A 102,871-nucleotide genomic window follows, 5' to 3' on the forward strand; every position below is an offset into this window, starting at 1 on the left:
CCACGGGCCTTCGGCCCGGGTTGCTTGCGCCTTCGGCGCTGCGCGGCGCCGTCGGCGCCGGTACTGCCCCGGCCTTTGGCCGGGGGCCCTCGGCTTCGCCGAGGGCTGGCCCGCGCGGTGCGCGGGCAGCGGGCCGGCTGCGCCGGCCGGATCGGGCTGCGCCCGATCGGGAGGGATGGCGGGCGCTGCGCGGGCTTGGCTGGTGGTGGGTCAACTCCGCGCTTCGCTGCGGAGTTGGGTGGGTGTCAGGGTCGGCCTTCGGCCCTCGGCGGGGTGGGGGTGGATGCCGGGCTTCGCCCGGGCTGGCTGTGGTGGCGGGTGGGGCGCTTCGCACCTTGGGGGTGGTTGGGTGACGGGTGGTCATGTGGTGGGGTCACTCGTTGGGGTGGTGGAGGGGCGGGCTTCTCCCTCGTGCATCAAAGACAGCAGCCCGCTAGACTCTGTGCTGTTAGCTGGGCTTCGGTAGGGCCTTCAGCCCGCTGGAACGGCGCGGTTTCAGTAGAGGAGAAATACAGTGGCTGAAAGCTCCTACGGAATCTATCTCGCTCGGTCCGCTGTGCGCCATAAGGCCCAGGGGAAATCTCCGGAGTATCTCGCCAACCAGGTGGGACAGGCTCGCTGGTGGGAGCGGGAGGCCGGCCTGCTGGACTACGGGCCCTCCGCGAAGGAAGAGGCTGACGAGTGGGAGCGGATTGCCGAGCTCGTCCGCGCCGAGGGGCTGGCTGCCTACGACGCGGCCCACGACGAGCAGGCCCAGGTTTGGGACGCGGAGTACCGGGACCTTGTAGCGGCACAGCAAGAGGGGACGCAGCGGCTTCGCCGCACCCGCCGGGTGGAGGCCGGGCAGCAGCTGGCGGTGGAGCTGTCCGCCAAGGCGGAGCAGCGCCTGGTGGCGCTGGCGGCTGGGTTGGGGGTGTCTGCGGAGCGGGTGCTGGAGGTCTTGGCGGAGAACGTCGAGAGCACCGGTGAGGGCTTGGTCCGCGTGCCCGGAGTTCGGGTTTCCCCTTCGCCGTGAATAGCTGAATTACCCGTACTGGTCCTACTCCCACGTCACCCGAATTCCAGCTGGAAGGAATTGCCCGTCATGTCTAAGAAGCTTCGTCCTAATCAGGAAGAGGCGTGTGACGCTTCGGTACGACTTCTGACGCTTCCGGCATCGGGTCTGGTGCCGCCGGAGGGGCTGCGGTGTCAGGTCCGGGCCGCGACGGGCTCGGGCAAGTCGCTGACGGCCGTGCACGTGGCCGGGCGGCTGCGCTCGGAGCGGACGCTGGTGCTGGTGCCGTCGTTGCCGCTGCTGGAGCAGACGGTGGCCGTGTGGAAGCGGGAGGGGCACGGCGGGCGGATGGTGGGGCTCTGCTCCCTCAAGGGCAGCGAGCAGCCGGGGATCGCGTGCACCACCGATCCGGTGGAGTTGATCCGCTGGACGGCCGGGCCGGAGCGGGTGACGGTGTTCGCCACGTACGCCAGCCTGGGCCTCGGCCACTTGGAGAAGGCGCATCAGGAGGGTTTGGAGCCGTTTTCGCTGGCGGTAGTTGATGAGGCTCACCGTGTCAGTGGCCAGGCTGGGAAGCCGTGGGCGGCGATCCTGGACAACACCCGGATCCCGTGTGACCGGCGGTTGTTCATGACGGCCACGCCGAGGTTGTGGGCCGTCAAGGAGCGGGATCGGGAGCGGGCGGCGGCGGCCGGCATCGGGGCGGCCGAGCTGATCGCGAGCATGGACGACGAGAGCCTGGCTGCCTTCGGCCCCATCGCCCATGACTATCCGCTCGGGCAGGCAGTGTCGGATGGCGTGATCGCCCCCTACCGCATCGTGTGCGTCGACGTCTCGGACCCGGTCCTCCAGGGGCTGGAGCAGCGTGGTGCGAGCGAGATGTCGGTGGAGTACCGGGGCGCGCGGCTGGCGGCCCTGCAGACGGCTCTGCTGACCGCTGCCGCCGAGTGGGACCTGGCCCGGGTGCTGTCGTTCCATCACATGGTTGCGGAGGCGCGGGCGCTCAGCACCGGGCTCCGGGATGTGGCGAAGGTGCTGTGGGAGCAGGACCCGGCGCTGCACGCGGCCCCGGAGCTGATCGGCACGAGCTGGCTGGAGTCCGAGCACACCACCGCCGAGCGGCGCAAGGCACTCGGCGACTTCTCCTCGCTGCTCGCCGACGACGGGCTGCGGCTGCTGCGCTACGTGCTCTCCTCGGTCAAGGTCTTGAGCGAGGGCGTGGACACGTTCGACTGCGACAGCGTGTTCTTCGCGGACGTGCGCGGCTCGATGGTCGACCTGGTGCAGGCTGTTGGCCGGGCGCTGCGGATGCACCCGGGCAGCGGGAAGGTCGCCACCATCGTCGTGCCGGTCATCCTCGGGCCCGGGGAGAGCGGCACGGAACTGCTCAGCTCGAAGACGTTCGACGGGCTCGCCAAACTGTTGATGGCGCTCCGCTCGCACGACGCCGCCGCCGTCGAGCGCCTGGCGATGCCGCAGTCCGAGACCCGGCCCCCGCGTGAGCCCAGGCACGCCGGCGACCCCGACGAACGCCGCTCAGGCGAAGCCGGGGAGCAGCTGCTGCAGTTCTCCACCCAGCGCGACCCGGCGCTGATCGCGGCGTTCGTGCGGACCCGGGTACTGGAGCCGGAGCGGGCCGAGTACCGACGGGGCCTGGAGGAACTGCTCGCCTACAAGAAGTCGTTCGGCGACGTGAAGGTCGCCTACGCCTATGTCGCCCCGTCCGGGCACCGGCTGGGCTCGTGGGTGGCCGACCAACGCCGCTACAAGGCGGCCGATGTGCTGGACGCCGAGCGGGTCAAGGAGCTGGACGAGCTCGGGATGGTGTGGTCGGTGTTCGACACGGCCTTCACCGACAACCTCACCGCGGTCGCCGGGTACGCCGCCGAGCACGGGCACGCCTGCCCGCCGAACGAGGCGGTGTGGGGCGGGCGGCCGGTCGGGACCATCCTCAAGAACCTGCGCACGGCGCAGCGGCGCACGGAGGCGCTGGAGCGCCGGGCCGAGGCCGGCGAACAGGGCCTTGACTGGACGGGGGCGCTGACCGCCGGCCGCAGGGCCGCCCTCGACGCGATCGACCCGGCGTGGTGCCCCCGCGGGCACACGGTGGAGTGGCAGCGCTGCTTCGCCCTGGCCTGGCGCCACGTCAAGGCCGGCGGCACACTCGCCGGAGCCGAGCCGGGCAGCATCGTCGTCCAGGGCGAGGACCTCGCCGGATGGGGCCGCGCCCAGCAGAGCGGCTGGGACAAGCTCGGCCCGGCCCAGCACTGGGCGCTGGAGCACGTCCTTGGACTCGAACCCCTGGCACCGGAGCAGAAGCCGGCCGCGAAGGTGACGCACGCGGAGAAGGAGGCTCGCAACCTCGCCGCCGCCGCCCAGTACCGCGCCCGCGAAGGACACCTCAACGTCCCCCGCATATACAAGGAACCCCTGGTCGTGGACGACGGCGCCGAAGATGGCGCCACCGTACTGATCAGCCTCGGCCTGTTCATCGCCAACAGCCGCAGCAGGCGCGCCGACATCCCCACCCACCGCGCCACACGCCTCACCGAACTCGGCATGCGCTGGGAATAGCCGGGCACCGAACACGGGCCGGGCCGCCATGGGTGCAACACGGCAACACCCGGCCCGTCTGAGGAGGGAAAGGCCAGGTCAGGGGTGCAACACGAGGCCCGCGTTGCACCCCTGTGTAGCAGTCGGCGGCTGGGGTGCGCGCGACCGGCGTCGGCCACGTCAAAGCTGTCCGGTGACACGGAACCTTGACTGATCGACAGGGAAGTCCCACCGAACGCAGCTCGTGACAGCGAAGTTGGATCGTCACGCGGCAATTTCCGAGTAGCTTGTCGTTCAGTACCGTTCCGGGGGCTCGCCGTATACCGAGGGCGACACCATCGCCGGCGGAGGGGGGCCGATGCCGATCTGCCCGCAGGGCCACGAGTCGCCGACCGATGACTACTGCGATGCCTGCGGCCGGCCGATGCGGACCACAGGCATTGAGGTGTCGAGTCACTCGCCTGTCGGCGCGATACCCTCCCCGCCATCCGTGCCCGTGGTGCACAGGGCCCGGCCGCGGAACGCGGCCAGCTGGCCGTCGAGGTCCTGGCAGATCCTGAAGACCTCACTCCTGGAGATGCCGGTGTCGGCACCCGGGGGCCTTGACCGGGTCGTCGACGGGGCGGGTGGAGACGCCGTGGACGCAGGCCTCCATGATGACCGTGTAGAGGGCCTGGTCGATGCGGCGGCGGCGCTCCAGCAGGGCGGGGAAGAAGCTTCCCGCGCGTAGCTCGGGGATGACCAGGTCCAGGTCGCCGGCCGCGGTACTCAGGATCTTGTCGCGGTGCCCGTTGCGGAACGCGGTGCGGGTCTCGGTGTGCTCGTTCCACCGGGCGCCGATCCTCGCCTCGGCCTCGATGAGCTCTTGGAGCATCCGCTCGGCGACCCCTCGGACTGTCGGCAACGGCTGAAATCGGGCCGGTTTGATCGGTTCAATCGTGGGCCATCGTGCGGTCTGTTCAGTCGTTGTCGGTGGTGCGGGTGCGGCCGAGTTCGCGGCCGCGCATGCGGTAGGACTCGCCTTTGAGGGAGTGGACCTCGGCGTGGTGGACGAGTCGGTCGATCATGGCGGCAGCGACGGTCTCGTCGCCGAAGGTCTCTCCCCAGCGTCCGAAGGGTTTGTTCGAGGTGACGATCACGCTGGCCCTCTCGTATCTGTTCGAGATCAGCTGGAAGAACAGGTTCGCGGCCTCTGATTCGAACGGGATGTAGCCGACCTCGTCGATCACGATCAGCGGGTAGCGGCCGAGCTTGACGAGTTCGTCCTGGAGGCGGCCGGCCTGGTGGGCGGCGGCGAGGCGGTCGACCCACTGGGCGGCGGTGGCGAAGGCGACCCGGTGGCCTGCCTGGCAGGCCCGAACCGCGAGTCCGGTGGCGAGGTGGGTCTTGCCGGTGCCCGGCGGCCCCAGGAAGATCGCGTTCTCCCGGGCGGCTATGAAGTCCAATGTTCCCAGATGGGACAGTTGTTGGCGCGTCAGACCGCGCAGGTGGGTGACGTCCAGCTCTTCGATGGTCTTGATCGCGGGGAAGCGGGCGGCTCGGATGCGGCCCTCGCCGCCGTGGCTGTCACGGGCGGAGACCTCGCGCTGCAGGCAGGCGACCAGGTACTCGAGGTGGGGTCCAGGACTCGGCCTGGGCGCGTTCGGCCAGACGCTCGGCGGCGTCCAGCAAGGCGGGGGCCTTCATCGCGCGGGCGAGGAAGGCCAGGTCGGCGGCGGTCTGCCGGCCCGTGCGGGAAGCCTGGCCGTCCGCCTTCGCCGTGCCGGAGGGTGTGGAGGCGGTGCGGGCCATCAGGTGTCCTCCTTCCCGGCGCCGCCCTCGATGAGGGTGAACATGCGGTCGTAAGTGCCCAGTTCACGTTGCTCGACGTCGATGCCCAGGCTGTCGGGCGCCAGCAGGGCGGCATGGGCGGTGGCCGCGCGGGCGGCCTGCTGGTGGATGACCTCGCCGCGCAGGACCTCGGCCGCGGTGGCGTGCTCGGGGTCGGTGATGCTCTGGTGCCTGGCCCAGCAGCGGGTGTGTCGGCCACGATGTCGTTGCCGGCGATGACGGTGACCTCCTCGTTGTCGGCGCGGACCATGACGGTGCGTCCGATCGCGCGCGGGTGGACGGAGTAGTCGTTGGTGTCGACGCGGATGTAGTGGTCGCGGCCGATGCGGGTGTGGAAGCGCCACCAGTGCGGCGGGGCGACGGGCGGGATCGACAGCATCGCGGCCCGGTCGGCCTCCCAGCGGTCCACCGGCCGGGCGCCGATGATCCGGTGCTGGCGCCGGTTGGCGATCTGCAGCCACGCGGTCAGCTGGTTGTTGAAGTCGTCGGGGCCGGTGAAGGTGCGGCCCGGCAGGAAGCTGGTCTCCAGATAGCCGTTCGCGCGTTCGACCAGGCCCTTCGCCTCCGGGTCGCGGGGCCGGCAGAGGTGGACCTTGACGGCGAGCAGGCCCGCGAACGCGGCGAACTCGCTGGTCAGCCTGCCTTTGCCGACGCCCGCCTCGTTGTCCCAGACCAGCATCTTCGGGACGGCGCCCCAGCCGTCAGCCAGCAGGCGCCAGTGGCCGTCGATCAGGTCGCCCGTCTGCCGGGAGGGCAGCATCCGGGCGGTGATCACCCGTGAATACCCGGAGACGATCACGAGGACAGGCGGGCGACCGGACTGGCCGTAGCCGAGCGGGATGTCCACGGCGGGAACCACAGGTCGCACTGGGCGAGCTCACCGGGCTGGTAGACCGTCCGCGAGACCGGATCGACCGGCAGATAGGCCGGCCGCAGCTCGCGCACCCGCTCACGCAGGATCGTCATCCCGCGCTGCCAGCCGATCCGCTCGGCGATGACGGTGACCGGCATCGTGGGAGTCGCCTTGAGCAACTCGCGGATCGCAGGCTCGACCGCATCCACCGCCGAGCCCTTCAGCGGACGCTGGTAGACCGGCGGCCGATCCGAGGCCAGGGCCCGCGACACGGTGCCTCTGGAGATCCCCAGCTGCCGGGCCACTGCCCGGGCCGACAGCCCCTCAGCCCGATACAGCCGGCGAATCTCGGCCCAGTCCTCCACGCAGATCACCCTCTCCTCCTCCTGACTCCAGACCCATGAAGTCAGAATGATCAAGAGATCGCAGAGTGGCCCGCTTTTTGATCCGCCGTCCGTGGTCCTCGTTTCACCCGTTGCCGACACCCGTGGGTTCATTGAGCCAGCCAAGCTCCCTGACGGCCTCGGCGGATGCCTGATCTGCAGGTCTGCCGAGATGCCGCCCGCTGTGGCGAATGCCGCCGATTCTTCAGGATCTCTGAAGTATCCTCAGCTGTCATGGTGATGCCGCCGGAAAGCTGAAGGGGAGGACGGATGGCGCTGGCTGTAGTGCGCGACCTGCGGCCCGATCTGCGGCTGGAGTCCGCTGAAGAAGTCGCCGCGTTCGAGCAGGATCTGCTGGCGGAGTTCGTGCTCGCCCGCGCTTCCGCCGGGGTGTTGGACGACACGATCCGTGCGGACGTCGGCGGGGTCCTCGGGCTGCGGGAGTGGTTCGGCCGACCGTTGTGGGAGATGCAGCCGCAGGACCTGGACCGGTACTTCGGCCGGCATCGCCGCGGCTCGGCACCGGGCACGAAGGTCCGCCCGGCCGCTGCGTTCGCCGTCTACTTCGAGTTCCTGGAGCTGAGGCACAAGGCGACGATCCACGCGGCCACCGGCGTGGTGGTCGAGTCGCCACTCGATGAGGTCAACCGGCCCCGCGGCGGCACCGCGTCTCGCCTTCGGATCCCGCCCTCGGCCGAGGAGGCGGCGAGGCTGTTCTCGGGCTGGCGGGAGGACATGGAGGCCGCGCGAAAGTACGCGCCGGCCGCGCGGAATTACACCGCCGCCCGTCTGACCAGCCTGATCGGCCCGCGAATTTCGGAGCTGTGCCTGCTGCGGGATCGGTGACGTCCGGTGGGACCTCGGACGGTTCGGCAAGATCCTGTTCAAGGGCAAGGGAAGCGTCGGCCGGGGGAAGAAGGAGCGGCTCGTCCCGCTGATCAACGGGGCTCGGGACCTGCTGGAGTGGTGGGTCACCGGCCCTCGCTGGGAGTTCGACGGCAGGGCGGAGGACCCTTTGGCACCGCTGTTTCCGTCTGAGCGCCGGTACGGCGACGGATCCAGTCGGGCGGTGACCGACGACGCGTTGCGGTCGGGGCTCGCCGAGGCGGTTGCACGCCATCTTCCGCACCAGATAGGCCAGTTGACGCCACACGTTCTGCGGCACTTCGCGGCCTCTGACCTCTATCGGAACGGCATGGACGTCGTGGCTATCCAGGAGATCCTCGGCCACGAGTGGCTCAACACCACCATGATCTACGTGCATGTTGAGCAATCCCACGTCGAGGACGCGGGGATCCGGGCCGGCCAGAGGGCCGCCGCGGGGGCGGGCCGATCAGCGGGCCGAGAGCACGCTCCTACCAAGCCACTCCACGGGGGACCCCAGGGCCGGCGGGGCGGCACATCAAGGACAAGCCACCGCGCAGCTGGCGGTTCTCCCGACGCAGCCTCGCCAGTTCCTCCTTCTCGGTGGCGTTCAGCCGATCGTCGCGCTCACCACGGTCGGCCTCGCCCTGGCGGATCCAGTTGCACAGAGCCTCGTAGTGCACCCCCAGGCCCCGAGCCAGCTATCGGATTACCGGCTTCGGGTCGGCGGCTCGGTACACGGCAACGGCTCGCTGCCCAACTCGAATGGATATTTCATCGATGCAACCATGGCAGAAAGCCCCCTATCACGACCTATCAGGGCGTGTCGGTAACCTTCCGTACCTCGGGGGAACCTCAACCAAACAGGGGGCCGGCCCGTCCTAAGGGCGGGAAAACCAGACGCTAGCTCCGGAGATCCCGACCTTCCCCCAGCCGGGTGAACCATCGTGTGCGGCCCGGGCGCAACCGTCTCCCGTCACGCGGTCCGGCGGCGCCGCGTGACGGGAGACGGTTGCGCCGCGCCTATTCCTCGTCCCGGACAGCCTTGATGGTGCGTCGACGCCTAGCATCCACGTTCCCCACCTTGCGCGGTGCCTCGGCACGCGCGTCAGGCGTGACCTCCGGGGCCTCCAGTGCCTCTGCGACCAGGCGGCGGATCTCCGGGTTGGAGGCGAAGAAGTAGCGGGGGTTGATCCGGTAGCGGGTCGGGTCGGGGTTCTCCACCAGGCGGAGGGTCTCCAGACGGGCGAGGGCGTCGTAGACCGTCGAGGTGGACGTCCCGCAGTCGTGCGCGATTTCCTCCACATCGGCGGTGATCAGTTCGAACACCGCACCCTGGGCAGTCAGCCACTCCAGGACGCTGCGCTGGGCAGCGCTCAGGTTCAGGGTGTAGACCGGCGGCATTCCGAGGGTCTCCGGGTCGAAGGATCCTCGGTCGTATCCGTGTGTGGCGGCATTCATCGGCTCGTCCCTCCGGTCGTGGTACGGCTGGCAACACGGCGTGGACCGGGCGTCTTAGCCGCGGCCTTCTCTGCTGCCTTCTTCGCCGCGTCGATGGCCTTCTTGTCCGGAGTGATGGCCGGCGGGTCCAACCTGCGGCACGCCTGGACCTGAGCCTCGCCGCTGCCCTCCCAGAAGCGGCGCGGGTTCAGCTGGTAGGTGGAGCTCCGAGGCGAGGTCTTCAGCAGGATGTTGAGCTTCACCAAGCGGGCGAGCGCCGTCTTCGCCGTGGTCTCGGTGACGTGGATGGCTGACGCCGCGGCCCCGGCGGTCACCTTGACGGCGGCGCCGGCGCCGCCGTTGGAGCGCACCCAATCGATGGTCGCCCACTCCGCCCCGGACAGCGCCAGCGAGTACAGCGGCGCGTCGTCAGTGTAGGCGTTGAGGGTGTAGGACCCGTCCATGGAGTGCGGGGTCCTCGCCTTGGGCGCAGGCAGCACCACTCCCGTGTCCATATCCACCAGGGCGATGTTGCCCCTGCGCGCCATCCCTGCTCCTCATCGTCCTGGTCGCTGTCCGGCATCCGGGCTACGGCCGGTCTGCCACCGGGTCCCTAGCAGCTGGTTTTCCAGACGTTAGCTCCAGAAAACCAGACCTACTAGCCATGAATCTACAGGACGACCCCAGAACAACTCGGGTATCCAGCATCGCGTCCTCCATTGGGGCCGCTCACTAGTCCCTGACGTAACGTCTGGTTTTCTGGCCTTAGCGTCTGATTTTTCAGCCGTTAACGAGGGCATAACCGCAGGTCAGGGGACATGTCCCCTTCTGTAGTAAAGGCGCGGGTGCGTGACCTGGGTTCCTGAGCGGGTGTCACACCAGCCCACCACTCAGGAGGACGTAACACCTGGCCTCAACCGCTCCGGTGGCTAACCCTCACTGTGATCGACATGAACTCCTTCCTCGTCAAGCGACATCAGCCACCTCACGGATTGCCCCCTCAACAGGTAGGAGTTTTCCCAAGCAATCCATACACCTGCAGGTGGCGATGCGAGGACCATGTGGTGCTGGTTTTTGACGTCCGGTGAGGCGAACAGTCACCGCCTTCACCGATCCGTCGTCGCCACCTGGCTGGAACGGTCTGTACCCCCGCTGCGCAAGCCCCTGCGGAGGGGCCACCCCGGGGCCCACTTGACACCACGGCGAGAGCACAGAACAGAGGAGACGTCTGTCGGCGAGGGAGGCGCCGGGGGGTGCAAGAGGAGACTGGCATCGATCTGACGGCCTACCAGCCCACCTGCCTGGGCCAGGACGTCGTCGATGACTGGCGGCAGAGCAGCTACGCGCGGGCGCCACCGCGGTCGGGACCAGTCCGGCTCCGGTCGGAACTGAGCGGCTCAAGGTCGTGCGCGGCCGCCGTGCCGCCGACCGCACCCTCACCGCCTGGGCCCGCACTCGCTCCGCCGACCTGCGCGTCCTGGCAACCCAGTTCTCCGCGCTCACCGACCTGGCCCCCGACGCCTCGCCCAGCGCAGAACTCAGTGCACGCCGCCCTCACGGCAGCGGACGCCGCCGACCTCATCGCCCCCCATGGCCACGACGCGCTCCACCTCGGCACTGGCCACGGCGACCTCGCCGCCCGCTTGGACGACCTCGCCCGCCACACCGACCGGGCTCCGCCATGACAGAAACCAACGGCGCGCCCGACCCTGCCCCCACCGCCGAGCTTTGGCACACCATCGACGAAGACCTCCGCACACAGATCCGGACCCGCGCGTAAGACGGAGACCGGTAAGGCCATGACCTCCATTGATGCCTGCCTGGCCAAGTTCGACGCCCGGCGCCGCCATCTCACCGATCACCCTTGGGGCGCTGAGCAGCGCGCACCGGCCGCCGAAGAAGCTGCCTGCGCCCCGAAGTCCCTCCCGCAAGAACCACGGTCTTCAATGGGATCCGGGTGCTCGCCGACGGCCCTAGCCTGATCGCCGGGCCAGCGGGCGAGGCGGGTCCAGCGGCGGCAGACACCGGGCCGGGGCGAGGACAGCAGCTGTGGACCATGTTCAGCGATACGCAATCAGCCTGTTCTCACTGATCGGCACACACACCCCGCCGCGCACCGTGGTCGTGCACCGGACGGCGGACATCATGGACGGCCTGCCCGTCTACGAGACCGGGACGGTACCACCAAGGCCGTCATCAGCCACGACCACGAAGCCCGGAGTCCTGGGCGCCGACGCCACTCCCACCGGTCCGACCCTGCCCGCCCACTCCTTACCGTGACCTGACAGCCCGGGCTCACCCTGGTGCTGGCCGGCATCACGATTCGGCACCGCGTGTGGCCATCAACGGGACCAGGTGGGTCCGTCGGCTAGGGCGACGGGGATACCGGCGAACAGCTCCTGGGCACCGAGCCCCGGCGCCGCAGCAGCGTCCCGGTCACTGCGGGCGCTACCAGGCCAAGCTCCGGCAGTCGGGGCGAAGATCCTCCGCTCAAGGCCGACTTGTCGCCTCGCGTGCCGTGCACCAGGGCTGGAGTCCGGTCACATGCCTTCGGGGTCGGTTTGGCACTCCCGTTGCCGGCCCATTCGAGTGGCTCCTCAGGTTCGACCTCGGGCGCGGATGTTGTCCGCGGACAACATCCCGGGCGGGAAACAGACGGGGCTCCGAGCTGTGTCCGGAGCGCTGGTACGACCACTGGCCCAACTCGCCAGTGCCTCGAGCAGCGTCTCGAGTTCCTTGGGGGAGCAGTCTTCTCACATCGCCTGTTCCGCAGCGGTCCCGCCCAGCTGCAGGACACGGTTCCTCGCTTCGTTGCAATCGAGGCCGGCCGCGACCAGCCCTTCGCCGAAGTCCTCGGCTGTGTTGTCCGCGGACAACACCTGCGATGCTGCGCTGGTGCTCTTCCCAGGACGTGCTGCAGCGACAGGGGCGGTTTCCGTGTGCGCCCGGGGGAGTGCGGCGCTCTCAATAGCACTCTGCCCGGACAGCTCTGTGGCCTCGGCTGGGCTGGACCTCGCTCTCGGCTCGTCCCTCAGCCTCGGGCTGGATGTTGTCCGCGGACAACACTGCCGCCGGCCCGGAGCCAGCGTTCCTCAAGGGATGCCCACAGCGCGGCGACAACGAGGGCTGTTTCCGTGCGTGCCTGGGGGACTGAGGCACTTTCGGTCGCCATCTGCCCGAGGTACTCCGTGCGAGCCTCGGGCTTCAGCTCAGGCGGCATGTTGTTGTCCGCGGACAACAACCCGATCGAGAGACGCGTGGGGCCCCAGACGAGTGTCCAGGGCCCCATGGGACGAGTGGCTAACTCATCAGCGCTTCGAGCAGCGCCTCGAGCTCCTCGGGGGAGCAGCCCTCTCGGATGGTCGCTGCCTGTTCTTCAGGGGTCTGACCCAGTTGCCGGACGCGGGTTCGTGCTTCGCTGGTCTCAGCAGGGTTAGCTGCGACCTGGCCCGCGCCGGAGTCCTCGGCTGTGTTGTCCGCGGACAACACAGCACGGCTGGCGCCCTCGCCCGCACTCGGCAGAGGCGACGCCAGCGCGTCTCCGGTGTTGTCTGCGGACACTACCGGTGGGGCCAGCGCGGGAGTGATGCCCTTCTTGGAGGTTGCTGTAGCGGCAACGGGGGCTGTTTCCGTGCGTGCCTGGGGGAGAGCAGCGCTTTCGATCGCCAGTTGCCCAGCCTGCCCGGCCTCGGGCAAGGGCTTGGCCTGGGGCGCGGGCTGGATGTTGTCCGCGGACAACATCCCCGACTTGGCGAGTGCCCTCAGCGCCCGGTCCTCCTCGCGGCGGGCGCGCTCCTCGGCCTTGAGCTGTTCAGCCAGTTCCAGGAGAGACTCGGCGTCGTGGCCGGGCTGTTCCTTGAGGGCACGCGCCAGGCGCCGGCCATAGCGTTCGGCGAGTTCTCCTGAGGCGACTGCCTCCTGAACGGACCAGGGCAGGGTGAGCAGTGCGACTTGGTTGCCGACCCAGGAGCGGTCCTTACCCCGGCGACGGCCGACCTCGGCCGCGTTGCCGTCGCAGGCGTCGAGGAGTTGCTTGATGCCGCGAGCGCGCTCGATGACGTCGAAGTCCTCACGTTCCTCGTTCTCGATCATGAGGTAGTCGAGGAAGTCGGCGCAGCTGGTGGTGAGGTCGTCGCGGACGACGAAGTCCAGGGCGTCGAGGCCGACGTGCTGGGCGGAGCGATAGCGCCGTTCTCCGTTGAGGAGGACGTGCTCGGCGCCGGCGGGCTTCAGGATGCCTTCGTGTGTGGGCCAGAGCTTGAGGTATGCCTCGCGGGTGACGGCAACACAGGCCGTGGTCTGCCTCTTGGCCAGGCTGTTGCCCAGCTCGGCGAGTTGATCCTCCGTGCCGTAATTGCGGCGCGGGTTCATCGGGCAGGGCGCGACATGGTCCAGCTGCAGGCGCTGTAGTTCGTACTCGGGGATGCTGCCCTCGGCCACTGCCTTGGCGCGTCCGCGTTCGCTGCGGGGGGCGCGGGCGATGCTCCCGAAGGAGCCGCTGCCGACGCGGTCTGCGACCCGGCTCATGAGGCGATCCTCCTAGCGATCTTGCGCATTGTCTCGGCCTGCTCGCCTTCGGGGGCGTAGACGAGTAGGGGCGTCTTCTGACGGACGGCTTCGCGCTGGTCCTTGAGCTCGTTGACCACAGCGATGACGCTGGGGCTTCCGATCGACTCCCAGCCCTCCAGGGAGGAGGTGACGACGTAGCCCTTGCGGGCGTCGTAGAGGTTCACGATGAAGCCCAGGTCGCTGATGGCGACGTCGAGGTCGTCGCTGAGGGCGTCGATCTGCTCGCGAAGGAGCTCATAGGCGTCTGCGGAGGAGTCCTCGGCCTGGACGGGGATGAGGATGCCCGAGGCGCCGGGTTCCTCGCCCTGGCGGGTGCGCACGTAGTAGAGCGCGTTGTCCATGGCGTAGCCCAGGGAGGGCGGGCAGTCGACCAGGACGATGTCGAAGTCCGCGTCGAGGGGGGCCAGGGCCTTTTCGAGTGCGGTCTCCTTGACGCGGACCTCGCGGGAGGTGACCAGCTTGGCGTCGAGAAGGAAGCCGTCGGTGCAGGCAGGCAGAAGGAACAGCCGCCCGCCGAAGGCCTGGCCGTCGATGGGCAGGAGGAGGTCCGGGAGTTCGCCCTGGCTCTCGCCGACCATGTGCTTCAGGAGACTGTCGCCCTTGAGGGCGAGGTGTTGGTGGCCGAGCTGCTTGGTGAGGTGACCCTGCGGGTCGAAGTCGATCATGCAGACGCGAAAACCCTGCTCGGCGAGGGCCTGACCGACGCCGGCGGTGATAGCGGTCTTGCCGACGCCGCCCTTCTGGTTGCCGAGGGCAACGCGGCGCGCGCCGGTGGGCCGGCGGTGACGCTGGGGGAGCGGGTGGGCATCCAGCCACAGGCTGATGGCCTGGGCGACGCCCTGGTTGTAGGGGATCTTCAGCGAGGAGCAGTCACCTCGGAAGGCGGCCAGCAGGCTAGTCGGTACGTAGGTGGAGAACGACTCGCTGCCGGTGGTGTCGATCGGGGCGAGGGGCTTGGCGGCACTCTGCCACGCCTTGATGCCCTCGGTCACGGCGTCCTGGATGTCGACTCCGACAGTGGCCGCGCGGATCTTCAGCTCGCGGCGCAGCTGAGGGGGGATTTTAGTAACTACCTTGTCCCGGTCTTCCGGGGCGCTGGGGGCAGACATAAGGGGAGTTTACTAACCACCAAGGTGGTTTCAAGTCCATCAGCGCGTGACACCGTGTCTCTTCTGCGCCATTTGCGAGATTCGCTCCCTGAGGAGCTGTCAAGCCACGGCGGATGGTGGTTGTTGTCCGCGGACAACAACCACCATCCGCCGGATGGCGTCCCGCTGTGTGGTGCAGCCAATCACGGGTGAGGCGTGCGCGGCCTCGCGTGGGCGGCGGTGCCGAAGCTGTGCCCGCTCCCCACCGACATCGGCCTGAGCTTCCCCCGGTGCGCCGGAGATGCTGGTCAGGCTAAAGGGGCTGACGGATCTTCAGGAAGCTATTCACGTGCGGTCAGCAGATTCAACGGCTCGCGGGGCGCCTGGCCTGCGCAGCAGGTGCGACCAAGCTCGACCACCCCTCAAGTGATTCGAGTGATGCTGTGGGTAACATCAGTCTGCTAAGGGGAGTGGGGTTTGGCAGGGTTCCCGTCGTGGATGGTCCGATATCCCTGGCACAGCTGCTTGCAGCGACTGCTCGAAGGGCTCTGGGCAGCTGGCAGTCTCTGGTACGCAGCGCCACCACCACCAAATGGTGATACCCACGAGGCTGTACTCACATCCGATGGACTGCCGGGCCCGGGGCATCCGGAGCAGCTCGCGATGCACTCAGGAATGCCGCCACACGAACTTCAAGCCTGGAATGAGATCACGCGTTACCTCGGGACTTCGTGAACGCCAGCTTTGAGGGGCTGTCAACCTCAGGGTAGATGAGGGCTGCTGGGCTGGACGGCCTCCCCCGGATGGCTAAGTAGGGGCGGGGAATGGCGCGATGGATACTGTTAACGCTCCGTTTCCAGTCTCCGGCGCTTCCAAGCGGTTCGTGTCCGGTTTCGTGGTGCAACCGATCAGTCGGTGGGCGTGTTGAGGTCGTTGGGTAGTGCGGGGGCGGTTTAGGGGAGCTTAGTGGGGTGGATCCGGCCCGAGGGCGGGCGATCCACTCGTCGTGGAGCTCGAAGAGCACAGCATGACCAGTCGCGGGTGCGGGTCGTCGTTCGGGAGGACCTGGATGACGTCGGTGGGACGTTTGACATAGCGGTTGATCCGTTCGAGCGGCATCGTCTTCACCTTTCCGAACTGCGTGCCGAGTATGTCGGTGACGGTGTCGAGCTGGGTTCGGATCACGTCGCCGGCCGACTGGGCGAGGAGTGTGCGGATCGTCGCGGCGACCTTCCCCGCCGCCTCCTTTCTGATCATGTCGAAGACGTGGCGCAGGAAGTGAACGCGACAGCGCTGGTAGGTGGCCCCTCCGGATCGCTTTGACCAGACCTGAGTGGTGGTCTGCTCCCCGGCCGTCGTTTGGGGCCAGCCGGGTCCAGGTCGCCGGCCTGGATGGTCAGTGTCTGGTCCCGGTGGCCGTTGCGAAACGCGCTACGGCTGACGGTGCGCTCGTTGCACTTTGCGCCGGTCCGGTCCGTGGCCTCGATCAGCTTCTGGAGCATCTGCTCGGCGACACCACGGACGAGTTCGAGCCTGTCCGATGAACGTCGTGACTCCAGCAGCGGGGCAGGTCATGCTGGGGGCTGGGACAGGGCCACTGCGATCGGCTGCATCACGCGATCGGACGCCATCTCGAACCGTGCCGGCAGTCCTCCCGCACACGGCTTTCCGACATCGTTCACCGGCTGGTAGCCCGGGGCGTCCCACAACGGTGCGCCCGCTCGACCGGGGCTCGATCCGGGCGCCGGATAGTGCCTGATATGACACATGCGAAGGCAGTCGGCGGTGCTGCAGACGAGGGGCGCGCACGGGTGGGGGATCTGCTCGCCGCTGCGGCCAAAGCGCATGCCGAGCGGATCGCTCTGGTAGCCGGCTCCGAAGAGCTCGACTTCGCGACCCTGGACCGGCGTGTGTCCACTCTGGCGAGCGCGCTGGCTGGTGATCTGGAAGGACTGCACAATAACGTGGCCGTGGCGGCGACCTTGCACCCCGACTTCGCCGTCGCCTACTACGGGGTCGCTCGGGCAGGGCAGACGGTCACCGTGGTCAATCCTTACCTGCGTGAGGAAGGGCTGGCCTTCGTTCTTGGCCTGAGTGCGGCTCGGATCGCTTTCCTCGACGCCGGGCTGGCGGCGAGACTGGCCGCGGTCCGCCACCGGCTGCCGGCGTTGCGGAGAGTAGTGGTCATTGGCGAGGAGGGCGACCTGACGACGTTCCTCGCGGGCGCGTCCGGGACCGTGAGTCACGCGCCCGTGGGGACGGACGACGTGGCCTGTGTTCACTTCACCAGCGGAACGACCGGGACGCCCAAGGCAGTTCTGCTCAGCCACGGGAATGTCGTGACGAATGCCGCGCAGGTGGCGCAGGCTCAGTTGCTGACGAGCTCCTCCGTCACGGTCAATCATTTGCCTACGTTCCATCCGATGCACTTGAACTCGACGGTTCTGACCGGGGCGACACACGTGCTGTGCGCTTCGTCGGATCCCGGCGACGCCGTGGCACTGGCGAACCGGTATCGGGCCAGCCACTTCTACAGCCTGCCGGTTCGCCTGGCCCGGATGACGACGGAACTGGGCGGGTTGGCCATGCCGACGGTCCGTTGGATCGCTTCTGGGGGTTCTGCGCTGGCGCCGGCCGCCGCGCGGGCGCTCAGCGAGCACTTCGGGGCACGGGTGTTCCAGGGATACGGACTGGCAGAGACATCGCCGCTCACCCACTGCGACGACCCCGACAGTCCCACGCCCGGTTCGGTCGGGAAGCCGGTCCGGGGTACCGAGTGCCGTGTGGTGGATGTGGAGACGCGTGCGGTACTGGTCGCTGGACAGACCGGTGAGGTGCAGGTGCGCGGGCCTCAGCTGATGAAGGGGTACTTGCGCAGCCCTGCTGACACCGGCATCGGGACTGACGGCTGGTTCAGCACCGGCGATGTCGGACGGGTGGACCAGGACGGACGGTTGTTTCTCGTCGATCGACTCAAGGATGTCTTCAAGTGCGACAACTTCCTCGTTTCACCCGCTGAGGTCGAACAGGCTCTGCTCGCCCACCCGAAGGTTACCGACGCGGCCGTGGTCGACCTACCCGACGAGTTCAGCGGCGCGGTGGTCGGTGCGGTGCTGGTCACCGAGGAGACGGACGACGTCGCTTCGATTACCGCCGATGTCAACGATCGGCTCCCGTACTACCAGCAGGTCCGCGATGTCGTCGCCGTGCCGGAGATTCCTCGTTCGCCCAACGGCAAAATCCAGCGGCATGCGATCCGTGCTGTTCTTACCGATCGGACCGCTGAGAAGGGAACCCCCATGAGTGAGGCACGTCTTTTCACCGTGATCAACGCGTTCACCTGCAAGCAGGACGGTGACGCCGATGCTTTTGAGTCCCACTTCGCGCAGCACGTCCAGTGGATGCGTGGGCAGGACGGCTTCCATTCGCACCAGGCTGTGCGTGTCACCAGCAAGGACGGCACCTACATCAACATCGGTCGATGGCGGTCGGCGCAAGCCTTCCAGCAGGTAGTGGCCAGCGAGGTGTTCCAGCAGCATGCCAAGGAGTTCCACGAGCTGGTGGACGTGAGCATCAATCCTTCGGCCCAGGTGTTCACCGTCGGCCAGGACGTACCCGCGGGGCCTGCTGTCGTCGTCGAGACATTGACCACGTACGGCGATGCCGTGGCCTTCGAGCAGAAGCTGGCCGACCACTCGGCCTCGCTGCTTGGCGTGGCCGGGTTCCAGCGAGCCGAGCTGAGCAAGTCGCTGCCCAACCCGGGCACTTACACGTTCATCACCTGGTGGACCGACGCCGAGGCCGCGCGTGCCGTGGAGAGCGGACAGCCCGAGGCTGCGCTGCGGGTTGCCGAGCAGGCCGAACACCTGCTGTCCGGGCACGCGGGCTGAACCGTGGAACACCAGATGGACACCGACGTGTGCGTGGTCGGGGCGGGGCCCGCCGGGCTCGTACTGGCCATGCTGCTGGCTCGGTCCGGCGTGCGTGTCGCGGTGCTGGAGAAGTCCAGCGCCCGGCAGCGGCCGTTCCGCGGTGAGATCCTGCAGCCGGGAGCGCTGGCCATCCTCGACGAGCTCGGCGTGCTGGCCGGTGCGCGAGCGCAGGGCTACCACGAACACACGGGCTTCCAGGTGGTGGAGCAGGGTCGTGTCCTGCTGGACATCGACTACCGTGCCCTGCCGGGCCCCTACAACCACCTGCTCAGCGTCCCGCAGGCACACGTGCTCGACGAGCTGCTGCGCCTCTGCGGCGAGTACGAGGGGTTCTCGTACCATGAGGGGGTGCGTGTGGACGGTCTGCTCCACGACGGTGACTCGGTCACCGGAGTCACCGCCGGCGAGCACACGGTACGGGCGAAGGTCGTGGTCGGCGCGGACGGCCAGTTCTCGAAGGTGCGTCGGCTGGCCGGGATCGACGCGGGTCGGCAGGAGTCGTTCGACTCGGACGTCCTGTGGTTCAAGCTGTCAGGCGTGGACGGAGCAGCCACCTCGGTACGGGTCTTCCGGGCGGGCGCCAACCCCGCGCTGGTGTACCGGTCATGGCCGGACAAACTTCAAGTCGGCTGGACGTTGCCGCACGGTGGATACCGCGAGCTGGCCGCGCGGGGGATCGGCCACATCAGGGCGGAGCTGGTGAGGGCGCTGCCTCCGTACGCCGACCTCATCACGGAGCAGGTCACGTCGCTGAAGGACGTGCGTCTGCTCGATGTGTTCGGGGGCCGGGCCGAGCGGTGGGCGTTGGACGGCCTCGTGCTCGTTGGCGACGCGGCTCACACACACAGTCCAATCGGGGCCCAGGGCATCAACCTTGCCATCCAAGACGCTGTCCTGGTACATCCGATCCTCGTGGAAGCCTTGCGGCAGAGCGACTTCGGCGTACAGCGGTTGTCATCGTTCGAACATCTGCGCACGCCGGACGTGGCGAAGGTGCTGCGGATGCAGGCGATGCAGTCCAAGGCAATGCTGTCGACCGGGTTCGCGGCCACCAGAATCCGACCGAAGCTGGCCTGGGTCGTCAAACACACACCCCTGTACCACAAGGTACTCGACTACGTGGCGTACGGGAACCGCTCCATCAGGGTGGACCAGAGCGTGTCCATCCGCTGAGCGGCTCCGGCGGGGATCTGGAAAGCCTGCGGTCAGCGGCCCTTGCTGCCGCCGGCGTTCCAGGACCCTGTCACGGTCGCGGCCGGCCTTCGAGGTCGGCGCACGCACCCGCGTGCCTGCCGCCGGAGCGAACGGGCAGATCCTGCTCCAGGACAACTCGGGCCACGAGGCCGACAAGGTCGCCGAGAAGATCGCCACCAGCCAGGCGCTGTTCAGACTCGGCGTACCGCGGAGCCAACCGCTGCGGCGGGCCGTCGCCCAGGTCCACGAGGGCGACAGGACCGACGCGGTCGACTACCCGGACGCGCAGGTCGCACGCCGGCCACGTGCCTGCCTGCTGGCCGCAGCGCACGGAGGTGATCGCCCGCCAGGTGTGCTGCGACGCAGCCGCCCTGTCGGCGGACCCACGCTCGCGCTGCTCGTGCGCCGTCGGCAAGGACCGGGAACCGCCGACGGGAGCCAGCCCGCCTGAGGCCCTGCTGACCGTCAACTCGCAGGCCGCTCCTCAGACGCTCGCCGGTTCGACCCTCACGGCCAGGGGTAAACCGGCGAGCGTCATCGACAGGCTCTCCGACCTGAGAACCCGGTACGGTCAGGAGTCGTGGACCCGCCCGGGAAGGAGGGTGAACACCCCTGGCCTCTCCTCGGCCAGCCAACCTCGTACGGCCAGACGCTTCGCTTTCGACCGCACCCCCTCGACCTTCGCGGGGACCGCCTCCAGGCCGAGCGCAACGGCGAGCTGACGGCAGTTCATCGCCTGTCCTCCTGGCCCGCTTCCACCGGCCAGGATGTCCATGATCCGCCGGTAGTCCAGCGCCAGTACCCCAACATCGAGCCCCTCGTGCCACACCGGCACCACCGAACCGGGCACCGCAGCGGCGACCTGTACCGGCTGCTTGCTGACGCAGGCCGCAGCCGCTGGCGGCACATCGCCCGCGTGAGGTTCCGCCAGGACCCGGCCGACCACCTCCCGAGCGATCACGAGCCGCTCACAGACGGCCTCCGCTTCTATCAACTCGGCTTGGAGAGCCTCCACCCGTTGCCGCGCGGCGCGCTCACGCTCTTCCAACAACCCCATCATCGACGGCATCCCAGCACCTCCACCGACGAAACGACACAACCTTTCACCTTTGCCGTAGAGACAGCAACATCCCACCTGACCAGCAAAAACACACACATCACTCTCGTAAGGACAATGGGCTTCTAAGAGGCGAGGACGGATTGTTGCGGCAGCCTCTGAGGAGGATCCTCGAACCCGTCCAGGAGAATTGGAGTCCCCGGCCCCCGGGGCACGGGAAGCATGCGAGAGCCGGCGACGAGGCCCCCGCAACGGCAGACCGCGACTACGCAGTGAGCTGGTCCCGCCACCACGGCGCACACGGGCAGAGGTGCGCGGGACAACCCTGGATCGGCCGTCCCGCGCACCTGGCGGCACTTGCTCCAACCTCGCCCTGCAAAGCCGCTGACACGAGACAAGGCCGGCTGAAGTGCCAGGCACAAGGTCCAGTGGCGGGCGGCCCTGCCATGCGGTTCGCAAACGGGGGCAAGGGGATCAGGCGACCGGCGCGGGGGTGCCATGGTCGGCGCCTACCTGCTCCTTGATCACCTCAGGCTCCTTGAAGAAGAACAAGCTGATCAGGAAGGCCAACGCGATGGTCCCCGCACCGAGCAGGAACACAGCGTGCAGTCCGTCGAGGAAGGCCCCCATGACCTGCTGCTGTTGCTGTGGCGGGAGCAACTGCAAGCCTGCCACGCTGATCGACCCGTCCTGCGACGAGGTGCGCCTGGCCAGCGACTCGGGCAACTCGGCCAGGAAGCGGTGGGCCAGCACCGCGCCGAACACCGCGGGACCGAGGGACTGGCCGATCATCCGCATGAACGCCGCTGCCGTGGACGCAGTGCCAAGGTCGCTGAAGTCGACGGTGTTCTGTACGGCTGCGGTTGGTACCTGGTTGAGCTGGCCGATGCCGAGGCCGAACACCGCTAGGTAGACGCCGATCAGCCAGAACGAGGTAGTGGAGCTCGCGGTGGCGCAGAGCGCTGTCGCCGCGGCGGCGGCCACGCTCCCGATGATCGGGAAAGGCCGGTACCGGTTGAACTTCGAGATGAGGCTGCCGCTGAGCAGCAGCCCGAGCAGCATGCCGATGATCATCGGCATCAGGTGCATGCAGGTGTCGAGCGCGCCGAGCTTCCGCACGATCCGCATGTACAGCGCCATGTAGAACGCCATGCCGAGCAGGGCGAACCCGGTCAGCACCGCCAGCACCACGGCAGTCCGGAAGGTGCGGTTGCCAAACAGGCTCAGCGGCAGGATCGGATCGCTGGCCCTGCGCTCTTGCAGGAGGAAGGCCAGCAGCAGAAGCACACCTACCGCGCCAAGGATCCACGGTGAGGCCCAGGCGTAGGGCAGTGTGTGGCCGATCGCGAGCAGGAGGGCGCTCACTGCGAGGGCCATCAGGACGGCCCCGGCGTAGTCGACGCGACCGCCCCGCCTCTCGACCCCCACCTTGGGTGCGAGCACCACGGCGGCCGCCACGATCAGCGTCAGCGGCACGTTGATCAAGAACGCGCCGCGCCAGGTGACGGTCATGCCAAAAATGACATGCGCGTCGGCGAAGAATCCACCCACCACCGGCCCGGCAATGATGCCGATCAGAGTGACCCCACCGACGTAGCCGCCGTACTTAGCGCGGTCCTGGGGCGGAGCCAGCTGACCGACCATCACCATCGCCACGCTCATCAGCCCGCCTGCCCCGAGCCCTTGCAGACCGCGGAAGGCGATGAGTGCCGGCATGGAGGTGGCGGCACCGCACAACAGCGAGCCGCCGGCGAAGATCGCCAACGCGACCAGCATGATCTGCTTGCCACCGATGCGGTCGGCGAGCTTGCCGTACAGCGGGGTGGTGATGCCAAGGGCGAGCGTGTACACGGTCAGGACCCACCGGCTGTCGTCAACGCCGTTTCGCGGATCAAGTTCCTTGATGATCGAGTACATCGCCACGTTGACGACCATCATGTCCATCGCCGCAAGCAGTGAGGCAAGCACGAGTGAGCCCATTACTAAGCGCAGTCGCGGGTGTCCCGTTTCTGGCGCAGCACCGGTCGGGGCGTCAGCCATCCACTTCATCTCCCATCCGGGTTCCACTTGGCGCCGGGTGGGGCGCCAAGGTGGTAGCAGGGCTATCGAACAGTGACAGGCATTTCGTCTGACAGTGTTCGAGGAAATCATTAACACTGTTAGACTGTCAAGTCGCCGAGGAGTGGAGACGTCGTGGCGCTGAGTCGCACGGACATCGTGCAGGCAGCACTTCAACTACTGGATGAGGTCGGCCTGGAGAGGTTGTCCCTGCGCGGGCTGGCCACGAAGCTCGAAGTAAAGGCGGCAACCCTGTACTGGTACGTCAAGAGCAAGCAGGAGCTCATCGACGAGATGGCGGCGGCCATGATGGCCGCCGCCTGGCAGGATGACGTACCCAAGCCCAGCGAGCCCTGGGACGTGTGGCTGACCTGGGTGGCGCGCAGCCAGCGCTCGGGCATGCTGTCGCGGCGCGATGGCGCACTGCTGGCGGTACGCAGCAGCCAGACCGACGACCAGTGGCAAGCGGTGGAGGGCTTGCTGCACATGCTGCAGCGCGACGGCTTCAGCCTCGACGACGCCATGCGCGGTCTCGGTGCCCTGACCAACTTCGTGCTCGGCTCGACCCTGGAGGAACAGCAGGCGATGGGGCAGAAGGGGGCCGTCACGACCATGCAGGAGCCCGATACGTTCCCACTCTCGGCGCGTGCCCTGACCGGCACCAAGGACTTCGACGCGATGTTCACCCATGGTCTCACCCTGATCCTCGATGGCATGCGCCTGCGGGTGCGCCGGTTCGAGGCGTGAGAGTCACTGGCGGTCATGGACGAGCGGGAGAGCCGGCCACTCGGAGGGCACCAGCGCCGTGACCGGATGCAGCCGAGTGCCGCAGGGGTACTGCGGCGAACTCTGGGCTCGATCCGTTGTGCTGGAGACCCCTCATGGCCTCAGCGGGCCGTAGGAGAGACTACGGCCCGTAGCCGCCAGCGGTGAGCGCTCACCGCCCCGGAACCCTCACAAGTTCTGTGGTCAGACCGTGCCCCTGTGGGTCGGCCGAGCGGCCTGACTGCTGATGGGGCGCCGTGCCGGCCAGGTGGTTGGGCGTGCACTGGGTCAGTGAGGGTGTGAGCCGTGCCTTCCGCAGGCTGCACGCGCTGATCGTACGAGATCGAAGAGGTGGGTGCGGGTGCTGTTCATCGGCGACGACTCAGCCGAAGACCACCACGATGTCGAGTTGCAGGACAAGACGGGCCTGCAACTCGTGCCAGCGCGACTGCCAGGGGAGTGGAGCGCATCACGAAGCTGCAGGCCCTCGCTGGCGACCCCGACTCGGTGTCCGACCCTGGTGGCCGCCGCCTACGCCGCGGCGGCCACCACGTACGCGAGAGTGCTGATCGCGCTGGATGAGCCAAGGCCCGCAAGGACTACGCCGGTACCAGCCCCGACACCCGCGCCTCCGGCAAGGTCCACACCGTCCAGGCCCGCAACGACCGCCTCGCCGACGCCCTCCAGAGGCAGGCGTTCTCCGCCATCAACACCTCAGCCGTTGCCCGCGATTTCCTCCAAGGTGCGCACCAGCCGCAGTGGGTCGGGCCGAGCCTCCAATTCGACGCGGACAGCCTCGGCAGCGTGCCGCTGGCTGGGATCGTCGATGGCCCGGGCGATCGCTGACCGGATCTCCTCGTACCCGGCCAGGAATCCCGGCAGTGTGCTGGAGGCGCCGGTGCGGTCGCATCGCCGGCCCACTTCGATCGCGTCGTCCGACAGCCCCAGCGCCACCTGCGGTACACCAAGAGCGAGAGCGTTCATCAGCGTATTGCCGCTGCTGTGGTGCACCACCGCGTCGCTGGAACGGATCAGCAGATGGATAGGGAAGTCCTGAACCACCCGCACGTTCTCCGGCAGCGGCCCCAGGTGTCCGGCCTGCTCCTTTGGCACCACCAGCACGACATCGGCGCCGAGCTCGACGGACGCATTCACCGCGTGCGACAGAGCTTCCGGCTCCTTGCCGAACAACCCGATCGCCGAGCGGCCCCAGATGATGCACACGCGCTTGCGGTCTGATCGGCCCTCCTGCGCCCACTCCCACTCCGGCAGCGTGCCCACACCGTTGTACGGCACGTACCGGCTGGCGTGATACACGGCGCTGCCATGGTCGGGAAGCGCCGCCACCGGGGTCGGATCGATGATGTGCTGGACCTGGGAGCGATCCCAGGGGTCGAGGCCGTGTCGGGCGAACACCTGGGCGGGGTCGGGCACGCCGAGGTAGAGGTGACCGGTCTCGTTGACCCCGAAGAATCCCGGGGGGCAATACACAGCGGGGACCCCGACCGCGCGCGCCGCCAGCGGACCGTCCTCGTTCATCAGGCTGTAGCAGACGATGTCCGGCCGCCAGGACTTCGCGAAGTCCACCACTGCGTCGCTGTTGCTGAGGAGCCCCTCGACCATCGACATCCACGTCTGTATCTGCAACTGTTCCAGGTCCACCTCGTTGAGCGATGCGACCCGCGCCCCGGTGATCGGGTGCAGTGGCAGCGGCAGCCCGGGCAGGATCCGCGTCCCGGCGTCCTGCTTGAGCAGCAGGCCGAGCCGGGCGAGCGAGTTCATGTCCAGCGGGGCCAGGAGCGGAACCGCCGTCAGGCCCGCCCGACTGACCGTACCTGCCTGCTCCTGCGCGCACACCACGCGGACCTCGTGGCCCGCGGATTGCAGTGCCCAGGCCTGACTGACCATACAGAAATAGTCGCCTGCCCAGTTGGACACAGTGAACAAAACGCGCATGCCACGCTCCGACCTGCCGTGAGGGACGCTTGCGCGGAGAGTGTCGCGACTCGGGCTCGACTGCGGCTGGAACGGCCGTCCAGCGCGGACTCTGTCGTTTCTGGATCGCGGGTCAAACTGTGTTTGGGAGCATCGCCGCGTCAGGACTACGAAAGGTGAAAGCTGTGCGTCTGTTGTTCGTCACGTACTTCGAACGCGCACACCTGCTCCCGTTGGTCCCGCTCGCCTGGGCGGCACTGGCTGCCGGACACGAAGTGCGGATGGTGAGCACTCCAGGTCTGATGGGCGCCGTGGAAAGCACCGGCCTGCCCGGCGTTGCCGTCGGCCGGGACATCGACCTGGAGGCCGTCCTCGCCTCGCGCGCGCTCGCGCCGGTCCGGCAGAGCGCGGCCGAGCCCGAGGAGGTCATGCAGGCCAGGGTGATGGAGAACATCGCCAGCCTGTTGCTCGAGTTCGCTGAGAACATGGTCGATGACCTCGTCAAGTACGCCAGGGCTTGGCGGCCCGACGTCATCGTCTACGACCCGGTCACCTTCGGCGGGCTTGTGGCCGCAACCGCGTTGGGTATCCCAGCCGTCGGCCACCTCTACGGGATGGCGCGCTGGCTGCGGCCGGAGTTCAAGAATCTGATCGGCGGCGAGGCCTGGCCCCGCTACGAGCAGTTGTTCACCAGGTTCGGCGTTGAACCCGCATACGATCCGGTGGCCTGGGTGGACCCGCGCCCGGCGAGCATGCGGTGGGACGAGGCGGTCATGGGAATGCCGGCGGCGCAGACGGTGCAACCGATCCCGATGCGATACATCCCGTACAACGGTTCCGGGGCGGTGCCGGACTGGCTGACTCGCCCGGGCGAGCGCCCCCGTGTCTGCGTCACCTGGGGAACCAGCCAACAGCGCAAGCTGGGGCCGCAGGTCATCGAACACTTCCGCGATGTCGCGGCCACCATCGCCGAACTGGACGTGGAGGTCCTGCTCACGGTGGGCGCGACCAACGAGGAGCAGCGCCGGCAGCTTCGCGGACTGCCCAAGAATGTGACAACCGTCGGCTGGGTGCCGTTGAACGGGCTGTTGGCCTGTGCCGACGCGATTGTACACACCGGTGGCACTGGCACCCTGATGACGGCGGCGGCCTGCGGTGTGCCCCAGCTGGGCGTGACCAAGATCCGCGAGGGCCTGTACAACACACAGCAGCTCGTCATGACCGGCGCGGGCCTGCACCTCGACGAGGACACCAGCAAAGTGTGTACGATCCGCGACACGGTCGACACGCTGGTATGCGATCCCCGCTACCGGAAGGCCGCTGCCGGGCTGCGCGCCGAGATCGAGGCGCAGCCGAGCCCGGCGGACGTGGTGGCGGAACTGGCCAGGATCGCATCCAGTCACTAGGTCGTGGGTCGCCGTTTCCGCCGAACGGGGAAGGCGGGATGTGCCAACGAGGCGCTCCATTGGTGTTGCGACAGCCGTACCACCCCGACGCCAGATCATCCGGGATCCGAGTGAAGGAGTGCGGACATGCAGATCGTCGGGCGTGGGTTTCTCGCCGGGCACTTGGAGTCGATCGCGTCGGCGCATCCGAGGGCCGTGGTACTGGCCGCCGGTGTGTCCGCGACCAGCGATACCTCACACGACGACTACGGGCGTGAGGCCGCCGTCCTGTACGACACGGCGGACCGGTGCGCCAGCAGGGGCGAGCGGCTGGTTTTCTTCTCCACGGCCTCCGCCGGCATGTACTCGGTGCCCGGGCGGGTGGGAAAGGAGAGCGGGCCGGTCTTCCCGGCCACGCCGTACGGCAGGCACAAGCTCGCGCTGGAGACGGTACTCGCCTCCTCCACCGTGGACTACCTGATCCTGCGCCTCGCGCACGTGGTGGGGCCGCGGCAGCCCCCGCACCAGCTGCTGCCGTCGCTGGCTGCGCAGATTCGCGCGGGCGTGGTGTCGATCCAGCGCGGCGCACAGCGCGACCTGATCGACGTCGACGATGTCGTGCGGATCATCGACGAACTGCTCTCGACCGGGGTGAGCAGGGAGGTCGTCAACGTGGCGTCCGGGGTGGCGGTACCGGCGGAACAGATCGTGGACCACTTGGAGATGCGGCTCGGGCGTACAGCAGAGCGGCGCTACAACGATTCCCTGCGGGCACAGGCGGTGTCAGTGGAGAAACTGCGGGCGCTCGCGCCATGCGTCAGGGACATGAACTTCGGCCCGGACTACTTCCGGGCGGTACTCGACAAATACGTGACGTCCTTCGCTGGGACACCGTCCTGATCGGCGGGCCCCAGGCGCAGGGAAGCGCTTCTCGACGATTCCCCGGTCCAGGGCAGGCATGGTAGCCACGAGCCCGGCGGAGCGGAGACAGGCATGCCGAGCGATGCCAGGGCGCGGATTTCTCGATCAGGTGGCTGGGTACCGTCCGGAGCGCACGCGCGGTCAGGAATTAATCCCCGGTGCCACACCGATCAGAGCCTCCGGGGCCGTGCTCACCGCGGAGAACCGGATCGCGCGGGAAGAGGCAGCGCTGAACATGCGCGTCGCCGTGGGTGAGGTGTTCCGTTCGGGCTGCGCGAGGCGCACATGGCCAACTCGGGCTCGCTGGCGAGAATCCTGCTCGCTCCGGCCGCGCTGACCTCACCGCAACTCGGTAGGCACGGTTGCGCCCGGGCGACGAGGTGCTGATCGTCGTCGTGAGCTTCCCTGTGACGATCAGTCCGGTACTGCAGAACGGCTGTCGGCGGCGGTTGAACCGTGACCCACTTTGGACGGTTGAGTTCTGACCCTCGCGTCGTCGGTGGTCTTGTTCAGTCGTTGTCGGTGGTGCGGGTGCGGCCGAGTTCGCGGCCGCGCATGCGGTAGGACTCGCCTTTGAGGGAGTGGACCTCGGCGTGGTGGACGAGTCGGTCGATCATGGCGGCAGCGACGGTCTCGTCGCCGAAGGTCTCTCCCCAGCGTCCGAAGGGTTTGTTCGAGGTGACGATCACGCTGGCCCTCTCGTATCTGTTCGAGATCAGCTGGAAGAACAGGTTCGCGGCCTCTGATTCGAACGGGATGTAGCCGACCTCGTCGATCACGATCAGCGGGTAGCGGCCGAGCTTGACGAGTTCGTCCTGGAGGCGGCCGGCCTGGTGGGCGGCGGCGAGGCGGTCGACCCACTGGGCGGCGGTGGCGAAGGCGACCCGGTGGCCTGCCTGGCAGGCCCGAACCGCGAGTCCGGTGGCGAGGTGGGTCTTGCCGGTGCCCGGCGGCCCCAGGAAGATCGCGTTCTCCCGGGCGGCTATGAAGTCCAATGTTCCCAGATGGGACAGTTGTTGGCGCGTCAGACCGCGCAGGTGGGTGACGTCCAGCTCTTCGATGGTCTTGATCGCGGGGAAGCGGGCGGCTCGGATGCGGCCCTCGCCGCCGTGGCTGTCACGGGCGGAGACCTCGCGCTGCAGGCAGGCGACCAGGTACTCGAGGTGGGGTCCAGGACTCGGCCTGGGCGCGTTCGGCCAGACGCTCGGCGGCGTCCAGCAAGGCGGGGGCCTTCATCGCGCGGGCGAGGAAGGCCAGGTCGGCGGCGGTCTGCCGGCCCGTGCGGGAAGCCTGGCCGTCCGCCTTCGCCGTGCCGGAGGGTGTGGAGGCGGTGCGGGCCATCAGGTGTCCTCCTTCCCGGCGCCGCCCTCGATGAGGGTGAACATGCGGTCGTAAGTGCCCAGTTCACGTTGCTCGACGTCGATGCCCAGGCTGTCGGGCGCCAGCAGGGCGGCATGGGCGGTGGCCGCGCGGGCGGCCTGCTGGTGGATGACCTCGCCGCGCAGGACCTCGGCCGCGGTGGCGTGCTCGGGGTCGGTGATGCTCTGGTGCCTGGCCCAGCAGCGGGTGTGTCGGCCACGATGTCGTTGCCGGCGATGACGGTGACCTCCTCGTTGTCGGCGCGGACCATGACGGTGCGTCCGATCGCGCGCGGGTGGACGGAGTAGTCGTTGGTGTCGACGCGGATGTAGTGGTCGCGGCCGATGCGGGTGTGGAAGCGCCACCAGTGCGGCGGGGCGACGGGCGGGATCGACAGCATCGCGGCCCGGTCGGCCTCCCAGCGGTCCACCGGCCGGGCGCCGATGATCCGGTGCTGGCGCCGGTTGGCGATCTGCAGCCACGCGGTCAGCTGGTTGTTGAAGTCGTCGGGGCCGGTGAAGGTGCGGCCCGGCAGGAAGCTGGTCTCCAGATAGCCGTTCGCGCGTTCGACCAGGCCCTTCGCCTCCGGGTCGCGGGGCCGGCAGAGGTGGACCTTGACGGCGAGCAGGCCCGCGAACGCGGCGAACTCGCTGGTCAGCCTGCCTTTGCCGACGCCCGCCTCGTTGTCCCAGACCAGCATCTTCGGGACGGCGCCCCAGCCGTCAGCCAGCAGGCGCCAGTGGCCGTCGATCAGGTCGCCCGTCTGCCGGGAGGGCAGCATCCGGGCGGTGATCACCCGTGAATACCCGGAGACGATCACGAGGACAGGCGGGCGACCGGACTGGCCGTAGCCGAGCGGGATGTCCACGGCGGGAACCACAGGTCGCACTGGGCGAGCTCACCGGGCTGGTAGACCGTCCGCGAGACCGGATCGACCGGCAGATAGGCCGGCCGCAGCTCGCGCACCCGCTCACGCAGGATCGTCATCCCGCGCTGCCAGCCGATCCGCTCGGCGATGACGGTGACCGGCATCGTGGGAGTCGCCTTGAGCAACTCGCGGATCGCAGGCTCGACCGCATCCACCGCCGAGCCCTTCAGCGGACGCTGGTAGACCGGCGGCCGATCCGAGGCCAGGGCCCGCGACACGGTGCCTCTGGAGATCCCCAGCTGCCGGGCCACTGCCCGGGCCGACAGCCCCTCAGCCCGATACAGCCGGCGAATCTCGGCCCAGTCCTCCACGCAGATCACCCTCTCCTCCTCCTGACCCTCAATGAAGATCAGGATGATCAAGAGATCGCGAGGTGGGTCACCGTTGATCCGCCGTTCAGCGGTCAGTTTTCACCCGTCCTCGAGAACGGCATGACGCCGGTGTTCGTCGACGTGGAACTGAGCCCGTTTGAAGTCCCACCCTGCGGTTGGACACCCTGGAGTCTGGGACATGTGAGTGCCGGGGTGGGAACAAGAGCAACATCAGTAAGCGGGTACACAGCGGAGTTCGAGCGGGGCGCAATCGCGCTCGTTCGGTCTTCTCCGACCGGAACATGACCGAGACGACACGGTGACCCGCTTCCGTTTGTTGGATCACCACCACGGTGCCCGGGGCGTCAAGCGGATCTGCCGGGCGCAGGTAGAGCTCGGGGCTGCCACCCTGCGCCCGGAAGCCTGCCGGTTCGAGCCGCGGCGACCGGCAGGCCAGTTCACCGCTCGGTGTGCTGCAGTGGCTCCCACCACTGCGGGTTGTCCCGGTACCACGCCACGACCTCGGCAAGACCGCGCTCAAAGTCCACTCGGGGCCGGTAGCCGAGCGTGGCGCGGATCTTGCTGTCGTCCAGCGAGTAGCGCAGGTCATGACCCTTGCGATCCTCGACATACCGGACGCTGTTCCAGTCCGCGCCGCACAACTCCAGCAGCCGTTCGGTCATCTCCCGATTGGTCAGTCCAGTCTCCGTACCGACGTTGTAGATCTCGCCGGCCACACCGTGCTTGACCACCAGGTCAACCGCGTCGCAGTGGTCGTCCACGTGGACCCATTCCCTCACATTGCCGCCGTCACCGTACAGGGGAACGGTTCGCCCACTGAGCAGGTTGGTGATGAACAGCGGGATGAGCTTCTCAACGTGCTGGTACGGACCGTAGTTGTTGGAACAGCGGGTGACACACACGTCCAGGCCATGCGTTCGCCAGTACGCCCGGGCCACCAGGTCACTGCCTGCCTTGGACGCCGCATACGGCGAGTTCGGCAGGAGGGGGAAGTCCTCGGTCCAGGAACCGTCACTGATGGAGCCGTAGACTTCGTCGGTTGACACGTGCACCACCCGCACGCCGGCGTGCAGCGCGGCGTCCAGCACGCTCTGTGTGCCGACGACATTGGTGACCATGAACGCACCCGAGCCGGTCAGCGACCTGTCCACATGGGATTCAGCGGCGAAATGCACCACCACGTCATGACCCGGGACTGCCTCACGCATGAAGGCGTGGTCGGTGATGTCGCCGACCACCATGGTCAGCCGCGGGTCCTGGCCCGGCAGGTTGGCTGGGTTCCCCGCGTAGGTGAGTTTGTCCACAACGGTCACACGCACGTCTTCGGCGGGTTGGTAAGCCCCTGCGAGGAGCCTGCGAACGTAGTTCGACCCGATGAAGCCTGCACCGCCGGTGACCAGGACGCGCGTCATAGGATCCCCCGTTCTCAAAGGTGGCAAGGACCCGGCAAGTATCCGGTAGCGGGTTCAAGCCCCGCTGGAATGACGGTTGGCCCGTGCGGCGCGGAAGTAGGCCGGGACTCAACCCAGCCTCGAATCATCCTCAATGACCGATACGTATGATCAGGTCACTCCGCCCGGTCGCGTAGGGAAGACCGGCCGCCACGTCGCTGAGGGGAACAATGTCTGAACTGAGGGTCGGTATCCTCGGTGCGTCCAGGGCTGCGGGCGACGCTCTCATCAGGCCCGCCCGCAAGGAGCCGGACGTGTCCGTAGTCGCTGTCGCCGCCCGGGAGCTGGGCAGGGCCAAGGCGTTCTCCCGCAAGTTCCGGGTCCCGCATGCGGTGGAGGGGTACCAGGCTCTCATCGACGACCCGTCGCTGGACGCGTTGTACATCGCGCTGCCGAACTCCGAGCACGCCGCGTGGACGATCAAGGCCCTGCGCAGCGGCAAGCACGTACTGTGCGAGAAGCCCTTGACAGCCAACGCCGCGGAGGCTCGTGCGGTGGCGGACGTGGCGACCTGCGAGGGCCGCGTGCTGCTGCATGGCCTGCACTACCGGTACCACCCCCTCGCCGACCGCATGCAGCGCTTGGTCGAGACGGACGAGATCGGCCAGATCAGGCACGTCGAGGCGAATCTGTCCTGGCCGAACCTGCGCAAGGATCCGGTCATGGCAAGCTACGAGCTGGCCGGCGGGTCGATGATGATGTGCGGCTGCTACGCCCTGCACTGCGCGCGACTGCTCGGCGGCGCGGAGCCCGAGGTCGTGGCCGCGACAGCAAAATCGGCGAAGCCCGATGTGGACAGCGCCATGACCGTCGACCTGCGCTTCCCCAACGGCGCCACCGGCCGGATCACCTGCTCGATGACCCTGGTGCCGCAACCGAAGACCTCGCTGTCCGCGCTCGCCGTCGGTGACCGAGGCACGCTGCGGGTGAGCAACTTCGTCATCCCCCAACTGTGGCATCGGTTCCAGACCGAGATCGACGGAATCCGCCGCACCGAGCGGTTCCGCGCAGGGACCAGCTATGGGCACCAACTGCGCGCGTTCACGCGGGCGATCCGCACCGGCTCCCCGGTGGTGACCGGGCCCGAGGACGGGGTCGCGTTGATGCGCCTGGTCGACGACTCCTACCGGGCAGCCGGGATGCGCCCCCGGACAGGCAGCCTGAACCTCGAGGACACCGTCGACCGGGCATGAGGCCCGGCGACAAGTCCGGCCCCACCGCCTGGTTCAGGAAGGGACCCCGACGACGCCCGCCGTGCCCCTCAAGATGGGCTTCACCGTACGCACCGACGAGAGAACGCGATGCACATCGTGTCCACCGCCGGGAGGGGCTGAGCCGCCGATGGCACTACCGACTCCCCGCCAGATTCCTGCCCAGCTGCAGCAGTGGCGGCTGACCGAACAGAGCGAGACCGACGGCTCCGGCTCGACCGCCTGAGAAGGCGGTAGGTCCGCTTCTGGTAGCGGCCTCGTCCCGGCTGGGTGAGGAATCCCTGGCGGGTAAAGGCGTCCCATGCGGCTGTGGGTGACGTTCAGGGCCGGGTCGCCGGTAGGCATGCTGAGGAGTTCGTGTAGTTCGCGACTCGAACTTCCTGGTAGGGATGCTGGTCGAAGGCGTTCACGATCGCCTGGTGGGCGGTGGTGGACTCGGGTGGGTCCGGTGCGTTGCCGGTCGGTGGGAGTTCAGCGCTGACCCTCCGGGTGGTGGCCAGGGCTGCGAGGCAGCCTCGGTATCGGTGGGCGCGGCGGCCTCGTCCCATCACCTGGGCTCGGGGATGAAGCCCTGCCCTGGCCAGCCGGGTCACGGCAAACGACCCCGACGGTAATGCCCACGCGGTGCACCGTGGATGATCACCTTGTCTTTGAAGCCCTGGTCCACCAGGGCTTTCTCCAGGCGGCTCCCGCACCGCTCGGCCGCCTGCCGAGCAGGGCCGTGCCGGCGGCGCTGTCGTGCGCCGACGCGGCCAGGACCTTGGATGAGCCCTCTCCCCGATGGTCCTCGATCAGGACGCGCCACTGCTCGGAGGAAGGGCACGTGGGTGGGTGCACATGATCCCATCGGGCGGTGAGGCGGCGTGCAAAGGGGGCGCGGCCCTCACTCCTCGTCAATGATTGCGACCGCACGCGCCCATCCCGCGCCGCCGCCAGTGATCTTCACCGGAAAACAGCTGACGGTAAACCCGGTGGCCACGGTCAGCGCGTCAAGGTTGGCCAGCCGCTCGATCTGACAGTACTCCACCTCCCGGCCCAGGAAGTGTGCAGGCCACAGCACGGACGGGTCACCGCACTCCTGGTACCGCGTGATCATGTCGGTGAACGGCGCGTCGAGGCTGAAAGCGTCGGTGCCGATCACCCGGACGCCCGCGTCGAGCAGCATTCGCGTCGCGGAACGTGTCAGTCCGGTGAACTCAGTGAAGTACTCCGGGGTGCCCGCCAGCTTGGCGGCGCCGGTGTTGAGCAGCACGATGTCCAACGGCTGCGGCCGGTAGCCGATCGCCGCCATCGCGTTCCGCAGGACGTCCTCGCCTGCGGCCCCCGGCGGTGCGCAGGTCAGGTCCAGCACGACGCCGGGGCGGTGGAACCAGTCGAGTGGGAGCTGGTCGATGGTGCGGGGCGGGCCGGCGGGGCCGCGTGTCCCGTAGTGCGCGGGCGCGTCCACGTGCGTCCCGGTGTGGCTGGTCAGCGTAAGCGTGTCGATGGAGAGCAGCTCACCGTCGGGCAGCACGGCTGGATCGAACTCGATCCCGAAGTGCTCCCGCATTTCCTCGGCCATGTGCACCGCGCCTTCGGCGGGGCTGAGGACGGTGTGCGTCAACGGTTCCGGTTCCCAGCCGCGGGCGTCGATCGGCGTCGACAGGTCAACGAATCGCATGTAAACATCATCTTTTCTGCCAGAGGTGCCTGGAAACTAGCCCGGCGGGCTCAACGCCGCATCGAAAAGCCCTGGAAGGCGAGCATCGTCCAGCTCTCCACCACGGCTCCAAGCGTGCCCGACACCCTGGACTTGGGCAGGACGCAAGTACTCAAAGAAAGGGCGCCGATGGACTTCACTCTGAACGAACTCTTCGAGATCATGCGCGCGAGCGCAGGCGAGGACGAGTCGGTGAGCCTGGACGGCACCGTCCTCGACCGGGAGTTCAGCGAGCTCGGCTACGACTCGGTCACCCTGCTGGAGATCACCTCCCGGGTGGAGCGCGAGCTTGACGTCGTGCTGGACGACAGCGTGGTCTTCGAGGCGACGACGCCCCGTGTGCTCCTCGCCGCGATCGACTCGGCCCTCCAGTCGCGGGCTGGCTGAGGCCATGACGCTCCATTACCTGGTAGCGCCCGCGGGCTGGCCGAACTTCGGCGACGAGCTGATCGCCGCAAGTTGGCTGCGTCACCTGGCCGAAGTCGCACCCGAAGCGCAGGTCGTGCTCGACTGTTCCAACCCGGCCACGCTGGCACTGCGCCCGCACGAGCTGCACCCGAACGTCCGTGTCGTAGACACTCTGTGGCAGGTGGTCCTGCGCAACTGGCACGAGGGTGCCGAAGGCGCGGTCGCGATGGCCCGGTGGGCGATAGCCAACCCGGCCCAGACCATGGACCTGGCAGAGGGCATCGAACTGCTGCGTCGCGCCGACACCATTCACCTGGTGGGTGGCGGTTTCATCAACGACCTCTGGCCGCCCTTCCACGGCCTGCTCGCAGGCATCGTCGCGGCCGCCGAGTACTCCGGTGCCACGACCGCCATGACCGGCCAAGGGCTCTGCCCGCCGCTGGGGGGCTCACCGCAGCTGGTCCGGGACCTCGCCGCCGGCTTCGCCATCGTCGATGTCCGCGACGACCCGTCCGCCGAATTGCTGGCGGGCCTGAAGGTGAGCAGCACCGGCGACGACGCGTTCCTCGGTGTCAGTGGGAATGTCCTGCCAATGGACACCTCCTGCCCCGAGGTGATCATCTCCGCCCAGATCGAACACGGCGCAATCGACGCGGCGGACCTGATCGACTTCCTGCGCCGCACAGTCGAGGCGTGGCAGGTGACGGAAGTCGGCGTCCTGGAGTGCAGCCCCAAGGGCGACAGCGAGTTCATCGACCTGGTGACCCGTTCGCTGCCGGTCAAACGCCGTTACACCGTCGACGACGCGCTAAACAAGGGATTCCCCGCTGCCCCTGGCCAGACCTGGTTGTCCACCAGGTTCCACCCCCACCTGGTCGCGGCAGCCGCCGGTGCTGGCGGTGTCGCGCTGAACGTGCGCGACGACGCGTACTACACCACGAAACACCGCTCGCTGATCGAACTCGGCTCCGGGTGGGAACTCATCGTGCCTGGGGAGGTCCCGTTGCGCCCGACGTCCGGTGGCTTCTCCGCGGAGTCTCTGGCGAAGGTGCGTTCGGGCAAGCTGGAAGTCGCCCGGCAGATCTACTCGGGCTGAACCCGCTCAGGTGCGCAGGGGCACCACCTTCGGCCACCGCCCGGCGCGCCGGCCCAGGCTGATGCGGCAGCTGCGCCAGGGATCCGAGGCCGAAGGAGACCGCTTGTGACGGTCGCATCCGGCGGCCCAGGGACCGTGCGGTCCTCGACCCACCGGATCGGGTTCGGCGCAGCCATCGTTGCCGCTCGCCGACCAGGCCGCACAACGCCCTGTACAGGGCAACGAGCAGCTGCCTACCACCCGCGCGTGCGGCACGCGGAGGTGGCCGACGTGATCCCACGGTCGGCCACCGGAACGATCCGGCTCGGGACGCTGCGCCGGGAAGTACTGGAGCGCCGGGCAACGGTCCCGTCCGGCAATGGAGGTGGTGCAGTGGCTGAGTCAGCGGCAGAGACTGAGGCGGGCAGGGGCACGCTCGGCCTAAAGGGCCGGGTCGCGGTGGTCACCGGGGCCAGCCGCGGACTGGGGCTCGCTGCGGCCCGCAAGCTGTGCGCCAGCGGTTGTGACGTCCTGATCAACTACGCGCACGACGACGAGGCCGCCGCGCAGGCAGTCGAGTCGCTAAGCGGCCTTACAGGGCGCGCGGAAGCGGTCAAGGCGGACGTGTGCGCGCCGGGAGCAGTGACCGGGCTGCTCGAAAGGGCCCATGAGCGGTACGGCAGGGTGGACGTCCTTGTCCATAACGCGGCCGCCTGGACGCCGGCCACGCTACTCGCCGCTGACCCCACGGTGTTCCACCACGACGTACGGGCCGCGCTCGATCCGTTGCTTGGCGCCGCGTCCGCACTGCCCGAGCTGATGTCCCAGGGCGGTCGTGTGGTGGCCGTATCCAGCAGCGGAGCGCACCGAGTGGTGCCGAAATACGTCAGTCTGGGCGTGGCCAAGGCCGCGCTGGAGGCGCTCGTGCGGTATCTGGCGGCCGAACTCGGCCGCCATGGAATCGTCGTGAACGCGGTATCGACGGCGAAGCTCGACAAGGGCGAAGGGGTGCCCGGTGTTCTGGGTGGCCGGCGGCTCACCCGGCCGGAACAGGTCGCCGATGCCATCGCCCTGCTGTGCACAGACGAGGCCGACTGGATCCGGGGTCAGGTTCTCACGGTAGACGGCGGCTGGAACCTGTCCCCCTGACGGGACGTCATGGTCCTGACGGGAAACTCACCGCTGGCAGCCGGCGGCTCTGAGGAGCGTGCGAGCCTGGGCCGCGAGCCGTGTGGCCAGGGGCCGACGACGGGCCTCGCCGGTCACGCCCTGGCGGACCCGGTCGCATCTTCGTGTAGCAGAGGCCGTGCCCGAGCCCTTTGAAGGCACGAGAAGCTTCCACGAGGGTCAGGCATGACCCGGGGGCTATCAGATGACTCCCCAGGGTCGTCAGCGGCTGGAGCTGCACGAGGCCGGAGGGGTTGCAGCAGTCCTCGAGGCTCGGCCAGGAGCGGTCGAAGTCCGGAACCAGACGCCTGCGCACCTCGACGGCGGCTCGAAGCGGGCCGGGCAATATCCCCGGCAATACTGTGGGAGGTACGGCATGACGCTGAAGCGCACTGGTCGGATCACGGGCGTCGGAGTCCTCGGTTGTGCGGACATCGCCTGGCGACGCACGCTGCCGGCGATCACCGGCAATCCACTGCTCCGCCTGGTTGGTGTGGCGAGCCGGAACGGTGCCAAAGCACAGAAGTTCGCCGACGAGTTCGGGTGCGAGGCCATCGACGGATACGACCGGCTGATCGACCGGGACGACATCGACGCGGTCTACGTACCGCTCCCCGCCGGGCTGCACGCGCAGTGGGTGGAGCGGGCACTACGTGCGGGTAAGCACGTCCTGGCGGAGAAGCCGCTGACCACCGACGCCGCGACCACCCGGGGTCTGGTGGAGCTCGCCCGCGCGCGCGGGCTGCTGCTGATGGAGAATTTCATGTTCACCCATCACTCCCAGCACGCGGCTGTGCGAGGGCTTGTCACCGACGGCACCATCGGGGAACTGCGTGCCTTCCATGCCGCGTTCACCATTCCGCGGCTTCCGGATGACGACATCCGCCACCAGCCTGCGCTGGGCGGCGGGGCGTTGCTCGACGTAGGCGGCTATCCGCTCAAGGCCGCCGAACTCTTCCTCGGAGGCGGCCTGCGCGTCGTCGGGTCGATCCTTCGCGAGGACCTGGAACACGGCGTCGACATGGGCGGCACGACGCTTCTGGTCAGCCCGTCAGGGGTCACTGCGCAGCTCACCTTCGGCATGGACAACGCATATCGCTCCTCCTACGAACTGTGGGGAAGCGAAGGGCGGATCGGGGTCTACCGAGCCTTCACGCCGCCGTCCGACCACCGGCCGGTCGTCGTCCTGGAGCGACGTGGCAGCGTCGAGGAGATCATCCTGGACGCCGACGACCAGTTCGCGCGGATCGTGAGTGTCTTCGCCCAGAGGATCGCCGACGGCACCGGATTCGACGCGGACGCTGCCGATATCCTGGCCCACGCCGAGTTGGTGGACGAGGTGCGCAGGCTGTCCGTACGCACACGCGCCGGCCGGGCGGCCGTGCTCATGCCGTAAGACGACGGCGGCGAGATCGGCGGGCAGTGCGGTAGCGAAGTCGGCGAGGCTGCACCGCCTGCCTGTGCGGGCGTCGGCGATCCAGTACTGGCGTCGATGTCCAGCACGGCTGGCCATGATGGTCGAAGGTGCGGACGTAGCCTATGGCGGCTGTGGGGCCGGGAGGAGCAGGGCCCGAGCCACTGCCCGTTGCCGCGAGCCGGTGAAGCTCCGTCACTTTGGCCTGTCTGGGCCTGCGCCAGATCGCCGGAGGCTGAGCACGGTCGACTGCGCGTCACCGACACGGGCGAGGAGTTCCTGCCGGAGACGGCCGCTGACTGCACCTGGCCGGTCAAGCGCGTTGTCCAGCTGTGCCTGGCCGCCGAAGTCCACCAGGCCTGTACCGCGCTTCGAGCTCTGCCGAGCAGGATGGTGCCAGGCCCGCACCCCGCCGCGAGCTGGTCCGGCCTACGGAGGAGCACTGTGAACCTGGATCTGTCCGACCGCGTGGTACTCATCACCGGCGCCGGCCGCGGCATCGGTCTGGCCACCGCCCGGGCGTTCGCCGCGGAGGGCGCCCGGGTGGCCCTGACCTACCGGCAGTCGAAGGACGGTGTGGCCCGCCTGGTGAACGAACTGGGCGGCACTGACTGTGCCATGTCGGTGCGGTACGCCCTGGACGAGCCGGAGTCCGCCGAAGCCGCCGTTGCCGAGATCCAGGCCCGCTGGGGCCGGCTGGATGTCGCCGTGGTCAACGCGCACCAGCGGGGGCGGCGCCGTCCGCCCGGCGAGCGGTTCGAGGACGTGGACCCGGCCGAGTGGCAGCCCGCGGTGACAGACAATGTCCTCGGTGCCACCCGGCTGGCGCAGCTCGTGCTGCCTGGCATGCGTGAGCGGGGCTGGGGCCGACTGCTGTTCCTGTCGTCCCACAACGTCCGCCACGGCCGCGGCGGTCAGGAGTTCTATGCCGCCGCCAAGTCGGCTCTGCACGGACTGGCCCGCAGCCTCGCCTGGGACGCTGGACCCGACGGCGTGCTGGTCAACGTGGTCGCTCCCGGGCTGACGCTCACCGAGGGCGTGCTGGAGGCCCTGCCCGCCGCGCTACTGGAGCAGGAGCGCGAGCGCACGCCGACTGGCCGGCTCACCGAACCGGAAGCGGTGGCCGATGCGGTCGTCTTCCTGGCGTCTGCGGCCAACGGCAACATCAGCGGCGAGGTCCTGCATGTCTCGGGCGGTCGATGAGGCCGCCGCACGTACCGGAGCCCGCAGACCACTGCGCAGCTGCGGGCCAGTCACTGCACCCCGGGGCGCCCTGTCCGGAGCGGTGATTTACACCGACCATCCACACACAAGGTGAGGAGAGCCGTCTTTCATGCCCGTCCGCCGATCAACAGCTGGCGTTGCAGTGCCTGTATCTCGAAGGACGGCTCCAGGCCCAGCTCCTGGTCCAGGGTGCTGCGCAGCGTCTGGTAGACGTGCAGTGCGTCGCCGCGCCTGCCGGCGTGGTTGAGAGCGGACATCAGCTGCCCGTGGAACCACTCGTTCAGTGGATGGACAGACACCAGCGACCGTAGCTCGGGGATGAGGTGCTGCTGCCTGCCCAGTTCCACGTCGGCCCTGATACGTAGTTCGAGCGCACGGGTGCGTGCCTCGTCCAGGTGCACGGTGTGTGCGCGCAGGATAGCGCCGACCTCGACGTCGGCGAGGCACGGGCCGCGCCATAGTGCCAGAGCGGCCCGGAGTTTGCTGGACGCCTGCTCTGGTTGTCCCTGTTCAAGCAGTACGCGGCCTTCTTCGTAGAGCGACTCAAAGACCGTCGCGTCGAGCTGCTCGCCATCGAGTCGCAGGCTGTATCCGGGCGACTGGGTGCGGATGAGGTCGCACGGAGCGTCGTAACCTTGCGGTTCCACCTCTCGATTAAACATTTTCCGCAGCTGATAGATGTATGTTTGCGCGGTCGTCATCGCACTGCGCGGCTGCCGTTCGCCCCACAGTTCGTTGATGAGCGAGGCGATCGAGACAATTCCCTGGCTCTGCAGGGCGAGCAATGCAAGTGTTTGGCGGACCTTGGGGGCGGTCGGGGTGCATTCTCGGCCGCTGATGACCACCTGCATTGGTCCGAGGATATTGAATCGAATAGACGACATCACGTCTTATCTCTCCTTCCTGCGTAACCACTGCGTGAGTGGTTGGGTTTTTGGTGAACCGGCTGGCCCAGGAATGTTTTGTGCGGCCGGCGGGCTTGTTCGCCCTGCATCACTGCCGGCGTCGGCCGATGCCGCGGGGTACCGTCAATCACCGGACGGGTGGCGTTGGGGCGTGCCGCCGTCTGCGTCCAGGAGCAATGGTCTGACCGTTGATTAGTGTTCGGTAAGACGGCGCATCAATGACGAGGCGGTGATGATCGCTGTCAAGGCGACGGGTGCGCTAGGGGCACGGGAAAGTGTTCTGGTGAGGACTGCGCAAGGCTGCCGTGGGCTGCAGCGTCTTCGATCTCCCAGCGGGCCAGGGACGAGGCTGTGGAATTCGAGATCCCCTCCGGCAGTGTGCTGCCGCAGGCCCGTCTGTAGCGCTGGCTGAGTGCGGAGGCCTGGCTCCGGCTGGAGCTGGGTTCGACATCGCCGAGCTCGGCGAAAGCACCTTGCCGCAGGGCTGCCGGGAAGGCTCAGGCCGAAGATGCTGCTGCTGGCCGACCAAAGCTTCCGCTCCTGTGAGCTGAACGCCGAATCCTTTGCCCGGCGCGCCAAGCGTCGTCTGGGTGACAGCACGTACCGGTCCGAACTGCGCGGCAAGTGCTGGGGTGAAGGCATGATCGCGCGTGTGCTTCAGTACGGCATCGGCGGCGTCTCGGTGTTGATCAGCGGTCAGCTCGATCTTGAACAGGCTCCCGCGACCGAAATGGCCCGTATCTACGCGGATCGCCAGCGGGCGGAGATCTATTTCCGTATCGCGAAGGTGGATCTGTGGGGACCCGTGGGCGTCCTGCGCTCGCGCACCGCCGATGGATCCCACCAAGTGCTGTTGGCCTTGATCCGCCTCTACCGGGCCCGGTGGTCGCTGATCAGCAGAACTTCCGTGAGCGCTGGCCTCGATTCGGTCCGCATCAGCTGCCCGCCCGTCCTCGACGCCGTCAAGCTGGCTTTCCCCCCCTGACGTGCTGGTTAACTTCCTCACGTTCCCCGGCTCCGACCTCTCTACCCGGGTCGTCCGTGACCGCCAACCGCACACTGCTGATCCCCCCCAGACTCAGCTCAAACGGAACCGCTCGTGGTGCTCAGGTGCATGACAGCGCTTGTTTCGTTTGTGATCAACGTGATCATCGTTCAGATCGATACCACTGTCAACGATGTTTTCTCGGCGGCTGATCTCCGCGAAGTCGTGTGAACCGGGCAGATCGGTGCACGTCACACCAGAGACGCCCGCGTATAGGTAGGCCCGAAACCCCTGGTGGGAACAGGTCTACCGAGGTCATGTCCGCCAAACCAGAGGTTCCACGTTGGTGATCTGTGCCGCCAGAACTTTTCGCGCCACTTCGTGGAGCACCCTCGGCTGCGCGCTGCCTGGCTACGCCGGATCGGCACCCCGCGCGGTTCTCACGTCCTGAGCACGTTTCGGCAGGCCGCGCTCGTGCTGCGATGGTTCCGCGAGCGCGGATGCATACGCCGTCTGGCCCTCATCCCTGCCCGCCAAACCACCAGTTACCGCCAGTACCCCGTTGTGGGTCTTCGCTGTCGAACCGTCCCGGTCCGCCGGCCGGAGGCCAGTACGCCTAGGCATGTCCGGCAGATCTTGTGACCATCCGACGATGGGATCGTTGTTCTGGTCGTGGGGCGGTGAGATCTGACGAACAACGAGTGGATGCGGCTTGAGTCGCATCTGCCGAAGTCCGGTGCTCGGGGTGGACGATGGAGCCACCACCGTCGGGTGATCAATGGGATCCTGTTTCGGGTCCGAACCGGGTGCCGTGGCGTGACCTGCCCGAGCGCTCCGGCAGTTGAAAAACCGTCTACGAGCGGCATCGACGCTGGTCAGCAAACGGGACCTGGGACAGGATCTTCCAGGCGGTCCTGGCCGACGCCGATGGCCGCGGTCAGGTGGACTGGAGCATGGTCAGCGTGGATTCGACCTCGTGCCGGGCCCACCAGCACGCTGCCGGGGCCCCGCGGAGAACGCCGGGAGTCCCGAAAGAAATCAATGCCTCGGCAGCACCGCCGCGACGAAGGACCAAGACGCTCCCGGGTCGGCCTGACCTGCAGAATCCAGGCGGTAACAAGGCCTACAGCTCCCGCCGGAACCCGCGCTACCTGCCCCGATGCCAGATCAAGCACACCATCCCCGAGCCGAAGGACCAGCGGGCGAACCGCCGACGCCGGGGGAGCCGAGGCGGCAGGTCGGCCGGGTTCGACAAGGAGATGGACAAGCGTCGCAGCGAGGTTGAGCGCACGATCAACCCGCTCAAGCACTTCAGGGCCGTTGCGACCCGATACGACAAGCACGCCTGCGTCTTCACCGGCACCATGACCGTGGCCTCGACCCGCCTGTGGCTCAAGCCTTGACAAACCGGCTCCGTCAGCGGGCTTCCAGCTCTTCGGCGCGATCCGTGAGCCGCGGGGCGATGTCGTCCCAGTCCGGACCGTACAGCCAAAGGATCTGTGCGGCTTCCCGCAGAAGAGCCGGTTCATCGGGCCGCTGTAGCAGCACGAGGCGATGGGCGAGGCTGCGAATCCACATCGGGAGCTATCCGTCGACCAGGTCCGGACAGAGCTCCCGCAGCATCGACAGTAGCGCGTCCGCATCAGCGAACGTCGGCTCTTCGACGAAGTGGTGCTCGCGATGCTCCTGACCGCACGCTGGCGTCGGACGGTACTCATCTCCGTAAAGACACCGGGCGTGCTCGGTCAGCGTGCTGTGCATGCGCTCTACGACGTCATGATCCGCCGCACAGGCCCCAGACGCAGACGCGTGGACCACAAATGCCTGACCAGAGCTGCCCGTGCCATGAGCCAAGTGCGTTGTGGCCGAGCCCAAGGAACGCTGGCGCGCGCCCTCAAGCACGCCACCGGTCAGCCTGGACCACATCGGGAGCATGCCTCCGTGCTGCCTTCACCCTCGATGGGCACCGGGAGTGATCAACGCCAGGATCACCCCTGCCGGCGTCTGTCCGTTCGCCTGCCCCTGGCCAGACCGGCCTGGCGGTCTCCGGCGGCACGTCAGCGCCAGATGTTGAGCAGGACCGTTCCTTCTCGGGAGCGCCTCCACGGCTGACCTGGTGCTGAACGTAGGCCCGAAGCGGGGCGGGCAGGAGCACGCGCGATGCTTCGGCGGCCGACTTCCCGTGGTGGCTCACATGGGTGCCCGTAGACACCTCCGAGGATCCGGCCGATTTCAAGGACCAGGGGCGGAAGGATCAGAGGGATCTCCTCGACATTCCGAGTAGATCATCCCGCTGAGCAAACCTCAGCTGCCCGATCCATACCGTTGTGTCATGATATGTAGTGATTGGTGACAAACATGCCTGCCGAAGCCACTGGTGGGGACGGTCGGTGTGCTGGGATGGGGATTTGAGGTGTGCGGTGCCCGCCGCGCGCGGGTCGCGGCCTGTCCGAGGAGTTTGCGGGTCCGGGCAGCGTTCAGGCTGACATGGGTGTGGATGGGCGGTGGACTGCGTCGAACAGGTCGGCGAAGGCGTCGCTCCGTGGGCCAGCGCTCGGGCAGATGCTGCGTCAGTTCTGTTCGGGCGATGAGGGTCAGGCCGGCGGGAATGAAGCGGGCGCCGGCCTTCCTCAGGAACACCCGCTGCACGCACGGCAGTTGGCGGTTGTGGCCGTTGCCGGCGGTCAGGTTCGGCTCATCGAAGACGGCAGTCCCGGGAGGAACCTCCACGTGGACATCAGCTGGTGGATTCGGTCTCATCAGGCACCCGCTTGTGAAGACCGCCATGCAATTGCTCTGCGATTGCCTTAGCGCTCGGCATTTCGAGGCTGAATTCGCCCGGCAGTGACGTCGTCATCATGGTTCGCGTATCGTCGCCCAGGGTCGGCGCGCGCCGGCCAGAACCCGGAGAGCGGGGTAGGCAAGCGCCCGGAAGCGCAGGTGGAATAACTCGAAACCTGCGAACGGTGATCGAGGATCGGTCGATGCAGCTGCTCTAACGGCTCTCGAAGCGCCGTTGCTATCGTCCCTGACCATGCCAAACAAGACATGCAGCGGACTGGACTCCAAGATCGCAGTGGTCACCGGGGCGGGCCGCGGCCTCGGGGCCACGATCGCCAGGGAACTCGCCGACCGCGGCGCCTTGGTGGCTGTCGTTTACCACAGGTCCTTCCAGCCGGCCAAGGACGTTGTACGCGACATCGAGGCGCGCGGCGGTCGAGCCGTCGCGGTGCAGGCCGATGTACGCGACGCCGAGCAGTGCGCAGCGATGGTGGCCGAGGTGACCGACACGCTCGGCGCACCGGAAATCATGGTGCTGAACGCGACTGGATTCCCCGATATGCTCCGCGGGCCAGCCCTGAAGCATTCTCTGGACGAATACACCGACTATCTTGTTTCGCACTTCCGGGCCTCACTTGCACCGTTGTACGCAGTATTGCCCGGAATGACGGAACGCGGCCGAGGGTCCGTCGTCTATATCTCCGACGCGTTTGCCCGCCGCACCGCGCCCAAGGGCCTGGGGCACGCCCTGCCCAAGGCCACGGTGGAAACGGTGATGAAGCACCTGGCCGTCGAGCTCGGACCGGCTGGTATCCGGGTCAACGCGGTGGTCCCGGGTGCCGTGCGTAGCGATGGGCTCGAACGGGCGATGGCTGACGAGTCGGTCGCCGCGGACGTCCGCGCACATATCGAGCAGATCCCGCTGGGCCGGGTCGCCGAGCCCGAGGAGGTCGCCCGGGCGGTGGCCATGCTGGCCAGCGATGAGTTCGGCTACGTGACCGGGGCGTTCCTGCCGGTCGCGGGCGGCAGCATCGTCTTCTGAGCCTGCACCGACCCTTCACTGCGGTCGAACCCCACCGCCGACGAACAGATGAACAGAGGGTAGCCATGCGGATTCTGGTGACCATCACCAGCTGGAAGGGCTTCTACTTCAGCCTGATGCCCTTCGGCTGGGCGCTGCAGGCCGCCGGGCACCAGGTCCGGGTGGCTTGCGCACCCACTGAGGCAGGCACGGTCGGGGCCGCGGGGCTGGTGCCGTTGCCGGTACTCCAGCCGTTCCCGGCGATGCAGAGTGAGCGCGTCGCCCGGGTCGAACGGTGGGCCGCGGACGGGCGGTTCGACGGCCCTGAGGAGCTGCGCCCGCTGCACCCGGTGACCCGGGAGCCGATGGCGCACCCGGGTGAGTTCGACATCGCCGTGGACGGGCGCCGGTTCTGGGACGACTGCGTGCGCGTGATCGGCTACAACTGCGACGCGGCAGTGGGCTTCGCCCGGACGTGGCAGCCCGACCTGGTGCTCCACGATCCCTTGGCGATCGAGGGCGCCATCGCCGCCAGGGTGGTGGGTGCCCCATCGGTATACGTCACCCCGGGTGGCTTCGGCGCGGTAGACGGTCCCCCGGAGCAGGACGGTGACGTCTCGTTCGACGACCCGAGCGGGGCGTGCGTCCGGCATGGCGTGCGGCCCTGGGATCGCTCGCAGATCACCCACGTCCTGGATCCGACTCCGGACGCCGTACCCATCCCGCTCGGTGAGGCGACCCGGTTGCGGGTGCGGCACGTACCCTACAACGGGATCGGTGAGGCAGCCGAGTCCGTTCTGCCGCCTGCCGACCGGCCTCGGGTTTGCCTGATCTGGAGCGGGCTGGTCACCGAGGTGTACGGCAACCGGGCGCCCATCCTGCGACGCGCAGTGACGGCGATCACTGCTACCGGTGCTGAACTGGTCGTACTCGCCCCCGGACCCGAGGCTCTGGCCCTGCTCGGTGAGCTCCCGGCCGACGCTCGCGTGCTCTACCAGTATCCGCTGCAGATGGCGCTTTCTCAGTGCGATGTGCTGGTCAATTCAGGGTCGATCAATTCGTTGATGACTGCATCGACGATGGGCGTTCCGCAGCTGGTGCTGCCCCTGGCAAACGACCAGGTCGAGATGGCCGCGCGGTTCGCCAAAACCGGCGCGGTCCGGATCGTGTCAGGGATCGACGGCACCACAGAGCAGGTCAAGGACTCCCTGGAACGGCTGCTCAGCGGATCGAGCCACCGGGAGGCGGCGCGGCGGGTAGCCGAGGAGAACGAACGCAGGCCCTCGCCCGCACTGCTGGTCCCCGAACTGGAACGGCTGGCGGCTCAGCACAAGTAGAGGGGGGCTGAAAATGGCGATGCGTCAGGAGGTACCTCACGGGACTGTGGGTCGGCACAGGTGTTCATAGGTTCTCGATCCGGGTGATGTACCGCCGCATAAGGACAGGGCCCCGTGCAGCTTGGAGGTCATCGAGACCGAAAAGCCGCAGGGAGGCCCTGTTGTCGCTTCTGTATCCCGTCGCCGCGGTCGGCGGGAAGCTCACCCGGAGCCTGTCGGCCGCCCTGTACCGATTCGTGTAGCACCCGATCGTGCGCCGCTTCAGCACGTCGAAGAAGCCGCAGAGTGTCCTGCCCGCCGTGTTGGTCGCCGCCGGCCTCCAGCAGAAGGCCCGGCGGAGCGCGCCTGCGCGAGACGACGCCCGCTGGCCCGAACACCTCCACCGGCACAGGCCGGGTTACCGGCCCGGCCCGCAGGGCGAGACCCTGGGCGGAACGTCGTGCAGAACCACTGTGGCAGCGCGACCGACCGCCCGTGTGGGCACGTCGCTGGGGAGGGCGGCTGCCCGCCCTCCCCAGCGACGATCGTCTCTCCCCGCAACACCACGGCCCGCCAAGTCCGCCACGAGCGACGTCCAGGTGTTGTCCGGCCTCTTCGCCCAGGGCCGCACCCGTGATCGTGGCGCGGTTCACCACGAGCCAGTGCCGGCCGTGTCCGGACCGGCCTCGATGCACCAGCTCCCGTGGCGCCCGAAAGGCGGGCGGTCCCGCGGGAACTCCACAGCCCGCAATGCGCGGCGCCGAACAGCAGACACCCGACTGAAGGCCCGCTATGCGGTCCGCTGACCGGGCATCAAGGTCCCCCGGCCGATCGAGCCGACGGCAGGGGCCGGTGGGTATCAGGCGGCCAGGTCGTCGCGGCTGACCCGGCGCTCGCGAACCAGCCAGCCGTGCGTGGCGTCCTCGTCCCGGACCAAGACGTCCTCGAACACCGTACTCATCAGCAACTTCGCGGCCCCGCCGCGCGGTGTCTCGAAGACGACCGCGTAGTTGCGCGTGCGCACGACATTGCTGTGGCCCGTCGTCTCCACCGAGGTCATGCCGAACCAGTGGCGCCGGATCACACCCTGCTCGGCCAGCGCGCGAGTGGCCTTGCCGGCCGCCGCCGCGATGGCCTCCCGCCCGGTGAACGGCGCGGGATGCGCGTTCGCTGCGAACGAGCCGTCCTCGGCGAACGTCTGCGCGTACGGCTCGACCTTGCCGTCGTCCAACAGTTGCATCTGCCAGGCGTAAAACTGCTCGATGCCCTGGCGCAGCTGCGCCGGGTCGGCGTCGATATCGAACATAGTCATGCCAATTCCTCTCGGGTCACAACATTCTTCTGATGCGGCTCCGCCGTGAGGGCCAGCCCCGACAGCTCGGCGCGGAGGGAATGAGCCCCCTGGCCCCTGCCCGCGACGTAACCGTCGGGTCGGACGAGCAGCCAGTCGCCCGGCCCGATGCGGAGGTCCTCGCGCAGCCGTCCGTCCTGGTCGGGCAGGTCGCCCCCGACGGTCCTGACACCGAGCCATCCTGCTTTCGGGCACACTGCATGCAGCTTCGCGTCATTCGACCCGAGCAGCAGGAGCCAACGTGGGTCACGCAGCTCCCGCAGGATCTCCTGCCAACCCGCGCTCGTGGCGCCAGCGGTGTCCACCCGGGACAGCCTGGCCCCGGGACGCACGACGGTCACCTGCGGATTCGGCCGGGTCAGCGCACTGCCGGTGTAGGTGAGGTCGAGTGCGGACATCCCGGCCATGATCCGGCGTTCGATGCGGCGCTTGACCGGGGGGACCGCACGCAGCAGAGCCAATCCGGCGGGCATGAACGCGGTCATCAGCGAGTTGCGCAGCGCCACGAGGCTGGTGGCCGTGCGGGTGGAGTCGAGCAGTTTGCGGCCGACCGGGACACGTTCGCTGTTGTAGCTGTGCAGCAAGTCGTCGCTCGCCTGATCGAAGTAGACCATCGCCAGCTTCCACCCGAGGTTGACCGCGTCCTGAATGCCGGTGTTCATCCCCTGTCCGGACGCCGGGCTGTGCACGTGCCCGGCGTCACCGGCGAGCAGGCAGCGGCCGTGCCACAGTGATTCGACCATGCGCTGCTGGATGGTGAAGACCGACGTCCAGGACGGCGTCTCGACGGTGACCTGCTCCCCGACGGCAGCAGAGATCTTCGCAGCGAACCGTGCGCCGACGGCGTCCGGGTCGGCGTCCCGCTGGACGTCCACCGTGTCCAGCAACCGCCACTTCCCGGGGGCCGGGAAAGGGATCAGCATGATCGTGCCGTGGCCGGTGTTGAGCCAGTGGATGCTGTCGCGGGGCAGCGTCGTACGCACGACCGCGTCAGCGATCAACCAGGTCTGTGACGAGTCGCCGATCAGCGGGACCCCGAGCTGCTTGCGGATCGTGCTGTGCGCACCGTCGCAGCCGACGAGCCAGTCGGCGGCCACTAGCTCACGCGTCCCGTCCGCGGACACCAGCGTCGCGGTCACCCCTTCGCCGTCCTGTGTGAATCCCTCCAGTCCGACGCCCCATTCGACGTGGATGCCGTGCTGCGCCACCGCATTGCGCAGCACCTCCTCGGTACTGGTCTGGTCCACCATCATGGTGAACGGGTAGCGGGTTGGTAGCGCCGAGTAGTCGGTGTCGAACCGGATCAGCCGGCGACCGCCCTGGTGCAGCGTGAAGTGCTCGACCTTCTGCCCGCGGGCGAGAATGGCGTCCAGGACGCCGAGTTGGTCGTAGACCTCCAGCGTGCGCGCGTGGGTGGCCAGAGCACGGCTGGTCGTCGCCGGTCCGCCGGCCGCGTCGATCAGCCGGATGGGAACGCCCCGGCGGGCCAGTTCCAGCGCCACAGTCAGACCGACCGGGCCCGCTCCCACCACGAGGATGCCAGTCCTGCCGGCCTCTGCCATGCGCGTCCTCCTGAAACCTAGGCGTGGTCGGACCCACCGTGTGACATGGCTTTCGAGCCCGGCTGGAGGGCCGACGCTCGACGTGCTGTCGAGCTTGTCTCGAAGCCCGGCTGCGAACGTCACCACGTGGACTCGGCAGCAATCGACTTGGATGTGGCGGTGAACGGTGAGGTCTGATCGAATTGCCATAACGGGCATCGGTGTGCAGACAGCGGGCGGCAACGGTGTGAAGGCGTTCTGGGAGCTGCTGACCTCCGGGCGCACAGCGATTCGGAAGATCTCCTCCTTCGACACCACCCAGTTCAGGTCGCGCATCGCCGCGGAATGCGATTTTGACCCTCTGGCGCAGGGCCTGAACTTCCAGCAGGCTCGCAGGCTGGACCGAGTCACCCAGTTCGCACTGGTGACCGAGCGCGAGGCGCTCGCCGACAGCGGCCTCGACCCCGCGGGGCTGGACCCCACCCGGGTCGGAGTCGTCATCGGTACCGCCACCGGCGCGAGCATCAGCCTGGACCAGGAATACGCGGTGGCCAGCAACGGCGGGTCACTGTGGGAGGTGGACCACACCTACCTGAGCCGGCACATGTACGCCAACTACGTGCCCAGCTCGATCGCGGTGGAGGTGGCGCGCGACATCGGGGCGGAAGGACCGGTGTCGGTCGTGTCCACCGGCTGCACGTCCGGCATCGATGCGCTGGCACACGCCTGCGAACTGCTCGCCGAGGGCGCGGCAGACGTGATCGTCAGTGGTGCCACCGAGGCGCCGATCACACCCATCACCGTGGCCTGCTTCGACGCCATCAAGGCGACCTCACCACGCAACGACGACCCGGCCACGGCGTCACGGCCCTTCGACCGCACCCGCAACGGCTTCGTGCTGGCGGAGGGTGCCGCGGTGCTGGTGCTGGAGCGCGCGGACCGAGCCCGCGCACGAGGCGCGCACATCTATGCCGAGATCGCAGGGTTCGCCAACCGCGGCAACGCCTACCACATGACCGGCCTGCGGCCGGACGGCGCCGAACTGGCCGAGGCGATCACCGCCGCGCTCGACGCCGCCCGGCTCGATCCATCCGAGGTGGACTACGTGAATGCGCACGGCTCCGGCACCAAGCAGAATGACCGGCACGAGACGGCGGCGTTCAAGAAGGCGCTGGGCGAACACGCTCGGGCCATCCCGGTGAGCTCGATCAAGTCGATGATCGGCCACTCGCTGGGCGCCATCGGCTCCATCGAGATCGCTGCCTGCGCGCTGGCCATCGAGCACAGCGTCGTCCCCCCGACGGCCAACCTCACGGAGCCGGACCCCGAGTGCGACCTGGATTACGTGCCGATCACAGCACGGGATCAGCGGCTGAACACGGTGCTGTCGGTTGGCAGCGGTTTTGGCGGGTTCCAGTCGGCCATGGTGCTCACCGCTCCGGGGGTGACGCCGTGACAGCGTCGGCCGTGATCACCGGGATCGGGGCGCTCGCACCCAACGGCATCGGTATCGAAGAGTACTGGTCGGCCGTACTGCACAGACGCAGCGGAATCCGCCGGATCACCCGGTTCGACCCGGCAGGCTACCCGGTACGGCTCGGCGGCGCGATCGACGACCTCGACGAGACCAAGCACCTGCCCAGCCGCCTGCTTAGGCAGACAGACCGCACCACCCAGCTGGCCCTGATCGCCGCCGAGTGGGCGGTGGCCGACGCCGCGATCGACCTGGAGACGGTCCCAGCACTACGCCGGGGCGTGGTCACCGCGAACACCGCGGGCGGCTTCGAGTTCGGCCAGCGCGAGCTGGAGAACCTGTGGAGCAAGGGCGCTCAGCACGTCAGCGCCTATCAGTCGTTCGCCTGGTTCTACGCGGTCAACACCGGACAGATCGCGATCCACCAGGGGATGCGCGGCTCGTCCGGGGTACTGGTGAGCGACCACGCCGGCGGCCTCGATGCTCTGGCCCAGGCCCGCCGCACCATCCGCCGCGGCGCCCAGTGCGTGATCAGCGGCGGGGTGGACGGCTCGCTGTGCCCGTGGGGCTGGGCCAACCAGCTGGCCCGGGGCGAAATGTCCGAGGCCGAGGACCCGGACCGGTCCTACCTGCCCTTCCAACCGAACGCCAGCGGGTACATCGCGGGCGAGGGCGGGGCCATCCTGTTTGTCGAGGACGATGAGGCAGCGCGGGCGCGCGGTGCCCGCCGGTACGGCGAGATCGCGGGCTTCGCCCACACCTTCGACCCGGCACCGGGCCTGGGCAGGCCTCCCGCGCTGCGCCGGGCCGTCGAGCTGGCACTGGCCGACGCGCAGATCGGGGCAGGCGAGGTCGACGTGGTCTTCGCCGACGCTTCGGGGCTGCGCGAGCAGGACCGGGTGGAGGCGGACGCGATCACCGACGTGTTCGGCGCACACGGCGTTCCGGTCACCGCGCCCAAGACGATGACGGGCCGGCTCGGCGCCGGCGGCGCGGCCCTCGACGTGGCCACCGCGTTGCTGGCGATGAGGGACGGCACCATCCCTCCGACCAGTGCTTCCGGGGATCTGGCACCGGGGATCGACCTGGACCTCGTCACCTCAGCACGGCCGGCGAACGTTCGCACCGCGCTCGTACTCGCCCGCGGATACGGCGGGTTCAACTCGGCCATGGTCGTCAAGGCCCTCTGAACACAGGCCCAGAGCACTCGAATTCCGCTCGAGCGGCACGGCGGACGGCGACGAACCGAGCTTGAGAGGCTCTGGACCGCGAGCGCCGAGTATGTGAGCGCGGGCAGCGCCCCGCCAGAACACCGCAGAACTCACGGGATGGAGCTTCGATGAAGGCCCTCGTGCTCTCGGGAGGCACCGGTACGCGGTTGCGCCCGTTCACACACTCGATGCCCAAGCAGCTCATCCCGGTCGCGAACCGGCCGATCCTGCACTACTGCTTGGACAACATCAGGGAGGCGGGGATCACCGAGATCGGGATGATCGTCGGCCTCAACGCCGAGCAGATCATGGACGCCCTCGGTGACGGCGCCGAACTCGGTGTCCATATCAGCTACATCCACCAGGCCGCCCCGCTCGGGCTCGCGCACTGCGTGCGCATCGCCCGCGACTTCCTCGGCGACGACGACTTCCTGATGTACCTCGGCGACAATCTGCTCATCGGTGGCATCGAGGCGGCAGCCGAGGACTTCCGCCAGCACCGGCCCGCCGCGCAGATCCTGGTGGCCAAGGTGCCCGACCCGCGCCAGTTCGGCGTGGTCGAGCGCGATGTGAACGGCCGCGTCGTCCATCTGGCCGAGAAGCCGGAGAACCCGCGCAGCGACCTCGCCATAATGGGCGTCTACTTCTTCACGCCACAGGTGCACGAGGCGGTCGAGGCCATCAGGCCGAGCGCCCGGGGCGAGTTGGAGATCACCGACGCGGTCCAGTGGCTGCTCACCGAGGACCACGGGGTCCGCGCCTTCGACTACGACGGCTACTGGAACGACGCCGGCACCCCGGAAGCCTGGCTGGGCTGCAACCGTGCGGTACTGGACGAGATACGCGGCAGCGTCAGCGGCTCGGTCGATGAGGCCAGTGAGCTGGTCGGCAACGTGATCGTCGAGGATGGTGCCACTGTGATCCGGTCCAGGGTCGTGGGCCCAGCGGTGATCGCGGCGGGCGCCGTCGTGCGGGACAGCGCCATCGGGCCCTACACCGCGGTGGGAGCAGGCTGCCTGGTGGCCAGCAGCGACCTGAGCGACTCGGTGCTGCTGGAATCGGCGCAACTCCACGAAGCCCGTGGGGTCCGCGGGTCGGTGCTCGGCCGCAGGGCCCGGATCGTGGGCAAGCGGGACCGGCACGCGGTGCTGGTTGGCGATGACGTGCGACTGGAGATCGGGGACTGACAGCGATGACGATAACGATGGGCGCACCTGCGCCGACCAAGCTGGCCGAGCGTTTCACCGCGTCGGCGAACGCGACCGACAGCCCCGTGTTCTCCAATGAACAGTTCTGGCAGTGGTTCACGGAAAAGCGCCGCCGCAACGGCTACGTCGTCCGGCGGATCCCCTTCGCGGAAATGTCCGGCTGGGACTTCGACCCGGCGACGGGAAACCTGGGCCACCACAGCGGCCGGTTCTTCACCGTGGAAGGCCTGCAGGTGCGCACCGACTGGCAGGGCGGCTGGTCCTGGGCACAGCCGATCATCAACCAGCCCGAGATCGGCATCCTGGGCCTGGTGGTCAAGGAATTCGACGGAGTCCTGCACTGCCTGATGCAGGCGAAGATGGAACCCGGCAACATCGACACCATCCAGCTGTCACCCACCGTGCAGGCCACCCGCAGCAACTACACCGGGGTGCACAAGGGCCGCCCGATCACCCACATCGAGTACTTCGTCTCCCGGCGCGACAGCACCGTGCTGGCCGACTCGCTGCAGTCGGAACACGGAACGTGGTTCCTGCGCAAACGCAACCGGAACATGATCGTCGAAGTCACCGACGAGGTTCCCGAGCACGACGACTTCTGCTGGCTGACCATCGGTCAAGTCCACCAGCTCCTCAAGAAGGACAACGTCGTCAACATGGACACCAGGTCGGTACTGTCGTGCCTGCCCTTTGGCGCCGCGGGCTACCGCACGGACGGCAGCGCCTTCCGTTCCGCGCTGCGCAATTCGCTGTCCCACGACCAGCCGGCCCGGCACACCACGACGGAACTGCTGAGCTGGTTGACCGAGATCAAGGCCAGGCACGAGCTCGACCAGCGGTCGGTGCCGCTTTCCTCGGTGGACCGCTGGTACCGCGATGACAACGAGATCGCCCACGAGGACGGCAAACACTTCACGATCATCGCCACTGAGGTCGCTGCTGCCGAGCGGGAGGTGTCGCAGTGGACCCAGCCTCTGCTGGCGCCCACGGAACAGGGTGTGGTCGGATTCCTGGCGCGTCCGATCGACGGCGTGCTGCACCTGCTGGCACACGCCCGGGCCGAGGCCGGCGGGCGCGACATCGTCGAGCTCGCGCCCACGGTGCAGTGCCTGCCAGGCAACTACCGCGATGAGGAACCCGGCCGCAGGCCGCGTTACCTGGATCTCATCCAGAACGCTGTGGGCCAGCACGTCTACTACGACTCCGTGCAGTCGGAGGAGGGCGGCCGATTCTACCATGCGGACAGCCGTTACCGAGTGGTCGAAGCACCTGATGGCTTCCCGCTCGAGACCCCTGACGAGTACCGGTGGATCACCGTTCACCAGGCGACGGACCTGCTGCAGCACAGCAATTACTTCAACGTCCAGGCGCGCAGCCTGATCGCAGGCCTGCACAGCGGGGCGTGACCGAGCCCAGGCGGATTCGACCCAGGGTCGAACGGCGGCGGCCAAGGTGAGTGGGCGAAAGAAGACGGCTGGAGGCGCTGGATGCGTGTGCTGTTCACCACCTCGAACTGGGGTGGGCACTACTTCTGCATGATCCCGCTGGGCTGGGCGCTGCAGGCAGCGGGGCACGAGGTCCGGGTGGCCTGCCCGCCCGAACAGGTGGCCGCCATCAGCCAGGCTGGGCTGATCCCGGTGCCGGTCCTGCACGGACCGGACATGACCTACTGGGCCAGACTGAACGCCTACCAGGAAGCGCTCAAGGCACCCTCGGGCGTCCTGCCGCCGCACCCCGTCACCGGGCGGCGGGTGCGCCGCCTCGACGAGTTCGACGTCGAGGCCGAGAGCGCGCGATTCTGGCAGCAACTGCCCGGCCTCCTGGAACGCAGCTACGACAACGCGGTTGCCTTCGGCCAGGCATGGCGTCCGGATCTGGTGCTCTACGACCTGATGGCGCCGGAGGGCGCGCTGGTCGCCCGGCTGGCCGGCGTCCCGGCTGTCTACCACTCGCTGGGCCTGTTCGGTGCGATGGAGACGGAACCCGGGATGGAGATGGGCCTGGAGGACCCCACTGGGTCGTTCGCCCGGCACGGTGCCCAGCCTTGGGATCGCTCACAGATCACCCACGTGATCGACCCCTCCCCGGACGGGGCGGTCCCGCCGCACGGCACCACGACTCGGATCCCGGTCCGTTACCTCCCCTACAACGGCCCAGGCGAACTGCCGGACTGGCTGCGGACACCACCGTCCCGCCCCCGGGTCTGCGTGATGTGGGGCTACTCGGCCTCGGCCATGCTCGGACTAGAGGTGCCTGCCCTACGGCACGCGATCAACGCGGCGGTGGACACCGGGGCGGAGGTCGTGCTCACCGCCAGCGAGGAGCAGGTGGAAGCGCTCGGCGACCTGCCACCGCAGGTGCGGGTCATGCGGGACTTTCCGCTGCATCTTGTGTTGGCGACCAGCGACGCCGTGGTCCACCACGGCGGGGCCAGCGCGCTGATGACGGCCGCCGCGGCTGGCGTTCCCCAGCTGGCGCTAAGCCCGAGCGACGTCTACCAGCGGTACGGCAAACGTTTCGCGCAGACCGGGGCGGTGTGCTGCCTGCCCGGGCTCCAGACCAGCGAGCAGGAGGTCACCGAGGCAACACACGCCGTGCTGCACGGCGTCGAGTACCGGCAGGCCGCTCGTCGGGTCATGGCGGAGCAGCAGGCCCGGCCGACCCCGGCGGACCTGGTCGGCACGCTCGTCGAGCTGGCCTCGACCACGCCGGAGAGGATGGTCGCGTGATGCGCGTGCTCTTCACCGTCTCAGGATGGCAGGGCCACTACTACTGCATGGTGCCGCTGGGATGGGCACTACAGGCTGCGGGACACGAGGTGCGGGTGGCCTGCCCGCCCGCGCAAACCGAGGCGATAAGCCGTGCCGGGCTCACCCCGGTGCCGGTGCTGGACGGACCCGACGTCATAACCATGGGCCGCATGACCCTGTTCATCGACGTCTTGTTCGGCAAGCGCCGGACCGCTCCTCTGCACCCGTTCACCGGCGAGCCGATCCGCGACCCCCGCGCCGTCGACCTGGAGTCCGAGGCACCTTACTTCTGGGAGGACGCCGCGGCCGCCGTCCGGCACAGCTGTGACGGTGCCGTCGAGTTCGCCCGCTGGTGGCAGCCCGACCTCGTGGTGCACGACGTGATGGCTGTGGAGGGCGCGCTCGCCGCCGCCGTGCAGGGCGTTCCCTCGGTCTATTTCGGGCCTGGCCTGTTCGGCGCGGTGGAGTCCGATCCCGGGCTCGACCTGCGCCCCGGCGACCCCGTGGCCGCGTTCGACGACTACGGGGTCGGCCCTTGGAGTCGCGACGACATCCAGCACATGATTGACCCGTCTCCGGACTCGGTCATCCCGCCGCTGGGTTCCGCCACGCGCCTGCCTGTACGCTACGTGCCCTACAACGGTCCAGGCAGCCTGCCCACGTGGGCCGCCACGCCGAGTGGACGGCGGCGGATCTGCGTGCTGTGGGGCAACTCGGCAACCGGACTGTTCGGCACCGAGGTGCCCGCGCTACGTCACGCGATCGACGCGGCAGCGGCCCAGGACGCCGAGGTCCTGCTCATGGCGGGCGCCGCGCAGGTGGACGCGCTTGGCCCCCTGCCACCGGGTGTGCGCCCCCTGCGCAACTTCCCGCTCCACCTGTTGCTGGACAGCTGCGACGCCATCGTCCACCACGGCAGCGACAACTGCTACCTGAACGCGGCGGCGAAGGGCATCCCCCAGGTCGGGCTCGGGCTCAGCAGCGACCAGCTCACCTATGGGGACCGGATGACCGCCACCGGCGCCGCGCTCGCGCTGTCCGGATTCGAGGCGAGCCGCGAGGAGATCGGCGACGCCGTGCGGCGGGTGCTGACTGAGCCGGCATTCCGCACCTCGGCAGAGCGGCTGCGCGCTGAGGTGGCGCAGAACCCTGCTCCGGCGGACCTGGTCGGGCAGCTGGTGGAACTCGCCGAGACCGGCCGACCTCTGCGGACCGGAAAGGCGCTCTGATGCGAGTTTTGTTCACCGCGTCCGCGTGGCGCGGTCACTACTACGTCATGGTGCCGCTGGCGTGGGCATTGCAGTCCGCCGGGCACGACGTGCGGGTGGCTTGCACCCCCGATCACGCCGCTCCAGTTGCCGCGGCCGGGCTGGTGCCCGTGCCGGTGCTGGACTGCCTGGACATGCAAACGGTGCAGCGGATGACCAACTATCTGGCGATCGAGGCCCAAGGCACACACTCCCAACTGCCGCTGCACCCGTACACCGGCGAGCCGGTCGCCTCCCTCGAGGAGTTCGACATACACGCGGAGGCGCCGGAGTTCTGGCAGCGGCTGAACGACGCGATCGCGCACAGCTACGACGGTGCCGTGCGGTTCGCACGAGCCTGGCGACCCGATCTCGTCCTGCACGACCTGATGACACCCGAGGGCGCGCTCGTCGCGGAACTACTCGGCGTTCAGGCCGTCTACCACCCTCCCGGTCTGTTCGGCACCGCGGAGACCGAGCCGGGTGTGGACCTCGGCGACGGTGACCCGTCGGAGTCCTTCCCGCGCTACGGGCTGGAGCCATGGCACAACAGCAGGATCACCCACGTGATCGACCCCTCGCCGGACACCGCTGTCCCGCCCATGGGGTCCGCGCACCGGTTGTCCATGCGATACCTGCCCTACAACGGCCCCACGGTCGTGCCCGACTGGGTGCACGAGCCACCCCGACGTCCGCGTGTCTGCGTACTGTGGGGCGCCTCCTCCCAGGCGGAGGCAACCGAGGTCCCGGCCTTACAGGCTGCCGTCGAGGCAGCGCTGTCAAAGGGAGCGGAGGTGTGGTTCACGGCGGGACCGGCCGGCGCATCGGTCCTGGGCGGGCTGGCGGAGCACGTGCGGGTGTTGCAGGACTTCCCACTGCACCTGCTACTGACCGGCAGCAGCGCGATCATCCACCACGGAAGCGTGAACTGCCTGCTGACCGCGGCAACTCGCGGTGTTCCCCAACTCGCTCTGGCGCTCAGCGACGAGCAGGCCACCGTCAGCGGCCGGATTGCGGCGACCGGAGCAGCGCTGTCCCTGCGCGGTCTGTCAGCGACACCGGAACAGGCAGCCGCAGGCACGATCGCCGTGCTGACGGAACCCGCCTACCACGACGCCGCGCACCGGCTCCGGTCGGTGATCGCGGGCCAGCCCAGCCCCGCGGACCTGGTGCCCGTGTTGGAAGGGCTGGCGCTCAAAGGCAGCCTGCCCTAGCCCAATGAGACACCATCGCTACAAACCGGGTCACGAGTCGGCCGGTGTCCGGGTTCGAGCTGGCAACCAATACCCCTCGAGACAGGCCGACGAGGATACGACGAGGCGTTGAGAACCGATCCAGCCCGTCACGGCGATCCTTGCGACAAAGGCCCATACGGAGAAAGGACACACGTCACCATGGCATCAGGTGAGTTCACCGATCCGCGGATCGTGCCACACGAGTCCGCGCAGGAGCGCGACGTCCGCGAGCGGCTGACGAAGCTCCTCGCAGAAACCCCGCTCCCCACGCACTACCTGATCGACAACCTGGCCGTGTACATGCGCCGCCACCAGTTGGCAGACCTGCTGTCGATGGACGCGCTGTACCGTATGTTGCCCGAAGTCCCTGGCGTCATCATGGAGTTCGGTGTCCTGCATGGCCGGCATCTTGCCGCGCTCACCGCACTTCGTAGCATCTACGAGCCGTACAACTCGCTGCGGCGCATCATCGGATTCGACACGTTCACCGGGTTCCCGGAGATCTCCGAGGTCGACAAGGTCAGTCCGAGCGCCGTGGAGGGCCGGTTCGCCGTGCCGGTGGACGAGGTGGACCACCTGCGCGAGGTGCTGGCGGCGCACGAGGCCAGCGAACCGTACGGGCACACCCAGCGCAGCTTCGTTGTCAAGGGCGACGTGCGGGAGACCGTCCCGCAGTACCTGCAGGACAACCCGGAGACCATCATCGCGCTGGCGTACTTCGACATGGACCTCTACCAGCCGACGCGGGAGATGCTGGAAGCCATCCGGCCGCACCTGACCAAGGGCAGCATCCTGGCCTTCGACGAGCTGGCCCACCCCAAGTGGCCGGGCGAGACCACCGCGCTGCGGGAGGTCCTCGGCCTCGACCACGCCCACCTGCGCCAGGTGCCGGGCCGCGAACCGCCCGTCATCTACTTCAAGTGGGGCGAGTGAGCCGTGGTCACAGGGCATTTCGAAGGCAGGACGACGTCAATCAGGACCGGTGACACCGGCAGCGCGTCTACTGCCGGCAGCCGGGAACTCGCCGTGGCGGGTGCCTTCGAGTTCACCCCCACGGTGTACCCGGACCAGCGCGGCGTCTTTGTCCCGACCTTCCAGGAGCACACCTTCCAGGACACGGTTGGGCACCGGTTCCCGCTGGTGCAGTCCGCGTACAGCGTGTCGGCCCGCGGGGTCCTGCGCGGCGTTCACTACACCATGACACCGCCGGGCATGGCGAAGTACGTCTATTGTGCCAAGGGCCGGGCCATGGACTTCGTGGTGGACCTCAGGGTCGGTTCGCCGACGTTCGGCAAGTGGGACGCCGTGCTGCTCGACCAGGCCGACTACCGGTGCACCTACCTCCCGGTCGGGGTCGGGCACGCCTACCTCGCGCTCGACGACGACACCATGATGGTCTACACGATGTCTCAGGGCTACGTGCTCGAGCATGAGCTGGCGATTTCTGCGCTGGATCCCGCGATCGGCCTGCCGATCGACGTCGACACGGATCTGATCCTGTCCCCGCGTGACCGCGACGCACCCACGCTCGCCGGGGCAAAGGCTGCTGGGATGTTGCCGGACTACGCGACGAGCCTGGAGCTGGAGGCTGCTCTGTGACGGTTGACCGCGTCGTGCCCGCGATCATCGCATCGGTGCGGACAGTCTCCATCGGGATCTCCTTCACGCGTTGATGCGGACGGCCCTGCTGGTCCGCGAGATCTTGCTCGCCCACCGCGACGGTGCCCAGGTCGCGTTGGGAGCCAGCCTCGGCCGTGTCACCGCCCTCAACCTGGTGATCGAGTGCTCGGTCGAGGTGCTGCACACCGTCGGCTTCTAATCCGGCGGAGCCACCGGGATCACGGGGCTTTCAGCCTTCGTGCCCAGCGACGCTGCCGAGGAACAGTCGATGCCGGCGCCCGGACAGGTCGACCTGGATGCGTTCACGGCTGCCTATCCCCTCCTCGTCACCGGCCTGGCCCAGCGCGTGGCGAACGGCGGCACGCCCGGGGCTGCGGTTCGCTACGCGGTCGGGATCACGGTGCGGGGATCAGGGCACTGCACGGTGGGCAGGGCCAGTGTCGCTCGGCTGGATCGTCAGCTGCTTGAGAGACTTGTGGTGGCGGGCCACAGTCGGTTCGACCGCGTGGGCGAGGTTGTTGGGTCGGGCCGGGGCGCCATGCCGGGTCTACTCCCGGTGGGTTTCCCCGACCCGCCTTCAGAACCCGGTGTGCGGCCCTCACCGCACCGGGATCTCCACGGGGTCATGCCGTTGGGAACGGGCTTTCTCGGGGCCTCCGGCCAAGAGCTCGGGATCCCGTCGCTGCCTCCACAACGATGCCAGATGATCGGTACTCTGCCGAGGTCGAACAGTCGATGTCCTCGGCCGCCCCAGCTCGGCGAGCGTGCGACTACCGGAACTGCGCGGCTTCGCCGATAGCCTGGCCCACGACCTGGAGACCGTCCCGACAGGCCTGAGCCTGCGCTGGAGCTCCGGCGTCGTTGAAGGGCACGTGAACCGGATCGTGACGCTGAAGCGCCAGGTATTCGGCCGAGCCGGCCACCGCCTCCGCCTCACTCTGCTGGCTGAGCCGCCGGCACTCGTCACCGCGTGGGCATTACCGTCGGGGTCGTTTGCCGTGACCCGGCTGGCCAGGGCAGGGCTTCGTCCCGCAGCCCAGGTGATGGGTGGTCGGGCGCCTGGCCCTTGAGTACGACCACCGGCTCGACAACTCTGCCTTGCGCGTCTACGAGGCCTCCACCGCGAGCATGGCCCACCGCCTCACCACCTCCGCCCCGGGCTGGCGGGTGACCTTCAGGCTGCCGCATGAAGGTCACCGAGCTCCTGGCGCACTTCCGGGCCCGGCCGGACGAGGCCGCCGCCCTCACCGATACCGAAGTTGCCTCGCAGACCTGGCCAGCACCCGGAGGGTCAGCGCTGAACTCCCACCGACCGGCAACGCACCGGGCCCACCCGAGTCCACCACCGCCCACCAGGCCATCGGACTGCGGGCGGCACCGAGGTGATCAACCCCCGCTCCCGCGCCGGCCTACCGCGGCCAAGCACCGGGGAGGCGGGGAACTCACTCCCTGACCATCCCTTTCCCGGTGTACGCCGACCACGCCGAAGCCAGTGTCTGCTCCAGCGTGCGCTGCGGCCGCCAGTCCAGCAGGGCTTCGGCCGTGGTGATGTCCAGGCACCTCTCCTCCGTGCTGGCCCGGCCGCCCGCGTCGCGCACGATGATTTCAGCAGGTGCTCCGCTGATCTTGACGAGCAGCTCCAGCAACTCCCGGACCAGCACCACCCTCCCACCGCCGACATCGATCACTCCGGACGCCCTGTGGACCGTGGCGGCGGTCACGGCATCGGCGACATCGCGGACGTCGATGAAGTCGCGGCACGCGTGCGGCGACTCCACGTACAGGACGGCCGATTGCCCGGAGGCCTTGGCATCCCTCAGCCTCGGTATGACCGTCTCCAGCAGACCGCTTGCCGCCGGGTGCGGCCCCAGCACACTGGCAAGCCGCAGGACCACGCCGTCGAGCGCGCCGCGTTCGGTCGCGGCCACCACCAGCTTCGTCGCCTGATGCTTGGAAGCGGCGTACACGGCGAGCGGGGAGCCCGGCGGGAACTCCTTGTACTCGTGCGCCGAACCGAGGTGCACCAGCCGCGGTCGCCGGTCCAGGACCGTCGTGGCGACGAGCAGGTTCTCCACGAGTGTCACGTTCAACCGGTATCGCTCTTCGTCGGACACCCAGACACCACCCGCGGCGTTGACGATCACGTCGCAGCCTTCGTCCGTCAGCAACCCGGCCAGCGCCCGTGGATCGGTGTTCACCAAGTCGACCGATTTCCCCCGCGTACCCGGCGGGGCCTTCGCAGGATCGCGGGCGAGTACGAGCACCCGGTGCCCCAAGGCGAGAAACGCCTCGCATATCTGCCTGCCGATATAGCCCGTACCGCCGAGGACCACTGTGCTCGTCACGGCGCCCACTCTGCTCTTCGGCGCTCCAGGAACGTTCGACGCGGGCTCGACCGGCGGCCCGCCAGCTGATCCCACGTCAGCCCACCGGGCGGTACTCAAGCCAGCGGCTCGGACCTGCGGCCGGCCTCGGGCACCGGCAACCTGGTACACCCGCGCCCGGCCGGCCCACCCCTGACAGTCGTTGCGGGCCAGCGGCTGGAAAGTCAGCCGACCTCCGTGGGCTCCACGTCCACCATGTCCAGCATGGGCCTGAGATAGCGGTCACCGACGGCGCAGCCCTGCGGGAACAGCCCGGCGAGGAAGTGCCACTCGGAGTCACTCAGCCGCCCTCCAACGGCCCCCACGCTGTCGGCGACATGTTCCTCGGAGCGCATCCCCGGAATCGGCACCACGCGGTGCGGTCCGGACTTAAGCCAGCGCAAGGCCAGCGCCGCCGCAGTGAGCCCGCGTTCGCGGGCGGCGGCGACGAGCGAGGCAGCAGTGCGGTGGTTCTGTGCCAGCGCGGCTGGCCCATGCCGTGGGTCCCGGTGCCGCCAGTCGTCAGGCTGCAGGTGCTCCAGGACGGCTCGTGTGTCGGTCAGCAGACCGAGTGTGAGCGGCCGGTAGGCGACCAACGGGATCCCGCGCTCCGTGCAGGCGGGCAGCACGCCGTCCTCGACGTGGCGCTCGAACAGCGAATACTCGCTCTGCACAGCGGCGATCGGGTGCACAGCACACGCTCGGCGCAGCGTGCTCGGTGCAACCTCGGACAGCCCGATCCGCTCCACTTTGCCCTCGTGCACCAGATCGGCCAGGGCGCCGACCGACTCCTCGACCGGTACCGCCGGGTCGATACGAGCAAGGTAGTACAGCCCGATTCTCTCGACCCCCAGCCGGGCCAGGGAGCCTTCGCACGCGGCGCGGATGTGTTCCGGAGAGCCGTTGAGGCTTGCGCGGCGTGCTCCGTGCACGATCCCGGTCTTGGTCGCCACCACGATTCGCTCGCGTGCGGACCGTGGAAGGGCGGCTCCCAGGGCCTCCTCGGCGGCACCCTGGCCGTAGTAGTCGGCGGTGTCGAACAGAGTGATCCCGTGGTCGATCGCGCTGGCTACGAGCGTCGCCGCCGTCGGCTTGTCCACCGTGGACAGGCCCATGCACCCCATACCGATGCCAGAGCCCATCCAGTCGTCACGTGCCGGTTCCGTGAGCCGCATCCAGCCAGCGTGGCGGGCCGTCCTCAAGACCGGCTCGAGTGCGCGGCTCCAAGCATCCTCCAAGCCGCCCCGAGCTCTGCGACACAGCATCGCAGGCGATGCCGCCGCACGGCGGACCGGACAGAAGCGGGAGGAACCGCACACGTGGCTGCACCCGAACCAGCCGTGCAGGTCGAGCAGACCGCCATCGCGAACGTGCTGGTGGTCAGGCCGAAGTCCTACCATGACACACGCGGATTCTTCTTCGAGTCCTTCAACCAGGACACATTCCGCGCGGCGATCGGCCGACCGTTCACCGCGGCACAGGTCAACTGCTCGGTGTCCCGGCGCGGAGTCATCCGCGGTGTGCACGGCGCACGGCTTCCCGGTCAGGCGAAGCTCGTGTACTGCGTGCGCGGAGCCATCCTGGATGTCGCGGTCGACATGCGCGTGGGATCGCCGACCTTCGGTAAGTACGTGGAGCGCCGGCTCAGCCAGCACGAGCCCGAAGCGGTCTTCCTCGGCGAGGGAATTGGACATGGCTTCCAGATCCTCGAGGACGACACATGCGTGAACTACCTGTGCTCGGCCCCCTACGTGCCGGGCGATGAGATTGCGCTCGACCCGCTCGATCCCGAGGTGAACATCGCGTGGCGCGCGACCGAGCCGCTCGTGCTGTCCGACAAGGACCGCACCGCTCGCATGCTCTCCCAGCTGCTGGCGGACGGCGAACTGCCTGCCTACGAGGAATGCCTTCGGTTCCAGGGGACCGGAAGGGACTTCGCGGGAGCCGACGGCCGGTGAGGCCGCCCACCCGCGCACAACAAGGAGGTCTAGTGTCCACCAAGAACCCCAGGACTGCGATCATCACCGGTGCCACGAGCGGCATCGGGCGGGCCGTTGCCGGCAAGCTCGCCCAGACGGGCCTTCGGGTGTTCGTCTGCGCCCGCTCGGCCGAGGACGTCGACGTGACGGTCAAGGAACTCTCCGGCGGCGGGGCCGAGGTCGCCGGCACGGCGTGCGACGTCCGGTCCGTGCACGACGTGACGGCAATGGTCGAGGCCGCAGTGTCCCGCTTCGGCCCGGTCGACGTGCTGGTCAACAACGCTGGGCGCAGCGGCGGCGGACCGACCGCGAACATCACCGATGAACTGTGGCAGGACGTCATCGCTACCAACATGACCAGTGTCTTCCAGGTCACCCGAGCCGCGCTGACTACAGGCGGGATGCTCGCCAGGACCGGCGGGCGGATCATCAACATAGCCTCGACCGGCGGAAAACAAGGGGTCCCGCTCGGCGCGCCGTACTCTGCGTCCAAGGCCGGGGTCATCGGCTTCACGAAGGCGCTGGGCAAGGAACTGGCCCCGAAGGGCATCACCGTCAACGCTGTATGCCCAGGGTACGTGGAGACTCCGATGGCGCAACGGGTCCGGCAGGGCTACGCGCAGGTGTGGGCCACCGACGAGGACGAGGTGCTGCGTGCCTTCAACTCCAGGATCCCCCTGGGCCGGTACTCCACACCGGACGAGGTAGCCGGGCTCGTGCATTACTTGACCGAGCCGGTGGCGGCGTCGATCACCGCACAGGCGCTGAACGTGTGCGGCGGACTCGGAAACTACTGAGCCCCCCTGAAAGGACCGCTGTGACCGCGATACCCCATTCCACCGAGCACAGCGTCGACGTGGCTGCGGCCCCGGGGACCGTGTTCGACATCATCGCCGACGTGACGCGTTGGCCGCACTTCTTCGGCCCCACCGTGCACGCCGAGGTGGTCGAGCGCACCGAACCGGACGCCGACGGTGTGCGCACCGAGGTGATCAAGCTGTGGGCCACCGCCAACGGCGCGGTGAAGCACTGGACCTCCCGGCGGACGTTGGATGCGGCGAACCACCGCGTCACCTTTGCTCAGCAGGTCTCCCAACACCCGATCGCCGCGATGAGCGGCGCCTGGCTGGCCGAGCCACTCGCAGGCGGCGGCTCCCGCGTGGTGCTGACCCACGAGTTCCGGGCGATCGGCGACGCCCCGGAGAACGTGGACTGGATCACCAGCGCGATTGACCGCAACAGCGAGGCGGAGCTGACGGCGCTCAAGGTCGCCGCCGAGGTAGTCGGCAACCGCCCCGAACTGGTCTTCTCCTTCACCGACACCGTGTCCATCGACGGTCCGCGTTCCGCGGTCTACGACTTTCTCTACCAGGCGGCGTTGTGGCCGGAGCGGGTTCCGCATGTCACCCGGCTGGAGATGGCCGAGGACGTACCGAACCTTCAGGCAATGGAAATGGACACCCGCACTCCGGCGGGAGACGTGCACACCACGAAGTCCATCCGCGTGTGCTTCCCGGAATCCCTCATCGTGTACAAGCAGACCAAGGTGCCAGCGCTGATGACGGCGCACACCGGGTACTGGCAGCTGACCGAACGAGAGGACGGTGGCGTGGACGCCACCTCGCAGCATCTCGTCGTGCTCAACCCGGACACGATCACCACAGTGCTCGGTGAGGGAGCGACAGTGAGCACAGCGACCGAGTTCATACGCAGCGCGCTCAGCAAGAACAGCACCACAACCCTGCGGTACGCCAAGGAGTTCGCGGAGACCGCCGCCCGGAGCGTTGCCGTCGCTGACTGATTGGCGGTCAGGAGCCACGGTTCGCTTCCGCGACATGAGCTCATTGATGTGGTGCGGGAAGCCGTTGCACCATCAGGTCAAGGTGAGCGCAAATTCGCGGGTGTGGCGGCTCGGACAGGCTTTCACTTGGGCGAGCACGCATAAGAAGCGATCGTTACATTGTACGACACGCCGCCACTCGAACTCTTGCGCACAATATTCTCGTTCAAGCAGACGCTCGTTGGCGCGTGCATAGGAAAAGGGCCTCCTGTACAGCTCGGTGATGTCAAGTCAACCGCGCACCAGGAGGCCCTGATGCTCCACCGTGGCGTTTCCGCTGTGCCCGCGGCCACCACCGGCGTGTCGCCGTGTGGCTGTCTCGCCCGCCGCTTGGGCAACGCTGCCGGCTGGTGTCCTGAGTCCTTGATCAGTCGTTCTTCATCACGTGGGACGTCCTGGGCCAAAGCTGGCTGTGCTGGTGCTGTCGGATCATGAACGGCAGGTACTTGGTGCCTGGGTGCGAGGGCAGTCGATTCCGCAGGCCCTGGCATTGAGAGCGGGGATCGTACTGGCCTGCGCCGAGACCGGGTCCGACGGACTGCCCAGGTCGGCCGCCGGGCGGCGGCTGCTACATCGGTGGGTTGCCGTGCTTGCGGCTGGGCAGGTCGGCGTGCTTGGTGCGGAGCATGGCCAGGGCGTGGGCGAGGACGGCGCGGGTCTCGGCGGGGTCGATGACGTCGTCCACCAGGCCGCGTTCGGCCGCGTAGTACGGGTGCATCAGCTCGCTCTTGTACTCCTTGATCTTCTGCGCGCGCATCGCCTCGGGGTCCTCGGCCCCGTTGATGTCGCGCCGGAAGATCACGTTGGCCGCGCCCTCGGCGCCCATCACCGCGATCTCGTTGGTCGGCCACGCGTAGGACAGGTCCGCGCCGATCGAGCGCGAGTCCATCACGATGTACGCCCCGCCGTAGGCCTTGCGCAGGATCAGCGAGATCCGCGGCACCGTGGCGTTGCAGTACGCGTACAGCAGCTTCGCGCCGTGGCGGATGATCCCGTCGTGCTCCTGGTCCACACCCGGTAGGAAGCCGGGCACGTCCAGGAGGGTGACCAGCGGGATGTTGAACGCGTCGCACATCTGCACGAAGCGGGCGGCCTTCTCCGAGGAGTGGATGTCCAGCACCCCGGCCAGCGACTGCGGCTGGTTCGCGATGATCCCGGTGACGTGCCCGTCGATCCGCGCCAGCGCCACGATCACGTTCGTCGCCCACCGCTCGTGGATCTCCAGGAACTCGCCGTGGTCGACGATCTCCTCGATCACCTTGCGCATGTCGTAGGGGCGGTTCCCGTCGGCCGGCACCAGGTCCAGCAGCGTGTCGTTGCTCCGCTCGACCGGGTCCTCGCTGGCGGTGGCCGGCGGCATCTCCCGGTTGTTCTGCGGCAGCAGCGACAGCAGGTAGCGCACCTCCTCGATGCACGACTGCTCGTCGTCGTAGGCGAAGTGCGACACCCCCGACACGCTGGAGTGCACATCCGCACCCCCCAACCCGTTCTGGCTGATCTTCTCCCCGGTCACCGCCTGCACCACGTCCGGACCGGTGATGAACATCTGCGAGGTCTCACGGACCATGAAGATGAAGTCGGTCAGCGCCGGGCTGTAGGCCGCACCGCCCGCGCACGGGCCCAGCATCACCGAGATCTGCGGGATCACCCCGGAGGCCCGGGTGTTGCGCTGGAAGATGCCGCCGTAACCGGCCAGCGCCGTGACACCCTCCTGGATCCGGGCCCCGGCGCCGTCGTTCAGCGACACCAGCGGCGCACCCGCCGCGATCGCCATGTCCATGATCTTGTGGATCTTCTGCGCATGCGCCTCACCCAGCGCCCCGCCGAAGATCCGGAAGTCGTGCGCGTAGACGAACACCGTCCGCCCGTGCACCGCACCCCAGCCCGTGATCACACCATCGGTGTGCGGCTTCTTGTTCTCCAGCCCGAACCCCGTGGCCCGATGCCGGCGCAACGGCTCCACCTCGTGGAACGAACCCTCGTCCACCAGCAGATCGATGCGCTCACGCGCCGTCAACTTGCCCTTCGCGTGCTGCGCCTCGGTCGCCTTGTCACTGGGACCACGCCGCACCGCCGCACGCAACTCGTGCAACTCCGCGACCCGGCTCCGGAAGTCGACCGGCCCGAGGCCGACCGGAGAAAGGTCGACCTGAGCGAGGTCAGTCGTCATTGGCATATCGTCAGCTCCGTTTCTGAGGCTGGGAGACCGCCGTCAACGCCAGCTGCGCGGCGCCTGGTAGATTTCCTGCCTCCGCCACCAGGAGCTGGGGAGCGACCGGTTGTCCAGGTCGAGGGCACTTGCCGTGCCCGCGCACCGCGCGAGCAGCACAACGGTCAACGCGGCGAGCTCCGCCTCGGTGACCCGCCCGCGCTCCACGCACAACAGTGGTCCGCTGCGGTCCGAATCACCCATGGCCTCTCCTCCAGCGTTTCGACCACGGTCGGCTACCCCGCTCAAGGACCGCTCTCGTCCCGCTGGACGTGCGGTCAGGAAGGCCGCCCGCCCGAGCCCGTCAGATGCCGCTGGCATGCCGAGGCCAGGGTGCACTCCCCGGCCTTGCCAAGGCCGGCCAGCTGGGAGCCTGCCGCAACCGACGGCAGGGACGACACCGATGACTGATTCCCGTATCGCCTCGTACTCCCCAGCGGCCTCCTCATGCGGAAGAGGCGGCCCGTCCCTCCGACCGCTCGGTCTTGCGCCCCTTGCTCCGCGGCTCCACCGTCCTTGGGTCCACCGCCTCTGCGGGTGCGCCGGTCGCGTAGAGACCCTCAGGTTCGGTGTCCCGGTCGTGCGGCAGTAGCCAGAACACTCGTCGGCGAAAGGTCCCCGAGGAGCGTGAGGGTTTGGCTCCCGGGCCCAGCTGCGCGTAGCCGACCATCCGCCCGCCGCGGTGGTAGGCGGGCTTGCTCCGGCGCGTCGGCAGCCGATCCAGGCTCTGGCGGACGTAGTCGAGGCTCCCGATGTCCTCTAGCCAGACGAGCGCCATCTCGTGACTGATCTCGTCCTCCGCGATGAGAGCGCTCATGCTGCCTCCTCGTCAGCGAGCAGTCCGATACCCGGGTAGTACTTGCGTTGGTTGGAGAGGATCATCTCCTTGGGCGAGCCCAGTCCCACAACCTCACGGACCCGGGTCGCGAACGCACGTGAGGAAATGGGCGGCACTCCTTCAGTCTGGCACCACTTCCTGTAGCCACCGTAGAGCTGAGCCTGTTCCGCGCGCAGTTCCGGACCCATCCGGCAGGCCTCGTTGATGAACCGCCCCGTGTAGTCCTCGGTCTCCGCATACGATGTGGTGGCGATCCGTACCCGTTCCGGACCGGTCAGGTCCCGCTCGCCGGCCAGGTACCGGCGGGCGCCGTCGATCAACCAGTTGAGGATCCCCGGGCCCTCCTCGGTCACCAGGAAATCCGCAAGATTGTCGACCTTCCGGTCGTCCGGCACCACGCGCTCGAACGGGATCAGCCGTATCCGGCGCCAGAACGCGAACCCGCCGGTGCCCACCTCGGGCCGGTGGTTACCCAGCAGCCAAAGCTTGTGCGTGGGTTCGAAGCTGAAGAAGTCCTGCCGCATCCGGCGGGCTTTGATCCGGTCGCCACCGGTGAGCAGCTTCACCCTGGCCTCGTCGAACCGGTCCCCTGGTTTGACCTCACTGCACACCAACACTCGTCGGCCCTGCAGTTCGGCGAGGTCGGTGGGGTGGCCCTCATAGGGGCGGGCCATCAGGAACCCAGACGGAGCCGCGTCGGCGTAATCACCGAGCAGCTTCATCAGCACGTCCAGCAGCACCGACTTACCGTTCTTGCCGATCCCGAATAGGAACGGCATGACCTGGGCCCCGACGTCCCCGGTCACCGAGTAGCCGAGCAGCAGTTGAAGGAAGCCGACCATCTGTACGCCTTCCGGCCCTTCCCCGAAGGTGTCGGTGAGGAACTGGTTCCAGCGCGGAGTGGGGCGTGCCTCAGGTGATGCGGTGGTACAGCGGGAGTGGAAGTCCTTGTTCGGGTCGGGCGTGCGGACCAGGCCGGTCCTCAGGTCCACCACCCCAGCCGGTGTACACAACGCGTACGGGTCGGCGTCCAGGTGGGTGGCATTGAGCACCATGCTCGGGGCCGTCCTCGCCTGAGCCAGCATTGCGTTGATGCCGCTGGTGCTCAGTGCCCGGCGGCGGTGCTGACGCAACGCACTGCTGGAATGGATTCCACGCGGGTCGTTGGTGGCAATCCGCTCCGCCAGCTCACCGGCCGCCCACAACACGCTGTCGTCCTCATCGATCTGCCAGCGAGCCTCGTCCCACCGGTACCAGCCGAGTCCGGGCACATGCCGGTAGTCAGCGGCGTACAGCTTGATGAAGAGCTTGGCGTTACCGCGGTCACTGAGAGTGTCCGGCAGCAGTTCCGGCGAACCGTCCGCCAGGCTGGGAGCCGTCACATTCGCGGTGGTCAGTACCTCGGCTCTCGCTACCTGGCGTGAAATGGCGTTAGTCCGTGTCTGGACCTGTTGCGGGTGACTACGAAGACCCCGCACCTCAGCGGCCATGCGCACTCCCCCGAAGCGACTGAAGCGACCGAAGCGACTCAAGAACGGAACCACCCTAGCGAAGTTCACGGTTGCAAACCAGCAGGTCAAAGGCTCATGGGAACGTAAAACAGCGACTGAAGCGACTCAACTTCTCTATCTATGAGCTCACCATGAACACACTCTTGTAGAGCTGATATACCCAGACCTTCAGTCGCTTCAGTCGCTGTGGCTCCCAGGTATAGGCTCTGACCTGCGCTTTTACCTCTCCCCTCAGAACGACCGAGTGACCTCACAGTCGCTCCCGTTCAGTCGCTGCCCACGTGCCCAGTGAACTCGTCCGTTCGGAAACCCGTTTACCTCCAGCGTCTTGAGCGGCTATGGAGTCAGCCCCGACCCGGTGGCTGGTCTAGTGCCATCGCCCTCCTCTCTGCCACCACCGCCTCACAATCGGGCAGGGTGGTCTTGAAGTCGCCACCTGGAGGTACATGCCGCCCGGTGCTGCCCGCCCTGTGGCCCGCAGGGGGTGGCCGTTCCGTGGTTGAGCACACCTGCCCAGGCGGCGCTCCTGTTGACCTCGACCTGCAACTCACCGGGTTGACCAAAGCGGAGGGCATTGTGCCGATCTTGTGTGCCTAGAACCGGAACGTCACCCATCGCTCACCGGAGTCACCCCTGTTGTCCGCGGACAACACCCCGGCCGCTCCCCGCCCCCTGGTTTCCTTCCGCTGCCCGGACCGCCGTCAGATCGGGGAAGCGATCGAAGCGCGAAGCGCTCATCGCTAACCCCCGCCTCCAGGTCTTCGACCACTCGGAAGCGTTCCTGACCTGCAACTACGACCCTCACAAGGCACTGTGGAACCTGTCACGAGGGAAGGCCGAGGCCGAGACCCAGCGCACCCCGAGCCAGAGCCGCTGGCAGAGCAAGTGCCCCAACATCTCCCGGACCGACGCCCACATGGGCCTTGCCGCCCGGGAGATCGATCAGCTCCGCGCCGAGATCAAGGACGGGCTCCTGCCGGATCCCATGCAGCGTCGCCTTGAACAGCGGCAGCAGTCGCTCAATGCCCTGATCGAAGTCCACAAGGCCAGCCGTATCACCAGCGCTGAGGAATCCGCCCATGTCCGACACCACCACGGCGCCGCTGATCGCCGAAACCATCGGCATGGCCCTGGCTGCGTCTGCCGCCGCCACCAATCGTGGAGGCGCGGAAGACCGTGCCGAGACCCACGCAATCACCGACGCCATGATTCGTCTCCTGGCCGGCGTCCCTCTGCACTCCGATGGACAGCTCACCGTCAAGTCACTCGCCGAAGAAGCACAGCTCAAGCGCCACAAACTGACGCACAAGCACACCGGACTCAAGGACCTCTTCTATGCCCTGGTCCGCTCCCAGGACCACCGTCCACGGATCGCACAACGACTCAAGGAGGACAACGAGCAGCTTCGAGGACAGCTGGCGTCTCTACGAGACGAGCGCAGGGAGCTGAAGGAACGACTCGCAACATTCGCCAGGGTGATCCACGTCCTGGAGGTCGAGAACGACCAGCTACGGCAAGCACAGTCCGGCGGCGGCGTCCGAGCCTTCCCTCAGCGCCGGGGTTGACCAGCATCTCGGATCGACCGGAAATTCTGGCCAAGGCAGCGTGACCTGCGATTACTGTGCCTCTAATGACTCTCACTGATGCCGAGATAGGCGACCTACTCGCGCCCGCCGGTTTCCGCTTCATCGAACGGATCCAGGGGGAGGTGCGGTTGCCATCGCTGCCGCCGTACTACTCGCCCGCGAGTGCCGGGCCCGAACACGGACGCTTCGACTCCCACCAAGACGAGATCGTCGATGTGGGGGCCTCGGACATGGCCGACAAGGTCAACGCGAGCTGGTACCGGATGGCGACGGAGTTCGGGCTCTTCGACGCGAACCGCGAGTATCTGCTCGCCGTCAATCGCGAGAGCCTGGGCGAGGAACCAGATGACGAGCCCTTCACAGTGTGGCTTCGGGTCCGGCTGCTCGACGGCTGGGATCTGGTGGGGAGCGAGGTCGACCTGTTGAGGAGCGGGTTCGCAACACTCTTCACCACGCGCTTCGTTCCGGAGTTCACGGTGGCGTCCCTGGAGGGCCAGATGATGATGAACACCACCGTCTGGGGCAATGGCACCGTCAGCACTATCGTTATCCGCCCATAGCTCCTGTCGGGCGAAAGTCCGCCACGGGATCAGCTCTCAGGGGCGGTCTCGACATGGTCGGACGTCTGATTCGCGACGAACAGGCTCAGCCGGTAGGTGGTCGGCTGCTTCAGCCGTCCACAGAAGGTGTCCAGGCGGGCCACCGTCCAGTCGATGCTCCTGTCCGTCGCCCGGAGGTGGTGGATGTGAGCACGCCATTCCGACTCGTCCTGAGTCTCGTAGACCGTCTCCCAGCGGCCCATGACGGGGGCGAGGCGAGCGGCATCCTGCTGTCTCTCGTCGTCTTGCTGGCGCCTTCTCTTCCGTTGTCCTGACACCCGCCCAGCACCGCTGGGCCGGGCTCGTCGTAGCAAGACCATTACCCATCCAGTGGTCTGATCGATACTGGGCAGAGCCTAGTACTCCAGCAGGACTTCGACGTTTTGCCTGTTCAGAGGCTGCGCGCGGTGAGTGTAGCGGGCTGATGGCCCATCAGGGGCGGTCTTCATGAGGCCGCCCCTCGATCGTGTGCAGCCGACGCTGGTAGTGGCAGCGGCGGGGAAGCCTCTTGTCGTGATCAACGAGCCTGCAGCCGAGACTTGGGACGACGAACTCGAAGACCTCTTCCTCCGCGTCGGCCACCGCTTCAGCCGCGTGGAGCCACGCCGCCGGATGCGCGACTACGTCCGTGGCCTGCTCGGCCCGGTCGGCCGCAAGAACGGCTGGCAGCTGGCCGAATACGCCGGCCACACCACGCCCGACGGGCTCCAGCACCTCCTCGCCGGCGCCCGCTGGAACGCACCGGGTTGGCAGCGAGCGGCGGGGTGCTCGGGGCGGCGAACCGCGGGCGGGGGATTCCACACGCGGGGTATCGGTCAGATGAGCGGCGTTCGGCGGCGCTTCGCGCCGGCCGCATTAGTGTGTGGCGTCCGCAGGAGAGCGGGGCGGCGGTCGGAGGTCGCGCTGGTTCAGGGCGCAGAGTGCGCGCCGCCCCGCCCCGTAACCGCTTCTGCCCGTGGCGCTGCGGTTCACTCCCCGCTCTCGCGTGCCCGACCAATGGCGGGCCGGACTGGGCACGCGGCAGCGGGGCGCCCGCTGGTCGGGCGCCCCGCTCGAGGCCGTGCGGTGCTGGCCGCTGCTACCAGCGGTACCAGCGGCCCCGGCTGCCGGAGGCGCCGGTGCCACGGGCGACAAAGCCCACCAGCCAGACCACCAGCACCACGATGGCGACCCACCAGAGGATCTTCACCGCGAACCCGAGGCCGAACAGGAGAAGGGCGAGGAGCAGGACGAGAAGAAGGGGAACCATCGTGACCTCCACAATTCAGTGTCGGAGGGCCGGGTGCCCTGGTCCGGCGCCACTATTCGTAGGAATCTTCCGGTTCGGGTCGGGCAGGCGACCCGATGTCAGGCAGGACGGTGCACCAATGACGAGGAGAGTGCGATGAGCACGGGCGACAAGATCGAGAACGTCGGCGACAAGCTCAAGGGGAAGGTCAAGGAGACCGCCGGCAAGGCCGTCGGCAACGAGCGCCTGGAAGCCGAGGGCAAGGCCGACCAGGTCAAGGGTGACGTCAGGCAGGCTGGCGAGCACGTCAAGGACGCCTTCAAGCACTGAGCGCCCCGCGCGCAGGGGTCCCCGACCGCTTTGGTCGGGGACCCCTGCGCGTTCCCCGGCAACCTCCCGGCACCGTACCGCCGCCCCCACGCAGGAGACCGCCGTGCCCGACCAGCCTGCGCACAGTCCTGCCGCAGCCGAGCAGGCCGCCGCCGACATGCAGATCGAGCTGACGACGGTCGTCGGCCACCAGGCCCCGACCACGGCGCAGCCCGGAGCCGCGCCGGTGGTGCCGACGACGGTCAGCCGCGCTGGCGAAGGTGGAAGGCAACGTCCGAGGGCGTCTGGCCTGCCAGCATCACGAGAGCCTCCAGCAGCCCCTCCCAGAGCGCGTCGCTGCCCTCGGGCTGCACCTCGGTCAGCTGGCTGACGGCGGCCTGCTCCCGGGTCAGCGGCGAGGGCAACATCGGATCGGCGAGGGATTCGTAGACGCCTTCCACCCTCGCCAACAGCTGCTCACGGCGCCCCCGGGCGGATTCGACGGACTGAGCGTCGCGCGCGACCAGCAGGGCCGGGACCGGAACGGACAATGCGGCGTGCAGCTGTGCGAGCGTCGGCTCGTCGGCCAGCTCCGCCACCACCTGATCGGACAGCGGAACCTTGCCGTCGACCACCCGCTCCGAGACGGCGATACCAAGCACCGTATAGGCGCTGACGCACGGCCACATCACCTTCTCCACCGCATCGGTGTACCGGCAGGAGGCACGGCGCACCTCGTCCAGCACCCGCGACCGGAAGGTGAACCGGGCACCGCCATCGAGGTGCTCGGCGTGATCGGGCAACGCGAACAGCCGGTCCAGGACCGCCCTCGAACTGCCCCACTCGTGCCGCACCTCGGTCATCGCGAAGTGCAACGAGGCGAGCACCTCGAACTCGGCGTTGCTCAGGACCGCCAGCTGCTCCCTGCCGGGAAACCGCACCGCCTACCCCTCCCGTCGATCATCGTCCCGCGGTCGCCCACGCTACCCGCGCCAGCCGGCTACGCTCAGCGGCTTGACGCGATCAGGGTTCGCCTGGTGATGAGAGCCGATCGAAGTCGACCTCGGTGGGACGGCCCAACGGTCCAGATCACGCGGCACCACTTCGCGGCTGGGCAGCTGGAGCTGTGCACAGCGGGACGGCGTCCGCGCGCTCGGCGCGGGCCCGGCGCAGCGCCCGGGCATGGGAACTCTCGGAGGTCGCGGCCCGGGCGGTCTGGTCACGCAGCTCGGCCTGGTGGTCCAGGGCCTGGCGGAACGTCTGCTCCGGCTCCCTGTGGTTGGCCAGGGCCTGGTCCTCCCGCTGGATCGCCTGTTGGATGTTGGCCGCCGGGCGCCCGTCGGGCTGGGCCTGGCGGTGGGCGGCCATCGCGCGCTGGTAGCCGACACACCGTTCCCTGGGCTGCGAGGCCTCGGTCACGACTGGGGCCGCGCTCTTCGGCACCACCGGCATGCTCAGGTCGGCGCCCGCGGCGGTGGCCGGGGCAAGCACGCGGACCGAGCGGACCGCCCCGGTGCCGGCGTGGGCGTTGATCCGGGCGAGCAGCGCGGTGGAGGTCAGGCGCAGCTGGGCGGCCCAGGCCGGGGAGGCGGGGCGCAGGTCCAGCTGGCCGGTGGCCGCGGTGAACGCGACGGCCTGGACGTGGCCGGCGAGTTCGGGGGCGATGGCCGGCCAGTCGGCGAGCACGCTGCCGCCGACCACGGGCAGGTCCCAGGCCCGGTCGGCCATGAGGGCCTGCAGGGCGCCTGCGAGCCCGACCGGGTCGCGGCCGTCGGTCCGGCGAACCCGGACGGTGGTCTTGGCGCGCTTGGCCGCGAGCTGGTCGACACCGTTCCTGCGGGCGGCCTGGTGGGCCGCGTTCAGGGCGAGCCTGGCCAGGTCCGCCCCGGACCCGGTTCCGGAACCGGGTCCGGGGCGGCATGCGGCGGTGCCGGCGCCTACTCGGTGTGCTGCTGAAGCTGCTCCAGGACGTCGTCCATCAGGGTGGCGAGCTGGTCGGTCACGCCTGCCCCCAGCCGCCGTGGACGACCATCCGCGACCCGTACGCGGGGGCTGTCTCCTGGAAGGAGAGCAGCTTGTCGACGACTGCGTTCGTGTACAGGCGGCGGGCATAGTCCTCGCCCTGGGACTCGATCGCCGTCATCACCAGGTCCGGGTAGTGCTGCGCCAGGCCGCGCAGGTGCCGCACCTCCTCGCGGGTCAGGTCCTTCAGGAGCATGCCGGGGTCGTCCTCGCCGTGCACGGTGGCGCCTGCCTCCTCGCCGGGGGCCAGGGCGCAGCCGGACACCGCGCGGATGACAAGGTTGCGCACGTGCTGGCTTCGCGGCTGCGCCCAGGCGCCCTCCCACTCCTGGTGCCGCCCGGCGGTAGCGCGGCGGTTGTCCAGCCAGGCCTCCACCAGGCGCTTGCGCTTGGCCGGGGTGTCGCCGGTGGCCAGCGCGCCGCGCAGCCGGGCGGCCAGGAACGCCGACGGCCGCCGCACCCGGTCCGGCTCCTGGCGCAGGTCCAGCCAGGCCAGCACCTCGTTCACGGTCCAGCCAGCGTCCGAGAGCTCCCGGGTCACCCAGGCCACCCGCGCCACGGTTGCCTTGGACAGCCACGGCACCCGCTGGATCAGCTCGAAGGCCAGCTGGTAGCGCCGACCCACCCGGTTCAGGACGCGCCGCTTCGGCTTGCCCGTCCGCTCCGGTCGCTGCTGCTTGCCCGGGGTGAAGGAATCCTCAGTCCCGGCAACGAGCTTGCTCTCAGAGGGGAAGTGGGTAGAACGGTCAGTTGAAGACGTACAGTAACCACTCTCCATTGGGGTGCAACGGCAGTCGGCTCCTGAGGCGCTGTCAGCGGCCTGTGACACCTGTGACGAAACGGGGCCAGCGATGGCCTGAGAGGCCGTCACTGAGCCCTTGGCGGTGCTCTTCGGGGCCGACTTCGCCCGGGGCGCCCGGACCTTGCGCGAGGCCCGCTTGCCGAGCAGCGCCATCACCGCCCGGCCGGCCTCCGCGATCCCGACCACCCGCCGCCGAGAACCCTCGCCGACCGTCCGGATCCCCAGCGCCTGGTCGAACTGAGGCGGGATCACCAGCGCGAACTCCGACGCCTGCGGCTTCTCGCCCCGCCGCCGCGTGCCCTTCACGATGTAGGCGATCAGCCCGGCCTCCCGCAGCATCTGCAGCTGGTACTGCGCGGTCCGCTCGACCACGCCCAGGCGCCGGGCCAGGTACTCCACGCCCGGACGGCACGGCGACAGCTCCGCCAGCAGCTGCGCGGTCCGGATCGCGGTCCGGTCGAGCTTTTTCGGCCCGTACTTCCGGGCGGGCGCGTACAGGCCGGACCCGACCGCCCAGTGCACGCCCTGCATCCAGGTGTACGGGTCCGGCGCGATCCGGCCGCGCGTCGTCTTCACCCACTGCTCCGCCTCCGGTACCCACAACCGGGGCAGCACCGCCGAACACGGAACGAACCTCGAGACGGCCTTCGTCACCGACCCCACGACATCCGACGAGACGCCGGCCGACTTCTGACGCTGGCCGGGAACCGTCAGCACGGCCGGAACCGCGTGCCCCTCGCGCTCCCGTGTGACACCGACACCATCACCCGAACGTGTGATGTGCAGCACACTCGGATCGAAGTGCACTGCAGTTCCGACAACCGGTCCGCCAACCCGTCCGCCAACGAATCCCAAGGCAGGAACGGGGGAGGTGATCTCTCCCCCCTCCCCTCCCGCATCGCGCGAGCTCAAACCGGGGACACCACCGCCGACGACGGGGACGCCGCAAGACTGGAACAGCCCGCTGACCTGCTGCAAAATGACAAAGCTCCCTCAGCTACACGGGGACGCACCAGCGCCCCTCGGGAGTGCTGACAAGAAGCACCCCTCGTGGGTGTGGACACACAGGCCCCTCACGGGGGCGAAACCCGATCGGCGACCTCCTGTCTGTCTTCTGGTGGTTGGTGGATCTGGTTGCAGCCGAGGCCCTTGGCGGGGCCCCGACTGCGGGTACTGCGAAGGCCCTGGGAAGGGTCGGAGTAGTGCGTACTGCGACCGGACTTGGATGGCCGGCTGTGGTGCTGACTGCAAGTGGCCCTGGCTAGGGGCCGGTTGTGGTTCCTCTGGAAAGAAACCGCTGGTGGTCGGTCGGAAGCCGATCCCCCAGCAACCCGCTCAACGGTTTGGAAGCCCGAGAGCAGGTAGAGCAGGAAGGCCGCGTTGATCCGGGGTGGAAAACCCGGGGGAGCGGCCAGCGGAGCAGGACCCGTGGAAAGGTCAGGCCCCGCGAACAACGGCTAGGTCACAGCACACCCCCGCAAGGGGGCAGCAGGCCCGGCCGCACACACGACGACGGCACCCCGCCGGAGCGAGACCGACTCGGTCGCTCCACGGCGGGGTGCCGCGCGTATGCCAGGACCCGGCTACGGGTACCCTTCATCACGTCACCACCTCCCGTGTGGTTGACCGGGACGGGCCCCTGCCAGGGGGCGCCGATCCGCTTCACCGCCGTCCGGGCCCTCGGGTCCGGACGGCGAAGTCGTTTTTGATCACTGCTCGGCACAGCCTACCCCTGCGGTTAGGACGCGGAGTAGCGCTACGTTCACCGTGTCGATCTGACGCCCCGGCCATCAGACGGCCCGACAAGTTCGTCTCCGTCCTATCAGGCTGTCTGGTCGTCAAGGCCGTGTTCTGCGAGGTTGGCGGGACGTTGAGCCACCCAGCCCGATCCTCCGACCTCGGGGTCGAGAACAGCGCGCACGTGCCGGAAGCCCTGCTCCGCGTAGTACTTGTGGAGTCGGGTGTTGCTGGTCCAGGCGTCGAGGCGCAGCCACCGCGCACCGCACCGTGCTGCCCGATCCCCAGCCCAGTCCAAGAGCTGAACACCCAGGTCTCGCCCGGCGAACCCCCTGTCGACAGTGAGCTTGTGGACATACAGCGCATCGTCCTGAAGCTCGCGGGGCGTCCAGAGAAGAGGGTCGGCTGCCTTGTCGAGCGTGATGGTTGCTGCGAGTTCGGCCTCCGCGGACTCTCGGACGACGAAGACCTCCCGAGCCCGAATGCTCTGCGCTATGTGGTCGCTCGGGAAGTCCGTCGACCACTGGTCGCTGCCGAGCGTGGCCAGCCACGCTGCCGCATCGCTGCGGAACTGCGTCAGCCGAGGCAGGTCGGTGAGTTCAGCACAGGTGACGATCACTTTGTGGCCTCCCCGTCTTCCTCGGTGCGCCGGTGCCGCTCGTAAACGATCACGTGGCGGTCGCCGGGCAGAAGGCAGATCGTCACCTGGATCGGTCGGCCCTCACGGTCGTGGCCGGTGCTGATCAGTTCGGCCATCGGCGTGCCAGCGGGAAGAGCGAGCCGCTCCAGCTCAGCCGGCCGCGGCATCCTCGGGTAGATCTCGTCGAGTGATTCGACGAGATCGTGGCCGAGCTCGGCCAGGACTTTGTTGGTGCCGCGCTCGACGCTGCCCGGCGTCATCCACTCCGAGCCCTCAACTATCCGGTGGGGAACGTAGGAGTCGTCGGTGGCGAAGGGCATGTCGTCGGCGAAGCTCGTCCGCCGGCGGACCGCCACTCGCTCGCCCGGGGCGAGCTGCAGTCGCTGCCGTACGGCCTCGTCCGGCACCACGACACCGACCTCAATGGTCTGCGTGCCGTCGCGCCCCTCGTCGTGGAGCAGGTTGGTGAAGATATCGACGGCTGGCGGCTTGCGCCGGAATTCGCTCTGCGGTCGGTAGACCAACGGCCGCCACTCGCGGACGTACACGCCAGACCCTTGGACGGACCTGACAACGCCGGCGGCCTTGAGCTTGATGATTGCCTGCCGCACGGTTTCGCCCGTGACGCTGTACTTCTGAGCCAGCTCCCGCGTGAGCGGGAGCCGGTCGCCAGGCCGCAGTCGGCCAGAGTCGATCTCCTCGCGCAGGTCTTGCGCGATCCTGTCGGCTGCGCCTGGGCGCCGATGATCACGAGCAGCAGTCATGCGAGGAGAGTACCCGATTTCGCTAGCGAAGTCTGCGGGAGGGGAGGAGCTGATGTTGCCGAAGGCCAGCTTGATGCCGGCATCGTCGGGAATTCCAGGTGGCTCCGTGGAACTCGGTGTGGAACTCGTAGGCCCACTCAGTCACGCAGCGACTCGCAGTGCAGTGGAGTAGTAGCAGCTCAGGACAGCTTGGGCGCCCGAGCCTTGAGCTGTGACGATGCGTTGGAACCGGGCCGAGCGCAGGTCGCCGGCTGTCGCGATGCGCGGTCCCTGCGACTCGGGCGGGCAGTAGCCGCCGCCGTCTGTGGTGAGTCCGGAGAGCACGGCGGGCCGGCTGCCGATATTGGTGAGCAGCGTGTCGCAGGCGTAAGCCGCGGTCGAGCCGTTCACGGCCTCGACGTCGACGATGTAGCCGCCGCCGGGGGCGGGGTTGACCGTGACGTGGCGTGCGCGGCGCAGCTGGGCTCGGGAGTCGTGCTGCACTTCGGCGACCTTGTAATCGTCGCCAACCGGATGGACGACCAGGAGCTGCCGCTGCACGTCGGGGTGAGCCCGCAGCCAGGTGCCCAACGGTCGGTCACCGCCCAGGACGCACGTGCGGCCCTTCAGGTCTGTGGGCCGTGCTCGCCAAAGCGGTGCCGGATCCAGGGATGCCGCCGCGGAGATCCAATCGGCCTCTGCCGGAGTGACCGACGAGACGCCCGTGGCCGCGATCACTGCGTCCCCTGTGACCACAGAACCGCTGTTCAGAGTGACACTGGCTGACTGGCCGTCGGCAGAGACCGCGACCGCGCGGTCCTTGACGACCTTGCAGTGACCGGATTCTTGGATCCGCTGGATATCCCGGGCCACGGCGTTGGCGAGCGAGGGCCCGTCGGCCCAGTCACCGGGCACGTTCGCGAGGGCCCCGATGACTTGCAGCCGGCCGCCGATGTCGTTGCTCTCGATCAGGACCGAGCGCAGGCCCAGACTGGCTGCCATCAGTGCTGCCGCGCACCCAGCGGGACCGCCGCCAACAATGACCAGGTCTGGGTCGCCGCACGGAGTGCTCACGAGTAGGCCCTTTCGGTGCTGGGCAGGCGTGCGGTGGCGTCGTGGCTCGTGATGAGCTGAGTGCTGCCGATGTTGCGGCGGGCGAGGAGCAACGCTGCTGAGTGGTACTCCTCGCCGCCGCTTGATGCGCAGGCATCAACGGCGATCCATTGGCGGAAGCCCGAGTGGTAGGCGCCGATGGCGCTGTCGTAGACACAGGAGGCCGCGCCCTGGCAAAGGCCGGTTGGACCGATCTGGTCTTCGCGGGCATCGACACGGACTGATGCAGTGCCGTCGGAAGGACTGACGGCGACCAGCTGTGATCGCGGAGCTCATAGGCCGACAGGACGTACTGCGGATCCTCGACTTTGGGCTGGCCGGGGACCGTGGCGTCCAGGAGAGCATTGAGGCTGGCACCAGCCCATGCTCGATCGGTCGGGTATGTGCGGTAGCGCCACAGGGCGAGTTCGGTGATGTTCCCGAGCGTCAGCTCTTCCGCCAGGTGAACCACGGACACGCCGCAGGCCAGCAGGTGCGCGGTCGCGGAACTTCCTGTCGGGTGTTCCAGTGGCAGGACTCGCTGTTCCAGGCCGCCGGGTCCTTCCGGATGAGGCAGCGCGTTCTCGAACGCAGCCTGGACCTGTGGTCCCACGTACACGGGGATGAACTTGTGGGAGACCACCACGAACGGCCCGGCCAGCTCGCCGGGCTCCCCTGCGGTGCCCACCGGCAGGGCGGCCAACTTGGCGTAGAAGGTCTCGCGCTGCCCCTCAGACGCTAGATCCAAGGTGCGGCTCAGCACCTCTTGCATCTCGTCGTTGCAGGTCAGGCCGTCCCCTTGCTTCCGCCATTTGGTGACGGTGCGGGGATCCACTCCAGCTTCCTCGCGAACTCGCGGATCGAAAGCTCGAGCGTCTCCTGGAGTAGCCGCGCCTTCTGGCCGGTCCACCGGATCGCCGTGTCCACGGCCACCTCCCTTCTTTCCGCGCTGGTGTGGGCCTTGCTCAGTTCCACAGCAGTGCCACGCGGGAGACTCGCGCCCACCCGTGCTGCTGTGGATCCTGATTGACGAACAGTCACGTTCGGAGCACTCAAGGCCATCGCTGAAGCAATTTCACTAGCGAAGCCCTTGACGGTCAAGGCCGAGACCTGTTCACTAGTGAAGTCAGGAGGCCGCCTAGCGGCTCTCCAAGGCTCCCGAGTGCCGCCCATCAGGGCTTATTTGGCGTGCCTTCGTTCCACCGCGAAACCGCAGGTAGTCGCCGCCCACAGTTCGGGTGCCGGGTAGCTCCACCAAACCCATGCGACTGCCTCGCAGCAGTGCTGATGCGCTGTCCGCTCCCCCAGGGCGCCGGGATTCCCGTGCGGCCTGGCGGGCGGAGAGAGCACCGCAATGCGGCCCTCATCTCCCTCCGCACAGACGAGGAGCACCTGATGACCACCTCGACCGCGATCCCCACCGCCCGGCAGCGCAAGAGCCGGACCCGCACCACGAACGTCTCCAGCAAGCCGCCGCTCCTGGTGTCGCAGCTCCCGCCCGCCAGGGTCCAACTCACCCACCGCGCCGAGGTTCTGGCCTGCCCGGCCTGCGACACCTGGTGCCCGCTGACCCTGGACAAGGGCACCAAGCGCTGGAAGGTCTCCCCGCACCACACCGCGAAGGCCGGCACCCCCGGTGCCCGCCGCTGCGGCAACAGCAACCGGCTGGTCGTCATCGACGTGACGCTGGTCCGGCTACAGGAGCAGCAAGTTGAGGCCAGCGAAGGCCTGGCACGCCTTGAGCTCGGGGCGCTGGTCGTCCTTCCCGGACTTGGTGTCGGCGAAGATGCGCCGGCACCCGGCGGCGTTCAGCGCGTCGAGCTGCCGGTCGAGGATCTGGGATCCGGTCTGATCCGGGCGTAGCCGATCCGGATCTCGCAGACCGGACCACAGTCCGCGAGGACGACATCCACAACCTGCGGCACGATCCGGCCCTGCGCAGTGCCCTGCAAGCGCTACTCCCGGCCTACGATCACATCCTGCTGGTCCAGTACACCCCGAACCCCACCGACGTCTACGTTGCCCTGCCCATGATGGAGGAGCTCCCCACGGGAGAGAGCCGCTGGGACATCGAGCACGGGCAGCGGACCCTGCGCACCCACCCCTACACACCGGCGACCGCCGCGACCGTCTGGCACCGCGGGCTCCTGTGCCCGATCCATGAGAGCGACGAGACGCAGCGCAGCGAGCGCTTCCCCTTGGCTGGCCTGATCCTCACAGCTGGCCGCTGCGAGGCGACGGCCGCGCCCGAGGACTTCGTCCAGGCCGTGTCGGCGACCCGAGCCCGCTCCCGGTCGCCGACACACCCCACTCGTCTGAGGGCCAGGCCCTGGCCGCGGCCGCCGAAGCACTGCGCGCCTCGCTGCCGCCGGTCCTCAAGATGCCCAGCCAGGACGGGGCCGCTGTGCCTGCCATCCGCCAGGCGCCGGAGGCCGCCGAGGCTCCGGGCAACCCGCCCGGTGATCAACGCCGCTGCTACCGGTACCGGTGGGCGCTCTGGAAGAGCGGAGGCTGGTGCAGGCGGCGTCCCGGAAGGGTGGGGACTGTACCTGGGACCTGTCCGCACACACTCTTGGGAGGCATGGTGAGCGCCGCACCCGTGCACGGCCACCACGACGACCGGCAGCCGATCGCCCGCACCCAGGACGGTGTCGCGGCCGCGTTGCCGCCGGCGCAGCGGATGGAGTTCTACCGGGAGATGGGCGAGGCCTCCGACGAGACGATCGGCGGCGTGCTGCGCCGCTGGTGGCTGCGCGCCGAGCTGTACCGGGACCCGGAGGGCGACCGGATCCACGACGAGATCCAGGCCGGCACCGCGCCCGGCGTTTCGGCTGCCGCGTTCCTGCGTCAGCTGCGCGCCCGGTGAGCGAGGACGAGTTCGGCGACGACGCCGACGACCTGGACGATCCGCTCACCCTCTCGCCGGCCGTGCAGGACCTGCTCGGCGATCCCACCGTGCCGCCGAGCATCTACGTCTCCCGGATCCTGCGCGCCGACTGACCGCTAGGGACTGTTCTGAATTCGGATCATGAGTTCGTGGATTCGGGTGCTTCGGCGGTGCTGTTGCTGGTAGAAGAAGGCCATGACACGCGGAGATCTGACGGACGGTGAGTGGGAGCTGGTCGAGCCGTTTCTGCCGATGGCGGCGACAGGGCCGATCCCGGACCTGCGGCGGCAGTTCGATGCGATCATGTGGCGGTTCCGGGTGGGCAGTCCCTGGCGGGACGTCCCCGAGCGGTACGGCAACTGGTCCACGATCTACGGCCAGTTCCACTCCTGGGCGCTCAAGGGCGTCTTCCAGGCCCTGATGGACGGGATGATCGCTGAGGCCGCCGCGCGCGGCCAGGTCGACTTGTCGCTGGTCAGCGTGGACTCCACCGTCGCCCGAGCGCACCACCACGCGGCCGGGATGGTCGTGGACGCCGAGTTGCTGGAGGAGTTGGAGAAGGCAGTCGCTGAGGAAAAGGGGATCCTGCGAAGGGACAAACCGGGCCGGTAGCCGACCAGGGCAGTGCTGCGGACGAGGCCGCGCGGGAAGGAAAGCGCCGCATGCGTCGGCGCCGCCGGGCGCGGCTCAAGGCAGCCGCGCTGGGGCGTTCGCGGGGCGGGCTGACCACGAAGACCCATCTGGCGGCCGAGCGGCGCTGCCGTCCGCTGTCCTTCGTGGTCACGCCGGGCCAGAGTGCGGACAATCCGCAGTTCGCCGCCGTCATGGACAAGATCAAGGTCCGCGGCCCGGTCGGCCGGCCCCGCACCCGCCCCGACGCGGTCTCCGCCGACAAGGCGTACTCCGCCCGCGGCACCCGCATCTACCTGCGCAGACGCCGCATCAAGGCGGTGATCCCGGAGAAGGACGACCAGGCCGCCAACCGCAAGAAGAAGGGCAGTAGCGGCGGACGGCCCGTCAGCCACGACGCGGACCTCTACCGCGACCGCAACACCGTCGAGCGCGCCATCAACAAGATCAAGAACTGGCGGGGCCTAGCTGTACTGACCACGGAGGTTGGTGACAGAGCTCACGGCTGGGTGATCTTGAAATGAGTGAGGGCCTTCTGGCTCGGTGTGGATTGCGACATCTGCACCGACTTCAGAAAGGCCCTCATGCCACACCGTAACGCACCGCTGACCGAGACCGGACGCCTGCGCCTGGCCCGCTGCGTGGTCGAGGACGGCTGGCCCCTGCGCCGGGCCGCCGAGCGCTTCCAGGTCTCACCGACCACGGCCAAGCGCTGGGCCGACCGCTACCGTGCGCTCGGCGAGGCCGGGATGGTCGACCTCTCCAGCCGGCCCCACCACAGCCCCCGCCGGACCCCGACCCGCACCGAGCGGCGGATCATCAAGGTCCGCGTCCTGCGGCGCTGGGGTCCGGCCCGCATCGCCTACCTCCTGCGACTCAACCCGGCCACCGTGCACCGGGTCCTGACCCGCTACCGCCTCGCCCGCCTGGCCCACCTGGACCGCGCCACAAGTCGGCCGATCCGACGCTACGAACACAGCGCGCCGGGCGAGTTGGTCCACGTCGACATCAAGAAGCTCGGCAACATCCCCGACGGCGGCGGCCACAAAACCCTGGGCCGCCAGGCCGGCCGCAAGACCCGCTCCGGTGCCGGATACAGCTACCTCCACAACGCCGTGGACGACCACTCCCGCCTGGCCTACAGCGAGATCCTGGCCGACGAACGCAAGGAGACCGCCGCAGCGTTCTGGACCCGGGCGAACGAGTTCTTCGCCCGGGCCGGGATCACCGTGAAGCGCGTGCTGACCGACAACGGCTCCTGCTACAAGTCCCACCCCTGGCGCGATGTCCTCGCGGCGGCCGGGATCACCCACAAGCGCACCCGGCCCTACCGCCCGCAGACCAACGGCAAGGTCGAACGCTTCAACCGCACCCTGCTCGACGAATGGGCCTACGCAAGGCCCTACCGCACCGAGCAGGAACGACGCGACGCCTACCCCACCTGGCTCCACACCTACAATCACCACCGCGGACACACCGCACTCGCAGGCAAGCCACCCGCCAGCCGCGTCCCCAACCTCACGGGTCAGAACACCTAGCCGCCGATCAGGTGTCGGGGGTGAGGCGGACCGGGGAGCGGATCTCGTCGGGCCTCAGGAGGTTGTGGAGCAGCAGGGTGTTGTCGCGCACCCGGATCACGGCCAGCGACTCGCGGGTGCTTCTCTGAACTACGAGACAGGGCCGTCCTCCGGCGAAGCGGGTGAACAGTGAAGTCGTGGATGCCCGCAGGAGTGGATCGGACTATCTGGTGCGGTTGTGGAGGGTTCCGAGCAGTGTGCGACCGGTGAGTTCCCGGTCGGCGGCCAGCAGGTAGGCGACGGGCGAGTTCTTCACCTGCTGGCGTCGAGCTTTGAGCTTTCCAGCGAGGTAGGGCACGAGTGTCACGGCCACCGCGGCGCTGGCCACTGCGACTTGCCCGCCTGCTGCTGCGAGGCTGCCGAGAACAGTGCCGGCTGCGGCATTGAGGTCGATCTTCTGGACTAGGGGTGCCAGCTGATGACTCCACGCCGAGGCCCCGCAATGCCCTGCGCAGATCGTTGAGTTGTGGTCGTGTTCTGGTCTCGTAGAGCGCCCGGAGATGGGCTGATGCCACCGCCAGGCTCTCCACCTTGGCGATGGCCTGCAACTCCGTGCCCAGCCCCGCCACGTGCTCGTGGAACGCGGCGAGCTCGGAACGGTGGGTCTCGCGGAAGCGGATGAGCTTGCTGGTCGGTACGCGTTCCAAGCCGTTTGGTTCGATCACAGTTCGCAGTGCCACATGAATCGCTGCGGGTTTGACCGAGACTCCTTCTCTTGGAAGGATCGATTCCGTTATGAGGAAGCCATACCCCAGTGAGGTCCGGGAGCGGGCGGTACGCCTGGTGCTGGAGACCCGCGATCAGTACGAGACCGAGTACCAGTGCATCCGGTCGATCGGCGCCAAGCTCGACGTGGGCCCGGAAAGCCTGCGCAAGTGGGTCCGCCAGGCCCAGACCGACGCCGGCGCCCGGCCGGGCACGACGACGGAGGAATCCGCGGCGATGAAGGCGCTCAAGCGGGAGAACGCCGAGCTGAAGCGCGCCAACGAGATCCTCAAGGCCGCGGCGTCTTTCTTCGCGGCCGAGCTCGACCGGCCACACACGCTCGTAGCGTTCATCGACGAGCACCGGGACCGCTTCGGCGGAGTCGAGCCGATCTGCAGGACGCTCACCGCGAACGACTGCGGCATCCACCCCAGCACCTACTACGCCCACAAGAGCGGCACCACCTCCGCCCGCGCCCGCCGCGACGCCGAAATCGTCCCGATCATCAAGGAGATCCACGAGAGCAACTACGGCGTCTACGGCTACCGCAAGGTCTGGGCCGAACTCAACCGGCGCGGCCACACGGTCGCCCAGTGCACGGTCTCCCGCCTGATGAAGGCAGAAGGACTGTCAGGAGCGGTGCGCGGCAAGAAGATCGTCACCACCGTCTCGGACAAGAGCGTCGACCGGGCGCCCGACCTGCTCCAGCGCAACTTCGTCGCGAGCGCACCGAACCGCGTCTGGGTGGCGGACTTCACGCACGTGGCGGCGTGGGCCGGCACCGTCTACGTCGCCTTCGTCGTCGACACCTTCTCACGGCGGATCGTCGGCTGGTCGGCGGCCACCAACAAGCAGACCCCACTGATCCTCTCAGCCCTCGAGATGGGCCTGTGGCAGCGGGACCGCTCCGGATTCCCGGTAATGCCAAGGGAGTTGATACACCACTCCGATGCCGGCTCGCAGTACACGTCGTTCCGCCTGGCAACCCACCTGGCCAAGGAGAAGATCGCCGCGTCCATCGGATCGGTCGGAGACGCCCTGGACAACGCCCTGATGGAATCGACCATCGGGCTGTACAAAACCGAGCTCATCAAGCGTCAGGGCCCCTGGCGCACCCTTGCCGACGTTGAGATCGCCACCGCAGAGTATGTCGACTGGTTCAACTCCACCCGGCTCCATAGTGAACTCGGCCACACCCCACCCGCCGAATACGAAGCCAAGTACTACAGCCAACAGCCAAACCTGCAGGTCACAGCCACAATCTAGAGCCTCTGAAGAACCCGCAGCGATTCAACATGCAGGTAGGCGCTTTCGACGTCCTCCACTGCCGGCACGCGTACATGGTCGTTGAACACCAGGGCCGTGAGTCGGTCGAGTGCGCCGACCGCGCTGTGCATGCGCGGGTCGTCGGTGGCCAGTGACAGCGCCTCGCTGCGCGCCATGGCGTCAGCCAGCACGGCCAGGTAGATCGAGCCGAGCTTGGGGTGCATGCCCACCCACGGTCCGTCCGACGGTATCGCCAGGCCGATGTCTATGAGCGATCTCCGCAGACCGCCATCCATCCTCGCACCCGGATCGTCGACGTAAATCCAGGTCAGAAATTCCGACAGAGGTGGCATTTTCGCAATGTGCTGCGTCAAGGGGGGCTCATAGCCGCGCCACCCGGCCAGGCGTACCTGGCCATACCCCAAGGGAGTCGCTACCGGCTCCGTCAGCCCGTACTGGTCCAGGAGAAGAGCAGGTGCTGCGTCGAAGATCTCACCGAAAGACTCTGCAACGATGTGCAGCACGGTTGGACTCGGTGCAGTCTCCACGATGAAATCGGTCTCGGCGCGCAACTGACGGACGAGATCCCCGTCTCGGTCTTCCATCACATTCGGACGCACCCGGGCGAGGTAGTCCCAGGTCAGCAGCGCGAGCCTCAGCCAGTTGTCGTCCTGGAAGTGCATCCAGGGGTAGTACAGCGCGATCGACGGCATCGTCACTCCATCTGGGTGATTGCTAACAGTGTGTCAGGAACGTTGCCGATCCTCTAGGGTTCCGTGGTTGGCGGTTGCGATGGTGGGAATCCCGAGGTCGACGACGTCGCGGTTGGCAATATGGCGGCCGAGTTGCGCGAGCTTCTCCTCGGCTCCGGCCAGGCTGACACGAAGCCCCTCGACCTCGCCGAGCCAACCTTCGCGCTCGGCCTCGGCGATGCGAGCGATGAGGTTCTCGCGGATGTCTTCGAGATGGTGGCATTGGGCAGGGTCCGGGCGGAGGAGCGAGCAACGGACACAAGCGTGTTCATGGATGCACGGGGTTCCGAAGGCGCGGCCGCAGGTGCCGATCGAGAGCTTGCGTTTCTCGAAGTGGCCGAGGAACTCGTCCCACTCGGCGCTGGTCGGGGTGCGGTATTCCTCGCTGGGCCGCAAGGATCTGCGGCGCGCGATGAACGCGCGGTGGGCCTCGATCGCCTCCGTGGGGTAGGTCGCCTTGTAGGTCATCGTGGTCGAAATGCTCTTGTGGCCGCAAATGATCTGCGCGATGTGCGGCGGTAGGCCGTTGGAGACCGCGTCGGTGACGAACATTCTGAGGAAGTCGTGCGGCGTGCAGGTGAGCGCTGTGCCGTCGGCTCGGGTCAGGCCGATGTTCTGGAGGGCCCGGTTCAAGAGCGTGCGGATGCTGCCGGCCGTCATCCTTCGGCGCTCTCCGCCGCGCAGGTATTGGAACAGTAGTGGCATCGGCGGGTGCTATACCCTCTCGTGGCAGTCGTAGGCCGGGACGGCTGGCACGGCCCCTGACCGCGGAGCAGTTCCGCGCCGCGCACTGGAACCCGCGCGAGCGACTGCCGGCTACGCCGCAGGAGCTGCGGGAGCTGCTGGGCCGCGGCTACACGGCCCGCTGGTTGGATCTGGCGGCGCGGATCGTGCTGGAGGACCTGGGCGAGGACCTGCCGGATCGGCGATGGGTGGTGCCGACCCGGGCCCGGCACCACTGGCTGGAGCTCTTCGCGCACTGGCGCGACCGGCGGGGCGACGCGCAGGCGGTCTGACCCGAGCAGCGACGGGCGCGCGGCATTGCCGCGCGCCTTTCCCTTTTGACACTCAAACGAGACGGGCGTAGTATTTGGTTATATCGTACTGTTTGGGAGTAATTTCGTGAGGATCAGCATCGAGGGCGAGCGGGTCGAGGTGCACGACGACCTCGCCCGGGCGCTGCTCGCGGCTCTGCGTGATGAGCAGCCGGTGAAGCCGCCGCAGGCATCCACCTTCGACGACCTGACGGCCCTGGTGGACTGCATCAGCCGGGTCGCCCAGCGCCTGAACGTGGTCAAGGAGTTGGCGATGTCGCGCGCGGACGCGACCGGTAGCTACTCCAACCGGCGCGCCCTGGGCCTGGCGGCCGGCATGGCGCCCTCCCAACTTGGCCGGGTACTGGAGGGCCACGGACTGCCGCGCGACCGCCGTGCAGGCGGCGTGGACCTGGCCGTGGCGTTCCGCACCACCGACGACGGCGTGCTGCACCTGGCCGCCGAGGAGGACGTGGCCGGCCTGCCCTCGTTCACCCTGCCGTTCAACCCCGCCCACGGCGTGGTGGAGCCCACGGAGTTCGCCGGCCGGGAGCTGCTCTTCTACTACCGGCCCCAGGTCCCGATCGCGGTGGCCGACCTCGGGCGCACCGCCGGCTACACCCTGCGTCCCGAACGGGGCCCGATCGCCTGCCTCACCGAGCAGGTCTTCGACGCCCTGTTCGGCGACCCCCGAATCGACCCGACCCGACCCAACGGACGCTGAGGAGCGACCCACCGATGTCGGATGACCTGTTCAACTCCGTCGATGCCCTGCTGGCGGCCGTGAACACCGGCCTGCCGCTCCCGACGGAGCGGGCGCGGCTGCGCCTGGCGGCCGGGCTGACGCCCGCGCAGATCGCGGCGGCTCTGCGGGTGGACTCGGCCAAGGTGTTGGGCTGGGAGGACGGCAGCGCCGTTCCGGGCCCGGACATCGCCCCGGCCTACGCACGGCTGCTCGCGGGCCTGGCGGAGCGCTTCCCCGCCCCCGCGCAGCCCACCACCACACCAGCCCCGGCCGTGCCGCAGGCATTCACCGGCCCGGCGCCCGTCCAGGATGCCGCCGACGGCCTGGTGGTCCCGCTGCTCGACCAGAACCCGGACGGCTCGCTGGTGATGGGCCCGGCGGCGCCGTGCGTGCAGTGCGGCCAGCCCTCCGTCTACTGTGCCCAGGGCCGCCCGATGCACCTGGGCGGGTTCTGCCGCCCCGCCGCCCCGGCGCCCGAGGCCGCCACTGCGGCAGTCACCCAGCAGCCGGCCCCGGTCGCCCCGGCTCCGGCGGACCAGGCCCCGGTCGCCCCGGCGCACGTCGCCGCCCCGGCCGCGCCCACGGCCGCTGCTCCTGCTCCTGTCGCCTCGGTGCCGGTCCGGCCCGCGACCACCGCGTCCCCGGCCAAGGCGCGCCCGGCGACGTCCCGTCCCGCTGCCCGTCCGGCTGCTCCGCGTCCGGCCGCCACGGCTGCTGCGCGTTGGTGGCCGGCGGTCGCGCTGGACGTCGCCGAGGATGGCGGCTGGGTGCTGGATGTCCCGCAGGTTCCGGCCCCGGCCGGGCCGAAGCTGGGCGACTGGTTCGCGTGGCTGGGCACCGGGCTGCCGCTGCGCGTGGAGCGCGCCCACCCGGCCGGACGCGGCGGTGACGGCATGGTCTGCCTGACCGCTGCTGCGCTCAAGCAGCTGGGCCTGCCCGCCGTGCTGCCGACGACCGAGAAGGCCCTGACCGCGCTCCAGGCCAAGCTGGCGAAGGCCGCCGCCACGGTCGGCATGGAGATCAGCGACCAGATCGGCCCGAGCTTCCACGTCTTCCGCCGCACCGGGTCGGCCGGCGGCCCGAAGACCTCGGTCCGGGTCACCGTGGCGCCGTGGCTGGGCCAGGGCGACGGCCGCCAGCAGGCCGTCAGCGCGCTTGTCGCCCCGCTGGCCACCGCCCCCGACGGCACCAAGGACGGACCCACCCTGACCCGCCGCTACCGGGCCTTCACCGCCGACCTGGGCGCCGCGCCCGGGGCGACGACCGCCTCCACCGCGATGCTGCTCCTGGACGCGGTGCGCCCGCGCGTGGAGTGGACCAAGGACGAGACCACCGGCGAGTGGTCTTCCCACCCGCGCGAGGGCGCGCTGCCCAGCGGCGACCTGTGCGTGCCCCAGGCCGCAGGGGCCCGCCACCCGCTGACCCGCGAACTGCTCTCGCGCGGCGAGGCGGTGTGCGAGGAGGAGGACTACAAGTGGTGGGCCCGCGAGCTCACCGAGCAGGAGGCCGGCCGCCCGTGGGCGGTCGCGGTCGACGTCTGCGCCTCCTACCTGTCCGTCACCGACTCCCTGCGCCTGCCCATCGGCCCACTGGAGCGCGTGAGGAACCCGGCCTGGGACGGCGGCAAGACCGCCGGCCTCTGGTGGTGCGACTTCACCACCACGGATATCGATCCACTGCTGCCGCACCCGGCCACCTTCCACGGCCAGCCGCCCACCGGCCCGGGCTGGTACGCCACCCCGACCGTCGCCTACATGGCCACCACCTACGGCTTCGACCCGGCCACCATCACCGCGGCGGACCTGTCCACCCACACCGCGCCGCTGCTCAAGGAGTGGACCGGCCGGGTGCGCGGCGGCTACAAGCGCGCCTACGCCGACCTCGGCCTGACGGACGGCCAGGCCCCCGAGGAGTTCTTGGCCGCCTACGCCGTCCACAAGGACACCGGCACCGACCCGGTGCGCGCGGACGCGCTGGTCCTGGCCGGGCTGTACAAGAACATCTACAAGGGCGGCATCGGCAAGTGGTCCGACTCCGCCCGCCACCTCGACGACCAGACCTGGCTGGAGAAGGTCGCCGCGTCCTGGTCCTACCGCCCCGAAATCCGCTTCACCATCATCGCCGCCGCCCGCATCGCCGCCCACCGCCGCCTGCGCAAGACCCTCCAGCTCACCGGCCGGGCCCCGATCGCGGTCAACGTCGACTCCTACCTGTACGCCACCGACGCCCCGTCCCCGCTGGAGCTCCTGCCGGTCAAGGACGACGGCACCCCGGTCCCCGGCGCGCTGCGCCTGGGCATCGCCCCGGGCAGCCACAAGCACGAGTCCTCGATCCCGCTGCAGGCGGTGCTTGAGGCGATGGAGCGCCGGGAGCACCCCTCCAAGCTGGTCCACCACTACACCACCGACGGCACCCCGATCGACCAGGAGCAGCCCGGCACCGACGCGGCCAGCACCGGCAACGACGATGAGGAAGGCGGGAACTGATGGCGGGCGGGTTGTTCGGGCGGGTACGCGAGGCGCTGTTCCCGTCGCGGAAGGCGCCGGTGCAGTCCACCACGCAGGCCGGCCAGGTACGGGACCGCAAATACGGCGGGAACACCAAGGCCATGGCGGCCGCCTACGGCGTCTCGCCGCGCACGGTACAGCGCTGGATCGACGGCTCCCGCCACCCCACCAAGCCCCAGTACGTCGACCAGCTGCAGCGCGAGGCGGTCGACGTGCAGACCACCGAGCGGGGCCGGGAGCGCAAGGCCAAGCAGCTCGCGCAGCGCGGCACGATCTCGGGGATTGGGGCCCGGGTCGGCCGGGCCGTGACGTTCGAGATCCGCGGCTCGGACGCCGTCCGGGCCCGCGACATCCAGCTCAACCTGACGGGCGAGCAGGCCGCCGCCCTGGCCGTCGCCGAGGACGAGAACGAGGTGCGCGCGATCATCGGCCAGGCCCTCGCCGACTACTTCAACGGCGGCGCCGGTTACGGCGGCTTCGGCCCGGACGACTTCGAGTTCGATCCCAACGACTTCGACCTGAACTGACCACCAACCACGGGACTGAGCACCCCAGTTGGCGAGTTGAACGTCCGCAACGAGACAAGACAAGGTGACAAGCCCCATGGACGATGAAGTCGAGCCGGAGTTCCGGTCGGTCGGCGCTGAGATCCTGTGCCATCCCGAGGTGGCCGATGAGATCGCCCAGCGTCTACGGGATGCAGTCGGCGAGATCCTCGCCGATTACAGCGAGGACGAGATTGCCGACTACGGCACGGACTGTGTCCGCCGGACTTGGCGGAGCACGGCCATGTCAGAGATGCCAAACTAGCCGACCCAGCAGCCTGGTTCGTGGTCGGCTCCGCCCAAACAGCCGCCGTGATCCGATCGGGGCCAGTACTGCGGCCAGTCCGTCCGCGACCAGCTCATCAGGGCCACGGAGGAGCAATTCGGCCCGGAAGCGGCGCCCGCCAGCGCAGTAGAATTTCCGAACCGAATTCACGGCACCCCTCGGAATCCGTGCTCCGCAGCAATTCCCGAAGCACGCGACCGCAGAAATACCGACCGGAATTCCAAGGACGAGGACGGAATCGCGATGACGCACAACGGCCACCGAAACAACCACGGCCAGGGCGACAGCGCCCAGGAAGACCTCACCGAGCGTATCCGGACCACCCTGCGCACTACCTCCATCAGTGCCGATGGCCTGCCCGACAAGGTGGCGCGTCATGCGGTCAATGGGGACCACGGACACACGTTCCTGGGCACCTGCGCGCTGTGCGCCGCTGACGTTGACGCCTTGGCAGAGGCTCTCACCGTGCTCGTTGAGGACGAACTGGTAGCAGCAGGCGCGCCAACTGCAGCATCAGCGCGGCAGACATCGCGGCCGTCGGGCCCGCCCAGGCACGACGCGTCGGCCGCTACCAGGGAACCGGACCGGCCGGCCGGGCGCGATTGGCGCGAGGAACTGGAGACCACCCGCCTGGCCCGCCTCGCCGTGGCCGGGCTGTGCCGCGATCTGGCGGCCGGGGCCGACCCGCGGCTCCCGCCCGGTCCGGGGCTGGCCGCGCTGGTGGAGGAGTTCGACCGGATGCGGGCGGCGCTCGCCGCGTCCTGGCACCGGGCGGCGGACCTGCTGGAGGCGACCCCGCACCACCCGACCGCGCTGACCGGACCGGCCTGGTACGGCCGGGGCTGGGACGACGCGGTCCACCACCTGCGGGACCTGGCCGACGGCATGAGCTGAGCCGCCCCCAACCACCCACGTCCTGACGACCCGAAAGGCCGGCCCTTGACCGCCGACACCACCACCGCCCCCCTGCCCGACCGACTCCCGGCCGGTGCCGGACCGGGCGCGCAGCGCTCCCCAGCCATCTCCGGCATGCCGAGCTCCCCGCCGGTGCTGGTCCTGGATCCCGGTGCGCTGACCGATCCGGCGGAGCGGGAGCAGGCGTTCGCGCAGCTGCTGCGCCACCAGGCCCAGGTCCTCACCGCCCGCCTCGGCCTGGAGGAGGGGGACCGGGTGGAGCTGCTGGAGCCGGTGCACGCGACGTGGATCGACGAGGACTTGGCCGCCGAGGAGTACTGGGAGGAGGACGCCCGCGTCCGTGTGGACGTCCCGGCCGGCGCCCTCGGCGTCATCACCCGGGTCCGCTGGTACCCCACCCCGTGGCCGTACGTCGTCGCCTTCGACCGCGGACCCGAGTGCGCGGTGCGCGACCTCCAGATCACCCGCTGCGCCGACCAGTCGCTCACCCCGGCGAAGCCGCCCACGCCGGCCCCGGAGCCATGGACGCGCTGACCGCCCACCACCAGGCGGTGGCCGCTGCCGTTGAACCTGTGCACCGCCACCTTGGGGAGGAACCGATGGAGAACCAGAACCCCGCCGCGAACCCGCCGGCTTCGTACACCTGGTGGGGCGAGGTCCCCGCGCACCTGGTCACCCGGACCCGGCTCGCCGAACTGGACCTGCCCCGCCAGCCGGGCGGCCCGGTGCGCGCCACCATCTCGACCCGCGACCCGCTCGGCAAGAAGGCCACCTACGACCTGTACGACCTGAACGAGTCGGTGCCGACCACGGCCACCGTCGCGCAGCTGGCCGCAGCCGCCGCTCGCCGCACCACCGGCGCCCGCACCTGCGAGCAGTGCGGCGCCCGCCCCGAGATCCCCTGCACCAAGCTGGACGGCTGGCTGCTGTGCCGCGCCTGCGCCCACATCGCCCGCCTGCGCGCCAAGCAGAAGGAAGCCGCCGAGAAGGCCACCGCGGCCACCGACTGGGCCGCCCGGCTCCTGGACGACGAGCACCTGGCCGTCGTCGCCGTCGAGTACACCCACCGCCCGCCCAGCGACACCGGCAAGGCCCGCACCCCGGCCGCCGCCCGCATCACCGCCATCGACACCGCCGGCGCCTCCCTGTACGACACCACGCTGCGCCTGGTCGGCCCACGCACCAAGGGCGTGCCCGAGGGCGCGGTGGACCCCGAGGACGCTCTCGCCGCGCTGCGCGAGATCCTCGCGGAGCGCAACGTGCTGGTCTGGGACACGGAGTTCACGCCGTTCTTCGACGCCCTGCGCCGGCTGAAGGAGGTCACCCGGCCCGACCCGTTCCCCTCCGGCTACAAGCGCCAGCAAGCCATGCTCTGGGCCGTGCTCGACTGGCGCGCCGACCTCGACCCCCGCACCGGCCAGCACCACATGCCCGCACCTCCCACCACCGCCGAGCGCACCCTCTACCTGCTGCGCCAGCTCGCCGGCAGCCCCGCCGTCCAGCACCTCGGCGAAGCGCCCCTGCCGGGTCTCTGACCCCGCACCAGCAATCAGCCGGCGGCCGGGCCCAGCACACGCTGCGCCCGGCCGCCAGCCCGTGAACGCCATCGAGGAGAACACCGTGCACCCGTCCCGGCCGTTGCTCGCCCTGGACGTCGACGGCGTCCTGTCCCCCTACGGCGCAGGCCGCCTGCCCGGCTACGTTCCGCACCAGGTGCGCCCGCAGGCGTGGGTGGACTGGTCCGCCATGGTCTACCCCAGGCCGAGCCACCTGGTCGTCCAGCTCAACCCGGCCATCGGCGAGCGACTGGAAGCGCTGCCGTTCGACCTGGTCTGGGTGTCGGCCTGGACGGAGCAGGAACTCGCCGCCCTGCTCGGCCCGCTCGGCTTCACCCAGGCCCCGCCGCACGCCGACCTGAAGGGCGCCACCCAGCGCACCTTCTTCCTGCGCGTGGACGACCCCGGCGTCAGTCCCGACGCCAAGGGCGACCTCTACTGGCGCTCCCAGGACGTGCTGGGCTGGGCAAATCGCCAAGACCGGCCCCTGGCCTGGCTCGCCCCGCACTTCCCCAAGACGGTCCGCCGCGACTTCGCCGACGGCCACGCCGCCCCCGTCCTGCTCCACGAAGTCGACCCGGCCGCCGGCCTGACCGACGCCGACTTCACCGCGCTCACCTCCTGGGCCGAGAAGGTCGCCGCACTGGAGCCGGCCCCAGCCGTGGTGCCGCGCCAGTGCCGGGACTGCGGGGACCGCTCGACCACCGTGATCGCCGGACGCCGCGAGGACCGCGTGCACGCGGCCTGCGGCTCCTGCTGCGAGTGCTACTGCCCGATCGGCGACGGCAGCGACGCCTTCCAGTCCTGCGGCGACCTCGAGTCCGAACGCTGCACCCGCTGCGGCTGGTGCCGGATCTGCGGCTGCGGCTGCTGATGTCAGGTCGCTCCGGTGCGGCGTCCCCGACCGGGGCGGCTGCGCTGGGCGGCGCGGACCTGGTCGGCGTCGTAGAGGGCCTGGAGGCGGCCGGCCTTGCTGGGGCGGTGGTCGACGGCCGTGACGCCCCAGCGGGACAGGGTGTGTCGGGCGCTGCCGGCGGAGGCGGCGCCGATCAAGTCGGCCACCTGAGCGGCGGTGATCAGGTCGCGGGGCGCGGCCGCGGTGGCGGCGATGACGGCGTCCAGGTCGACGCCGTGGACCGCGCCGCGGACGTCGGCGTCGATGGCGGGGTGGGGCCCGCGCAGTTCGTCGCCGTCCAGGGTGAAGCCGCGAGGCAGGACGGCGGCCACCGCGTCCCGGTAGTGCCGGGTGACGAGGTCGACCACGGTGGTGTCGGCGCCGAGTCGCCCTCGACGGCGCGGCGCAGGGTGGGGAAGTCGTAGCGTCCGGTGGCGTGCAGGACGTCGCAGTGGTCCCGGCCCCACCGGTCCAGAGCGGCGCGCACGGTGGCCTCGGGGGCCTGGTCGCCGGTGATCGAGCGCCAGGTCGCGTACAGCCGGCTGTCTCCGGGGCCGAGCCGGTAGGGGGCGGCGATCTGCCAGAAGTAGGCGACGCCGTCACCGTCGGGGCCGTCAACGGCGCGTTCCAGGACGCTGCGGTGCAGCTCCAGCAGCGCCTGGCGGCCGCCGTCGGCGGGGACCAGGCGCTCGCCCTGGACGGCCAGATCCGACGCGGGGCCGTGGAAGACACGACCGCGCAGCGCGAAGCCCTCGGGCAGCCCTTGCTCGATCGCGCGGCGGTAGGCCCGCTTGGCCGCGCGCACCTCATAAGCCCCCAGGGCGTCGACTGCGGCCAGCAGCAGCCCGGCCCGGTCCTCGGGGCCGTGCCCGGCCCACAGCTCGGACCACACGGCTATGACCGCCGTCCCGGACGCCGCGCTGCTCATCGTGCCGATGCCTCGTCTCTGCCTCGCCGGACCACAAACGCATCCCCGGAGAATCACTCACCTGAGTCGTTCTGCCAGGACTCCGCGCCATTCGGCGATCAGGAACCGCCCGGCGCACCCTAACAGCGCAGGTCACAGCCCATCAGAGCCCGGTAGCCACCAGCTACACGGCCGCACCGTCTGTCCACAGGTGATCAGAACCATGGTGAAGCCATGACCAACAACAGCGAGTTCGACGCCGCAGCAGCCCAGAACAGCGCGGCCGGGCAGGCCGACGCCCCAGGGCCGGTCGGCCGGCCCGACCGGGGCACCAGGAGCGAGACGGCGATGCCGGCCTGCCACCCCCAGCAGTGCCACCAGGATTCGGCCCACCCCTCCGGGCAGGGGGATGGTGAGGACCTGGAGAAGCGCTTCCGCTTCCTGCTGCACTACCTGGAGTTCCACGGCGGGCTGAACAGCACCGTGCAGGCGCAGGCCATCGACGAGACCCTGTTCTGGTTCCTCAGCGAGGACCCCGTCTTCCAGGATGTACACCGGGCGGTAGAGACCAGGCTCGTGGCGGCCTACAACGCCAGGACCGGCCCCTACGCCATCCCGGAGTAACGCGAAGCGTCCGGCCTGCCCCACTACAACGCCGTGCGCGTCGAGGGGGACCGCCTGCTGCTCTTCGTCGGCGAGCCCAAGACCCTTGTTCAGGACGGCAACCGGACCGTGATCGCTCGGGTCGTGGACCTGGAGGCCATGGGGCTGCGTGGCCACGGGCCGCAGGGCTGACCGGTAGCCATGCGGCCCGTGAACGTGCTGCACCCGGCTGCACAGGACCCTGGCAGTACATCGCGGCGACGGTGCTCCCAGGTGTTGTGTCCCTCCTGGGGGGACACAACACGCGCGGAATGTCGGTATGGCCGACGTATCTGTCGGCATCACTGACATACTGCTGCCGCGAACGTGATCACTGAGGAGAGGAGCAGCAGGTGGCATCCGAGCCCGAGGAGGGCCGACTGTCGGACGCCAAGCGCGCTCCGCAGCCGCGGCCCCCCGCCGACGACGCACTCCAGGCGTGGAGCCGTCCGGTAGCCCCGGTGAAGGACCTGGACGACGTCGCACGGCGCTACCCGGGCCGGAAGCTGACGCTGGAGGGCGAGCGGAACCCGCTGGAGTTCTACGGCACCCCGGAGCGGCCGAATGCCTTCAGCATGGACTCGCTGGAGTTCTTCTTCCTGATCGCCCAGTTCTTCCGCGAGGCACTGCCGCTGCGCCTGATCCTGCTGCTGATCGCCTGCCAGCGCGCAGGCGGCCGCATCTACCTGACGCAGGAGGAGATGGGCACCGTCCTCGACGTCTCCCGCACGAAGGCCTCCGAGGCTCTGCAGGACGTCATGGGCCACGGCATCGTCTTCAAGGTGAAGCGCGGTTGCTACCAGTTCAACCCGCCCTTCTCCTACCGGGCAGCCGAGTACATCCCCGGCACCGAGACTGCGGGACGCAAGGCCGAGTACATTCGCGTCGAGCAGTCCGACACACTCAACAATATCCGCGAGGACGTCACGCTGCCGGAACTGGTGCGCTACCCGTCGCTGGAGCACATGCGTAAGGCCATCGAGGACCTGCGCCAGCAGCGGGCCAAGCAGCGTGCCGACCGCCGCCGCAACCGCGCCGCCAACCAGCACGAGGAAGGGACAGAGCAGTGAGCCAGCTGCGATTCGCCGCGGTCAACGCCGACGGCCTCCTGGCCGATCTCGACCTCCCGCCGGCCGCCTACCGCGCGCTCCTCAAGCTGCGCGCCGTCAGCGAGGCCGGCGGCCGGGTCGCTATCGACCAGGGCAGCATCGGTGAACTGATCGGACTCAGCCGCCCCAGCGCCAACGCCGCGCTGCGCAGCCTGGAGCTGGCCAAGCTGGTCAAGAAGGTCCGCAACGGCTTGTACCAGATCAACCCCATGGTGGCCGGCCACAACTCCCCGCAGGACGCGGTGGCGGCCGTCAACGAGATGCCGCAGGAAGACCGCCTGGACACCCCCGGCTTCCTCGACTCCTACCGGCGCGCGGTCGCCGACTACCAGGACCAGCTGGCCCGACAGCGCGAGAAGCGCGCCGCCCAGGCCGCCGCCAAGAAGGCCGCTGCCGCCAGGCGCCGCGGCTCGCTGCACGCCGTCAGCTGACCCTGCCCGACAACGCCGTGCCGCCCAGGCCCCGCCGGCCTGACGGCACGGCGTTCGCATGCCCGCAGACAAGCCGCCTGCCCAGCCGCCGGACCGCCTTCGGCCGGACCCCAAGTCAGTGCCGCTCCGTCGCAAAATCCCACACGAAACGTCAGCAACTTCGACGTTTCCACGGTCTGACTGTCAGCCACGCCGACATTCCGACCGCAATAAGCACCCCCAGGAGAGACACATCGGAAGGGATCTGTCCCGGCTGAGGGGACAGATCCCTTCCCCGCACAGGCCCCTGACCAGCGGTTATGCCGCATCTCCCCTATCTGTAGTAGGGGGAGCGCACCGTACGGGGCGAACGGGTCCGTGCAGCAGCATCGGCCTGCCGGCCGATCCGGCAGTAGCCGCGCCCGCTTCGCTGCGCCCGGCCGGACGGCGGGTTGAGTGCCCTGCCGCCGGACGTGCTGGGCTTCCAGCCGCGCGGGAGCCTCGGCGGGGTCTCCTCCGGAGCCCCGACCCCGCCGGATCCGTTCGCCACCTGACCGTCGCGGCCGAAGGCCAGCCCCACCGTGCCGGAGCCCGGCACCGGTACGCGGTGGCTGACCCACCGCAATTTCGCCGCCATTGTTCGCGGCCTTTTCGCTCAACATTCCCCCTTGCCCTCCCGCCCCGACTGAGGCCGACAAGGCGACACTCGACGGCATTACTGACCTGCCTTTCCGTTGCTATCCATGAGGGGCCGCGAGGCTTTTACGCCCGGTCAATTCTGCGGGATTTACGGACTCCCCGAGCCCCTTCTCCAGCCCCAGAGTCTAGCGGGCTTCTGTCTTTGATGCATGAGAACGGGCGAAGCCCGCCCCTCCACCACCCCAACGAGTGACCCCACCACATGACCACCCGTCACCCAATCACTCCCCAAGGCGCGAAGCGCCTCCACCCACCACCCCAGCCAGTCCGGGCGAAGCCCGGCACCCACCCCCACCCCGCCAAGGGCCGAAGGCCCCACCCTGACACTCACCCAACTCCGCAGCGAAGCGCGGAATTGACCCACCAACACCCAAGCCCGCGCAGCGCCCGCAACCCCACCCGATCGGGCGCAGCCCGATCAGGCCGGCGCAGCCGGCCCGCTGCCCGCGCACCGCGCGGGCAGCCCTCGGCGAAGCCGAGGGCCCCCGGCCAAAGGCCGGGGCAGTACCGGCGCCGACGGCGCCGCGCAGCGCCGAAGGCGCAAGCAACCCGGGCCGAAGGCCCGCGGTTAC

Annotated in this window: 90 protein-coding genes and 11 pseudogenes; 60 read left to right on the forward strand and 41 right to left on the reverse strand. The window is 68.7% G+C overall.

The window, feature by feature from the left end:
• Window positions 1–514: 514 nt before the first annotated feature.
• Window positions 515–1,015 (forward strand): hypothetical protein, encoded by a 501-nt coding sequence (locus tag OG294_RS40240; RefSeq protein WP_327064252.1) that lies wholly within the window; start codon window positions 515–517, stop codon window positions 1,013–1,015.
• Between the two features lie 69 nt (window positions 1,016–1,084).
• Entirely contained in the window at window positions 1,085–3,568 is a 2,484-nt protein-coding gene (locus tag OG294_RS40245) for a DEAD/DEAH box helicase (RefSeq protein WP_327064254.1), read from the forward strand.
• Window positions 3,569–4,051: 483 nt separating this feature from the next.
• Here OG294_RS40245 and OG294_RS40250 read toward each other — a convergent pair.
• The 3 pseudogenes from OG294_RS40250 to istA (OG294_RS40260) all read right to left on the reverse strand — a co-directional run.
• Window positions 4,052–4,475 (reverse strand): annotated as a pseudogene (locus OG294_RS40250) (transposase); the annotation flags it as partial.
• Between the two features lie 31 nt (window positions 4,476–4,506).
• Window positions 4,507–5,338: pseudogene (istB, locus tag OG294_RS40255) on the reverse strand (IS21-like element helper ATPase IstB).
• Window positions 5,338–6,604, reverse strand: a pseudogene (gene istA / locus OG294_RS40260) (IS21 family transposase). The pseudogenes istB (OG294_RS40255) and istA (OG294_RS40260) overlap by 1 nt, the downstream one beginning before the upstream one ends.
• Window positions 6,605–6,883: 279 nt before the next feature.
• On the opposite strand from istA (OG294_RS40260), the pseudogene OG294_RS40265 reads away from it, so the two are divergent.
• Window positions 6,884–7,931, forward strand: a pseudogene (locus OG294_RS40265) (tyrosine-type recombinase/integrase); the annotation flags it as partial.
• 37 nt (window positions 7,932–7,968) lie between these two features.
• On the opposite strand, the gene OG294_RS41320 reads toward OG294_RS40265, so the two are convergent.
• The 3 genes from OG294_RS41320 to OG294_RS40275 form a co-directional block, all read right to left on the reverse strand.
• The gene (locus tag OG294_RS41320) at window positions 7,969–8,178 is read right to left on the reverse strand and encodes a transposase (protein ID WP_442789299.1); all 210 of its coding nucleotides are present in this window, start codon (window positions 8,176–8,178) and stop codon (window positions 7,969–7,971) included.
• A gap of 322 nt (window positions 8,179–8,500) precedes the next feature.
• On the reverse strand, window positions 8,501–8,938 hold the full coding sequence (locus OG294_RS40270) for a MarR family transcriptional regulator (RefSeq protein WP_327071950.1): 438 nt from the start codon (window positions 8,936–8,938) through the stop codon (window positions 8,501–8,503).
• Window positions 8,935–9,465: a MarR family transcriptional regulator gene (locus tag OG294_RS40275; RefSeq protein ID WP_327071951.1), complete on the reverse strand. Its 531-nt coding sequence runs from the start codon at window positions 9,463–9,465 to the stop codon at window positions 8,935–8,937. Before OG294_RS40275 ends, OG294_RS40270 begins: the two co-directional genes overlap by 4 nt.
• A gap of 1,501 nt (window positions 9,466–10,966) precedes the next feature.
• On the opposite strand from OG294_RS40275, the gene OG294_RS41325 reads away from it, so the two are divergent.
• The gene (locus OG294_RS41325; protein ID WP_442789398.1) at window positions 10,967–11,197 is read left to right on the forward strand and encodes a DUF6296 family protein; all 231 of its coding nucleotides are present in this window, start codon (window positions 10,967–10,969) and stop codon (window positions 11,195–11,197) included.
• 1,020 nt (window positions 11,198–12,217) lie between these two features.
• Here the strand turns inward: OG294_RS41325 and OG294_RS40280 are convergent.
• Window positions 12,218–13,444 (reverse strand): ParB/RepB/Spo0J family partition protein, encoded by a 1,227-nt coding sequence (locus tag OG294_RS40280; protein WP_327071952.1) that lies wholly within the window; start codon window positions 13,442–13,444, stop codon window positions 12,218–12,220.
• The gene (locus tag OG294_RS40285) at window positions 13,441–14,595 is read right to left on the reverse strand and encodes a ParA family protein (protein ID WP_327071953.1); all 1,155 of its coding nucleotides are present in this window, start codon (window positions 14,593–14,595) and stop codon (window positions 13,441–13,443) included. The genes OG294_RS40280 and OG294_RS40285 overlap by 4 nt, the downstream gene beginning before the upstream one ends.
• A 477-nt stretch (window positions 14,596–15,072) precedes the next feature.
• On the opposite strand from OG294_RS40285, the gene OG294_RS41330 reads away from it, so the two are divergent.
• Window positions 15,073–15,309 carry a DUF6059 family protein gene (locus OG294_RS41330; protein WP_442789399.1) on the forward strand — a complete coding sequence of 79 codons (237 nt, stop codon included), beginning with the start codon at window positions 15,073–15,075 and terminating at the stop codon, window positions 15,307–15,309.
• Between the two features lie 228 nt (window positions 15,310–15,537).
• Here the strand turns inward: OG294_RS41330 and OG294_RS40290 are convergent, their stop codons facing one another.
• On the reverse strand, window positions 15,538–15,831 hold the full coding sequence (locus OG294_RS40290; RefSeq protein ID WP_327071954.1) for a hypothetical protein: 294 nt from the start codon (window positions 15,829–15,831) through the stop codon (window positions 15,538–15,540).
• Entirely contained in the window at window positions 15,828–16,076 is a 249-nt protein-coding gene (locus OG294_RS40295) for a transposase (protein ID WP_327071955.1), read from the reverse strand. The genes OG294_RS40290 and OG294_RS40295 overlap by 4 nt, the downstream gene beginning before the upstream one ends.
• Window positions 16,077–16,334: 258 nt before the next feature.
• Here OG294_RS40295 and OG294_RS40300 point away from each other — a divergent pair, with 258 nt between their 5' ends.
• From OG294_RS40300 to OG294_RS40310, 3 genes are all read left to right on the forward strand, one after another.
• Window positions 16,335–18,464 (forward strand): AMP-binding protein, encoded by a 2,130-nt coding sequence (locus tag OG294_RS40300; RefSeq protein ID WP_327071956.1) that lies wholly within the window; start codon window positions 16,335–16,337, stop codon window positions 18,462–18,464.
• Window positions 18,465–18,479: 15 nt separating this feature from the next.
• Window positions 18,480–19,679, forward strand: coding sequence for an FAD-dependent monooxygenase (locus OG294_RS40305; protein WP_327071957.1), 1,200 nt, complete (start codon window positions 18,480–18,482; stop codon window positions 19,677–19,679).
• 112 nt (window positions 19,680–19,791) lie between these two features.
• Complete coding sequence (locus OG294_RS40310; protein WP_327071958.1) at window positions 19,792–20,151, forward strand: hypothetical protein; 360 nt, start codon at window positions 19,792–19,794, stop codon at window positions 20,149–20,151.
• Window positions 20,152–20,271: 120 nt separating this feature from the next.
• On the opposite strand, the gene OG294_RS40315 is transcribed toward OG294_RS40310, so the two are convergent.
• Together OG294_RS40315 and OG294_RS40320 are read right to left on the reverse strand one after the other, a co-directional pair.
• Complete coding sequence (locus OG294_RS40315; protein WP_327071959.1) at window positions 20,272–20,769, reverse strand: hypothetical protein; 498 nt, start codon at window positions 20,767–20,769, stop codon at window positions 20,272–20,274.
• A gap of 462 nt (window positions 20,770–21,231) precedes the next feature.
• Window positions 21,232–22,908, reverse strand: a complete 1,677-nt coding sequence (locus OG294_RS40320) for an MFS transporter (RefSeq protein ID WP_327072030.1) — start codon at window positions 22,906–22,908, stop codon at window positions 21,232–21,234.
• 42 nt (window positions 22,909–22,950) lie between these two features.
• On the opposite strand from OG294_RS40320, the gene OG294_RS40325 reads away from it, so the two are divergent.
• Both OG294_RS40325 and OG294_RS40330 read left to right on the forward strand, forming a co-directional pair.
• On the forward strand, window positions 22,951–23,562 hold the full coding sequence (locus OG294_RS40325; RefSeq protein ID WP_327071960.1) for a TetR/AcrR family transcriptional regulator C-terminal domain-containing protein: 612 nt from the start codon (window positions 22,951–22,953) through the stop codon (window positions 23,560–23,562).
• Window positions 23,563–24,162: 600 nt separating this feature from the next.
• Window positions 24,163–24,315 (forward strand): annotated as a pseudogene (locus OG294_RS40330) (IS110 family transposase); the annotation flags it as partial.
• Here the strand turns inward: OG294_RS40330 and OG294_RS40335 are convergent.
• Entirely contained in the window at window positions 24,295–25,536 is a 1,242-nt protein-coding gene (locus OG294_RS40335) for a nucleotide disphospho-sugar-binding domain-containing protein (RefSeq protein WP_327071961.1), read from the reverse strand. The pseudogene OG294_RS40330 and the gene OG294_RS40335 overlap by 21 nt on opposite strands.
• A gap of 164 nt (window positions 25,537–25,700) precedes the next feature.
• Here OG294_RS40335 and OG294_RS40340 point away from each other — a divergent pair, with 164 nt between their 5' ends.
• Complete coding sequence (locus OG294_RS40340) at window positions 25,701–26,921, forward strand: nucleotide disphospho-sugar-binding domain-containing protein (RefSeq protein WP_327071962.1); 1,221 nt, start codon at window positions 25,701–25,703, stop codon at window positions 26,919–26,921.
• 126 nt (window positions 26,922–27,047) lie between these two features.
• Window positions 27,048–27,800, forward strand: a complete 753-nt coding sequence (locus OG294_RS40345) for an NAD-dependent epimerase/dehydratase family protein (protein ID WP_327071963.1) — start codon at window positions 27,048–27,050, stop codon at window positions 27,798–27,800.
• A 530-nt stretch (window positions 27,801–28,330) separates the two neighbouring features.
• On the opposite strand, the pseudogene istB (OG294_RS40350) reads toward OG294_RS40345, so the two are convergent.
• The 3 genes and pseudogenes from istB (OG294_RS40350) to rfbB form a co-directional block, all read right to left on the reverse strand.
• A pseudogene (gene istB / locus OG294_RS40350) lies at window positions 28,331–29,162 on the reverse strand (IS21-like element helper ATPase IstB).
• Window positions 29,162–30,428: pseudogene (gene istA, locus OG294_RS40355) on the reverse strand (IS21 family transposase). The pseudogenes istB (OG294_RS40350) and istA (OG294_RS40355) overlap by 1 nt, the downstream one beginning before the upstream one ends.
• A 449-nt stretch (window positions 30,429–30,877) precedes the next feature.
• Window positions 30,878–31,852: a dTDP-glucose 4,6-dehydratase gene (gene rfbB / locus OG294_RS40360; RefSeq protein ID WP_327071964.1), complete on the reverse strand. Its 975-nt coding sequence runs from the start codon at window positions 31,850–31,852 to the stop codon at window positions 30,878–30,880.
• Between the two features lie 209 nt (window positions 31,853–32,061).
• On the opposite strand from rfbB, the gene OG294_RS40365 reads away from it, so the two are divergent.
• Window positions 32,062–33,084 (forward strand): Gfo/Idh/MocA family protein, encoded by a 1,023-nt coding sequence (locus OG294_RS40365; RefSeq protein WP_327071965.1) that lies wholly within the window; start codon window positions 32,062–32,064, stop codon window positions 33,082–33,084.
• 901 nt (window positions 33,085–33,985) lie between these two features.
• Here OG294_RS40365 and OG294_RS40375 read toward each other — a convergent pair.
• Window positions 33,986–34,762, reverse strand: a complete 777-nt coding sequence (locus OG294_RS40375; RefSeq protein ID WP_327071966.1) for a cyclase family protein — start codon at window positions 34,760–34,762, stop codon at window positions 33,986–33,988.
• Window positions 34,763–34,930: 168 nt separating this feature from the next.
• Here OG294_RS40375 and OG294_RS40380 point away from each other — a divergent pair, with 168 nt between their 5' ends.
• The 5 genes from OG294_RS40380 (at window position 34,931) to OG294_RS40400 (ending at window position 40,068) form a co-directional block, all read left to right on the forward strand.
• Window positions 34,931–35,188, forward strand: a complete 258-nt coding sequence (locus tag OG294_RS40380; RefSeq protein ID WP_327071967.1) for an acyl carrier protein — start codon at window positions 34,931–34,933, stop codon at window positions 35,186–35,188.
• A 4-nt stretch (window positions 35,189–35,192) separates the two neighbouring features.
• Window positions 35,193–36,305, forward strand: coding sequence for a polysaccharide pyruvyl transferase family protein (locus OG294_RS40385; protein ID WP_327071968.1), 1,113 nt, complete (start codon window positions 35,193–35,195; stop codon window positions 36,303–36,305).
• 246 nt (window positions 36,306–36,551) lie between these two features.
• Window positions 36,552–37,433, forward strand: a complete 882-nt coding sequence (locus tag OG294_RS40390; RefSeq protein WP_327071969.1) for an SDR family oxidoreductase — start codon at window positions 36,552–36,554, stop codon at window positions 37,431–37,433.
• A gap of 394 nt (window positions 37,434–37,827) precedes the next feature.
• A complete protein-coding gene (locus tag OG294_RS40395) occupies window positions 37,828–38,847 on the forward strand; it encodes a Gfo/Idh/MocA family protein (RefSeq protein WP_327071970.1) in 1,020 nt (339 codons plus the stop codon).
• 462 nt (window positions 38,848–39,309) lie between these two features.
• On the forward strand, window positions 39,310–40,068 hold the full coding sequence (locus tag OG294_RS40400; protein WP_327071971.1) for an SDR family NAD(P)-dependent oxidoreductase: 759 nt from the start codon (window positions 39,310–39,312) through the stop codon (window positions 40,066–40,068).
• A gap of 128 nt (window positions 40,069–40,196) precedes the next feature.
• Here OG294_RS40400 and OG294_RS40405 read toward each other — a convergent pair whose 3' ends face one another.
• Window positions 40,197–40,940: an AfsR/SARP family transcriptional regulator gene (locus tag OG294_RS40405; protein ID WP_327071972.1), complete on the reverse strand. Its 744-nt coding sequence runs from the start codon at window positions 40,938–40,940 to the stop codon at window positions 40,197–40,199.
• A 562-nt stretch (window positions 40,941–41,502) separates the two neighbouring features.
• Here OG294_RS40405 and OG294_RS40410 point away from each other — a divergent pair.
• Together OG294_RS40410 and OG294_RS40415 are read left to right on the forward strand one after the other, a co-directional pair.
• On the forward strand, window positions 41,503–41,979 hold the full coding sequence (locus OG294_RS40410) for a hypothetical protein (RefSeq protein ID WP_327071973.1): 477 nt from the start codon (window positions 41,503–41,505) through the stop codon (window positions 41,977–41,979).
• Between the two features lie 705 nt (window positions 41,980–42,684).
• Window positions 42,685–43,382 (forward strand): annotated as a pseudogene (locus OG294_RS40415) (IS5 family transposase).
• A gap of 13 nt (window positions 43,383–43,395) precedes the next feature.
• Here OG294_RS40415 and OG294_RS40420 read toward each other — a convergent pair.
• Window positions 43,396–43,740 (reverse strand): annotated as a pseudogene (locus tag OG294_RS40420) (hypothetical protein).
• Window positions 43,741–45,013: 1,273 nt separating this feature from the next.
• Between OG294_RS40420 and OG294_RS40425 the strand changes: the two are divergent.
• Together OG294_RS40425 and OG294_RS40430 are read left to right on the forward strand one after the other, a co-directional pair.
• On the forward strand, window positions 45,014–45,802 hold the full coding sequence (locus OG294_RS40425) for an SDR family NAD(P)-dependent oxidoreductase (RefSeq protein WP_327071974.1): 789 nt from the start codon (window positions 45,014–45,016) through the stop codon (window positions 45,800–45,802).
• A 77-nt stretch (window positions 45,803–45,879) separates the two neighbouring features.
• Entirely contained in the window at window positions 45,880–47,118 is a 1,239-nt protein-coding gene (locus tag OG294_RS40430) for a nucleotide disphospho-sugar-binding domain-containing protein (protein ID WP_327071975.1), read from the forward strand.
• 838 nt (window positions 47,119–47,956) lie between these two features.
• Here the strand turns inward: OG294_RS40430 and OG294_RS40435 are convergent.
• On the reverse strand, window positions 47,957–48,403 hold the full coding sequence (locus OG294_RS40435) for a nuclear transport factor 2 family protein (protein ID WP_327071976.1): 447 nt from the start codon (window positions 48,401–48,403) through the stop codon (window positions 47,957–47,959).
• Window positions 48,404–48,405: 2 nt separating this feature from the next.
• Window positions 48,406–50,010 carry an FAD-dependent monooxygenase gene (locus OG294_RS40440; RefSeq protein ID WP_327071977.1) on the reverse strand — a complete coding sequence of 535 codons (1,605 nt, stop codon included), beginning with the start codon at window positions 50,008–50,010 and terminating at the stop codon, window positions 48,406–48,408.
• 181 nt (window positions 50,011–50,191) lie between these two features.
• Between OG294_RS40440 and OG294_RS40445 the strand changes: the two genes are divergently transcribed.
• The 11 genes and pseudogenes from OG294_RS40445 to OG294_RS41335 all read left to right on the forward strand — a co-directional run.
• Window positions 50,192–51,445 (forward strand): beta-ketoacyl-[acyl-carrier-protein] synthase family protein, encoded by a 1,254-nt coding sequence (locus OG294_RS40445; protein WP_442789403.1) that lies wholly within the window; start codon window positions 50,192–50,194, stop codon window positions 51,443–51,445.
• The gene (locus OG294_RS40450) at window positions 51,442–52,653 is read left to right on the forward strand and encodes a ketosynthase chain-length factor (RefSeq protein WP_327071979.1); all 1,212 of its coding nucleotides are present in this window, start codon (window positions 51,442–51,444) and stop codon (window positions 52,651–52,653) included. The genes OG294_RS40445 and OG294_RS40450 overlap by 4 nt, the downstream gene beginning before the upstream one ends.
• Window positions 52,654–52,802: 149 nt before the next feature.
• Window positions 52,803–53,861, forward strand: a complete 1,059-nt coding sequence (locus OG294_RS40455; protein WP_327071980.1) for a glucose-1-phosphate thymidylyltransferase — start codon at window positions 52,803–52,805, stop codon at window positions 53,859–53,861.
• Between the two features lie 5 nt (window positions 53,862–53,866).
• On the forward strand, window positions 53,867–55,288 hold the full coding sequence (locus OG294_RS40460) for an NDP-hexose 2,3-dehydratase family protein (protein ID WP_327071981.1): 1,422 nt from the start codon (window positions 53,867–53,869) through the stop codon (window positions 55,286–55,288).
• 81 nt (window positions 55,289–55,369) lie between these two features.
• Entirely contained in the window at window positions 55,370–56,611 is a 1,242-nt protein-coding gene (locus tag OG294_RS40465) for a nucleotide disphospho-sugar-binding domain-containing protein (protein ID WP_327071982.1), read from the forward strand.
• Window positions 56,611–57,861, forward strand: coding sequence for a nucleotide disphospho-sugar-binding domain-containing protein (locus OG294_RS40470; protein ID WP_327072031.1), 1,251 nt, complete (start codon window positions 56,611–56,613; stop codon window positions 57,859–57,861). Before OG294_RS40465 ends, OG294_RS40470 begins: the two co-directional genes overlap by 1 nt.
• A gap of 8 nt (window positions 57,862–57,869) precedes the next feature.
• Complete coding sequence (locus OG294_RS40475; protein WP_327071983.1) at window positions 57,870–59,093, forward strand: nucleotide disphospho-sugar-binding domain-containing protein; 1,224 nt, start codon at window positions 57,870–57,872, stop codon at window positions 59,091–59,093.
• A gap of 180 nt (window positions 59,094–59,273) precedes the next feature.
• Window positions 59,274–60,047: a class I SAM-dependent methyltransferase gene (locus OG294_RS40480; protein ID WP_327071984.1), complete on the forward strand. Its 774-nt coding sequence runs from the start codon at window positions 59,274–59,276 to the stop codon at window positions 60,045–60,047.
• Between the two features lie 93 nt (window positions 60,048–60,140).
• Complete coding sequence (locus OG294_RS40485) at window positions 60,141–60,713, forward strand: dTDP-4-dehydrorhamnose 3,5-epimerase family protein (protein WP_327071985.1); 573 nt, start codon at window positions 60,141–60,143, stop codon at window positions 60,711–60,713.
• Window positions 60,714–60,786: 73 nt separating this feature from the next.
• On the forward strand, window positions 60,787–60,933 hold the full coding sequence (locus tag OG294_RS40490) for a hypothetical protein (RefSeq protein WP_327071986.1): 147 nt from the start codon (window positions 60,787–60,789) through the stop codon (window positions 60,931–60,933).
• Between the two features lie 571 nt (window positions 60,934–61,504).
• Window positions 61,505–61,663 (forward strand): annotated as a pseudogene (locus OG294_RS41335) (ISL3 family transposase); the annotation flags it as partial.
• Between the two features lie 513 nt (window positions 61,664–62,176).
• Here OG294_RS41335 and OG294_RS40495 read toward each other — a convergent pair.
• Together OG294_RS40495 and OG294_RS40500 are read right to left on the reverse strand one after the other, a co-directional pair.
• Window positions 62,177–63,079 carry an NAD-dependent epimerase/dehydratase family protein gene (locus OG294_RS40495; RefSeq protein WP_327071987.1) on the reverse strand — a complete coding sequence of 301 codons (903 nt, stop codon included), beginning with the start codon at window positions 63,077–63,079 and terminating at the stop codon, window positions 62,177–62,179.
• Between the two features lie 203 nt (window positions 63,080–63,282).
• Window positions 63,283–64,272, reverse strand: coding sequence for an aldo/keto reductase (locus tag OG294_RS40500; RefSeq protein WP_327071988.1), 990 nt, complete (start codon window positions 64,270–64,272; stop codon window positions 63,283–63,285).
• Window positions 64,273–64,416: 144 nt separating this feature from the next.
• On the opposite strand from OG294_RS40500, the gene rfbC reads away from it, so the two are divergent.
• From rfbC to OG294_RS40515, 3 genes are read left to right on the forward strand one after another with little or no spacing between them, the layout of a single operon-like run.
• Window positions 64,417–65,055 (forward strand): dTDP-4-dehydrorhamnose 3,5-epimerase, encoded by a 639-nt coding sequence (rfbC, locus tag OG294_RS40505; RefSeq protein ID WP_327071989.1) that lies wholly within the window; start codon window positions 64,417–64,419, stop codon window positions 65,053–65,055.
• Between the two features lie 32 nt (window positions 65,056–65,087).
• The gene (gene fabG, locus OG294_RS40510; protein WP_327071990.1) at window positions 65,088–65,873 is read left to right on the forward strand and encodes a 3-oxoacyl-ACP reductase FabG; all 786 of its coding nucleotides are present in this window, start codon (window positions 65,088–65,090) and stop codon (window positions 65,871–65,873) included.
• A 20-nt stretch (window positions 65,874–65,893) separates the two neighbouring features.
• Window positions 65,894–66,877 carry an aromatase/cyclase gene (locus OG294_RS40515; protein WP_327071991.1) on the forward strand — a complete coding sequence of 328 codons (984 nt, stop codon included), beginning with the start codon at window positions 65,894–65,896 and terminating at the stop codon, window positions 66,875–66,877.
• A 607-nt stretch (window positions 66,878–67,484) separates the two neighbouring features.
• On the opposite strand, the gene OG294_RS40525 is transcribed toward OG294_RS40515, so the two are convergent.
• The 5 genes from OG294_RS40525 to OG294_RS40545 all read right to left on the reverse strand — a co-directional run bounded on the left by OG294_RS40525 (window position 67,485) and on the right by OG294_RS40545 (window position 72,516).
• Entirely contained in the window at window positions 67,485–69,086 is a 1,602-nt protein-coding gene (locus tag OG294_RS40525; RefSeq protein WP_327071992.1) for an acyl-CoA carboxylase subunit beta, read from the reverse strand.
• A gap of 42 nt (window positions 69,087–69,128) precedes the next feature.
• On the reverse strand, window positions 69,129–69,329 hold the full coding sequence (locus tag OG294_RS40530; protein WP_327071993.1) for an acyl-CoA carboxylase subunit epsilon: 201 nt from the start codon (window positions 69,327–69,329) through the stop codon (window positions 69,129–69,131).
• Between the two features lie 241 nt (window positions 69,330–69,570).
• Entirely contained in the window at window positions 69,571–69,942 is a 372-nt protein-coding gene (locus tag OG294_RS40535; protein WP_327071994.1) for a DUF6009 family protein, read from the reverse strand.
• Entirely contained in the window at window positions 69,939–71,453 is a 1,515-nt protein-coding gene (locus tag OG294_RS40540; protein WP_442789400.1) for a DNA primase family protein, read from the reverse strand. Before OG294_RS40540 ends, OG294_RS40535 begins: the two co-directional genes overlap by 4 nt.
• An 844-nt stretch (window positions 71,454–72,297) precedes the next feature.
• Window positions 72,298–72,516, reverse strand: a complete 219-nt coding sequence (locus OG294_RS40545; protein ID WP_327071996.1) for a hypothetical protein — start codon at window positions 72,514–72,516, stop codon at window positions 72,298–72,300.
• Between the two features lie 37 nt (window positions 72,517–72,553).
• Between OG294_RS40545 and OG294_RS40550 the strand changes: the two genes are divergently transcribed.
• Window positions 72,554–73,039 (forward strand): hypothetical protein, encoded by a 486-nt coding sequence (locus OG294_RS40550; RefSeq protein ID WP_327071997.1) that lies wholly within the window; start codon window positions 72,554–72,556, stop codon window positions 73,037–73,039.
• A 65-nt stretch (window positions 73,040–73,104) separates the two neighbouring features.
• Entirely contained in the window at window positions 73,105–73,620 is a 516-nt protein-coding gene (locus OG294_RS40555; protein ID WP_327071998.1) for a hypothetical protein, read from the forward strand.
• Between the two features lie 29 nt (window positions 73,621–73,649).
• Here the strand turns inward: OG294_RS40555 and OG294_RS40560 are convergent, their stop codons facing one another.
• Complete coding sequence (locus OG294_RS40560; protein WP_327071999.1) at window positions 73,650–73,862, reverse strand: hypothetical protein; 213 nt, start codon at window positions 73,860–73,862, stop codon at window positions 73,650–73,652.
• A 313-nt stretch (window positions 73,863–74,175) separates the two neighbouring features.
• Between OG294_RS40560 and OG294_RS40565 the strand changes: the two are divergent.
• Window positions 74,176–74,400 (forward strand): annotated as a pseudogene (locus OG294_RS40565) (IS701 family transposase); the annotation flags it as partial.
• 337 nt (window positions 74,401–74,737) lie between these two features.
• Here OG294_RS40565 and OG294_RS40570 read toward each other — a convergent pair.
• Window positions 74,738–74,908: a hydrophobic protein gene (locus tag OG294_RS40570; protein ID WP_327071377.1), complete on the reverse strand. Its 171-nt coding sequence runs from the start codon at window positions 74,906–74,908 to the stop codon at window positions 74,738–74,740.
• A gap of 135 nt (window positions 74,909–75,043) precedes the next feature.
• Between OG294_RS40570 and OG294_RS40575 the strand changes: the two genes are divergently transcribed.
• The gene (locus tag OG294_RS40575; RefSeq protein WP_327072000.1) at window positions 75,044–75,217 is read left to right on the forward strand and encodes a CsbD family protein; all 174 of its coding nucleotides are present in this window, start codon (window positions 75,044–75,046) and stop codon (window positions 75,215–75,217) included.
• A 242-nt stretch (window positions 75,218–75,459) separates the two neighbouring features.
• Here the strand turns inward: OG294_RS40575 and OG294_RS40580 are convergent, their stop codons facing one another.
• The 7 genes from OG294_RS40580 to OG294_RS40610 all read right to left on the reverse strand — a co-directional run bounded on the left by OG294_RS40580 (window position 75,460) and on the right by OG294_RS40610 (window position 83,159).
• Window positions 75,460–76,137, reverse strand: a complete 678-nt coding sequence (locus OG294_RS40580; RefSeq protein ID WP_327072001.1) for a hypothetical protein — start codon at window positions 76,135–76,137, stop codon at window positions 75,460–75,462.
• A 148-nt stretch (window positions 76,138–76,285) separates the two neighbouring features.
• Window positions 76,286–77,308 carry a DciA family protein gene (locus OG294_RS40585; protein ID WP_327072002.1) on the reverse strand — a complete coding sequence of 341 codons (1,023 nt, stop codon included), beginning with the start codon at window positions 77,306–77,308 and terminating at the stop codon, window positions 76,286–76,288.
• On the reverse strand, window positions 77,196–78,596 hold the full coding sequence (locus tag OG294_RS40590) for a helix-turn-helix domain-containing protein (protein WP_327072003.1): 1,401 nt from the start codon (window positions 78,594–78,596) through the stop codon (window positions 77,196–77,198). Before OG294_RS40590 ends, OG294_RS40585 begins: the two co-directional genes overlap by 113 nt.
• Window positions 78,597–79,842: 1,246 nt before the next feature.
• The gene (locus OG294_RS40595) at window positions 79,843–80,376 is read right to left on the reverse strand and encodes a GNAT family N-acetyltransferase (RefSeq protein ID WP_327072004.1); all 534 of its coding nucleotides are present in this window, start codon (window positions 80,374–80,376) and stop codon (window positions 79,843–79,845) included.
• Window positions 80,373–81,161, reverse strand: a complete 789-nt coding sequence (locus tag OG294_RS40600) for a GntR family transcriptional regulator (RefSeq protein WP_327072005.1) — start codon at window positions 81,159–81,161, stop codon at window positions 80,373–80,375. The genes OG294_RS40595 and OG294_RS40600 overlap by 4 nt, the downstream gene beginning before the upstream one ends.
• 141 nt (window positions 81,162–81,302) lie before the next feature.
• Window positions 81,303–82,214, reverse strand: a complete 912-nt coding sequence (locus OG294_RS40605; protein WP_327072006.1) for an FAD-dependent oxidoreductase — start codon at window positions 82,212–82,214, stop codon at window positions 81,303–81,305.
• 804 nt (window positions 82,215–83,018) lie between these two features.
• The gene (locus OG294_RS40610) at window positions 83,019–83,159 is read right to left on the reverse strand and encodes a hypothetical protein (protein WP_327072007.1); all 141 of its coding nucleotides are present in this window, start codon (window positions 83,157–83,159) and stop codon (window positions 83,019–83,021) included.
• A gap of 468 nt (window positions 83,160–83,627) precedes the next feature.
• On the opposite strand from OG294_RS40610, the gene OG294_RS41340 reads away from it, so the two are divergent.
• The 7 genes from OG294_RS41340 to OG294_RS40645 all read left to right on the forward strand — a co-directional run bounded on the left by OG294_RS41340 (window position 83,628) and on the right by OG294_RS40645 (window position 89,297).
• Window positions 83,628–84,095, forward strand: a complete 468-nt coding sequence (locus tag OG294_RS41340) for a hypothetical protein (protein ID WP_442789401.1) — start codon at window positions 83,628–83,630, stop codon at window positions 84,093–84,095.
• Window positions 84,096–84,816: 721 nt separating this feature from the next.
• A complete protein-coding gene (locus OG294_RS40620; protein WP_327072008.1) occupies window positions 84,817–85,098 on the forward strand; it encodes a hypothetical protein in 282 nt (93 codons plus the stop codon).
• The gene (locus OG294_RS40625; RefSeq protein WP_327072009.1) at window positions 85,095–85,232 is read left to right on the forward strand and encodes a hypothetical protein; all 138 of its coding nucleotides are present in this window, start codon (window positions 85,095–85,097) and stop codon (window positions 85,230–85,232) included. Before OG294_RS40620 ends, OG294_RS40625 begins: the two co-directional genes overlap by 4 nt.
• Before the next feature lie 82 nt (window positions 85,233–85,314).
• Entirely contained in the window at window positions 85,315–85,731 is a 417-nt protein-coding gene (locus OG294_RS40630; protein WP_327072010.1) for a transposase, read from the forward strand.
• Between the two features lie 50 nt (window positions 85,732–85,781).
• Window positions 85,782–86,273, forward strand: coding sequence for a transposase (locus tag OG294_RS40635; protein WP_442789402.1), 492 nt, complete (start codon window positions 85,782–85,784; stop codon window positions 86,271–86,273).
• A gap of 60 nt (window positions 86,274–86,333) precedes the next feature.
• On the forward strand, window positions 86,334–87,287 hold the full coding sequence (locus OG294_RS40640; protein WP_327072011.1) for an IS481 family transposase: 954 nt from the start codon (window positions 86,334–86,336) through the stop codon (window positions 87,285–87,287).
• 774 nt (window positions 87,288–88,061) lie between these two features.
• Window positions 88,062–89,297 (forward strand): IS3 family transposase, encoded by a 1,236-nt coding sequence (locus tag OG294_RS40645; RefSeq protein WP_327072012.1) that lies wholly within the window; start codon window positions 88,062–88,064, stop codon window positions 89,295–89,297.
• Here OG294_RS40645 and OG294_RS40650 read toward each other — a convergent pair.
• Both OG294_RS40650 and OG294_RS40655 read right to left on the reverse strand, forming a co-directional pair.
• A complete protein-coding gene (locus tag OG294_RS40650) occupies window positions 89,294–90,010 on the reverse strand; it encodes a hypothetical protein (RefSeq protein WP_327072013.1) in 717 nt (238 codons plus the stop codon). The genes OG294_RS40645 and OG294_RS40650 overlap by 4 nt on opposite strands.
• 33 nt (window positions 90,011–90,043) lie before the next feature.
• Window positions 90,044–90,754, reverse strand: a complete 711-nt coding sequence (locus OG294_RS40655; protein WP_327072014.1) for a tyrosine-type recombinase/integrase — start codon at window positions 90,752–90,754, stop codon at window positions 90,044–90,046.
• On the opposite strand from OG294_RS40655, the gene OG294_RS40660 reads away from it, so the two are divergent.
• The 9 genes from OG294_RS40660 (at window position 90,748) to OG294_RS40700 (ending at window position 98,511) form a co-directional block, all read left to right on the forward strand.
• Window positions 90,748–91,065, forward strand: coding sequence for a hypothetical protein (locus OG294_RS40660; protein ID WP_327072015.1), 318 nt, complete (start codon window positions 90,748–90,750; stop codon window positions 91,063–91,065). The genes OG294_RS40655 and OG294_RS40660 overlap by 7 nt on opposite strands.
• A 106-nt stretch (window positions 91,066–91,171) precedes the next feature.
• Window positions 91,172–91,807: a hypothetical protein gene (locus tag OG294_RS40665; protein ID WP_327072016.1), complete on the forward strand. Its 636-nt coding sequence runs from the start codon at window positions 91,172–91,174 to the stop codon at window positions 91,805–91,807.
• A gap of 14 nt (window positions 91,808–91,821) precedes the next feature.
• Window positions 91,822–94,314 (forward strand): hypothetical protein, encoded by a 2,493-nt coding sequence (locus OG294_RS40670; protein ID WP_327072017.1) that lies wholly within the window; start codon window positions 91,822–91,824, stop codon window positions 94,312–94,314.
• Window positions 94,314–94,862 (forward strand): hypothetical protein, encoded by a 549-nt coding sequence (locus OG294_RS40675; RefSeq protein WP_327072018.1) that lies wholly within the window; start codon window positions 94,314–94,316, stop codon window positions 94,860–94,862. Before OG294_RS40670 ends, OG294_RS40675 begins: the two co-directional genes overlap by 1 nt.
• A gap of 76 nt (window positions 94,863–94,938) precedes the next feature.
• Entirely contained in the window at window positions 94,939–95,145 is a 207-nt protein-coding gene (locus tag OG294_RS40680) for a hypothetical protein (protein ID WP_327072019.1), read from the forward strand.
• A gap of 264 nt (window positions 95,146–95,409) precedes the next feature.
• A complete protein-coding gene (locus tag OG294_RS40685; protein WP_327072020.1) occupies window positions 95,410–96,060 on the forward strand; it encodes a hypothetical protein in 651 nt (216 codons plus the stop codon).
• A 45-nt stretch (window positions 96,061–96,105) separates the two neighbouring features.
• On the forward strand, window positions 96,106–96,615 hold the full coding sequence (locus tag OG294_RS40690) for a hypothetical protein (protein WP_327072021.1): 510 nt from the start codon (window positions 96,106–96,108) through the stop codon (window positions 96,613–96,615).
• A gap of 65 nt (window positions 96,616–96,680) precedes the next feature.
• A complete protein-coding gene (locus OG294_RS40695; RefSeq protein ID WP_327072022.1) occupies window positions 96,681–97,616 on the forward strand; it encodes a hypothetical protein in 936 nt (311 codons plus the stop codon).
• A 61-nt stretch (window positions 97,617–97,677) separates the two neighbouring features.
• Window positions 97,678–98,511 carry a hypothetical protein gene (locus OG294_RS40700; RefSeq protein WP_327072023.1) on the forward strand — a complete coding sequence of 278 codons (834 nt, stop codon included), beginning with the start codon at window positions 97,678–97,680 and terminating at the stop codon, window positions 98,509–98,511.
• Between the two features lie 2 nt (window positions 98,512–98,513).
• Here OG294_RS40700 and OG294_RS40705 read toward each other — a convergent pair whose 3' ends face one another.
• Together OG294_RS40705 and OG294_RS40710 are read right to left on the reverse strand one after the other, a co-directional pair.
• A complete protein-coding gene (locus OG294_RS40705; protein WP_327072024.1) occupies window positions 98,514–98,699 on the reverse strand; it encodes a hypothetical protein in 186 nt (61 codons plus the stop codon).
• Window positions 98,700–98,713: 14 nt separating this feature from the next.
• Complete coding sequence (locus tag OG294_RS40710) at window positions 98,714–99,460, reverse strand: hypothetical protein (protein WP_327072025.1); 747 nt, start codon at window positions 99,458–99,460, stop codon at window positions 98,714–98,716.
• 213 nt (window positions 99,461–99,673) lie between these two features.
• Between OG294_RS40710 and OG294_RS40715 the strand changes: the two genes are divergently transcribed.
• From OG294_RS40715 to OG294_RS40730, 4 genes are all read left to right on the forward strand, one after another.
• Entirely contained in the window at window positions 99,674–100,063 is a 390-nt protein-coding gene (locus tag OG294_RS40715) for a hypothetical protein (protein ID WP_327072026.1), read from the forward strand.
• A gap of 33 nt (window positions 100,064–100,096) precedes the next feature.
• Window positions 100,097–100,234, forward strand: coding sequence for a hypothetical protein (locus tag OG294_RS40720; protein WP_327072027.1), 138 nt, complete (start codon window positions 100,097–100,099; stop codon window positions 100,232–100,234).
• Window positions 100,235–100,434: 200 nt separating this feature from the next.
• Window positions 100,435–101,151 carry a hypothetical protein gene (locus tag OG294_RS40725; protein WP_327072028.1) on the forward strand — a complete coding sequence of 239 codons (717 nt, stop codon included), beginning with the start codon at window positions 100,435–100,437 and terminating at the stop codon, window positions 101,149–101,151.
• Window positions 101,148–101,621, forward strand: a complete 474-nt coding sequence (locus OG294_RS40730) for a helix-turn-helix domain-containing protein (protein ID WP_327072029.1) — start codon at window positions 101,148–101,150, stop codon at window positions 101,619–101,621. Before OG294_RS40725 ends, OG294_RS40730 begins: the two co-directional genes overlap by 4 nt.
• Window positions 101,622–102,871 lie beyond the last annotated feature (1,250 nt).

It is taken from the genome of Kitasatospora sp. NBC_01302, assembly GCF_035976515.1.
Classification (GTDB): domain Bacteria; phylum Actinomycetota; class Actinomycetes; order Streptomycetales; family Streptomycetaceae; genus Kitasatospora.

What these genes read in the sequence shown, in the direction of transcription:
- OG294_RS40320 (WP_327072030.1), bottom strand. Translation starts at nt 22,908, where the DNA reads ATGATTTCCTCGAACACTGTCAGACGAAATGCCTGTCACTGTTCGATA.
- OG294_RS40405 (WP_327071972.1), bottom strand. Translation starts at nt 40,940, where the DNA reads ATGCAGGTGGTCATCAGCGGCCGAGAATGCACCCCGACCGCCCCCAAG.
- OG294_RS40575 (WP_327072000.1), top strand. Translation starts at nt 75,044, where the DNA reads ATGAGCACGGGCGACAAGATCGAGAACGTCGGCGACAAGCTCAAGGGG.
- OG294_RS40480 (WP_327071984.1), top strand. Translation starts at nt 59,274, where the DNA reads ATGGCATCAGGTGAGTTCACCGATCCGCGGATCGTGCCACACGAGTCC.
- OG294_RS40500 (WP_327071988.1), bottom strand. Translation starts at nt 64,272, where the DNA reads ATGCGGCTCACGGAACCGGCACGTGACGACTGGATGGGCTCTGGCATC.
- OG294_RS40670 (WP_327072017.1), top strand. Translation starts at nt 91,822, where the DNA reads ATGTCGGATGACCTGTTCAACTCCGTCGATGCCCTGCTGGCGGCCGTG.
- OG294_RS40695 (WP_327072022.1), top strand. Translation starts at nt 96,681, where the DNA reads ATGGAGAACCAGAACCCCGCCGCGAACCCGCCGGCTTCGTACACCTGG.
- OG294_RS40570 (WP_327071377.1), bottom strand. Translation starts at nt 74,908, where the DNA reads ATGGTTCCCCTTCTTCTCGTCCTGCTCCTCGCCCTTCTCCTGTTCGGC.
- OG294_RS40525 (WP_327071992.1), bottom strand. Translation starts at nt 69,086, where the DNA reads ATGACGACTGACCTCGCTCAGGTCGACCTTTCTCCGGTCGGCCTCGGG.
- OG294_RS40645 (WP_327072012.1), top strand. Translation starts at nt 88,062, where the DNA reads ATGAGGAAGCCATACCCCAGTGAGGTCCGGGAGCGGGCGGTACGCCTG.
- OG294_RS40300 (WP_327071956.1), top strand. Translation starts at nt 16,335, where the DNA reads ATGACACATGCGAAGGCAGTCGGCGGTGCTGCAGACGAGGGGCGCGCA.
- OG294_RS40395 (WP_327071970.1), top strand. Translation starts at nt 37,828, where the DNA reads ATGACGCTGAAGCGCACTGGTCGGATCACGGGCGTCGGAGTCCTCGGT.
- OG294_RS40335 (WP_327071961.1), bottom strand. Translation starts at nt 25,536, where the DNA reads ATGCGCGTTTTGTTCACTGTGTCCAACTGGGCAGGCGACTATTTCTGT.
- OG294_RS40560 (WP_327071999.1), bottom strand. Translation starts at nt 73,862, where the DNA reads ATGGGCCGCTGGGAGACGGTCTACGAGACTCAGGACGAGTCGGAATGG.
- OG294_RS40245 (WP_327064254.1), top strand. Translation starts at nt 1,085, where the DNA reads ATGTCTAAGAAGCTTCGTCCTAATCAGGAAGAGGCGTGTGACGCTTCG.
- OG294_RS40435 (WP_327071976.1), bottom strand. Translation starts at nt 48,403, where the DNA reads ATGTTCGATATCGACGCCGACCCGGCGCAGCTGCGCCAGGGCATCGAG.
- OG294_RS40655 (WP_327072014.1), bottom strand. Translation starts at nt 90,754, where the DNA reads ATGCCACTACTGTTCCAATACCTGCGCGGCGGAGAGCGCCGAAGGATG.
- OG294_RS40385 (WP_327071968.1), top strand. Translation starts at nt 35,193, where the DNA reads ATGACGCTCCATTACCTGGTAGCGCCCGCGGGCTGGCCGAACTTCGGC.
- OG294_RS40455 (WP_327071980.1), top strand. Translation starts at nt 52,803, where the DNA reads ATGAAGGCCCTCGTGCTCTCGGGAGGCACCGGTACGCGGTTGCGCCCG.
- OG294_RS41330 (WP_442789399.1), top strand. Translation starts at nt 15,073, where the DNA reads ATGGTCCGATATCCCTGGCACAGCTGCTTGCAGCGACTGCTCGAAGGG.
- OG294_RS40540 (WP_442789400.1), bottom strand. Translation starts at nt 71,453, where the DNA reads ATGGCCGCTGAGGTGCGGGGTCTTCGTAGTCACCCGCAACAGGTCCAG.
- OG294_RS40425 (WP_327071974.1), top strand. Translation starts at nt 45,014, where the DNA reads ATGCCAAACAAGACATGCAGCGGACTGGACTCCAAGATCGCAGTGGTC.
- OG294_RS40600 (WP_327072005.1), bottom strand. Translation starts at nt 81,161, where the DNA reads ATGACTGCTGCTCGTGATCATCGGCGCCCAGGCGCAGCCGACAGGATC.
- OG294_RS40270 (WP_327071950.1), bottom strand. Translation starts at nt 8,938, where the DNA reads ATGAATGCCGCCACACACGGATACGACCGAGGATCCTTCGACCCGGAG.
- OG294_RS40290 (WP_327071954.1), bottom strand. Translation starts at nt 15,831, where the DNA reads ATGATCAGAAAGGAGGCGGCGGGGAAGGTCGCCGCGACGATCCGCACA.
- OG294_RS40490 (WP_327071986.1), top strand. Translation starts at nt 60,787, where the DNA reads ATGCGGACGGCCCTGCTGGTCCGCGAGATCTTGCTCGCCCACCGCGAC.
- OG294_RS40650 (WP_327072013.1), bottom strand. Translation starts at nt 90,010, where the DNA reads ATGCCGTCGATCGCGCTGTACTACCCCTGGATGCACTTCCAGGACGAC.
- OG294_RS40275 (WP_327071951.1), bottom strand. Translation starts at nt 9,465, where the DNA reads ATGGCGCGCAGGGGCAACATCGCCCTGGTGGATATGGACACGGGAGTG.
- OG294_RS40345 (WP_327071963.1), top strand. Translation starts at nt 27,048, where the DNA reads ATGCAGATCGTCGGGCGTGGGTTTCTCGCCGGGCACTTGGAGTCGATC.
- OG294_RS40550 (WP_327071997.1), top strand. Translation starts at nt 72,554, where the DNA reads ATGTCCGACACCACCACGGCGCCGCTGATCGCCGAAACCATCGGCATG.
- OG294_RS40685 (WP_327072020.1), top strand. Translation starts at nt 95,410, where the DNA reads ATGACGCACAACGGCCACCGAAACAACCACGGCCAGGGCGACAGCGCC.
- OG294_RS40375 (WP_327071966.1), bottom strand. Translation starts at nt 34,762, where the DNA reads ATGCGATTCGTTGACCTGTCGACGCCGATCGACGCCCGCGGCTGGGAA.
- OG294_RS41340 (WP_442789401.1), top strand. Translation starts at nt 83,628, where the DNA reads ATGACCACCTCGACCGCGATCCCCACCGCCCGGCAGCGCAAGAGCCGG.
- OG294_RS40380 (WP_327071967.1), top strand. Translation starts at nt 34,931, where the DNA reads ATGGACTTCACTCTGAACGAACTCTTCGAGATCATGCGCGCGAGCGCA.
- OG294_RS40365 (WP_327071965.1), top strand. Translation starts at nt 32,062, where the DNA reads ATGTCTGAACTGAGGGTCGGTATCCTCGGTGCGTCCAGGGCTGCGGGC.
- OG294_RS40710 (WP_327072025.1), bottom strand. Translation starts at nt 99,460, where the DNA reads ATGAGCAGCGCGGCGTCCGGGACGGCGGTCATAGCCGTGTGGTCCGAG.
- OG294_RS40460 (WP_327071981.1), top strand. Translation starts at nt 53,867, where the DNA reads ATGACGATAACGATGGGCGCACCTGCGCCGACCAAGCTGGCCGAGCGT.
- OG294_RS40635 (WP_442789402.1), top strand. Translation starts at nt 85,782, where the DNA reads ATGCGTCGGCGCCGCCGGGCGCGGCTCAAGGCAGCCGCGCTGGGGCGT.
- OG294_RS40630 (WP_327072010.1), top strand. Translation starts at nt 85,315, where the DNA reads ATGACACGCGGAGATCTGACGGACGGTGAGTGGGAGCTGGTCGAGCCG.
- OG294_RS40465 (WP_327071982.1), top strand. Translation starts at nt 55,370, where the DNA reads ATGCGTGTGCTGTTCACCACCTCGAACTGGGGTGGGCACTACTTCTGC.
- OG294_RS40470 (WP_327072031.1), top strand. Translation starts at nt 56,611, where the DNA reads ATGCGCGTGCTCTTCACCGTCTCAGGATGGCAGGGCCACTACTACTGC.
- OG294_RS40530 (WP_327071993.1), bottom strand. Translation starts at nt 69,329, where the DNA reads ATGGGTGATTCGGACCGCAGCGGACCACTGTTGTGCGTGGAGCGCGGG.
- rfbB (WP_327071964.1), bottom strand. Translation starts at nt 31,852, where the DNA reads ATGACGCGCGTCCTGGTCACCGGCGGTGCAGGCTTCATCGGGTCGAAC.
- OG294_RS40640 (WP_327072011.1), top strand. Translation starts at nt 86,334, where the DNA reads ATGCCACACCGTAACGCACCGCTGACCGAGACCGGACGCCTGCGCCTG.
- OG294_RS40315 (WP_327071959.1), bottom strand. Translation starts at nt 20,769, where the DNA reads ATGCCGTCGATGATGGGGTTGTTGGAAGAGCGTGAGCGCGCCGCGCGG.
- OG294_RS40715 (WP_327072026.1), top strand. Translation starts at nt 99,674, where the DNA reads ATGACCAACAACAGCGAGTTCGACGCCGCAGCAGCCCAGAACAGCGCG.
- OG294_RS40680 (WP_327072019.1), top strand. Translation starts at nt 94,939, where the DNA reads ATGGACGATGAAGTCGAGCCGGAGTTCCGGTCGGTCGGCGCTGAGATC.
- OG294_RS40675 (WP_327072018.1), top strand. Translation starts at nt 94,314, where the DNA reads ATGGCGGGCGGGTTGTTCGGGCGGGTACGCGAGGCGCTGTTCCCGTCG.
- OG294_RS40585 (WP_327072002.1), bottom strand. Translation starts at nt 77,308, where the DNA reads ATGCCCGCCGCCTGTACACGAACGCAGTCGTCGACAAGCTGCTCTCCT.
- OG294_RS40410 (WP_327071973.1), top strand. Translation starts at nt 41,503, where the DNA reads ATGCTGCTGCTGGCCGACCAAAGCTTCCGCTCCTGTGAGCTGAACGCC.
- OG294_RS40555 (WP_327071998.1), top strand. Translation starts at nt 73,105, where the DNA reads ATGACTCTCACTGATGCCGAGATAGGCGACCTACTCGCGCCCGCCGGT.
- OG294_RS40535 (WP_327071994.1), bottom strand. Translation starts at nt 69,942, where the DNA reads ATGAGCGCTCTCATCGCGGAGGACGAGATCAGTCACGAGATGGCGCTC.
- OG294_RS40285 (WP_327071953.1), bottom strand. Translation starts at nt 14,595, where the DNA reads ATGTCTGCCCCCAGCGCCCCGGAAGACCGGGACAAGGTAGTTACTAAA.
- OG294_RS40440 (WP_327071977.1), bottom strand. Translation starts at nt 50,010, where the DNA reads ATGGCAGAGGCCGGCAGGACTGGCATCCTCGTGGTGGGAGCGGGCCCG.
- OG294_RS40280 (WP_327071952.1), bottom strand. Translation starts at nt 13,444, where the DNA reads ATGAGCCGGGTCGCAGACCGCGTCGGCAGCGGCTCCTTCGGGAGCATC.
- OG294_RS40305 (WP_327071957.1), top strand. Translation starts at nt 18,480, where the DNA reads ATGGACACCGACGTGTGCGTGGTCGGGGCGGGGCCCGCCGGGCTCGTA.
- OG294_RS40295 (WP_327071955.1), bottom strand. Translation starts at nt 16,076, where the DNA reads ATGCTCCAGAAGCTGATCGAGGCCACGGACCGGACCGGCGCAAAGTGC.